At 39.9% G+C, this 90245-nt stretch carries 77 protein-coding genes and 10 tRNA genes (1 of these 87 running past the window's edge); 10 read left to right on the forward strand and 77 right to left on the reverse strand.

Features of this window, described 5'->3' with window-relative positions; all coding sequences use genetic code 11:
• From CRN97_RS06060 to asnS, 5 genes are all read right to left on the reverse strand, one after another.
• Positions 1-1038: the start of an ATP-dependent helicase gene (locus CRN97_RS06060; protein WP_097076225.1), read on the reverse strand. The gene continues 1284 nt to the left of window position 1, outside the view; the window shows 1038 of its 2322 coding nt (coding positions 1-1038); its start codon is at positions 1036-1038; its stop codon lies beyond the left edge, outside the window.
• A 95-nt stretch (positions 1039-1133) separates the two neighbouring features.
• Positions 1134-1760 carry a DUF1836 domain-containing protein gene (locus CRN97_RS06065; protein WP_074788633.1) on the reverse strand — a complete coding sequence of 209 codons (627 nt, stop codon included), beginning with the start codon at positions 1758-1760 and terminating at the stop codon, positions 1134-1136.
• Between the two features lie 117 nt (positions 1761-1877).
• Positions 1878-2165 carry a YerC/YecD family TrpR-related protein gene (locus CRN97_RS06070; RefSeq protein WP_033153343.1) on the reverse strand — a complete coding sequence of 96 codons (288 nt, stop codon included), beginning with the start codon at positions 2163-2165 and terminating at the stop codon, positions 1878-1880.
• Positions 2166-2386: 221 nt separating this feature from the next.
• Complete coding sequence (gene asnA / locus CRN97_RS06075; protein ID WP_090479188.1) at positions 2387-3397, reverse strand: aspartate--ammonia ligase; 1011 nt, start codon at positions 3395-3397, stop codon at positions 2387-2389.
• A gap of 123 nt (positions 3398-3520) precedes the next feature.
• Positions 3521-4921, reverse strand: a complete 1401-nt coding sequence (gene asnS / locus CRN97_RS06080; protein WP_033153339.1) for an asparagine--tRNA ligase — start codon at positions 4919-4921, stop codon at positions 3521-3523.
• Between the two features lie 358 nt (positions 4922-5279).
• Here asnS and CRN97_RS06085 point away from each other — a divergent pair, with 358 nt between their 5' ends.
• Complete coding sequence (locus CRN97_RS06085) at positions 5280-6503, forward strand: DUF4317 domain-containing protein (RefSeq protein ID WP_044937024.1); 1224 nt, start codon at positions 5280-5282, stop codon at positions 6501-6503.
• Here the strand turns inward: CRN97_RS06085 and CRN97_RS06090 are convergent.
• The 24 genes from CRN97_RS06090 to CRN97_RS06205 all read right to left on the reverse strand — a co-directional run bounded on the left by CRN97_RS06090 (position 6500) and on the right by CRN97_RS06205 (position 36702).
• Positions 6500-8017 (reverse strand): ASKHA domain-containing protein, encoded by a 1518-nt coding sequence (locus CRN97_RS06090; RefSeq protein ID WP_097076226.1) that lies wholly within the window; start codon positions 8015-8017, stop codon positions 6500-6502. The genes CRN97_RS06085 and CRN97_RS06090 overlap by 4 nt on opposite strands.
• Positions 8007-8510, reverse strand: a complete 504-nt coding sequence (locus CRN97_RS06095) for a metallophosphoesterase family protein (RefSeq protein WP_044937016.1) — start codon at positions 8508-8510, stop codon at positions 8007-8009. The genes CRN97_RS06090 and CRN97_RS06095 overlap by 11 nt, the downstream gene beginning before the upstream one ends.
• The gene (gene rdgB / locus CRN97_RS06100; protein WP_097076227.1) at positions 8491-9102 is read right to left on the reverse strand and encodes an RdgB/HAM1 family non-canonical purine NTP pyrophosphatase; all 612 of its coding nucleotides are present in this window, start codon (positions 9100-9102) and stop codon (positions 8491-8493) included. Before rdgB ends, CRN97_RS06095 begins: the two co-directional genes overlap by 20 nt.
• A gap of 22 nt (positions 9103-9124) precedes the next feature.
• Entirely contained in the window at positions 9125-10186 is a 1062-nt protein-coding gene (locus CRN97_RS06105) for an N-acetylmuramoyl-L-alanine amidase family protein (RefSeq protein WP_097076228.1), read from the reverse strand.
• A gap of 1 nt (position 10187) precedes the next feature.
• Positions 10188-11927, reverse strand: a complete 1740-nt coding sequence (locus CRN97_RS06110; protein ID WP_090394230.1) for a lectin like domain-containing protein — start codon at positions 11925-11927, stop codon at positions 10188-10190.
• 4 nt (positions 11928-11931) lie between these two features.
• Positions 11932-13083 (reverse strand): THUMP domain-containing class I SAM-dependent RNA methyltransferase, encoded by a 1152-nt coding sequence (locus tag CRN97_RS06115; protein WP_242962012.1) that lies wholly within the window; start codon positions 13081-13083, stop codon positions 11932-11934.
• Positions 13084-13441: 358 nt separating this feature from the next.
• Positions 13442-13825 carry a response regulator gene (locus CRN97_RS06120; RefSeq protein ID WP_090479178.1) on the reverse strand — a complete coding sequence of 128 codons (384 nt, stop codon included), beginning with the start codon at positions 13823-13825 and terminating at the stop codon, positions 13442-13444.
• Positions 13826-13949: 124 nt separating this feature from the next.
• The gene (hypE, locus tag CRN97_RS06125; protein WP_097076229.1) at positions 13950-14951 is read right to left on the reverse strand and encodes a hydrogenase expression/formation protein HypE; all 1002 of its coding nucleotides are present in this window, start codon (positions 14949-14951) and stop codon (positions 13950-13952) included.
• Between the two features lie 14 nt (positions 14952-14965).
• Positions 14966-16009, reverse strand: coding sequence for a hydrogenase formation protein HypD (gene hypD / locus CRN97_RS06130; RefSeq protein WP_097076230.1), 1044 nt, complete (start codon positions 16007-16009; stop codon positions 14966-14968).
• Positions 16009-16218 carry a HypC/HybG/HupF family hydrogenase formation chaperone gene (locus CRN97_RS06135; protein ID WP_033153322.1) on the reverse strand — a complete coding sequence of 70 codons (210 nt, stop codon included), beginning with the start codon at positions 16216-16218 and terminating at the stop codon, positions 16009-16011. The genes hypD and CRN97_RS06135 overlap by 1 nt, the downstream gene beginning before the upstream one ends.
• A gap of 12 nt (positions 16219-16230) precedes the next feature.
• Positions 16231-18564 carry a carbamoyltransferase HypF gene (locus tag CRN97_RS06140; RefSeq protein WP_097076231.1) on the reverse strand — a complete coding sequence of 778 codons (2334 nt, stop codon included), beginning with the start codon at positions 18562-18564 and terminating at the stop codon, positions 16231-16233.
• Between the two features lie 437 nt (positions 18565-19001).
• Positions 19002-19415 carry a 4Fe-4S dicluster domain-containing protein gene (locus CRN97_RS06145; RefSeq protein WP_090394227.1) on the reverse strand — a complete coding sequence of 138 codons (414 nt, stop codon included), beginning with the start codon at positions 19413-19415 and terminating at the stop codon, positions 19002-19004.
• 105 nt (positions 19416-19520) lie between these two features.
• Entirely contained in the window at positions 19521-20600 is a 1080-nt protein-coding gene (locus CRN97_RS06150) for a hydrogenase large subunit (RefSeq protein ID WP_044936992.1), read from the reverse strand.
• 1 nt (position 20601) lies between these two features.
• Entirely contained in the window at positions 20602-20964 is a 363-nt protein-coding gene (locus CRN97_RS06155; RefSeq protein WP_049960350.1) for an NADH-quinone oxidoreductase subunit C, read from the reverse strand.
• 12 nt (positions 20965-20976) lie between these two features.
• Positions 20977-21420, reverse strand: a complete 444-nt coding sequence (locus CRN97_RS06160) for an NADH-quinone oxidoreductase subunit B family protein (protein ID WP_044936990.1) — start codon at positions 21418-21420, stop codon at positions 20977-20979.
• Positions 21421-21444: 24 nt separating this feature from the next.
• Positions 21445-22320, reverse strand: a complete 876-nt coding sequence (locus tag CRN97_RS06165; protein WP_044936987.1) for an NADH-quinone oxidoreductase subunit H — start codon at positions 22318-22320, stop codon at positions 21445-21447.
• On the reverse strand, positions 22320-24257 hold the full coding sequence (locus tag CRN97_RS06170) for an NADH-quinone oxidoreductase subunit 5 family protein (RefSeq protein WP_044936986.1): 1938 nt from the start codon (positions 24255-24257) through the stop codon (positions 22320-22322). Before CRN97_RS06170 ends, CRN97_RS06165 begins: the two co-directional genes overlap by 1 nt.
• Before the next feature lie 175 nt (positions 24258-24432).
• Positions 24433-25911 (reverse strand): 4Fe-4S dicluster domain-containing protein, encoded by a 1479-nt coding sequence (locus CRN97_RS06175; RefSeq protein ID WP_097076232.1) that lies wholly within the window; start codon positions 25909-25911, stop codon positions 24433-24435.
• 29 nt (positions 25912-25940) lie between these two features.
• Entirely contained in the window at positions 25941-27128 is a 1188-nt protein-coding gene (gene hydF, locus CRN97_RS06180; RefSeq protein WP_097076233.1) for a [FeFe] hydrogenase H-cluster maturation GTPase HydF, read from the reverse strand.
• Between the two features lie 78 nt (positions 27129-27206).
• On the reverse strand, positions 27207-28649 hold the full coding sequence (gene hydG / locus CRN97_RS06185; protein ID WP_097076234.1) for a [FeFe] hydrogenase H-cluster radical SAM maturase HydG: 1443 nt from the start codon (positions 28647-28649) through the stop codon (positions 27207-27209).
• Positions 28650-28677: 28 nt separating this feature from the next.
• Positions 28678-29730: a [FeFe] hydrogenase H-cluster radical SAM maturase HydE gene (hydE, locus tag CRN97_RS06190; protein WP_097076235.1), complete on the reverse strand. Its 1053-nt coding sequence runs from the start codon at positions 29728-29730 to the stop codon at positions 28678-28680.
• A 333-nt stretch (positions 29731-30063) separates the two neighbouring features.
• Complete coding sequence (locus CRN97_RS06195) at positions 30064-33312, reverse strand: hypothetical protein (protein ID WP_097076236.1); 3249 nt, start codon at positions 33310-33312, stop codon at positions 30064-30066.
• 283 nt (positions 33313-33595) lie between these two features.
• Entirely contained in the window at positions 33596-35854 is a 2259-nt protein-coding gene (locus CRN97_RS06200) for a hypothetical protein (RefSeq protein ID WP_097076237.1), read from the reverse strand.
• Between the two features lie 134 nt (positions 35855-35988).
• Positions 35989-36702, reverse strand: a complete 714-nt coding sequence (locus CRN97_RS06205; protein WP_074788613.1) for a LytR/AlgR family response regulator transcription factor — start codon at positions 36700-36702, stop codon at positions 35989-35991.
• 91 nt (positions 36703-36793) lie between these two features.
• On the opposite strand from CRN97_RS06205, the gene CRN97_RS06210 reads away from it, so the two are divergent.
• The 3 genes from CRN97_RS06210 (at position 36794) to CRN97_RS06220 (ending at position 40377) form a co-directional block, all read left to right on the forward strand.
• Positions 36794-39424, forward strand: coding sequence for a hybrid sensor histidine kinase/response regulator (locus tag CRN97_RS06210; RefSeq protein ID WP_179670691.1), 2631 nt, complete (start codon positions 36794-36796; stop codon positions 39422-39424).
• Positions 39425-39446: 22 nt separating this feature from the next.
• Positions 39447-39530: transfer RNA gene (locus CRN97_RS06215), tRNA-Leu, on the forward strand.
• 79 nt (positions 39531-39609) lie between these two features.
• Positions 39610-40377 carry a nucleoside phosphorylase gene (locus tag CRN97_RS06220; protein WP_097076239.1) on the forward strand — a complete coding sequence of 256 codons (768 nt, stop codon included), beginning with the start codon at positions 39610-39612 and terminating at the stop codon, positions 40375-40377.
• Positions 40378-40443: 66 nt separating this feature from the next.
• Here the strand turns inward: CRN97_RS06220 and CRN97_RS06225 are convergent, their stop codons facing one another.
• A complete protein-coding gene (locus CRN97_RS06225) occupies positions 40444-41481 on the reverse strand; it encodes a M42 family metallopeptidase (RefSeq protein ID WP_044936965.1) in 1038 nt (345 codons plus the stop codon).
• A 104-nt stretch (positions 41482-41585) separates the two neighbouring features.
• Positions 41586-41657 (reverse strand) — tRNA-Thr (locus CRN97_RS06230).
• Positions 41658-41720: 63 nt separating this feature from the next.
• On the opposite strand from CRN97_RS06230, the gene CRN97_RS06235 reads away from it, so the two are divergent.
• Positions 41721-42989, forward strand: coding sequence for a diaminopimelate decarboxylase (locus tag CRN97_RS06235; RefSeq protein ID WP_097076240.1), 1269 nt, complete (start codon positions 41721-41723; stop codon positions 42987-42989).
• Between the two features lie 55 nt (positions 42990-43044).
• On the opposite strand, the gene CRN97_RS06240 is transcribed toward CRN97_RS06235, so the two are convergent.
• The 11 genes from CRN97_RS06240 to CRN97_RS06285 form a co-directional block, all read right to left on the reverse strand.
• Positions 43045-44142 carry an HD-GYP domain-containing protein gene (locus CRN97_RS06240; RefSeq protein WP_074788608.1) on the reverse strand — a complete coding sequence of 366 codons (1098 nt, stop codon included), beginning with the start codon at positions 44140-44142 and terminating at the stop codon, positions 43045-43047.
• Positions 44143-44150: 8 nt separating this feature from the next.
• Positions 44151-45095 (reverse strand): ABC transporter permease, encoded by a 945-nt coding sequence (locus CRN97_RS06245; protein ID WP_044936959.1) that lies wholly within the window; start codon positions 45093-45095, stop codon positions 44151-44153.
• Between the two features lies 1 nt (position 45096).
• Positions 45097-46242, reverse strand: coding sequence for an ABC transporter permease (locus CRN97_RS06250; RefSeq protein ID WP_044936956.1), 1146 nt, complete (start codon positions 46240-46242; stop codon positions 45097-45099).
• Complete coding sequence (locus CRN97_RS06255; RefSeq protein WP_097076241.1) at positions 46242-47780, reverse strand: ABC transporter ATP-binding protein; 1539 nt, start codon at positions 47778-47780, stop codon at positions 46242-46244. The genes CRN97_RS06250 and CRN97_RS06255 overlap by 1 nt, the downstream gene beginning before the upstream one ends.
• 160 nt (positions 47781-47940) lie before the next feature.
• Positions 47941-49113, reverse strand: a complete 1173-nt coding sequence (locus CRN97_RS06260; protein WP_097076242.1) for a BMP family lipoprotein — start codon at positions 49111-49113, stop codon at positions 47941-47943.
• A gap of 103 nt (positions 49114-49216) precedes the next feature.
• The gene (locus CRN97_RS06265) at positions 49217-49672 is read right to left on the reverse strand and encodes a cytidine deaminase (protein ID WP_097076243.1); all 456 of its coding nucleotides are present in this window, start codon (positions 49670-49672) and stop codon (positions 49217-49219) included.
• Position 49673: 1 nt separating this feature from the next.
• Positions 49674-51071, reverse strand: a complete 1398-nt coding sequence (locus CRN97_RS06270; protein ID WP_074788604.1) for a tetratricopeptide repeat protein — start codon at positions 51069-51071, stop codon at positions 49674-49676.
• 30 nt (positions 51072-51101) lie between these two features.
• Positions 51102-51245: a hypothetical protein gene (locus CRN97_RS14125; RefSeq protein WP_167541212.1), complete on the reverse strand. Its 144-nt coding sequence runs from the start codon at positions 51243-51245 to the stop codon at positions 51102-51104.
• A gap of 13 nt (positions 51246-51258) precedes the next feature.
• Entirely contained in the window at positions 51259-52659 is a 1401-nt protein-coding gene (locus CRN97_RS06275) for a FapA family protein (RefSeq protein WP_049960348.1), read from the reverse strand.
• 156 nt (positions 52660-52815) lie between these two features.
• The gene (gene deoC / locus CRN97_RS06280) at positions 52816-53493 is read right to left on the reverse strand and encodes a deoxyribose-phosphate aldolase (RefSeq protein ID WP_074788603.1); all 678 of its coding nucleotides are present in this window, start codon (positions 53491-53493) and stop codon (positions 52816-52818) included.
• 9 nt (positions 53494-53502) lie between these two features.
• Entirely contained in the window at positions 53503-56151 is a 2649-nt protein-coding gene (locus tag CRN97_RS06285) for a valine--tRNA ligase (protein ID WP_097076244.1), read from the reverse strand.
• 1423 nt (positions 56152-57574) lie between these two features.
• Here CRN97_RS06285 and CRN97_RS06290 point away from each other — a divergent pair.
• The 4 genes from CRN97_RS06290 to CRN97_RS06305 are packed head-to-tail and all read left to right on the forward strand — an operon-like array spanning position 57575 to position 62554.
• A complete protein-coding gene (locus CRN97_RS06290; RefSeq protein WP_097076245.1) occupies positions 57575-58294 on the forward strand; it encodes a hypothetical protein in 720 nt (239 codons plus the stop codon).
• Between the two features lie 15 nt (positions 58295-58309).
• Positions 58310-59389 (forward strand): hypothetical protein, encoded by a 1080-nt coding sequence (locus CRN97_RS06295; protein WP_097076246.1) that lies wholly within the window; start codon positions 58310-58312, stop codon positions 59387-59389.
• A 15-nt stretch (positions 59390-59404) separates the two neighbouring features.
• Positions 59405-61738, forward strand: a complete 2334-nt coding sequence (locus tag CRN97_RS06300) for a hypothetical protein (protein WP_097076247.1) — start codon at positions 59405-59407, stop codon at positions 61736-61738.
• A gap of 18 nt (positions 61739-61756) precedes the next feature.
• Positions 61757-62554, forward strand: coding sequence for a hypothetical protein (locus CRN97_RS06305; protein WP_097076248.1), 798 nt, complete (start codon positions 61757-61759; stop codon positions 62552-62554).
• A gap of 56 nt (positions 62555-62610) precedes the next feature.
• On the opposite strand, the gene CRN97_RS06310 is transcribed toward CRN97_RS06305, so the two are convergent.
• The 27 genes from CRN97_RS06310 to CRN97_RS06435 form a co-directional block, all read right to left on the reverse strand.
• Positions 62611-63408: an HAD hydrolase family protein gene (locus CRN97_RS06310; RefSeq protein WP_044936929.1), complete on the reverse strand. Its 798-nt coding sequence runs from the start codon at positions 63406-63408 to the stop codon at positions 62611-62613.
• Between the two features lie 15 nt (positions 63409-63423).
• Positions 63424-64374: a glycosyltransferase family 2 protein gene (locus CRN97_RS06315; RefSeq protein WP_097076249.1), complete on the reverse strand. Its 951-nt coding sequence runs from the start codon at positions 64372-64374 to the stop codon at positions 63424-63426.
• A 15-nt stretch (positions 64375-64389) separates the two neighbouring features.
• Complete coding sequence (locus tag CRN97_RS06320; protein ID WP_097076250.1) at positions 64390-65274, reverse strand: glycosyltransferase family 2 protein; 885 nt, start codon at positions 65272-65274, stop codon at positions 64390-64392.
• Between the two features lie 16 nt (positions 65275-65290).
• Complete coding sequence (locus CRN97_RS06325) at positions 65291-66088, reverse strand: DUF4422 domain-containing protein (protein WP_242962014.1); 798 nt, start codon at positions 66086-66088, stop codon at positions 65291-65293.
• Positions 66089-66155: 67 nt separating this feature from the next.
• Positions 66156-66293, reverse strand: coding sequence for a hypothetical protein (locus CRN97_RS14130; protein ID WP_167541211.1), 138 nt, complete (start codon positions 66291-66293; stop codon positions 66156-66158).
• Positions 66294-66357: 64 nt separating this feature from the next.
• Complete coding sequence (locus CRN97_RS06330; RefSeq protein WP_097076251.1) at positions 66358-67443, reverse strand: glycosyltransferase family 2 protein; 1086 nt, start codon at positions 67441-67443, stop codon at positions 66358-66360.
• A 105-nt stretch (positions 67444-67548) separates the two neighbouring features.
• Complete coding sequence (locus CRN97_RS06335) at positions 67549-67692, reverse strand: FeoB-associated Cys-rich membrane protein (protein ID WP_044936922.1); 144 nt, start codon at positions 67690-67692, stop codon at positions 67549-67551.
• A 12-nt stretch (positions 67693-67704) separates the two neighbouring features.
• Positions 67705-70080 (reverse strand): ferrous iron transporter B, encoded by a 2376-nt coding sequence (gene feoB, locus CRN97_RS06340; protein ID WP_097076252.1) that lies wholly within the window; start codon positions 70078-70080, stop codon positions 67705-67707.
• Between the two features lie 4 nt (positions 70081-70084).
• Positions 70085-70312, reverse strand: coding sequence for a FeoA family protein (locus tag CRN97_RS06345; protein ID WP_033153260.1), 228 nt, complete (start codon positions 70310-70312; stop codon positions 70085-70087).
• Positions 70313-70328: 16 nt separating this feature from the next.
• Positions 70329-70538 (reverse strand): FeoA family protein, encoded by a 210-nt coding sequence (locus tag CRN97_RS06350; RefSeq protein ID WP_334291136.1) that lies wholly within the window; start codon positions 70536-70538, stop codon positions 70329-70331.
• A gap of 260 nt (positions 70539-70798) precedes the next feature.
• Positions 70799-73153, reverse strand: coding sequence for a ferrous iron transport protein B (feoB, locus tag CRN97_RS06355; protein ID WP_097076253.1), 2355 nt, complete (start codon positions 73151-73153; stop codon positions 70799-70801).
• Between the two features lie 3 nt (positions 73154-73156).
• The gene (gene arcC, locus CRN97_RS06360; RefSeq protein WP_074788589.1) at positions 73157-74089 is read right to left on the reverse strand and encodes a carbamate kinase; all 933 of its coding nucleotides are present in this window, start codon (positions 74087-74089) and stop codon (positions 73157-73159) included.
• A gap of 41 nt (positions 74090-74130) precedes the next feature.
• Entirely contained in the window at positions 74131-74574 is a 444-nt protein-coding gene (locus tag CRN97_RS06365) for a VanZ family protein (protein WP_097076254.1), read from the reverse strand.
• Between the two features lie 43 nt (positions 74575-74617).
• Positions 74618-76330, reverse strand: coding sequence for an adenine deaminase (gene ade / locus CRN97_RS06370; protein WP_097076255.1), 1713 nt, complete (start codon positions 76328-76330; stop codon positions 74618-74620).
• Between the two features lie 34 nt (positions 76331-76364).
• The gene (gene hypB / locus CRN97_RS06375; protein WP_074788587.1) at positions 76365-77033 is read right to left on the reverse strand and encodes a hydrogenase nickel incorporation protein HypB; all 669 of its coding nucleotides are present in this window, start codon (positions 77031-77033) and stop codon (positions 76365-76367) included.
• A 417-nt stretch (positions 77034-77450) separates the two neighbouring features.
• A complete protein-coding gene (locus CRN97_RS06380; protein WP_097076256.1) occupies positions 77451-78347 on the reverse strand; it encodes a LysR family transcriptional regulator in 897 nt (298 codons plus the stop codon).
• A 15-nt stretch (positions 78348-78362) separates the two neighbouring features.
• A complete protein-coding gene (locus CRN97_RS06385) occupies positions 78363-79127 on the reverse strand; it encodes a class I SAM-dependent methyltransferase (RefSeq protein WP_097076257.1) in 765 nt (254 codons plus the stop codon).
• Positions 79127-79906, reverse strand: a complete 780-nt coding sequence (locus tag CRN97_RS06390) for a class I SAM-dependent methyltransferase (protein ID WP_179670693.1) — start codon at positions 79904-79906, stop codon at positions 79127-79129. Before CRN97_RS06390 ends, CRN97_RS06385 begins: the two co-directional genes overlap by 1 nt.
• A gap of 93 nt (positions 79907-79999) precedes the next feature.
• Positions 80000-80677, reverse strand: coding sequence for an ABC transporter ATP-binding protein (locus tag CRN97_RS06395; RefSeq protein WP_097076259.1), 678 nt, complete (start codon positions 80675-80677; stop codon positions 80000-80002).
• Positions 80656-81462, reverse strand: coding sequence for an ABC transporter ATP-binding protein (locus CRN97_RS06400; protein ID WP_097076260.1), 807 nt, complete (start codon positions 81460-81462; stop codon positions 80656-80658). The genes CRN97_RS06395 and CRN97_RS06400 overlap by 22 nt, the downstream gene beginning before the upstream one ends.
• Before the next feature lie 19 nt (positions 81463-81481).
• A complete protein-coding gene (locus tag CRN97_RS06405; RefSeq protein ID WP_097076261.1) occupies positions 81482-83041 on the reverse strand; it encodes an ABC transporter substrate-binding protein in 1560 nt (519 codons plus the stop codon).
• 59 nt (positions 83042-83100) lie between these two features.
• Positions 83101-83925, reverse strand: coding sequence for a nickel transporter permease (gene nikC, locus CRN97_RS06410; protein WP_097076262.1), 825 nt, complete (start codon positions 83923-83925; stop codon positions 83101-83103).
• Positions 83922-84863 (reverse strand): nickel ABC transporter permease, encoded by a 942-nt coding sequence (gene nikB, locus CRN97_RS06415; protein ID WP_242962016.1) that lies wholly within the window; start codon positions 84861-84863, stop codon positions 83922-83924. Before nikB ends, nikC begins: the two co-directional genes overlap by 4 nt.
• Positions 84864-84992: 129 nt before the next feature.
• Complete coding sequence (locus CRN97_RS06420) at positions 84993-85493, reverse strand: hypothetical protein (protein WP_044936895.1); 501 nt, start codon at positions 85491-85493, stop codon at positions 84993-84995.
• A 2-nt stretch (positions 85494-85495) separates the two neighbouring features.
• Positions 85496-85981 (reverse strand): peptide-methionine (S)-S-oxide reductase MsrA, encoded by a 486-nt coding sequence (gene msrA / locus CRN97_RS06425; RefSeq protein ID WP_097076263.1) that lies wholly within the window; start codon positions 85979-85981, stop codon positions 85496-85498.
• Positions 85982-86098: 117 nt separating this feature from the next.
• Positions 86099-86767: a hypothetical protein gene (locus CRN97_RS06430; RefSeq protein ID WP_097076264.1), complete on the reverse strand. Its 669-nt coding sequence runs from the start codon at positions 86765-86767 to the stop codon at positions 86099-86101.
• 19 nt (positions 86768-86786) lie between these two features.
• On the reverse strand, positions 86787-87770 hold the full coding sequence (locus CRN97_RS06435; RefSeq protein ID WP_097076265.1) for a C39 family peptidase: 984 nt from the start codon (positions 87768-87770) through the stop codon (positions 86787-86789).
• A 321-nt stretch (positions 87771-88091) separates the two neighbouring features.
• On the opposite strand from CRN97_RS06435, the gene CRN97_RS06440 reads away from it, so the two are divergent.
• Complete coding sequence (locus tag CRN97_RS06440; RefSeq protein ID WP_179670694.1) at positions 88092-89075, forward strand: hypothetical protein; 984 nt, start codon at positions 88092-88094, stop codon at positions 89073-89075.
• Between the two features lie 186 nt (positions 89076-89261).
• On the opposite strand, the gene CRN97_RS06445 is transcribed toward CRN97_RS06440, so the two are convergent.
• The 8 genes from CRN97_RS06445 to CRN97_RS06480 form a co-directional block, all read right to left on the reverse strand.
• A tRNA-Arg gene (locus CRN97_RS06445) sits at positions 89262-89335 on the reverse strand.
• A 30-nt stretch (positions 89336-89365) separates the two neighbouring features.
• Positions 89366-89449: transfer RNA gene (locus tag CRN97_RS06450), tRNA-Leu, on the reverse strand.
• A 27-nt stretch (positions 89450-89476) separates the two neighbouring features.
• A tRNA-Val gene (locus CRN97_RS06455) sits at positions 89477-89549 on the reverse strand.
• Between the two features lie 32 nt (positions 89550-89581).
• Positions 89582-89655: transfer RNA gene (locus tag CRN97_RS06460), tRNA-Asp, on the reverse strand.
• A 20-nt stretch (positions 89656-89675) separates the two neighbouring features.
• Positions 89676-89749, reverse strand: a tRNA-Ile gene (locus CRN97_RS06465).
• A 63-nt stretch (positions 89750-89812) separates the two neighbouring features.
• Positions 89813-89885 (reverse strand) — tRNA-Thr (locus tag CRN97_RS06470).
• A gap of 21 nt (positions 89886-89906) precedes the next feature.
• Positions 89907-89978 (reverse strand) — tRNA-Glu (locus CRN97_RS06475).
• A gap of 5 nt (positions 89979-89983) precedes the next feature.
• A tRNA-Asn gene (locus CRN97_RS06480) sits at positions 89984-90056 on the reverse strand.
• Between the last annotated feature and the right edge of the window lie 189 nt (positions 90057-90245).

Genomic DNA, 90245 nt, shown 5'->3' on the forward strand with positions numbered 1-90245 from the left:
ATCAGCCTCACCTCTGCGTACAACTGAGCCAATATTGCTAGCGATGTAGCTGGCTTCCTCGTATGCACTATCAAACTGCTGGAACTGGATTTTGTCTCCATCCTCAGCCTCTGTCCAGAGAGCCTTTTCCTTTCGGCCTTCATTATTAGCAATGACCGCATTAGCAGCATTCAAAATATTTCCAGTGCTTCGATAGTTTTGCTCAAGCTTGATAACATGAGCGCTTGGGAAGTGCTGCTCAAAGTTCAAAATATTGTAAATATCTGCACCACGGAACTTGTAGATAGACTGGTCGTCATCACCAACTACACAAAGATTCTGCTGGCCGCCGATAAGAAGACGGACCAACTCGAACTGAGCTGCATTGGTATCCTGATACTCGTCAACCATGATGTATTTGAATTTGTCATTATAATATGCACGAACATCCCCATCCAAACGGAGAAGCTCTACTGTCTTCATGATCAAATCGTCGAAATCGAATGCATTGTTTTGACGAAGACGAGCCTGATACTCACGATAAACTGTGGCCTGACGAGACATATTGAAATCTCCCATGGCGCGGTTAGTGAATTCCTCTGGACTGATGAGCTTGTTTTTAGCATCAGAAATGACATTTAAAAATGTGCGTTCCTTAAACTGCTTTGTATCAATCTGGAGATACTTGCATACTTCCTTCATCAAAGTCTTGCAATCGTCTGTATCGTAAATGGTGAAATTGCTAGTGTATCCCTGACCAAGATTCTCGCAAAACCTGCGGAGAATACGAACACAGCTGGCATGGAAAGTGGCAACCCACACACCGTCTGAACCGAAGCCAACGATATTATCAATACGCTCCCTCATTTCCCTGGCAGCTTTGTTAGTGAAGGTGATCGCCATGATATTGTATGGCATCACACCCTGCTCTATTAAATAAGCAACGCGGTGTGTAAGCACTCTTGTCTTGCCTGAACCAGCGCCAGCCAAAATAAGAACAGGGCCATTGATAGTCTCAACGCCCTCACGCTGCTTGTCGTTTAACATACTTAAATCCATAACATAAAATATCCTTTATTGCATGATATATTTCGAAAATTTGTTCTGATTTATTCTATCACATCAGAACTATTCTAGCTATAAAATCCCAAAGATTACATTGGATTTTCTTGAGAACTTTCTTCCTTTGTCTGTGGCTTGTCCTCTCTTTGAGCCAAGTACTGCTCTATCATCATCTTCTTAACAAACACATCAAAAGCAAGCTCACAAATGAAAGTGAACTCCTGTAATTCTGCGCGAGATTCCTCATCCTGATCTGCAAAGGCCTGTTTACTAATGTTGTATTTGCGGATAATATCCTTTGTAACATCGGAAGCAACCTTGCTTTCGTAGCCTACCATAGCTGAATAAATATCGTAGAAACCAAGCCCTTCCTTTGAGCCAAAATAGCGAGTGTTGATAGGGTCCAGGATGTTCTTAATCTCCTTCATAGATAGAAAGTTTTTAAGATAATAAATGAAAATCAGATTCAGCATGTGATCCCTTGAATACTTCTTTTTCTCAGGCGAAGGCAAAATCTGATTCTTGGTATAGTTGTTAATCATGGTTTTAGTCATAGCTTTGTCTTCTGTTGCCTCGCGAACAGTACCAAGCTCCTGATCCAGGAAAGTAAGCACCTGATCCATGTATAAATCTATATTAGGTATATCCTCTGGATGAACATAATCGATTTCTGCCAGCTGATGTAATATTTCGTTAAGTCTTTTTCTAGAATTGTCCATTTCCAATACTCCTATATTTTTCATCACATAGTTTCAAAAACTACATAATATAATACCATAGTTGCAACACAAAAAAAATGAGCTAGGAATAAATCCTAGCTCATCTAATAAATAACTCTACTGACCAATTCTTTTAAGTACTAAATCATATCCGTCATTACCATAATTAAGCGCACGATTAACACGGCTGATAGTTGCAGAACTAGCACCCGTTTCATCAGCAATATCCTGATATGTTCTTTCCTCTCTGAGCATCTTAGCAACTTCGAAGCGCTGCTTCATTGCTACCATCTCATTTACAGTACATAAATCTTCAAAAAATTCATATGCTTCTTCAACTGTTTCTAGGCTAAGTATAGCTCTGAGAAGCTCATCCATTTCTGCTGTTTCAAGTTTTTTATTCATTTCTATAACTACTCCTGTAAAATCCCCGCCTATAAAACTAAAATTATTACACTATTACTGTAGCACACTAAAGTCTTAAAGTAAAGGGTTACATAAAAAATATTATTTTCGCAAAAAATCGGCCCCCATTACCTGAGAGCCGAAGTATATTCTACGATATTTTTTTTTAATTGTAAAGGATTTTGTTTGCCACAGAAAGACATTCTTGAGAAAATTTCCGTCTACAGAATAACAACACCCTTGTCACTAGCATATTTTACGTCCTCTTCAGGCCAGAATGAACACTGTACCTCGCCGATGTGACACTTGCGTAAGAAGAACATACAGATACGGCTCTGGCCGATACCGCCACCGATTGTATATGGAAGCTTCTTCTCTAAAATTGCCTTCTGGAATGGAAGACTTGCTCTGTCTGTGCAACCAGACTTTTCAAGCTGACTCTTAAGACTATCTTCGTCTACTCTGATACCCATTGATGAAAGCTCAAGTGAAATATCATCAACTGGATAGTAAACGATGATATCTCCGTTAAGCTGCCAATCATCGTAATCAGGAGCACGACCGTCGTGCTTCTCCCCCGACTTAAGTAAATCGCCAATCTTCATAAGGAAAATTGCACCGTATTCCTTGGCTGCTTCATACTCACGCTGGCTAGGAGTAAGATTTGGCCATCTATCCTCTAGCTCCTGTGTAGTTATAAAATGAATCTCCTCAGGCAAGATGCACTGAACATAATCATAAGAATTAGCAATGTATTTCTCAGTCACACGAAGAGCTGCATATACGCTCTTAACATATTTCTTAAGAGTCTCTTCAGTACGAGCAGATTTCTCTATGATGCACTCCCAATCCCACTGGTCTACATAAATAGAGTGAATGTTGTCAGTATCTTCATCCCTGCGGATAGCATTCATATCAGTGTAAAGGCCCTCACCGACATTAAAGCCGTATCTACCAAGTGCCATTCTCTTCCATTTAGCAAGTGAATGAACAACTTCAACTTCTTTGTCTCCCTGCTCCTTTACGCCGAAAGCAACCGGGCGCTCAACGCCATTAAGATTATCGTTAAGTCCTGACTCAGGCTCAACAAAAAGTGGAGCTGTTACACGATGTAAATTAAGCTCTGCTGTAAGCTGTGCCTGGAAAAAATCCTTCACCTTCTTAATAGCTATCTGTGTCTCTTTCAAATCAAGTGCCGAAGCATACCCATCTGGGATGTAAATCTTGCTCATATTCTCCTCCTAGTCATAATCCGCCCGTTACGTCCACAAGCATTAGTATTTCTCCGCTCGACTACATGTCTCGCTTGAGAAATCTAATAGCTTGTTCACTACGGGCTCATCTATCAGTACAAATTACAGGTCGCAGTTACCAACGGTACGTGGGAATGGGATTACGTCGCGGATGTTGCCCATGCCTGTGAGATACATTACGCAGCGCTCGAAGCCGAGTCCGAATCCGGCATGGCGAGAGCTACCGTATTTACGAAGGTCAAGGTAGAACTGGTAATCTTCTTCCTTGAGGCCACATTCCTGCATTCTCTTAAGGAGTACATCGTAGTCATCCTCACGCTGAGAACCACCGATGATTTCTCCGATGCCTGGAACGAGGCAATCCATAGCTGCAACAGTCTTGCCGTCTTCGTTGAGCTTCATATAGAAAGCCTTGATTTCCTTTGGATAATCTGTAACGAATACTGGCTTACCAAAAATCTTTTCTGTGAGGTATCTCTCGTGCTCTGTCTGTAAATCACAGCCCCAAGATACCTTGTAATCGAATTCATCGTTGTGTTTCTCAAGCTCTGCAACTGCATCTGTGTATGTGATGCGGCCGAAATCAGAATTAGCAACATGATGAAGTCTATCAAGAAGTCCCTTGTCGATGAAGTTGTTGAAGAACTCCATCTCCTCTGGAGCATGCTCAAGAACGTAGTTGATAACGTACTTTAACATATCCTCTGCAAGAATCATGTCATCCTCAAGATCTGCAAATGAAATCTCTGGCTCAATCATCCAGAACTCTGCTGCATGACGAGTTGTGTTTGAGTTCTCTGCACGGAATGTAGGTCCAAATGTGTAGATGTTCTTGAATGCCTGAGCATATGTCTCACCATTTAACTGACCTGAAACTGTAAGGTTTGTAGCATGGCCAAAGAAATCCTGTGAGAAATCTACCTTGCCATCCTCTGTCTTAGGGATATTGTTAAGGTCCATTGTTGTAACCTGGAACATCTCACCAGCGCCCTCGCAGTCAGAGCCTGTGATAAGTGGTGTGTGTACATATACGAAATCACGCTCCTGGAAGAACTTGTGAATAGCATATGCGCAAAGAGAACGAACTCTGAATACAGCCTGGAATGTGTTTGTACGTGGACGAAGATGTGTCTGTGTACGAAGGTATTCCATTGTGTGTCTCTTTGGCTGAATTGGATAATCTGGAGTAGACTTTCCTTCAATATCAACCTTTGTTGCCTGAATCTCAAATGGCTGCTTTGCCTCTGGTGTAACAACTACAGTACCTGTTACGTATACTGCTGCACCAACATTTAAATGACAAACCTCATCGAAGTTGTCGATTTTGTCCTGATTAAATACAACCTGTACTGGATTGAAAAATGTACCATCTGCAAGTACTAAGAAACCGAATGTCTTTGAGTCACGCATGTTGCGTACCCATCCAGCTACTGTAACTTCCTTGCCATCATAGTCTTTGAAATTTCTTGAAAGTGTTCTTACGTCTGTTGTTTTAACGCTCATTTTCTTTCTCCTTAAAACTTAATACTTTTTGGCATTAAATAAGCCCCATCAAACTTGCGCTTGATGAGGCTGTCTAATTCTTACTTATTGAAACAATCTTCAAATCTCATCAACACAATAAAATTAAATCCCCTGATTATTATTCACGGAATTATTATTGTTATTATTATTGTTGTTGATTACAAATGAACGTGACATAATTGTTCCCCTTTATTGTGTTAAAGTATAGTTATTTGACAATTCAATGTCAACCCCTATATGGCAAAAGGTACTTCAAATCAAAAACGTCAAGTCTTGCTATCTATTTTTTTGAAACATATAATAGAGTCGTTACATTAAAGACAGGAGTTAGAGTTAAATGAATAAAAAAGAAGTAAATGAAATAAAGCGCCGTTTTAAGAAGGACGCATGTAACTTCGATAAAATGGTTGGTTGCTATGTAGATGCAAACAAAGAAATGGTTCTTACCTTCAAGGAAACATTTCTTAATCTTGAAGATGAGGAGTTTCATAAGTACCTTGAAATTGCCAACAAAGCAATGTCTGGTACAATCGGAAACAATCTATTAGAGCTTCCATTTGATCCAGAATCAGAAATCGAAGGAAGCGGTCACGATTTACTTATGAGACTTCGTGAATCACGTCTTCAGGATGAGAAACTTCTCATTGAATACTACAATCGCATCATTGAATCGTACGATTTTGTTGGAAACTTCTTAATCCTTTTATATCACGACACATACGATATTCCTGTAAAGACATCAGACGATTTAAAGCTTGATGAATCAGAGGAAGTTTATGACTATATCATCTGCGCTATCTGCCCAGTACAGCTTTCTAAGCCAGGCCTTGGATATCGTGAGCAGGAAAACCGCATCGGTGCAAGAGACCGTGACTGGGTTGTTGGTCCTGTTGATACAGCATTTACATTCCCATGCTTTACAGAGCGTACTACTGACTTACATGCATGCTTAGCATACACAAAGAACACAAAGGAGCCTCATGTAGAGTTCTGGGAAAACTGCATTGGCTGCGGCACAAAGAAAACTTCTACTCAGAAAAAGAACGCATTCGACAATATGCTTAACCAGGTTCTTGGTGAGGAAACAGAAGATACAATCGAGACAAAGCTTGATATTCAGCAGAATCTTTCTGATTTCATCACTGTAGAAACAGAGCGTCTCGGCCCTGAAGAGCCAATCATTCTTGAGGCACAGGACGTTGCAAACATCCTTACAGATTCTGGTCTTTCAGATATGAAGGTTGAAAAGGTTCAGGCTAATTTCGAGAACTATTTTGAGGAGGCTCTTCCACTTGCAGAAGAAATCCTTGATGAAAAAGCTCTTAAGAATAACGAGCTTCGTGTAGAAAAAAATGTTCTTAAGGAAAGAGTTGTCGATCTTACAAAGCAGCTTAAAGAAGTTAGCGGCGTAACAGCAGATGGTAAAGAAGCTGATATCGTTGTTAAGGTTTCAGAAACAAAGGCTGCTGATGTTACAACAGCCTATGTAGATGGCAAAAAATGTCTTTGCGTACCTATTGATCCTGAAGACCTTTTAATGCTCAATGGCGAACAGCTTTAATTAAGCATTAGATTTTCTAAAAAAAGTTTTTCGAATCCAGGGTTGTCATTTAAAATGACCACCTTGGATTTTTCTTTTATCTCGTTAAGAATATCTTCATCCCCGTTAAGGATATATTCTATTCCACCAAGCAATGCAGTATTTCCCACAGATTCATATTTGGATGCCAATTCCCTTGGAATCAATCCAATATCTGCAGCCGACCATACACTCGCAGATGCACCAAGGCCTCCTGCCACATATAAATGGTCGATATCCTCCATGGTCAAACCAGCCTCCTGCACTAAAAGCTGAATAGCTGAATGAACTGCTGATTTGGCAAGCAGCACCTGCTGAATATCCTCTCCAGTAATTGACACACCATCAGCCACAGGATATCCGCTTTCACTGTACTCATCCAACAGTAAACCACCATCGTCTATTATCTTATTTCGATGAAGCTCGTGAACAAGGTCTATAATACCGCTTCCGCAAATTCCTATAGGCTGCTCTCCGCCTATGGTTGTGTATGTGCATTTTCCTTTATTGATGCTCAGATGATTGATGGCACCACGAACAGAAGCCACTCCACAGCTAAGGGATGCACCTTCTAAGGCAGGACCGGCGGACGCAGATGAGCACCAATAATTATCTCCATCAAACAATACAAGCTCAGCATTTGTTCCCAAATCTACAAGTAGGAATTTATCCTGTGCTTTATTATTCTTCTTTGCTTGCATTGCCAAATAAAACAATCCTGAAACAATATCTCCACCAACGAAGGCACTTATCGACGGCATGAAGAAAATATTACGACCTTTTTCCACAAAACTAACACTATCAAGTGTGTATGGAATAAATGGATACTGGGCCAGGCCATCAACAGTGTATCCCAGGAGCAAATGTGTCATGACAGTATTTCCGCAGAAAACAACCTTATGCATAAGAAAATCTTCACCAAGAATTTTATTTCCTAAATCGGTTAAATCCTTGCGAATACAATTCTTTAAATCCTCTCCATGACCGTCCATGGCAGCCTTTACTCTGCTCATAACATCAGCACCAAATTTAGCCTGAGAATTAGTACAGTTACGCTGACGCAGAATCTTACCTGTGGATAAATCAATGATAGCTGTAGCAAGGGTCGTTGTACCTACATCCACAGCGATTCCTATATTGCTCTTATCCAAAGCTTCATCTTCTGCAACTTCGTCTGCAAGAACTGATGTAATTTCACCTGCCAATGATGCTGGGACCTGAATTTTGCAGTCCTTTGTGATAACGCACTTGCAGCCAACTCTCCAGCCGGCTCTCATATCCGAAAAATCTAGAGCCTTTTCATCTGCAGAGGTCATCTGTGGTGCGCCATAAAGAAATTGAATGTTACAACTCAGACATTTGCCTATTCCACCGCATGGGCGATAAAAGCTCAGTCCAAGCTGCTCCATTGCGTCTACGAACTTGATAGGTTCGTCTGACATCAAGATATGCTCTTTTTGTGGAGTTTCTCCATCAATGATAATCTTAATTTCCATGTGTTCTATCGTATTCCTCTAATGAATGTAAGTTCATAGTAAACTCACCATCATTATCCACCATAATTGTCATATAAGTGTGTTCACGACTATTTTGTCTTGGGAATGCAATACTGCCAGGATTTGCTATAATCAAATCCTCGTAATGGTCGATTGTTGGTACATGGGTATGGCCATAAAGGACAACATCACAGCCTTTATTTCTGGCAGCTTCGGCTATTCTTTCGTAACCATAATTTACGCCGTAATAATGTCCGTGAGTAAGCATAATCACATGCTTTCCTACCTCAAGAACAACTTCGTTTGGGAGATTTGTCCCCCAATCACAATTTCCACAGACACATTCTGCTGGAGCTTCCGACATCATCCAAAGATTGTCCTCCACCCCCTGCCCATCACCCAGGTGATAGATTCTGTCTGGATTTTCTATGTGAATGGCATCACGAAGATTTTCCGATCTGCCATGTGTATCACTAACAACTAATATTTTCATGCTTATAAATAACTTCCTTTATCATTCTAAGAGCCTGGCCCCTGTGGCTTATAGCATTTTTATCCTCTGGTGAAAGGCTTGCTGTACTAACATCCTTGTCCCAAAGATAAAAAATTGGATCGTAACCAAAGCCGTTTGTGCCCATTGGCTCCCAACCGATGTAGCCCTCGATTGTGCCACGAACAACTGCATCCTCTCCATCAGGGAAAACTGCTGAAACTGCGCACACGAATCTAGCGCTTCTATCCTGTTTTTCAACTCCGTCCAGGCGCTCTATAAGATTTGCATTCTTAATATCGTAAGATGTATCCTCGCCCATATATCTAGCAGAATAAATACCTGGCTCCTTGTTAAGCGCATCGATTTCCAAACCGCTATCATCAGCAAGCACAATTGCATCCTTTGCTACTGCTGCAATTGCTCTAGATTTGATTAAGGAATTTTCCTCAAATGTGGCACCGTCCTCCACGATATCAATATCAATGCCAGCTTCTTTCATTGAAAGAAGCTCGAAATCCTCCTCTCCAAGAATCTCGCGAATCTCTCGCATTTTGTTGGCATTGCCAGTTGCAAAAATCACTTTTCTTTTCACTACAATTATTCCCTTCTACTCGTTAATATAAATATTCAATTACTGCATCGTACAAAGCCTTTGCAGCCTTTGCCTGATATTCAGAATCCTGCAGCAAATCCAACTCCTTTTGATTTGTCATAAAGCCTACCTCTACAAGTGCAACTGGCGGCTCTGACATTCTAATAATGTAGACCTCATCCCCCACTACTGTGCCCTTTGACTTTGAGCCCAGCTCATTTAAAAGGTGCACAAGGCAAAGTGTTGAAAATGATTTTGATTCCCCGGTGGTATCTCCACCCTCGTACATAACTTCTGTACCGTTGATAGAAGACATTCTACCAGATGCAGTTGAATTGTTATGTACAGACAGGAATAAATCTGCCTCTGAATCGTTGGCCAATCCAACTCTGTTTTCAAAGGAAGGATTGGAGTCGTCAGTACGTGTATAATAAACGCCTATATTTTTATCAGTTCTATCAAATAATTTCTTTAGCTCCAGCACTATGTCCAGATTCAAATCCTTTTCATATACGCCCTGCTTTGTGGCGCCTGGAACATTTCCGCCATGACCTGCATCCACAACTACTACATAATCATAAACCTCATGTGGATCTACAAAATCAAAGTAAATATATTCGTCTTCGGAAGTCATCTGAACTTCCAAAACATCGTCCATAGTTATTTCAATTACACCTACCAAATTTTCACTGTCGTAAGTTACATCAACGATGTTATTTGACGCACCTCGCATAGGATAATTGCTGAAATAATCTTTTCCAATACCATTTATCGTAATTGCGATAGTTTTATCTACGTGGATGTTATCAATGCTCACACTGGCACTGGTAACGTTCTGTGGCAAAGTTAATCTGATTTGGTGCCCCTTCAAAACAGAATCTCTTGTAGCCGCACTTTCCTCTTGCAAAGCTTCCTCGCTGGAACGTAGCATATCCATAACAGATACCCTTCCCCCGGAAAGCTTCTCATCCTCCACTTGTAAAGCGATTATGTGCATGTTCGGCACATAAATCAGCAGGCAACTCATCAAAATGGTGATTGCCAGAATAATAGCCGTAAAGGCTCCCATCACTTTTTGTTCCATATTATTCGAACACTTCCACAACATTATTTGCGTAGGCCTTGATGCAAAGGTTTGCCTGCACCACGTCCTCCACGTTCTCCCAATCTAAACCATTGTTACTGATAAATCCCTTGCCATCAGTAATGTCCACTGCCTGAGTCATAGAATCAGTTACGTACTCAACTGCCAAAGGACGAACAGTATCAGGTGTATTCACATATAAAACTACTGCAAAGCTTTCTCCCTCTGCTACAGTCTTTGGGGAATTAAACTTGATAGTATAATATCCCTTCTGTGAAACTGTGCCTGATGCAACCAGCTCCTTCTCCGAAAGCGAGCTTGTGTTTTCGTAGTTGGAAACAAAATACACCTGATAGCTAGTGTCAGTTCCAAGGGCATAAAAGCCTGCTGCCTCAATCTGCTGATCTGCGTCAGCCACGAATGTGTTGGCACCATAAGCCCACTGCTTGCTATAGCCAATCTGTCCAACCCAACCACACAAATCACTTTGGTAAATATAGTTGTATGTATTGTTGGTATCTATTTTGACATAAGATACCGCCTGGTTACCAATATTTGAATCATAGTAAGAAATATAGAAAACACCATCATCACCGAAGCCTGTACCCCAGCTGTTTTGGCAAATAAACGCGCCGTTTGCAGGAACATCCTCGCTGAAGTTTGATGCTGGATAATCGTCGTCCCATCCAATTATAACCACATCGTGATTTGGCTTTGCATTTCCTGTATAGCAGTATGAATTGGTTCTGCGATTATAGCTGCTAGAACCTGTCAGATTTGATGTAGATACACTGGCATAAATGGATGTAGAAACGCCACCGTACTGATATACTGCCCACTTTATCTCGTCCAGATTTTCTGCATCATAAAAATGAGCCTCCTGAAGGTGAATCTGGTTCTCCTGAGTCTCACCAGTCAAGCTGGAAATAATTGCAGGTGTAGTATCACTCTCCTCTGTCTGCTCCTCCACTGGTCCCTGCCATGAAAGCAAGTATGCAAGGGCCATAGTGTATTTGCCGCCTGCCGACTGATCAAGGTCAAAACTGTTTTCATTTATCATTGAATCTACTGAGAAAAGATGCTGATGAACTGGCAGCAATGAAGACTCCAATGCCTCCAATGAAGCACACGCCCAACATGTAGAAGTCGAGCCTTGATTTCTGATTGTGCTGACGCGATTAACATCTCTAAGATCATAATCTCTAGGCAATGATGGAACTTTGTCATACTGAATGCTGACAGTGTATGTAGCCTTGTCGTATTCATATGCGTAGCCAAATGCCTTGCACAAGTCCTCAATGCCAATATAGAGCTCCCCCAAATGCATAGAAGGAGCAATAGAAAGGTCTATTTCATCGCCATTTTCTGTGGCGGTTGTATTGTCTAAAATGTATTCGTATACATTATCTGTTATCTGAACTAAAGCAGCAGACTCATCCTCCATGAAGGCTGAGCCTTTCAGCACAGAACGAATAAACTCTAAGGATCCAACTGGATTCAAAGAGTCATCCAAAATGGCATAGCTCTGTGTGTTAGAGTATTCCTGTCCGTTGATAAAAATCTTAAGCTGATTTGAATCATTAAGATTTTTGGACATAAGAGGATACAGCACATCCTCATTCAGTGCTGCTCCACGGAAAGTTTCTACTGCTGCGTATCTGTCATTCCAATTATTTAATTTCCAAAATAAAGTGATTGCCAATATCAAGGCAAACGCTAAAAATCTCTTGGAAAGTTTCATTTATTTAGTCCTTCTTCTTTGGCTTAGGTCCTAAAAACTGGTAGAAGTATGTCTTGATCATTCCGTTGTAGATTTTACGGTTCTTATCTGCCTTCTTGCCAATGGACTTTGGTGCATCCTCATAGCTGGTGATAACGTACATAGACCAGCTATCAAGTGCCTTAAATGCATCTCCAAGCTTGCCGTAGATTTCAGGCAAATCCTTTTTGTCCTCCAAACGCTCACCGTATGGTGGGTTTGTAAGAATGAAGCCATACTTTTTAGGATGGCGAAGATTTGCAACATCTCTGGCCTGGAAATGAATCAAGTGATCAACTCCTGCTTGCTTTGCATTCAAGCGGGCTATCTTTACCATTTCAGGATCTATATCAAAACCTTGTAGGTCGCATTCGATATCTGTATTTACCTCTGCTCTGGCTTCATCAAAGCAGTCCTTCCAAATCTGTGAATCGATAAGATTTGTCCAGTCCATAGAAGTGAAGTCTCTGTTGAGACCAGGTGCAATATTTGCAGCCATCATAGCCGCTTCTATCAAAAATGTACCTGAACCGCAGAATGGGTCCACAAGGATTCGGTCTGCACGCCATGGTGTAAGCTCAATTAAAGCTGCTGCCATAGTCTCCGAAAGTGGAGCCTTGCTAGTGTATGTTCTGTAGCCTCTCTTGTGAAGAGGAACACCAGTAGAATCCAAAGTAACTACAACATCGTCCTTTAATAAGAAGATTCTTACTGGATATTCAGCGCCATCCTCATCAAACCAGTTGATATCGTAATATGATTTCATACGCTCAACCATGGCCTTTTTAGCAATGGACTGAATGTCTGTCAAAGAGAAAAGCTTACTTTTAACTGAAGTAGCTTTTGTAACCCAGAATTTGCCGTCCTTTGGAATGTATTCTTCCCATGGAAGAGATTTGATTCCCTGGAAAAGCTCCTCAAATGTGGTGGCATGGAAACGGCCAACCTCAACAAGCACACGCTCTGCACAGCGCAAGTGAATATTTGCACGGCAAATAGCCTCCGCATCACCTATGAAGGTCACTCTTCCGTCAGTAACTTCTGTGATGTCGTATCCCAAATCGTATATTTCTCTTTTAAGTGGTGCCTCAAGTCCAAAATGACATGGGCAACTAATTGTAAAAATCTTCGTTTTCAAATAATTTATAACACTCTTTCTTAATTGATTTTTCAAGGAAAACCTAGATAAAAATATCTTAAGCTACAGCCAATAACAAGTCAATGCAATAAAAATTTTTTAAATATTCTATTGCATTGGATAACCCGTTATATTATAATCTGAAGCGTAACTAGGAGTTTCCTAGTTGCACCCTTATTAATTATTTATACTCCCCTCAAAAAGACCGAGTTCTCGGTCTTTTTACTTATCCATTATTTTATATAACAAAATCGAGCAATTTATTGTGCGCAATTAGTTTCCGTTGTGCACAATCGGAGTTTGCTATTTTTGCAAAATAAAAGGACCGCTCTGCAGTCCTTTTAAGCCATATTCAGTTCTACTTGAAATGTGCTAATGCCTCTGCAAATCGAACTTCATCAAAAGGTTTAATAACAAAGTCCTTGGCTCCTGCTTCAATAGCTTCTATAACGTAACACTTTTGACCCATGGCACTAACCACTAGAATCTTGGCGTCTGGATCAAATTCGATAATCTGCTTAATAGCATCTATGCCATTTGAACTTCGACCAATGGTATGTCCATCAACAGTCATTGTGATATCCATCGTCACTATATCAGGCTTTAACTCCTTGTATTTTTCAACCGCTGCATCACTGCAATCGGCCTCAGCTACAACAGTACAGCCATTTCTTTCAACTTCGCCTTTGACAACTGCTCTCATAAACTTCGAGTCATCAACAACCAGTACAGTTTTTCCCAAATGGCATCCTCCTCATTCATTCAACAAACGTATTTGGATGTGTAGGTATATTATAGCACAAGATACCCCTACCTAATTATGAAATAAATGTTAAATATTAACGTCCTACTGGAGTTTGTATGAGTTAACATATTCTAGGAAGTCCTTCACCTTGCAAAATATCAAGAAAACGTCTACCGCCTATTTCTGTTTTCATTATAAGCGCACCTACCTCATTTTCGTTTTCAGGTGTATTAACTGCCCCAATCATACATGCATTTTCGCCATATATACATCCACGGATGATTTCCACTGCTTGTGCAGCATACTCCTTTGGAACTATGGCAACCATCTTACCTTCATTTCCCATGTATAGTGGATCAAGCCCAAGCAATCCACAGAATGACTTTACCTGTGCCGATACAGGAAGCTTTTCCTGGAGAATCTCAAATCTAAGGCCACTTGCTAAGGCAAGTTCCTTTAAGACTGTAGCAAGACCACCTCTTGTGACATCTCTCAGCACATGAACTGGAATCTTATTTTCTATAAGCTTTCCTACCATCTCCTGAAGTGGAGCGTTATCGCTTTCGATTGTGTTTTTGATTCCCATTCTCTGGCTGAGAACCGTAGCATGATGGTCCCCAACATTTCCTGAGACAATAATCACATCATCATCCTGGGCGTTTTTTGCCTTGATGTCTACACCCTTTGGAACAAATCCAACGCCTGCAGTGTTGATATAAATTCCTCCATTGCCTTCGATTACCTTTGTGTCTCCAGCAACGATTTTCACGCCTGCTTCCTTTGCTGTAGCGGCCATGGATTTTACAAGGCGTCTAAGCTGGTCTATATCACAGCCCTCTTCCAGAATGAAACCGCATGTGATGTATTTAGGCACAGCCCCGCGCATGCAAAGATCATTAACCGTGCCGCAAATGCAAAGGCGACCTATATCTCCACCAGGAAACTCTAACGGCGTAACCACAAAACTGTCTGTTGTCATGGCGATAGTGGCATCACCAGGCACTACAGCAGCATCCTCCATCTCTGAAAGAACGTCACTATCAAATTGTGATTCAAATATCTCTTTTATTAATTCTCCAGTTGCACGGCCACCTGAGCCATGCTCCATTATAATTTTATCCATAACTTATCCATCCTCTATCTTCGAACCAAGTAAGCATTAAAGCATGAGCCTTCCTCTGACACCATGCAGGCCCCCTCCGGCGACATAGGTGTACACACCTTTCCAAATAATGGACAATCCTTTGGTGTAGCCTTGCCCATTAGGATATCGCCACATCGGCATGCCTTGTTTCGCTTGTTATCTTCATCAAGGCCATTGCTTCCTGCATCAAAGCTTGCATATTCATCTCTCAGCAAAAGACCGGAGCCTGGGATGATTCCCATGCCTCGCCATACCACATCTGCAGGCCTAAAATACTTGTTGAGCTGAGAAACGATTATATCGTTCTGGCCCTGTTCAACCACTGATGTGTAAAAATTTTTGACCTGAGGCTGATTGTTTATAACCATTTGAACCAAGCCATATATGCCTATAACTAGCTCCTTGGCACCAAAACCTGATACTGCAAAAGGTATGCTATACTTAGCGGCCAGTTCATTAAAATAATCTGCTCCTGTGACTGCGCTAACATGACCTGGAGCAATGAATCCATCTATCCTTGCCCCATTGTCGCAAAGATATGAAATAGCTCCTGGCATTGTTTTTAAAGCAGTAAGAATCTTTATATTAGATAGCCCCTGAGCAATTGCATTATCTAAAAGCAATGTATAGACAGGAGCAGTTGTTTCAAAACCTACTGCTGCAAAAACGTATTGTCTGTCCGGATGGTCCTTGGCCAGTGTAAGAACATCCATTGGAGAATAAACCATCTCCACCGAGCCGCCCCGGCCCTTTGCTTCATTCAAGCTTTCTTTTGAGCCTGGCACACGAAGCAAATCGCCAAATGTGGCGACTGTTGTGTTTGGCTTTAGGCAAATATCTATAAGCTTGTCGATATAAGCTGTAGGTGTGACGCACACTGGACATCCTGGGCCTGACAAAAGCTGAATCTTATCAGAAAGAATATCCCTGATGCCATGAGTTGCTATGGCATGAGTATGGCTTCCGCACACCTCCATCAGCCTGATTGGCTTGCCATCATAGTTTCTTAAAAAATCTACAATCTCAGAGAATTCCATTAGCCTTCCAGGCCTCCCATCAACTCAATGATTTCCTCTGCTTCATCCTTTTTTAAAGTCTGGATAACGCACCCTGCATGAACCAGGGCGTAATCCCCCTCTTTAACATTTACAAGACCAGCATATGCTTCAACTTCATTTCCATTGAAATCAACAGTGACCTTGCCATCCTTTAATCTTTTTACTAAACCTGGTATTGCTACACACATTGTTCTACCCCTTTATACCTTTTCGAATTGTGATAAAAAAGCCTGTCCCAAACAGATGCCTCCATCTCCAGGTGGCAGCTGATTAGCCGTGTACACTTTGAAGCCCAAGGCTTTAAGCTTTCGGACAGTGCTTTCCAATAGAATTCGATTTAGGAATGTTCCTCCAGATAATACTACCTGCTTATTCTTATCTAGATTGTTCTCATATTCCTTTGAAATATCAACTATATAATCTGAAACCGCCTCTATAAATCCTCTGGCAATTTCAGCTTTATCAACCCCATTTGATATCGCATATACGATATCACGAAACAGCTCTTTTGTACAACCGTCTGTTTCTATATGAAGTTTGTATGCCTTATTTGTTGTGGCTGCAGCGTTTTCCAACTCAATTGGTGCCTGGCCCTCATAGGAATTGTAATGACATATATCAAGCAGAGCCGACACAGCATCAAATAATCGCCCCATTGATGAAGATGTTACTGTGTTTATATTTTTATCTAACGCAGCCAAAATCAACTGGGTGTTCATATTTATTTCTGTTGGCTGAAGGCCATTTCCATGAAGCATTGCTGTGAGTATGGTGTCACAGTTTTTTGCCCCTTCATCTCCACCTATAAGTTTTACTGGCTTCAGGTGGGCCACACGGGTCATCTGATTATCTTTCCATAAGAAGGTCTCACCGCCCCATATGGTTTTGTCGTCACCATAGCCTGTGCCATCAAAGGCAAAACCTAGCACAGTTCCTTTTAGACCATGCTCTGCAATTACTGAAGCCACATGGGCTTTGTGATGCTGGATTTCTATATCAAATGCAGAATTGTTTCTACTGAAATATCCAGGATGCTTATCCACAACACTTTTCTGTGGAGTAAAGCCAAATATTGTTTCCATGGCTTTCTTTTCCTTTTTATAGAACTCCTGGCAACTGACTGATTCCATATCTCCCAGATATTGACTTACATATGCCAGTCCATTTTTCACATAACAAAAGCTAGACTTTAGATCTCCACCGGCAGCTAAAATCTCTCCAGGGATATCCACAGGAATTGGCGCTGGCACATGGCCTCGACCTCGTCTGATGAATTGTTGCTGCCCTGCCACTACCTTCATTACTGAGTCATCCATTGGACGTAGGATTCGTCTATTGTGAGATAGAATTGCTAGTGGTACTTCGCTCATTTCATCTGATTGAGCTCGCTGACGCAGCCACTGTTCCATCTTATCATCATCTGTTTCAAGCACATCTCCACTGGCATTTCCACTTGTCATGATAAGTGGCCCCAGAGCTTTTGTAAGAAGTATCTGCACTGGGTTGCATGGAAGCATAGCGCCTATATCAGGGCTTGTAAGACATACGTTGTCTGCAAGCTTCTGAGCCAATTCGTATTTACGTTTTAATAACACGATTGGTCGAGCAAGGCTTTCTAGGAGCTTGGCTTCGTTTTCATTGATAATGCAGTAATCTTTTGCCTGCTCTAAATCATAAAACATCACCGCAAAAGCCTTAGCTTCGCGATGTTTTAGAAGGCGGAGTTTTGCCACTGCTGCCTCATTAAATGGGTCGCAGACGAGATGATATCCACCGATATCTTTTACAGCTAGAATTCCGCCATTTAGTATATGGACAATTGCTTGTTTTAGGGGCGTAAAATCCTCATTAGAATTGTCTAAAAATTCACTTGTGAACTTTCTGTGAACTGTATTTTTTGCAGGATATCCTGCATTTTCCAAGTTATCCACATTATTTTGGCCCGAAATGGCTGTAAATGAAAGTTTTGGCCCACATTTTTTGCAAGCTATAGTCTGAGCATGGCGCCTAATATCCAGCTTGCCTGTGTACTCTTTCTGGCACTCCGGACACATTTCAAAATCCCCCATAGTGATTGTATCTCTATCATAGGATAACCGCTCCAGTATAGAGTACCTAGGCCCGCAAACGGTGCAGCTAATAAAAGGATGCAAGTATCTTCTGTTGGTAGGGTCTAGCAGCTCCTTCTTGCAGTTCTCACAGGTTGCAATGTCCGCTGGGATTAATGGAAGGTTGTACTGATTGTCTTGATCTGATTCCTCAATCTTAAAGCCCTGTCCTGACAGGTCTGAGACCACTCCAGCATCAATCTCTTCCACCTCTAAAGATGTTACAAATCCGCCAGTTGGCACTTCCACTGTCAATCGGCTCTGCAATTCTCCCAGTTTTTCCTCGTCTCCTGATGCGCACACCGTCACAATTCCTCCGGTATTTCGCACCCATCCATCTATATTCAATTCATCTGCCAGCTTAGCCACAAAAGGACGATATCCTATCCCCTGGACCAATCCCTTGACTGTGAATTTTATAATCATATAAATATCCTACGTTATTTACTCGTTATTATTTCCGCAATTTTCATTGCTGACTATATATAAAACAATTATGTTTTTATATAGTCAGCACATCACCTTTATGACTATATATTTGATTGAAACATAATGCTATATAGTCTTTTTTATGGGTTCTGACTATATTTCTTTATGCTTTTATCATATTTATAGTTTCTTGGGACTAATTTAGACTATATATGCACATCTTTTCTAAACTATATAGTCATTTCATCTAGAATTGACTATATGTAACCTACATCAGCTCTTATTTATAGTCTACACACATCTACCAAGACTATATCTTACTATTTTTCCCATAATATATAGTCAATAATATTATTCTTAACCAGCAAACGCCCCTAGCCACAGCCAGGAGCGTTTAAATAATCGTGTTTGATAACAGATAACAAAACAAGGCTCTATGCCTCTGGCTTTGTCCCGCCAGCAGGAGCTGCAGCCGCAGCTGGCTTAGCAGCAGGCTTTGGTGGCTCGTAAGGTACCTCTACAGAGTATGTATACTTTTCTGGGCCTGGCTCCTGGTAGCCTGGTGTAATAGATAAACATTTCTTTGGGCACTTCTCTGTGCAGTAGCCACACTGGATACAATCAAAGCGATTGATAGTCCAAGTCTTTCCAGCTCTATCAACTGTGATTGCCCCTGGTGGGCAGCTACGCATGCACATACCGCAAAGAATGCACTGATCTTTATTAATATCTACATGACCTCTTGTGCGCTCTGGATACTCTCTTTGTACAAAAGGATACTGAGTAGTAGCAGGCTCAGAAAAGAGGTTCTTTAACACTTGTTTAGTAAAAGGCAATATCTGTCCCATAATCCTCCAATCCGTCGGTTACGCCTACAAGCCTTATGATTTCTCAGCTCAACTACATGTTTCGCTTGAGAAATATAAGAGCTTGTTGTCTACCGACTCATCTAATTATCTCTCGGTACAACTAATACAAGGGTCTATCGTGAGCACCAGCAACGGTACATCGCCGTACTGGCAGCCCTGCAATGTTTGGGTGAGGGCTGGGATGTTGGCGAAGGTAGGAGTGCGGACTCTGAAGCGGTCAAGGAACTTTGTTCCGTTGGCGCGTACATGGTAGAACGCCTCTCCACGTGGCTGCTCAACCCTGATGAATGACTCACCGTTTGGCATGCCTGTAACCTTTGTATTGATTTCTGTATCAGGAATCTTCGCAACGCACTGTCTAATGATATCGATTGATTGGAAAAGCTCTCCAATACGCACTTCACAGCGAGCGTATGAATCACATTTGTTAGATGTGATTACTTCAAAATCAATATCGTTGTAAGCTGCATATCCATTCTTTCTCATATCAACATTGATTCCGGAAGCTCTCATCATAGGGCCAACTGCGCCACGACGAATAGCGTCCTCACCTGTGATAATACCCACATCTACAAGACGGCTCTTTACTGTGTAGTCGTCAAGGAAGATACTTGTTGTCTCGCGGATTTCCTTTTCCATTTCATCCAGCTGATGAACGAAATCCTTTAGCATATCATTTGGCATATCCTTCAGCACACCGCCGATTGTGTTTACTGAGAAAATAACACGTCCGCCTGTTGATGCCTCAAACATATCAAGAATCTTCTCACGAAGTCTCCATGAGTGCATGAACAATGACTCAAATCCAAAGCCATCAGCAAGTAATCCAAGCCAAAGCAAGTGGCTGTGAAGGCGGCTCATCTCTGCCCAGATTGTACGTAAATAATCTGCACGACGTGGAACCTCTACGTTCATGATATCCTCAAGTGCCATGCAGTAACCCATGCCGTGCATGAATGAACAAATACCGCAGATTCGCTCTGCCACATATACCATCTCATTGAAATCCTTCTTACTTGTAAGGCTCTCAAGTCCTCTGTGGATGAATCCGATAGAAGGAATTGCTGCCAAAACCTTCTCGTCTTCCAAAACTAAATCAAGATGGATTGGTTCAGGAAGGACAGGATGCTGTGGGCCGTAAGGTACTATACTTCTGTTTCCCATACTACTTATCCTCCTTTTCAATAAATGGTGTCTCTACATCGATGCGGTAAAGCTTGTCGTGGAAATCCACCTTGATATTTTCAACATTGAGTCCCCAAAGCTCATGCATTTCATTCTCATAATAAATAGCTGATTTGTATACACGAGAGATTGATGGAACCTCCTCATCACGCTCAGCGATGAGTCTGTAATTTGCAAAATCGTATCCGTTTGCAAAAGAATATGTTACTTCATAATGATTTTCTGCTTTTGGGAATGAGCAGCAAATCTGGCAAAGTCTCCAAAGAGCATTCTTCTTTTCCATGATTACCTGGAGGAGCTCAGCCTTGTCGATTAAATATAAATCCTTTTTTAGTTCTTGCATGATTTCCTCCTACTAATTAGCCTTCTGCTGTGCCTTAAGAGCCTCTGCCTTTTCTTTAAACAGGCCGATGCCTTTTACAACACCATCGATGATTGACTCTGGTCGCGCAGCGCATCCTGGGACGTAGATGTCTACAGGAATAACTGTGTCGGCACCGCCTTTGATGTTGTAGCACTCCTTAAAGATGCCACCTGTGCAAGCACATGTGCCTACAGCGATTACAACCTTTGGCTGTGGCATCTGCTCGTAAATCTGCTTTACAACAGCTTCATTCTGAGAATTGATACCACCAGTAATGAGGAAAATATCAGCATGCATTGGGTTACCTGTGTTGATAACTCCAAATCTTTCTACATCGTAAACAGGTGTAGTACAAGCTAAAACCTCTATATCACATCCATTACAGCTACTTCCATCATAGTGAAGGAGCCATGGTGATTTATGTATTGTACTCATTTCTTATCCTCCTAACTCCAAACATTAACCCATGATAATCTCTAGCAAGAAGAGATTCATACCAGCTGCTACGATTGTTACGCCCCAGGCAAGCTTGAGCATAAGCTGCCATTTTACTCTTGCTGATGTGTTGTCGATGAGAATCTCAAGGAACCACACAACAAGAATTGCAACGATAGCGCCAATCACTGAAAGTGGGTTGCTGTTAAGGAAGAATAATCCAACTATGCCAAGAAGGATTGCATTTTCATACCACTCAGCAAGGGTAACCATTCCGTACTCCTTACCTACCATCTCGGATGTTACGCCCTTGATGACCTCCTGGTGGGCATGATGAGATGTAGAAATATCGAATGGCGACTTTCTAAATTTGATTGTAAGGATAAATACAAAGCCTACAAAAAATCCTGGCAAGTAAATGATGTTGGAATATGTTGAATTCATCACTATCTCATTTACATTAAATGTTTTTGTAGCCAGATAAAATCCAACTGCCACCAAAAGCTCCATTGGCTCACATGACATTATCTGCACCAGCTCTCTATGAGTTCCCTGAGAAGAGAATGGTGAGTGAGTTGATGTAGATGCCAAAATCAAAAACATTGCTGCTGTTGAAAGTGAAAATACAACAAGCAATAAATCAAAGCCAGCGAAAAAGATTACTCCAGAAAGTACGATGAAAAATACGTACGAGTAAATCATAAACAGCTGCTGTTTGTTGGCTGTTAAGAATTCCTTTTCGAAAAGCTTCTTGATATCGAAGAAAGGCTGTAGCACTGATGGACCACGTCTTCCCTGCATACGTGCAGAAATCTTTCTGTCAAAACCATCTAAAAGTCCGATAACAAAAGGTGCTAAAAGTACATAAAGTACTGCAATTATAATTCGAGTCGTAGTCATTAGAACGCACCTCCTATCACGATAATCATATAAACAATAATGATAAATGCAGAAATCATTATCGCAGGAGTGAACAGCTTCTTCTCACCCATGATGTCTTCCATGTAGAAGTTTGCAATGTGCATCTCCTTTGGATCACCTGTGGCTGATACGAAGTTGAAGTTGTCACCAGCATTGGCACCACCCATGTATGTGATAACCTGCTTTGCCTTCTGTCCCTTTGTCAGCACAAAGTTTACAAATGGAACTACAAAGATGCCTACCAACAGCACAATCATGATTATCATATTTTGATATGAGATAACCTGTGTTGCAGTGCCAAACATATCATTTGAAAGTGGCTTTAACACATGCTTTGAAAGCCATGGGAATCCAAGGATAAGTGCAACCATCATAAATGCATGGAAGAACATTGAAATGTACTCGTTCTTCTTTGTAAGGTCTCGTGACTTCTCACGTGGTGAAGCCCCAAGTATCTTTGACATCCACTTTGTCCAGTAGAACATTGTTGTAGCTGAGCCAAAGCAAATGAAAAGTACCATAAGAGTTGATACATAAACTGATGTTGTATCGATGAATGCCTTCAGTGCAGCCCACTTAGAAATAAGCATACCAAATGGTGCAAGGAACATTCCGGCGATACCAATCATAAGGATTACAGCAAGCTTAGGGAAAATTGCAATCAATCCCTGCATATCCTCCACGTCACGGCTGCCAGTTGTGTTTTCGATAGCACCAACGCACTGGAAAAGCATTGACTTTGAAACAGCGTGGAAAATTACAAGGAATACCGCTGCCCAAATTGTCTCCTCATAGCCACAGCCAGTACATGCAACTATAAGGCCCAGGTTTGAAATTGTAGAATAAGCAAGTACCTTCTTGCCATCAGAAACTGATATAGCAAGGCAAGATGCAGCCAGGAATGTGAAGCCGCCAATAAGGGCTACCATATTTCCAACATAATTATCTGCCATTGCAACAGAGATTCTGATCAGCAGATATACGCCAGCTTTTACCATTGTTGCACTATGAAGAAGTGCAGATGATGGTGTAGGCGCAACCATGGCACCAAGTAGCCATCCTGAGAATGGGAACTGCGCCGATTTTGTAAGTGCCGCAAAAGCCAGGCATGCTATTGGAAGCATGTTTCTGATGTTGGTAGGATCTGCCTGAACTAAATCAATATAATCAAACAGATTTACAGTTCCATACCATAAATATCCAACTGAGATTGCCACTGCCAATCCACATCCACCAAGCAAGTTCATCCATAAAGCCTTAAATGAATTGTTTATAGCCTCATCAGTTCTTGTGTATCCAATCAACAGGAATGATGTTACAGATGTGATTTCCCAGAAGAAATACAGACTACATAGATTTGCTGAAAATACCAAACCAAACATAGCACCAAAAAATACAAATATCATGGCCAAGAAAAAGCTTCTTCTATCCTTTAGCTCTTTGTGATGATGAATGTGATAGCCATGCATATATCCCACTGCATATACACCAATCAGTGTACCAACGATTCCAATAATCAAAACCATAATCATTGTGAGATAGTCAAATCTCATTGTGTAATTGTTTGGAATCTTTGGCCCTGCCAGCTCCAAAACGGTTGGTACCACTGTGGATACAATGGTTAGCAAAGATATAATTGTTTTCTTATACTTTGCACAAAGATAAATAATGAAAAACATTAAAAGAATATCGCCTACAAGGAAAACATGACCGAATGTTTCCTGGTATGGTAATGAGAAATTCAGTGTCTGGCCCCCAGCCATAAACCACTGAACCGCTGTAATGATGGATAGAATCATTACAATTGCGCATCCTAGATAGACGAAAAAAGCCCTGCATTTTGAATGATGAATCAATGCCGGAAAAATCGCCCACAGAAATGGCAGACAGATCAACGCTGTTACTAGCATTTCCATATGAAATTACCCTCCCTAGTATTACATTATATCTTCTGATATATTTTTAACACATTAGCTATACTATACCACAATTTTACTGACATAGCGTTGATTTTTTTGTCTTTTTATGGTTATTTTTCCACAAAAATACACCCTGTCAGAAAACTTCCCGACAGGGTGTAAAAAATATAATTTATTCCATATGTCCGTCTCTGTACATTGAGAACTTGTCCATTGGGTAATTCTCGAGATTTTCAAGAATCTTACGTCCATCAGCCTTGCCGATAAGACCATTTCTAGCCTTGAGGATTTCTCTCTCAGCCTTGTGCTTAGAAGGTCCGCCTACGCAACCTCCCTCACAAATCATACCTTCGATGAAGTCTACATCAAGCTTGCCGCTCTTAAGAAGCATAAGTGCCTTCTTACATTCAGCACCACCTGCGCACTGCATAAGCTTGATATCGTCTGTGTTCTGTCCACGCTCCTGCATGCACTCGATAACAGCCTTTGCAACACCGCCTGAAGAAGCGAAGTGCTTACCAAATGTAGATGACTCCTGGTAGTTCTCCTCTACTGGCTCGAACTCAACGCCCTTAGAACGCATAAGTGCACGAAGCTCACCAAATGTGATAACGTAATCTGCATTACCTGGAACTGACTCATCAGCAGCCTCAGATTTCTTTGCGATACATGGTCCAACGAATACTGTAACAACGTCATCTCCCTGTGTAGCCTTAAGAAGACGTGAGATAGCACACATAGGTGAAATTGTTGAAGACATGTTGTTCTCGAACTGCTCTGGGAAGTGCTTTCTGAGCATGTTGATGAAAGCTGGGCAGCAAGATGTTGTCATCTTACGTCCTTCTTCCTTAGCCTCGAACCACTCAGCCGACTCGTAAGCAGCTGTCATATCTCCACCGAGACCTACCTCTACCATGTCTGTAAAGCCGATCTTCTTGCAAGCTTCCTTAACTGCAGCCATAGAGATGTCCTCACCAAACTGTCCTTCTGTAGCAGGTGCGCACATAGCGTAAACCTTCTTGCCTTCAAGGATAGCCTTGATGATATGTACAAGATATGTCTTAGAACCGATAGCACCGAATGGGCAGCTGTGGATACAGTGACCACATGAGATACACTTCTCATCATCGATTACGCAGTGACCATACTCATCGTAAGAAATAGCACCAACTGGGCAAGCCTTCTTACATGGTCTCTCAAGGTGAACGATTGCACCATAAGGACATTCCTTAGCACACATACCACACTCCTTACACTTTGAAGGATCGATATGCATTCTGTTCTCACCTGGAGCGATAGCGCCAAACTTACAAGAGTTGAGACATGCCTTTCCAAGACAGAAACGGCAGTTATCTGTAACTGAGTAAGAAGCGATTGAACAGTCATCACATGCAGGCTGAATAACCTGTACTACGTTCTTAGAATCTGGGTTTGTTGGAAGATTCTCTGCGCATGAAAGGATAACACGCTGTCTTACGATTTCGCGCTCCTTGTAAACGCAACAACGATATGTTGGTCTTGGGCCAGGAATGATTTCGTAACAAACCTGTTCCTTGTGAGAAGCATCGAGCTCACCCTTCCAAGCAAGCTTACACACTTCTTCCATGATGTTGTGCTTTAAACGCACAATACTTTGATCTGAAGTTACCATATTTTTCTCCTTTTACATTGTTTGCCAGTTTAATTTAAAACCTCTAGACTTCTGTCTAATATTCCATTGAAATGGGCAATGGCCATTCCATAGTTTACTATTGGAACCCCCTGCTCCACGCAATGCTTAGTTCGACTTTGCATCTCGCTAGCATTAATCATGCAGCCCCCGCAATGAACTACTAATTTATATTTTGATAAATCTTCTGGAAATTCATTTCCTGAAGAAAATTCAAAATCAACATCCTTACCTGTGTGCTTTCTAATCCATCCAGGTAATTTTACTGTTCCGATGTCGTTGCACTGTCTGTGATGTGTGCAAGCTTCGGCAATCAAAACCTTATCATTGTCCTGCAGATTTTTAAGTGCAGCAACGCCCTTTAGCTGGGTGTTAAGGCTTCCTCTGTATCTTGCCATCAATATGCTAAATGATGTCAAAAGTATATTTTCAGGCACCATCTTTGATACTGTTTCAAATGCTTGTGAATCAGTGATAACAAGTGATACCGATTTATCTTCATTAAGTACCTCTGTGAGCTCCTCTGGCTGGCAGCAGATGGCTTTGCATCTGTGGTCCAGCAGGTCTCTAAGAACCATTTGCTGAGGCAAGATGATACGTCCCTTTGGAGCTGATTCATCTATTGGAATGACAAGCACTACTGTGCTCTTTTCTGCTACTAAATCAGCAACAAGTGGTGGCTCTGTAATCTTTGGTGCAAGCTGAAGAAGTGCCTGCTTTACAGCCGCCATATCATCTTTTGTGGCATCCACATAAAGAAGCTTTTCCTCTGATGACAGTTCCTCAAAAGGATGACCAGCCATCTCATCTACGTGATTTTCAATGATGATATATGGGAGCTTACGTTCCTTAACCATCTTTAGGAAATCAACCTCTTCTTCTGTGAGGTGGTCTGCTCTGGCATCAAGTACCAAAACAACGATATCCATCTCATCAAGGATGCGGTATGTTCTTTCTTTTCTAAGCTCTCCTAGCTCTCCCTCATCATCGAAACCAGCTGTATCAATGATGACAACTGGTCCCAATGGAAGAAGCTCCATAGTCTTTCTGACTGGATCTGTGGTGGTACCCTTGTGTGCAGACACAAGTGATACCGCCTGATTTGTAAGCTTATTTACAATGCTTGATTTTCCTGCATTTCTTATTCCAAAGAAGCCAATGTGAACACGCTGGCTACTAGGTGTATTATTCAAGGACATTTTATTCTTCCTTTACAAAAACTTAGACACTGCAATTATACAAAATAACTTTGTCTAATTTATTAAAAAACTGAGAACTTAGAAACGGAAATCACGTCTGTCTGAGTTCTTAATAGCTTCGATGTTTTCAAGAGCTATCTTTCTAACATTTTCCTTAGGAATCTTCTTGAGCTCGTCTTCAATCATCTTGTAACCAACTTCTCTTGTCTCCTCTGAAGCGTAGTCAACAAGGTACTCAGTAAGAGTCATAAGTGCGTTTGGATGGCAGCAATTGAGGATTTGTCCGCTCTTGCAAAGTGCCATAAATCTGTCACCAGTACGTCCTGCACGGTAGCATGCTGTACAGAATGAAGGGATGTGACCTGTCTCCATAAGCCAACGAACAACCTCATCAAGTGTACGCTGATCTGAAACATCAAACTGCTCTGTATCGTGTGGTCTCTCCTCTTCTGTGTAGCCACCTACTGATGTACGGCTTCCACCTGAAACCTGTGAAATACCAACCTGAAGCATCTTGCGACGAACTTCCTCTGATTCACGAGTAGAGATAATCATTCCTGTGTAAGGAACTGCAATTCTGATACAAGCTGCAATCTTTGTGAACATGTCATCTGGGATTGAGTTGTCGAATGCTTCTGGATCGATGTCATCAGCGTGCTTTACACGTGGAACTGAGATTGTGTGAGGGCCTACGCCGTGAACAGCCTCAAGGTGCTCAGCGTGCATAAGAAGTCCTGCGAACTCGTACTTGTAGCTTTCAAGACCGAAGAGAACTCCAAGTCCTACATCGTCGATTCCACCTTCCATAGCACGGTCCATAGCCTCTGTATGGTATGCGTAATCATGCTTTGGTCCTGTTGGATGAAGCTCCTCATAGCTCTTTTTGTTGTATGTCTCCTGGAAGAGGATGTATGTACCGATTCCTGCTTCCTTGAGCTTGCGATAGTTTTCAACTGTTGTAGCAGCGATATTTACATTAACACGACGGATATCGCCATTTTTGTGATGAATGCTGTAGATTGTGTTGATGCACTCAAGGATGTACTCGATAGGGTTGTTTACAGGATCCTCACCAGCTTCGATGGCAAGTCTCTTGTGTCCCATATCCTGAAGTGCGATAACCTCAGCCTTAACCTCTTCCTGTGTAAGCTTCTTACGTCCGATGTGCTTGTTCTTTGCGTGATATGGACAGTAAACACAGCCATTTACACAATAGTTTGAAAGATAAAGTGGTGCAAAGAGAACGATACGGTTGCCATAGAAAGCATCCTTGATTTCCTGTGCTACCTGATACATCTTTTCGATGTATTTAGGCTCCTCGCATGCCAGTAAAACTGATGCCTCACGATGAGTAAGTCCCTTGCATGTGCAGCCTTCTGCTGTCTTTACTGGACGAGCCTTTTCTAGTAATTCTTCGATTAATTCGAAGTTATTCTTATTTGCCTCTGCATACTCGATAGTATCTAAGATTTCCTGATTGTCGATAAACTCTTCTGCTTTTAAAGATTTTACATTGTACATTTTTATACCTCACTTGACTGTTTTAAATCTATAAACCAGCTCTGTTTCCAGGGTCAGTAACAATTTTATACCCAATACTCTCCATGCGCTGGCCTAAACAGCCTAAGCACTCGGCAGCTTCCTCGCCTGTGCAAATCTTATTATCGTATAAAGCGTATTTCTTTCTAACACCGGTAGGTGAAAGATTTGGCATGACTACATTAGCACCAGCCTTTATTCCCATTTCCCTGCCCTTTGGATGAATTGTGCCAAGGGCTGTGGTGGCTGGAAGTAGTACCTGTGGATAAATCATCCTAAGTAATGAAAGACAAAACAGTGTTGTCTCCAATGTGCCACTAGGGCTATTTGCAAATGGTGTTTCCTTATGGCTAATGAATGGACCTATACCACACATATCTGGCTTGAATTCTTCAACGAATTTCAAATCCATAGCTAAGTCATAAGTGGTCTGGCCAGGTGATTCCACCATGAAGCCTGCACCAACCTGATAACCAATCTCTTTAAGATTCTTCAAGCATTCCATGCGATTGTCCCATGAAAGCTCTGCCGGATGAAGCTTTGCATAAAGCTCTGGGTTAGCAGTTTCATGCCTGAGCAAGTAGCGTCTGGCACCTGCCTCGTAGTACTTTTGATAGCTTTCCTTTGAGCGTTCCCCGATGGAAAGTGTAACAACCAAATCATCATGGGATGCCTTTATTCTGCGAATGATATCGCATATATCCTCATCGCTGTAAGAGAAATCCTCACCGCCCTGTAGGACGATAGTTCTGAAACCAAGTGCGTAGCCTTCATCGGCGCACTCTACAATGGTATCAGCTGAAAGACGGTATCTCTCACAGTTGTGATTGTCTCTTCTGATTCCGCAGTATAAACAGTTGTTTCTGCAGAAATTAGTGAACTCCACCAGACCTCTGATGAATACTTTGTTGCCATAGTGCTGTTGCTGATACTTGCGAGCATACTCTGCTGCAAGGTCCATCAGCTCCTGATTGCGATGATCAAGTAAATACTGGTACTCTTCAGTCGGAAGTGAATGTTCTGTATTTAATTTATCTAATAACTGTCTTGCTTTTGTATCCATAACCTAATTGATAAAAAATATCGTTTATTTTTTCACAATCAATACTATACCACAAAACTACGTAGCTTTTTTGTTTATTCTTTCATTTTGCTGTTCTTTTTTGTATACAAAAATTTACTAGAAAAAAGAGAGCTGGCAACCGCTGCCAACTCTCTCTTTTTTCGTAGGATAATTATTGTTGTTTACTCAATTGGAGCTTCTTTAACTGCTTTCTGGTTTTGTGATTCTCCAACATCGTCTTTATCATCCTCACTTTCAGAATTAGAACCTTCATAACCTCTTTGACCTCACCCTTCAACATTTATTTAAGTAATTGTCGCAGTTAAAACCCAATTACTTAACTTTCTTAGCATCTGCCTTCTTCTTAGCATATGCTGTAGATCCTGTAAGTACTGCAATGATAAGGAGTAACCATCCCCACCATGTTCTTGCGAAGAATCCCTTCTGAGTTTCTCCTGCAAGTGGTACTAAATCTTCTTCAACTGTTGTTGTATCTTCTGTATCCTCAACTACTGCATCATCTGCATCGCCACCTGCAAGTGGTGTCTCAGCCTCGTCGATTGTAGTTGTATTGTTTGCTGCAACTGTTCTAGCTCTACGAGCTCTTCTTGCCTGGCCTGCTGCAGGTACTGCTTCATCAGGAATAACTTCCTCATCTGCTTCTTCAACAGTTGTTGCTGTTGTAACTGATGGATATTTAACAGGCTCACCTGCTGGAATATAGATTGCAGGATACTTATCACTGTATGCCTGAGTTGCTGTGTTAAGAGCAGCCTTAGCATCATCAAGTGTAGCCTTTGCATCATCGTATGCCTGCTGAGCATCTGCAAGTCTAAGCTCCCACTCAAGAACCTGAAGTGATAAGATTGCGCCATCCTTGTTAAGATCATCAATCTTAGCCTGGATATCTGTTACCTTATCCTGAGCTGCTCCTACAGCTAACTTTGCGTCTGCAAGCTGCTTAAGTAGTGTAGCGTAGTTAGATAATGTTGTGTTAGTGCCGTTGATCTGGTTTGTGTATCCACTTACAAGGTCAGTAGCGTTTTGTACGTTTCTGTATACCTTGCCATATTCATTTGCAACACCTGCAGTGTATGTATCTGTGTAGTTAGCACCTGCTGCATCAACTGTATATGTTCTTGTTGCATAATCAAGAATATACTTATAATAATCAGTAGTCTGAATATTACTATACTTATAATTAAAATCTGTAATAGTTTTATCTGGATTAGCTGAATTTGCTGCTGCTATGGCTGCTGCAACTGCATCTTCTGGTTTTTCAAACTTCTGACCAAGTATTTCTCCTGTTAGCTGATACTGCTTAACATAGAAAAATGTCTTATTAACAAGATTAAAATTAAATCCTTTATCATCAGCAACTACAACTACATGTTGAGTCTCTTCAAAATCACTTATGATTTGTTCAACATTATCATCATTATTTGTAATCCAATCCCAGAATTGCTTAAATGAATTATAATCCTTTGCCGCATCCTGAACTTCTGTATATGTTACTTCATAATTGGCACTTGCAGTACCCCTATAGTGATTTACTTTAAGTTTATCCGTTCTTGTTGATGTTGTTGTCTCATTATTAGTTGAAGTAAAAGTAAGATCCGCATAGTCATAATATGGAATCGAAAAAGCTTCGTACCACTCTCTATATGGACCAGACTTATAACTATCTTTAATTCTCTTTAATTCTATATCTCTCTCTACCTCAGCAGCCTTCTCTGCAACATCCTTAATATAATGTTCTGCAATAGTAGTTTTAGTTACTGTACCTGTTTCCTTATATACAGGAGCATACCATCCAGAAATCTTGTAGTATGGTGTAACTGATGTAACCTGCTTTAAAACTGCATCTGTAAGATTAGCTAACGCAGCATTAGCCGCAGTAGTGGCCTCTGCCTCGCTTGTAAATCCATCAGCAGACACGCTTTCGCCATTTACATAAGTGTAAACACGTTTTTCTGTGTAATTTGTAACAACCTTAACATAGTTACCATTAGCGTCAAAATAACATATTGTAGTAGCCTCATCACCTGTAGCAACTTCTTCTACGGTAACAACAGTCTTTTCTGTACCATCCTTAAGCTTATGGATACCAGTATCAGATTCTAATCCTTCTGTTTCAGCATCACCCCAGTTACCAAGAAGAACGTAACCTAATGTATACTTAGCCTTCTCTTCATCTGTTTTGAGATTATACTGATCCTGTGATAAATAAGTTGTTTTACCTTCTTCATCAGTATACTCATATCTTCTTACAGCTGTTCCATTTGTAACTGCTGTTTCGATTTCAGTACCATTTAAGGAAACAAGCTTCTCTTCACCATTCTCATCAGTAGTTGTGTACTCGTAACGAACTTCCTTTTCGAAGAGCTCTACAACACCATTATTAATAGCATAGCCAAGATTGAATGAATTTGTAGCTACAACTGCGCCAGACTCATCAAGAACATTATATGTAACACTTACAAGGTTAAGAGCTGCATCCTCGTTCTCCACAGCATCTGAAACAGTTACCTCTAATGTCTGACCTTCAGCAAGCTGAACTGGATTAACTGTTGCTAAATAATAATTCTCAACTACTGCTGCAATATACTTGTTTGTAGCTGCTGCAGCCTTATCGCTCTCTGCATATTCCTTATCTGCTGACGCAAGAACACCTGCAGCTGACTCAGCAAGTGCTTTTTCTGCCTGCTTAACAGCCTTCTCGAGCTCATCAACCTTTGCCTGCAATGTTGCTAAGTCTGTTTCTGCATATCCCAAATCTATTTTTGCAGCAGAAATATTATCCTGATATCTTTCAGTTGCTGCATCGAGGTCACTCTTAGCATCCGCATATGCGCTCTTCGCATCTGCAAGATCCTGTGCCTTTTCATTATATGTCTGCTGTGCATCTGCTACTGACTGCTGTGCTGTAGCAATAAGTGTAGCAGCATTTTCCTGTGAATCAGTTGCAACTGCAACTACTGCTGCATTTGCATCCTGCTTTGCCTTATTAACTGCTGAAGTAACATCAGAAGCTGCTGATTCAGCATTACCTACTGCTGTGTTAGCATTTGCTGCTGCCTCATCCATATCATCTGCTGCGTCTTTAATAAGTTCAGCATCAGTTGCTGCGTCTGCGATTTCCATTGCTGCAGCATCAGAAGCGTCCTGAATAGCCTTAGCTGTATCCTGATAGTTACCAGTAACTGTTTCTGTTACCTTATTGCCATCTTCATCTTCAACAACATTACCATTTTCATCAACAACTTCGATTTCTAATTCATAATTCTCATCTGAAGAAAATGCGTCATTTGTAGCATCAACAACATTTTCAATCTGTGTAGCTACAGCGTCCTTATCTGCTGGTAAATCTACGCCATGATTATAAGTGTCATCAAGCGCTGCTGTATCATTTACAACAGTCTGCTCTGCCACATTAGTCTCTGCCTCTTGAGAAGCTGTGCTTGGTTCCGCTGGCTGTCCCCCCTCTGTTGACTCCTCTGCAAATACAGGTACGCTCAATGAGCTTGCAATTGTAATTGCTGATAAGCCAACTGACATTGCTTTTACTACATTCTTCTTCATACGTATAAATTCCTTTCCCTAAACCGTACATTACGCATTGTTAACATTTCTTGAATTGAATGTGAACGTTGCGTGAACATCTGTTATAAAATATAACATCGAAAATCGTTACGTACAATAACGTTGGCAAAATGTGACATTTTTTGGCAAGATATTTTTAAAGCTAATAATTACTATTATTTTTCAACATTTTCGTAAATATTTTTCCCTCCCAGATAGTAAGAAGCCATCCAATCTCCAAAATAAAAAAACTAGCCAGCATATGCTGACTAGTTAGTAACTATTACTGATTCAATTTATCGATGAGCTTAATAGCTGCTCGGCGCTTTGCTTCAAGGACTCCAACGCCAACTCCTGCAGTTGAAACGCCTGCAAGTCCGACGAACCATTTGCCTCTTTCCATAAGACCTGCCAGGGTGATTCCTGTAGGTGACTGTTCCTCTTCGATTGTGACTGTTTCTTCTGGTGCAGGTTCTTCCGGCTGATCCTGTGGTATTTCAGCATCGCTGCCGCCATATCCACCAGCGTTGCCGCTTGGAGAAGTGATTATATGAATCTCTGATTTTGATTCTTCCTCCTCATCTTCTTCCTCTTCTTCCTCAAGCTCCTCCTCTTCGATTTCCTCCTCATCTTGGATAACCTCTTCGGAATCTGCCGGAGCTAATACTATAGAAGAAACTGTGTTGAATCTGGCTTCATATGTTGATTTTGCTGTTGCTAAAGCTTCCTTTGCATCTGCCAGATTTGATTTTGCTATGTCGTAATTAGCCTGAGCTTTTTCAAGCTCTCCCTGAAGTCTTGCAAGCTCCATTCCTGTATTAATATCACTTGCAGCCTCTAAATCTTCAATCTGCTGTTTCAAGCAAGATACTGTCTGCTTGGCTGATTCAAAATCTGCCTTTGCTGAGCTGACAGCCTCTGAAAGAGCTTTGTAAGCATTATACTTTTCAGTAATCTCTGATATATATGAAGCGTAATCCTTGGATGCGCTTGTAAATACCTGATTCTTGTTTACTTCGTAACTATATATATCAGCTGTTGTTTTGTGCTCTGTTATGTTTAATAGCTTGCTTTTATCAAAAGCAACACCTGTAGCATTATTCTGAGTCTTAGCATCATCAACTATTGCGTTTTTAAGATCATCCTCTGATGTGTATTTTGAGCTTGCAACATTAGATGAAACGCTGGTGCCTTCGTAATAATTAAAGTAGCCACCTTGATAATATTGTTGCTTTGTTGATGTAACAATCATTCCATCTTTTGCAACAAGTTTTACCAAGTTTTCATACGAATATTTCCAAATGTGATCATCTGGCTTAACAAACGAGCTTTCAATCACCCTACCATTATAACTAGGAATATAAAATCCCGTAGCAGTCCAGTAAGAATACTCAACCACGCCATCCTTGAGCTGCTCAGCCTCTTCCTTTGTAAGAGTGACTTTGTTGCCATTGATGTCCTGGTATTCGTATACCATATCTCTATCGTATATGCGAACCTCACCTGATTTGTAATCTACCGTATATCCGTAATTAGCACTTACGTTACGTACAACATTGCCCTCGGCATCCACAATATCATATGAAATCCCGATAACATTTCCTTTGTAAGGTGTGACTGCAAAATTTGAAACAGACTGACCATCGGCAAGCTCTGTGTTTGGTGCGTAGTAGTGCTCTACCACTGTAGCGATGTATGATGTGACATCTGATTTGTCTGCGTCTGCTGCAATAAGTGCATCGGCGCCAGCTGCTGCAAGGTCCTTACCTGCTGCCGCAAGCTGCTTTTCTAATGAAGCGAGCTTTTCCTGGGCGTCTGTAAGCGAAGCCTCTGCATCTGATAAATCCGATGTAGCCTGTGATTTTTTATTGTTATATTCTTCAGCTGCAGCTTCATATTCTGCTTTAGCTGTTTCGTATTCTGAAAGCTTGTTGTTGTAAGTTTCTTCTGCTGATGCAAATTGCTTTTCTGCTTCCTCAACAGTGGCGGTAGCATCTGCGATAATAGCTTCTGCACTTTCCTGATCAGTGTTTGTGTCTGCCACTGCAACCGCTGCTGCATTTGCCACTTCGCTAGCCTGGCCTGTGACCTGTGCTGCGCCTGAAGCTGCTTCATTTGCTGAAGCGAGGCTTTCATCAGCTGCTGCAATGCTTGAATCCATGGAATCCTTTGCATCTGCCACACCTGAAACTGCTGTAGCTGCATCAGCAACCTGAGTGTTTGCATCGGTAATATCCTGTGTGATTGCCTGTGAGGAGGATCCAGCACTTTCGTCTACCACCCCTGCGCTCACCGCATCAGAAACCTCAGTAGAAACGCCTGCATCGGCAAGTGTCTCTGCGACCGATTCAGTTGCGCTAGCGCTACTTTCTACTGCAGCTTCCTCTGGCGAAACAACCTGCTGCTCTTTAGTATCTGAAGGCACAACAACAGAGCCTTCAGAATTCTCCGAAGCCTCTACCTGTATCGGAAATACGATACTACTAGCTAATGTAATTGTAGATAATCCAGCTGCTAAAGCCTTTGCTGAACCTCTCCTCATAACTTTCTGTGCCCTTTCAATTTAAAAAAGTCCAAATTTCCTGCTTATAGCGTAACATAAAAAAAGTTAGACGCAATGTTCTTGGCAAGATTGATTAAAATCTGGCAAAAGTATTACGGCTAACTTAAAATATTTTATCTATTACTAAATTGATAATCCTTTATCTGTTGAGAAATTTCCGATACTTTTCTAGCTGATATCGGGAATATGCTCTTATCATCCATGTAAATATCGCCACCTTCAAGGTGATGAATAAAGTCCATATTAATAATTATGCCGCGATTTACCATGATGAATCTTTTGTCTGCACCAGCCAAATCCAAGAATTCGCCTGATGTAAGTCTGACTCTGCTGGTCGTGCCATCATCCTTGTTAATTTCAAGGTAATGGCCATCTGTTGTTACTGAGATAATATCCTTTAGATATACCTTTTCATCTATCGGCCCAGCTGATAGTTTAATAAAGGCTGCATCCATCGGTGTGTGCTCTATTATCTCCGTCAGAACCTGATTGATTCTTTCTATTGTGAAAGGTTTTGTGACGTAGTCAAATGCATGTAATGAAAATGCATCTGGATAATGCCCCTCCGAAGCTGTCATAAAAATAAGGAAGGTCCTTTCCGTCATCTCTCTCAGCTTTTTAGCTGCTTCAATGCCATCCATGTTCGGCATGAAGATGTCCATGAATACGATGTCGAATCTTCTTTCTGATAAAACAGAGATAAAATCCGGTCCACTTGAAAACTCTTCAACCTCAAGCGGTATCTCTTTGCTTGCAGAAAGTTTTTCTACCATCATTTTCAATTGCATCCTAAATATACTTTCGTCATCTATTACTGCAACTCTCATATCTGCCCCCTATATCTTTGTATATGAAATGATACCACAATTTTCTCAAGTTGATAATGAAAATCAGAAAATTATTTTATATAATGATTTTATGGAACTTTTAATTAACAATATTACATACATTAACATAATAATTTTGCTGGCTGGAGCCACATCACTGCACCTAGGTGCAAGTTTTTTAAAAAGGGAGAAACACACTAAAGGATTTTTCAAATATTCGGTGTTCATGCTAGCCTTAGGAAATGGTCTATGCTGTATGGGATACTCTATCATGTCCCTCAGCCCAGACCTTAGATTCGCATACTATTTTAGAGTGCTCGGGCTTATCGGAATCGATATTTATCTTATGGCTGAAATCCTTCTTGTAACCAGCTGTTTAAATTTCAGCCGATTTGCAGAGTATTTCATTATAGGTTTATCAGGTCTTGCTTCGTTGTTTGATATTGTGATTTTTGGAAGTAAGGAATCTGATACTTTCGTGCGCTACGCAAACTATACTGCGTATGTACGTCTCGATCCATATCGCCATCTTTTCCATTATACGTTCTTAATTATAATGTCTATTTCTATGTTTATTATCGCATGCGTTTGGGCAGTATCTGTGCGTTTTAAAAGGGAAAAACGTCTCGTATTCTTTGCATATGTTTCTAACCTTATTTTAGCTGCATCAACTGTTCCTGACTTCCGCATATACCATAGTGAATTTAATCTTACTCATGTGTTTTATTGCACTGGTATGCTTTTCGCATTTATTGTTTTCTTCGTTGCATCCAACAACTACATGATGTTCAACATCACTGTTAACAGTATCAGTAAAGACATCTTTTCTACATTGGGAACTGGTCTGCTGGTATTTGATACCAACTATCACCTCAATCTATCCAATGAATACGCTGACAAGCTTTTGGGTCTCGACCATGAGCCACATCGTATTCGTTTAAAAGAGATTTTTGAGTTAAATTCAGGCGAGCCACTTAAGATGTTTGAAAAAGCCACCACAGGAGATGTAATTGACTATCGATTGACGTCAAAGTTGACAAACAAGGTTATCCTCGTCAATTTCTCCTGCAAATTCGATAGAAGCAACCAGCCAATGTGCTATATCCTTGTTGCTACTGATCTTACTGAAGAAAACCGACTTATCGATGAAGCTCAGGCAGCTAATAAAGCAAAGTCCGAATTCATCAGCAATATTTCCCACGAAATCCGTACTCCTATTAATATTATTTCCGGTATGGATGAGCTGATTCGCCGCGAATGCAAAGACGAAACCATTTTAAAATACGCAGAAAACATCAACGTCGCCTCAAAGAATCTTACATCCTTAATTAATGACGTACTTGATTTCTCAAAGATTGAATCCGGCAAGCTTGAAGTTGTCTCTGGCGAATACAACATTCAGCATCTTTTAATAGAGTGTTATCACATGTTTACAAGCCTTTCTTCCCAGAAGAATCAGATGCTGTCATTTACCTGTGACCCAAATCTTCCAACAGGGCTGATTGGCGATGATATCCGAATCAAGCAGATTCTGTCTAATCTTCTATCTAACGCTGTGAAATACACTCCTGAAGGCGGAAACATACAATTTAGTGCTACTTACAAAGAAAGAAATGATAACTTCCTTGCACTTGTTATTCAGGTCAAGGACAACGGTATCGGTATAAAAGAGGAAGACTTACCTCATATTTTTGAGAACTTCCAGCGATTCGAGCTTTCTAGAAACAGAACCATCCAGGGTACCGGCCTCGGTTTAACAATCACCCAGAACCTTGTATCCTTATTGCATGGTGTTATCAATGTAGAAAGCACCTATCAGCATGGCTCTACTTTCACCGTTGAAATACCTCAGCAGATAAGCAACCCTGAGCCAATCGGTGAGTTAACTGATTTGGATATGCGCAAGAAACTTACCTATACAAATAGCTTTATTGCGCCAAAAGCTCGAATACTTGCAGTAGACGATGTGCAAATGAACCTGGATGTATTTGTTGGTCTATTAAAGAAGACACAGATACAGATTGATACAGCTTTAAATGGCCATGACGCTCTCGCCCTGGCGCATAAACGTAAATACGATATCATCTTCCTGGATCACATGATGCCAGAGATGGACGGTATCGAAGTGCTCCAACGCATTCGTGCAAATGGAGCCAGTGCTAATCTTGAAACACCTGTTGTTATGCTTACCGCTAATGCAATGATGGGTGCAGATAAGAAATATCTGGAAAACGGATTTACGGATTATCTTTCAAAGCCTATTAAGCCTGATGCTTTGGATGAAATGGTATTGAAGCATTTACCGGAAGATTTGATTCAAGCTACTGAGGAGCCAGAAGCTGATTCTAATCAGGAGCCAGAAGAAAGTGAATTCATCAAATCACTTAGCTTTATAGATGCAAAAGCTGGCCTGGAATTTGCTGCAGGCGATGAAGATTTCTACCGCCAGATTGTCACTACATTTGTTAACGAAGACAAACGTGAAGCGTTGAACAGCCTCCTTCAAAAAGAGGACTGGGCTAATTATCAAATCATTGCCCACTCACTAAAAGGCACTGCTCTTACTATCGGTGCAGAGGAACTTTCCAGTGCCGCAAAGAACCTTGAATTCGCAGCAAAAGAAAACAAAATTGACTATATAAAAAGCCATCACAACGACGTCATCGACCAGTACGGAAAGTTGCTAGAAAAACTAAAAAACGCATTGCAATTATCAATCTAATTTAGTATACTAGTCTGCGGACGCCGGCTTGTCGGAATTGGCAGACGAGGCAGACTCAAAATCTGTTGATGGCAACATCGTGCGGGTTCAAGTCCCGCAGCCGGCATAAATTAAAAGTGGTCTAGCATTGCTAGGCCACTTTTTTATTGTTATACTATCCATTAAAAAATAAAGGGAGGAACACCATGATTATTAAACACGACATACCAATACTTGAATACGACGACCACTCAGCTGAAGTAATAGCTCCAGCATATGAATGGAATAATGTAGCCCTTCCAAAGAAATGTCTTTTTGCATTCCTAGGTGATGTAGTTGAAAAATACGCCCTGGAGCACAATGCCAGGAAGGTGGAAGAATTCAAAACTTTTTCTCACATTGTAAATATTTATGTTATGCAGAATGGCGTTGAAGATATCTGCCTGGTGCAGCCAATAATCGGTGCTCCTGCCGCTGCTTCACTTTTGGATTCGTTGATAGCATGCGGGTGTGAAAAGATAATCGCAGTTGGTTCTTGCGGTGTACTGGCTGATTTACCTGAAAACGCTTTTATCGTTCCTACAAAAGCCCTCAGAGCCGAAGGCACTTCATATCACTACCTTCCTGCTTCTCGATTTATAGAGCTTGATGCAGAGCCTATAGAGGCCATTGAAAGCTGTTTTAATGACCATAATCTTCCATTTGTAACCTGCACTACCTGGACTACAGATGCATTTTTCAGAGAGACAAAAGATATGGTTAAACATAGATTAGATGAGGGATGTTCTGTTGTGGAAATGGAATGTTCTGCCCTTGCCGCTGTTAGTAAAAAGCGCGGCGCAAAGTTCGGTCAGTTCCTCTTCACCGGAGATTCTTTGGCAAACGTTCATGATTATGATGCCAGAGATTTCGGAAAGGACTCTCACGAAAAAGCTTTATTACTAGGACTTGATGTGTTAAAGCACTACAACTAATAATTCTCAAGTAAAACAAAAAGACAAGGCCCATTATGCCTTGTCTTTTAATATAATCAGCTCTATTTATTTTACATAGTTGATAAGAAGCTTGAATGTGTTTTCAACACCCTTTTTGTGAGAGCGTTCGTATCCATGACTTGCATAAACACCAGCTCCGATAAGTCCATGCTTTACATCGTAGCCCGCGTTAAGAGCCGCATCAGCGTCTGAACCATAGTGAGGGTAAACATCTACAGCAAAATCGATATCATTCTCTCTAGCAGCCTTTATCAAAGCAGAAACCACATCATAGTTGTAAGGGCCACCGCTATCCTTTGCACAGATACTTACCTGTGTCTCCTTGCAATCAAGTCCCTCGCCAATGCATCCCATATCTACTGAAAGAATCTCTGTAACACCATCTGGAACAGTGCCGCATGCGCCATGTCCAACCTCTTCATAAACAGTGATATGATGGTATACCTTTCTCTCTGGTGTGATTTTGTTGTCTGCCAAATATTTTGCCTGGCCAAGAAGAATTCCAACAGAAAGCTTATCATCAAGGAAACGACTCTTGATGTAGCCTGACTCTGTAACTCTTGTGCGTGGCTCGAAAGCAACAATATCACCAATCATGATACCAAGTTCCTTTGTATCGTCTGCAGATGAAACCTCCTCATCAACAACCACTTCCATCCCCTTAAACTCACGAGTCTTTGTAGAGTAATCTCCATTAACGTGAACAGATGCGTCATTAAGCTGGAATGTTCCCTCGTAAACCTTGCCGTCTCTGGTGTAGATGCGACAGTTCTCAGACTCACCATTGTTTGGATTGAATCCACCAAGTGGAGTAAGCTCAAGATTACCGTTGTCCTTAATCTTGCAAACCATTCCACCAAGAGTATCCATGTGTGCTTCGATAAGAAGCGCATCATCCTCTGCCTTGCCTCCCAAATCAACAAGGATACCTCCCTTAGTGGTCATCTGAGGCTTATAACCAAGCTTTTCATATTCTGCCATTAAATGCTTGGCAGCAGTGGCTGTGAACCCTGTAGGGCTATCTATGCCCAGAATATCAACAGTTTGATTTACCATGTAGTCTACATATTTACTAGTGTCCATTTATATACCTCCTAAAATTATAATCAGTTGTGCAAAATCAGTTTACATTAACACTTTATTATGATAAAGTATTCCCAATCAGAGAAAAGAAGATAATAAAAAAGAGCTGGTGACGGGAATTGAACCCGTGACCCCTTCCTTACCAAGGAAGTGCTCTACCTCTGAGCCACACCAGCTTGCTTATTCAGCAAGAAAAAGCATATCAAAGTTGAGTATCATTGTCAAGGAGATGAATAGCTATGAAAACCCCATTTGTTACAAAAGAAAAGATTCAAGAAATTACACAAACAATCCCAACTCCTTTCAACATTTATGACGAAAAGGGAATCCGCGAAAATGCCCGTGCGGTAAACAAGGCATTTAGCTGGAATAAAGGTTTCAAAGAATATTTTGCTGTTAAGGCAAATCCAAATCCATTCATCCTAAAGATTCTTCAGGAAGAAGGTTGCGGCGTTGACTGTGCATCATATGTAGAGCTTGCATTATCAGACCAGATTGGTTTCAAAAAAGACGATATAATGTTTTCTTCTAATGATACTCCTGCTAGCGAATTCAAGTACGCTGATGATTTAGGAGTCATTGTAAATTTAGACGACTTTACACACATTGATTTCTACGAGAAAGCCGTTGGTCATTTTCCTAAGAAGATGTGTTGCAGATACAATCCAGGCGGCGTATATGAGCTTTCAAACGGCATCATGGACAACCCTGGGGATAGCAAATACGGAATGACTAAGGAGCAGATTTTCGAGGCATATCAGGTTCTCAGAGATAAGGGCGTTGAGGAATTCGGAATCCATGCATTCCTTGTTTCAAACACTGTTACAAATGATTACTACCCTGCCCTTGCAAAGACTTTATTTGAACTTATTGTTGAGCTTAAAGAAAAGATAGGTATTGCCATTTCGTTTGTTAACCTTTCTGGTGGAGTTGGTATTGCATACCGTCCAGATCAAAAGCCAAACGATATTGCAGTGATCGGTGAAGGCGTTCACAAGGCCTTTGATGAGATTCTTGTTCCTGCCGGCCTCGGAGATGTTGCTATCTTCACTGAAATGGGTCGTTTTATGATGGGACCTTATGGTGGACTTGTTACAACAGCTATCCACGAAAAGCACATTTACAAGGAGTACATCGGTGTGGATGCATGTGCTGTAGACCTTATGCGTCCAGCTGTATATGGTTCATATCATCATATAACAGTTCTTGGAAAGGAAAATGCTCCAGCGGATAAGGTATACGACATCACTGGTTCACTCTGTGAGAATTGCGATAAATTCGCTGTAGACCGTCAGCTTCCACAAATCGATATGGGAGACATCCTATTTATCCACGATACGGGTGCACACGGCTACTCAATGGGTTATAACTACAATGGAAAGCTTAAGAGCGCTGAAGTTCTTCTTAAAGAAGATGGCAGCTTCAAGCTTATCCGTCGTCCAGAAACAATCAAGGATTATCTTGCAACATTTGATGGACTTGGGGTTGTTGATAATCTATTAAAATAATCACTTATATGTGCATAAGCAAAAAAAGCTAGGAGCAATAACTCCTAGCTTTTCTTTATATACAAGCTCTAATGTACAAATCTGTACGCTCCTGCAAATCTACGAACGAACCGTCATCCAGCTGTATTAGTGGACTTGCTAAAGCGTTCTTTTTAACCATAGTGATAATTCCACGAGAATTATCCGAAAGAAGCACTCCTGTCCCAATATAGGACTGGGCAATATTCTGTAGAAAGACATGTAAGACATTTTGATCGTACTTGCTTGGCTCCACTCTTTGGAACTGAGCAATTACTTCAAATGGACAAATTCCAGCTCGATATACTCTATCAGCTGTCATAGCGTCATACACATCTGTAATAGCTATTATCTTTGAAAAAGGATTAATAAAGTCCTTTGTAAGACCATAAGGATAACCGCTGCCATCATTACGCTCATGGTGCTGAAGAGCAGCAAGCTTTATACGTCTGTCTATTGGCAAATCACTAAGCAGATTATATCCGAGAAGTGGATGCTCGGCCATTCGACCATACTCTTCTGCATTAAGTGGACCTGGCTTTGTCAAAATACTGTGAGGCACAAGAGATTTTCCTATATCGTGATAAAGACCACACATAGTAAGAACATCAAGTTCTTTCTCATCTGTAATACCAAGCCATCCTCCACACACTCTGGAAATGATTGCCACATTCACAGAATGCCTGAATGTGCTACGGTCAATCTCCTGAATGTTTAGCATCATAGCCATAATGCCAAGACCTGTAGAATGCTTTTCAAACACCGAATGAATCTCCTGGATTAATTCGGTATCATCCAATGCCCCCTGTTTCTCAGCAAAATCACTGATAATCCTTTCAAGCCTATCGGAGCATTTTTCATATGCTCGCTTGAACTCTTTGAACTCCTCACTATTGAGAATTCGCCAAGACTGAGTCTCACCAATGAACTCATCAGGCGCATCGAATTGATATTTTTCAATCGCATCTTCCTCGTCCTGAATCTTTAGTTCCTTGATGCCATAATAGCTCATGTGCAAAAGCTGCTGAGCTGTTATGGCTGTACCTTCATCGGCAAGAACCTGTCCCTTAGGACTTATTATCTTTTCCGCCAGAATCATTCCCGGCTTCATTTCGTCTACGTTAATTATTTTCATATGATAATTTATCTAGCACCTTTATCGTATGGAATTCCTTCTGCCTTTGGTGCACGTGAATTCTGTGATGTAAATGCAAGAACGATAAGTGAAACAATGTAAGGGAACATGTTGTAAACAGTTCCTGAAATAGGTAATGCGTGTAAGAATCCGATTGCTGTATATACGTTTGAAAGTGATCTAAATACAGCGAAGAGGATTGCTGACCACGCAATACGCTCTGGCTTCCACTGACCAAAAATCATAACTGCAAGAGCAAGGAAACCTGCTCCGGCAACACCGTAATCAAAATGCCATGTTGAGTTTGCAGCTGCGATGTAGATAATACCACCGATACCTGCAAGGAATCCTGAAATAAGAACACCTGCATATCTCATAGCGTATACATTGATACCTACTGAATCTGCTGCCTGTGGATGCTCACCACATGCTCTAAGTCTAAGAGCAAACTTTGTCTTGTAGAATACGACAATTGCTGCTACAAGAAGAACTAAACCAACAACCTCGAACCAGTTGAAGTCGATTTTGCTAGTGTGAATAATAAATGCTTTGTAACCTCTGTTGTAATCAAGCTTTGCAGAGAAATCTGAACCGTGAGAACGTGTTGTGTTGAAAGCCTTGATAATAACAGTAGCTGCTGCTGTTGCAAGCATGTTTACAGCTGTACCTACAAGGGTCTGATCTGCCTTGAAGTTGATGCAGGCAACTGCGATTAACAGTGATGAAAGCATACCTGCGATTGCTGCTGCACAAAGTGTGCAAACGATGATTGCTGCCTTTGGCCAATTTTCAGGAACAAGAACCATTACCATAGCACCTGCCATAGCTCCGAATACCATGATTCCTTCAAGACCAAGATTGATGATACCGCTTCGCTCTGAGAACATACCACCCAAAGCTACAAGAATCAGTACTGCTGATGAGATGAGGGTGTATTGAATAAGTAAAGCCATACTACACCTCCTTTTCTTCAGCCTTAGCTGACTTTGTTGCTGGCTCGGCATTGGCGTTAACCTTTACCTTAGCTGGTCTATTAACTAATGTCTTAAAGAACAATACGAAACCGCAAAGGTAAATGATAATAGCGATAACTAAATCAGCAACCTGTGGGTTGTAATAGTTTGTGTTGAGGTACTGACCACCAAGAGTAATGTACTCTACAAATAAGCCAGCGAAAATTGTTCCGATTGGATGTAAACCACCAAGGAACGCAACGGCGATTCCTGAGAATCCCATGCCTGGAACTGAAGCAGAAATTGTGTAGTGCTCCATTCCTGTAAGATAGAACTGAGAAGCTGCAAATCCTGAAATGGCACCTGAAATAACAAGTGTAAGGATGATATTGCGCTTTGCATTCATACCTGCATATTTAGCAGCCTCTTTGTTGTGACCTGTTGCCTTTAATTCATAACCAAATGTTGTCTTGTTAAGAACTACAAGGATTGCGATAGCAATAATAATTGTTGCTGGTATTGCGATTGTTGTGTATTTATTGCCACCGAAGAAATCCTGTATAAATCCAGGTAATATTGCTGATGGATTAACTGATACAATATCAAATGTCTCAGACTTTGTCTGATTCATACATTTTTCGCCACCAATGATAATGTTGCAAAGATATAAGCCAATCCAGTTGAGCATGATACCTGCGATAACTTCGTTTACGTTGAAGTATGCCTTAAGGAGTCCTGCCATAAATCCCCAAAGAGCACCTGCAGCAATTGCTGCAACAACACATAAGAACCAATTCCAACCCAGTGCCAATGAGCAATAAAGGCTGGCGATAATACCTACTGTGTACTGACCGGCAGCTCCGATATTGAACAATCCGGCTTTGTAAGCAAAAAGAATTGCTTCAGCACAAAGAATAAGTGGCATTGATTTTACAAGGAATGATCCCATGTATTTCATAAGAACTGTTGAGTTCCCGCTAAACTTGAAAAAGTTTGTAATGATTGCCTGCATACCTTCAGTCGCATGCTCAGCATTCATTGTAAGTAGAATGATATATCCGATGAATATACCTAAAACTGCACATAGAATTGACGCAATAATCGTCTGAACGGCAGGGCGTCTAAAAAAGCTAATCTTCTCTCCCATTAGTTAGCCTCCTTTCCGTTGTCTCGCTTTGCGCCTGACATATAAAGGCCGAGTTCCTGAAGTGTAGTCTGCTTTGGATCTACCTCTCCAACGATTTCACCTTCATACATAACAAGAATTCTATCAGATAAGTTCATAACCTCATCCAACTCTAAAGAAACAAGTAAGATTGCCTTACCGTTGTCTCTTTCTTTAACGATTTCCTCGTGGATATATTCGATAGCACCAACATCAAGACCTCTTGTAGGCTGAACTGCAACAAGAAGCTCATGGTCTCTATCCATCTCACGAGCAACGATAGCCTTCTGCTGGTTACCACCAGACATAGAACGGACAATTGTGCGAGCGCCCTGACCAGAACGAACATCAAATGCACTTGCAAGTCTGTCAGAGTACTGTCTCATCTCTTTCTTTTTGATAAGTCCACCCTTCTGGAAAGCTGGCTGGAAATATCTCTGAAGAATCATGTTTTCCTCGAGAGTATAGTCAAGAACAAGACCATGCTTATGTCTGTCTTCTGGGACATGACTCATACCATGTGTGTTCTTATATCTGATAGATTTCTTTGTGACATCCTCACCACAAAGAGTGATTTTACCACTTGAAATATCATCGAGACCTGTAAGAGCTCCAACAAACTCTGTCTGACCATTTCCGTCGATACCAGCAATACATACGATTTCACCGGCGCGAACATTGAATGAAACATTGTGTACAGAATCATTTGAATGAATCTTACTCTTTACACATACATTCTCTACCTTCAATACTTCTTTGCCAGGATTTGCTGGTGCCTTGTCTACTGCAAACTTTACATTACGTCCAACCATCATAGAAGAAAGCTCTTCCTTGGTAGTGTTTGCAACATCAACTGTACCGATGTATTTACCCTTTCTAAGGATTGAACATCTGTCAGCAACTTCCATGATTTCGTTGAGCTTGTGAGTGATGAAAAGGATTGACTTACCTTCTGCTGCAAGCTCCTTCATGATTTTCATAAGCTCATCTATTTCCTGAGGTGTAAGAACAGCTGTAGGCTCATCAAAGATAAGAACTTCGTTATCTCTGTAAAGCATCTTAAGGATTTCTACACGCTGCTGCATACCAACAGTGATATCCTCTACCATAGCATCAGGATCAACCTTAAGATTGTACTTTTCAGACAATCTAATAACCTTTGCTCTGGCTTCTTCCTTTGTGAGGAAACCAAACTTGCTTGGCTCTGATCCAAGAATGATGTTATCAAGTACCGAGAAGATATCTACCAACATGAAATGCTGATGAACCATTCCGATACCTAGGTCAGTAGCATCATTTGGGTTGCTAATTTTAACCTCTTTACCGTCTTTTTTAATTACTCCCTTTTCTGGAGTGTACAGTCCAAAAAGAACGCTCATAAGAGTGGACTTTCCAGCTCCATTTTCACCGAGAAGTGCATGAATTTCTCCGCGCTTAAGTTGCAAAGTGATGTCGTCATTTGCAATTATGCCTGGAAATTCTTTTGTAATATGCAGCATCTCAATTACATAATCTTCCATCGCAATACCTTTCTACAATAAAATTTTTGATTTACGCCTAGCCTGACTCAGCTAGCAAAACCATAAAAATCATTACACCTCATATAAGGATTTTTATAGCCTTGCTATAATTTCAAAAAAAGGGAAGGACTAAGCCTTCCCTTTGTAATCTAGTTACGCCTTAGTGAATATTATCAAACTCTGTAACCTTGATTGTTGTTGTTGGCATAGCATCGATGCTTACGTCAACTGTGATTGTTCCATCATACATCTGAGAAACAAGTGTGTTGTAATCATCAACTGTGAAGTTTTGCATTGTCCATGTGTCTGTTGGAAGCTGAACATAGTTTACAGAAGGATCTGTACCTGATACAAGACCAAGGTTCTCGATCTTTCCTGCATGAGCATCCCAATTTCCATTGACAACATCTGTAAGTGTAGCCTCTACTGTTGCAGCAAGACCCTTCATAGCAGATGTTACGCAAAGACCCTCAACATCATACTGATCGTGAATTACGCCTGACTGATCAACGTCGACACCAACAACGTGTCCATCAGCCTTTACAGCAGCTTCGCAAGCTGATGTGTAGATACCACCACCACAAGCGAATACAATTTCAGTACCGTTTGAGTACCAAGAATCCATAGTAGCTGTGATAGCCTCATCACCCTGGAACTGACCACCATATACATAATTAACTTCAACCTCAGAAGAATTTCCAAGCTCCTCAGCAGCCTTATCAGCACCTGCTACGAAACCGTATCCATAACGGATAACAGCTGGAACAGCGATACCACCAAGGAAACCAAGCTTTGTATAGCCTTCTTTAACTACTGCATAACCTGCCATGTAACCAGCAAGCTCTTCCTGGTATGTGAATGCACATACGTTTGAAGGGATTTCTGTCATGCCTGCATCAGCGAAGTCGCCCTCACCACAGTCAAGTGCGATGATTGTAACATCTGGATAAGTGTCAGCAACTTCTGCAATCATAGCAGCGAAAAGATAACCTGGACAAACTACTACGTTGTAACCATCAGCTACTGCGTTCTCAAATGCAGCAACACGGTCATCGTCTGTGTTGTCTGCTGGCTTGTAGTACTGGAAATCAGCACCTGTCTCAGCAGAAAATGCCTGAATAGCCTCGTATGTTGTCTGGTTGAATGACTGATCTGTGATATCACCAGAGTCAGTAATCATTGCGATTCTAAAATCGCTTGCTGCCTCAGTTTCTGCAGCCCCCTCAGTTGTTGTAGCTGATGAGCTATCAGATGATGCAGATGATCCACATGCAACAAATGTTGATACAGCCATAGCAGCTACGAGAAGTACACTTAATAACTTCTTTTTCATTCTTCTATTCCTCCTATTTGCTTTGTTTCTTCTGATAAAGAAACACATAGTTAAATTATAATTTATTTTGCTATTTTTGCAACAAATATAGGACTTTTTGTGACTATTCTATATACAAGTTTTTTGGTCCAAAACCTAGTGGAAGTATCTCTTTTAAGGTTTTGTTTGTCATTTTGACATCATCCTGTGTAATGTTAGACAAATTGTCCACATTTTTAACTTCTGCAAGAATAATTCTAAAGGTATCAGGATCACCAAATTCATTAAGTACCTGACGGCATACACCACAAGGTGCACAAAGTGGAAGATCCTTTAGATTATCCATTCCACCAACTACTGCAATGGCTTCGTATTCTTTGTAACCCTCGCTTACTGCTTTGAACACTGCAGTTCTCTCAGCACAATTTGTAGGAGTGTATCCTGCGTTTTCAACATTGCATCCCTTGAAAACTGTACCATCTTTGCATAAAAGAGCAGCGCCAACTTTATGATGAGAATATGGTGTGTACGCCATTTCTCTAGCTTCTAGAGCTAACTTTACTAATTCAAAATCTGTCATATTATTCACCTACTTCTGTAGCACTTAATTCTGTGTCATCAGCCGCAATGTAAACCTTTGCCTGCTTGCCCCATTTATTACTTGGGTAAAGCTCAACAACACGATTAAAGCATTCAAGTGCTAACTCAGTTTCTCCTGTAAGTCTGTAGCAATCTCCAAGTAAAAATAGAGCTGCTCCGCTATTGTATGTCTCGTCTATTTCAACAACTGTCTTGAAATTTGTGATTGCACTTTCGTAGTTTTCTTCTGTGTAGAAGTTATTGCCATCATCGTAATATCCCTGGATTATTGTGGATGACAAGCTTGCATATAGGTTGTCATATGCAGTCTGTCCCTGTTCTCCAAGCACATCCCTTGTAACAAGCTGAATATAATCAGCTGCAGTAACGCTATCACCCTCGTTGTAATAATTCTGAGCTGCGAATAGATTATCGTAAGATGTAGCAATATCCTGCTTGTCATCATAAGCGCTTAAGCTTGACTGTAAGCTTTCGATTTCTGATTGAAGAGATTCATTCTCTGTTTTTGCATCTGATAATTCTTCATTCAGAGCAAGGACAGTGTCAGTATTATCGTCAGTCATATTGTCTCTAACTGTTGGCACAACAAGGAAGAAACAAATCAACAAACCGATAACCAATCCAAGCAAAATATTCATGAAGCTTGCTCGTGAGTTGTCCAGCATGCTTCTAAATGAATTCTCAGACATGATAACTGTGTCGTTACCATCTGCGAAAGTAACTACATCGTTTTTCTTTCTTCTTCTGCCGGTATTCTGCTCCTTGAGACGTTCCTTCACCTCGTGGATATATCGTATTGTCGTAGTATTATTGCTATCGATTTTAGCTGCCTGACTCAGGAATTTTCTTGCGTCAGCATACTTCTTTTCCTGAATATAAAGAAGAGAAAGCAACTGCAAAGCCTTTACAAAATTTGGATTCTGGCTTACAACCTTTTTCAGCTGAATCATAGCCAAATCTCTACTACCAGCCTTGCAATATTCGATAGCCTGATTGTATTTTTTGATTGTGGAATTAGTCTTTGTTAAAAGACCTGGATCACTTTCAATTTCTGCAAGATATCTATCTGCATCTGGATTATCCTCCTCTTGCAGATTTTTTGAGAGAACCCACTCATTTAAAGCTCTAACCATCTCCCCTGTCTGATAATAGCAGAGTCCAAGAAGGTTACGTGCTCTAGTATTATACTTGTAGTATTGAAGTGATGATTTCAGTGAATCAATTGCACCAGATAAGTCCTTGACTTTGGCCTTTTCCAAGCCCTGATTATAGAACACATAGGATGTGTATATGATTTGTTTGTATAACAAAATATCGGCACCGCAGTTGTAACAAACTTTGTCGTTACCAACTTCGGTACCACACATAAAACATTGCATTTATTATTCTCCGTAAAATATAAGCTTCGATTATTTTCCGTTATTCTGCTGAGTAGATAAGTTCATTAACAAATCTGTTAAATCTGTTAAGTCTCTGGCCTTAATATCTGCCTCGGCCTGCTCTACTTCTATGGCAGGTTCATATTTTTTTAATTCTTCTTCGAAATCTATCATGATTTACCTCTGTCTAGCCTCTTATTTTAACCAGTCTTATGCCCTCTTCGCTTTTTTCTATCTCGATTGCTTCATGAGTTTCGTTGATACTTGCATGATGATCATCTACAGAAAGATTGCTTCCTGCATATAGACGTCTATACACCTTGATAGTAGCGTCCTTGCCAGACATAATAACTTCTTTCATGTAATTAAGCTTTTTGGTTTCTTCCAAAACGATTGCCTCATCACGAATACGTACACGGAGAAGCTGCATACGTCTTGGATCTTCTTTTACATTGATACCGCGTTCTTCGCCTAGCTTGTCGAAGTCCTCGATACCTTTTTTTATCTTCTGAACATTGGCATTAAGTGCCATTATTTTCTTCGCTAACATTTCGTATTCAGCAGCGCGCTCAACATCAACGCCTACCGATACATTTGTAATAGTTCCAAATGAGTTGCCAATATCATTGACCTCTACACCCTGAACTGCAGAAACATATCCTCCTATAATAGAAGCATTGTTTCCATTTAATTCTATATGACCATCACAGGAGATTTTACTCTTAAAGAAATAATCTGCTGTAATATTGCCCGAACATGTGATGATTGCATACTCTACGAACTGAGCTGTGATAGAGCCCTTGCAATCAATAATTGTTTTTTCATTTCCCTTTACGCCTGAAAGCAAGAATAAATCCTTGCCTGCGCGAATGTCACAATCCTCTATAAGCCCATGTATTATGACATTTCCTGCTGCATCAATAACGGCACCATCATGTACGCCGCCATGCACAATAACATCACCGTTAAACTTGATGTTACCTGTTTCTATGCCAACATCACCTTGCACTTCATGAACAGGAGAAACTAAAATCTTTCCCTGGTTTACCTCTATTTTTCCATCAATCTTTGCTGTGTATGTAAGATTGTCACTTGATCTGTCAAAGCCTCTACCAATCAATGGTGGCAAATCTCTCACAGGCTTAGGCTCGAGAATCTGTCCACGAACAGACATACCTCTACTGCCTTGAACTGCTGGGTGATATGTAGCAATAACATCGCCCTCCTGCACTGTCTCTATTGTTTTAATACTCATATAGTCGGCAGTGCCATCTGGACGAATCGTTGGTTTTCTATTGAAGTTTGTATCAAAAAGATACTCATAATATCCCGGGGTACCTTGCTGCTGTGGTGTGCCCGCTGCAACCTTTATAGGCCTTCCGTAAATAGGACTATCGGCAAGCCTTGCCAACATCTCCTGATCGATTCCGAAGGAAACATTGGCATTACTCAAGAACCCAAGTAACTGTGCTGCAGTAAACTTAGGTACTTCATTTTTTCCATCAGGAATTTTGAAAGTCATAGTAGCTTCCAAACCGTCTGATGATACTTGTACTTTTGGTGCAAACGCGCTAACCGGCTGAGCCATAAGTCCCCCAAAACATTATGCTAGTAGTAATTTCAGTACAAAATCCTCATAATACATGTATAGTACTATATATTAAGATAATTATAGTTATTATTTCTAATTTTGTCATGAAATATTCTAATTTTACTAGAATTTTCATGAAAATTTCACAGCTGATTAGTATTTGCCATCGTTTGGAAGTCCTTTAACAGCCTTTACAACTCTACTTGTACCAAGTCTAGATGCTCCAAGGTCGATAAATTTCTGAGCATCCTCAAGTGATGCAATTCCACCTGCAGCCTTGATAAGCTTACCATTTGTCATATGATCTGCCATAAGCTTGATGTCATCAAATGTTGCTCCACCTGTTGAGAAACCTGTTGATGTCTTGATGTAATCTGCATCTGACTTAGAAACAACTTCGCACATCTTAATCTTCTCTTCGTCTGTAAGAAGGCAACACTCGATAATTACCTTTAAAAGCTTTCCATTGCAAGCAGCCTTGATTGCATTAATCTCAGCAAGAACGTCATCATAACGGCCTTCCTTTACCCAGCCTACGTTGATAACCATATCTACTTCTTCTGCACCATTGTTTACTGCATCTGTCGCCATGAAGCACTTGCTTGCTGTTGTAGCATAACCATTTGGGAATCCGATTACTGTGCAGATTGGAAGATGTCCGCCCTGCTCCTTTACATAATCAGCAGCCTGCTTTACAAAGCTAGCTGGGATGCAAACTGAAGCAGTCTCATACTTCATTCCATCATCAACAATCCCCTTAATGTCATTCCATGTTGCATCCACACCAAGTAAAGTGTGATCGCATTTGCTTAAAATGTTCTTAATATCCATAGTTTCCTCCTATTTCATAGATGCGAGACGAGCCTCAACCTGTGCCATCATCGCCTCATATTTTGCGAGCTTTTCACGCTCTTCGGCAACCTTTGCCTCTGGAGCCTTGCTCATAAACTTTTCATTTGAAAGCATTCCACGTGAACGAGCAAGCTCTTTCTCAAGCTTCTCTTTTTCCTTTGTAAGACGCTCTTTTTCCTTTTCGAAATCTACAAGATCTTCAAGTGGAACAAAAAGTGTTGCATCAGGAATAACTGCTGAAACAGCATCATCGCCAATGCCAAGCTTATCTGCCTGAACATAAACTTCTGTTGCACCTGCAAGTGTCTTGAAGATTGGTGTGATTTCATCAAATGTAGCACGTACTTCAGCATTATCTGAAACGATGTGGATAGCTGCCTTCTTTGAAGGTGGAACATCCATATCTGTACGAAGCTGTCTCATACCACGAACAACATCCTTTGCACGCTCAACCTTTGCCTCATCAACTGGGAAGTTCTTTGTCTCATCATACTCAGGCCAAACTGAAAGCATGATTGTTTCTTCCTCGCTCTGAAGAGTGCAGAAGATTTCTTCTGTGATGAATGGCATGAATGGATGAAGAAGCTTAAGTGCATTTGTAAGTGCATACTTAGCTGTCCAAAGTGCTGCATTCTTGCTTGCTGTATATTCCTCTGAGTACATACGTGGCTTTACAATTTCGATATACCAATCGCAGAACTCATCCCAAATGAAATCATAAACTTTCTGAACTGCAATACCAAGCTCATACTTATCCATGTTTTCTGTAACATCTTTTGCAAGTGTGTTTACCTTAGAGATAATCCACTTATCTTCTGTTGCAAGGTCTGCTGTAGCTGGCTCAGTAACCTGGTTGTCAGCAAGATTCATCATGATGAAACGTGAAGCGTTCCATACCTTGTTTGCGAAGTTACGGCTGTTTTCAACACGCTCGTTGTAGAATCTCATATCGTTTCCAGGAGCATTACCTGTAATAAGAGTGAGACGAAGTGCATCAGCGCCGTAATTATCGATAATCTCAAGTGGATCGATACCATTTCCAAGTGACTTAGACATCTTACGTCCCTGTGAATCTCTAACAAGGCCGTGGATAAGTACTGTGTGGAATGGCGACTTTCCTGTATGTGCGTAACCTGAGAATACCATTCTGATTACCCAGAAGAAGATGATATCGTATCCAGTAACAAGTACGTCTGTTGGATAGAAGTAATCAAGCTCCTCTGTGTTGTTTGGCCAACCAAGTGTTGAGAATGGCCAAAGAGCTGATGAGAACCATGTATCAAGTGTATCCTCATCCTGCTTCATATGAGTGTGTCCACACTTAGGGCAAACTGTTGGAGCCTCTGAAGCTTTAGCAACAACTGTCTCACCGCACTTCTCGCAATAGTATGCAGGGATTCTGTGGCCCCACCATAACTGACGTGAAATACACCAATCACGGATGTTCTCAAGCCAGTGTAAATATGTCTTGTCATAATTCTTTGGAACGAACTGAAGCTCACCTGTCTTGATTGCCTCGATAGCTGGCTTCGCAAGCTCTTCCATTGCAACGAACCACTGTGGCTTAACCATTGGCTCTACTGTTGTGTTACATCTATCATGTGTACCAACATTGTGTGTATGGTCTTCAATTTTTACAAGGAGACCCATCTCGTCCATCTTCTTAACGATGATTTCACGAGCTTCGTATCTATCCATTCCCTCAAACTCGCCACCGTTTGAATTGATAGTAGCATCATCATTGAGAACGTTGATAACAGGAAGGTTGTGTCTCTTTCCTACCTCGAAATCGTTAGGGTCATGTGCTGGAGTAATCTTAACAACACCTGTACCAAATTCCATATCTACATATTCATCTGCAACAACAGGAATCTCACGATTTACAAATGGAAGCATTACTGTCTTGCCAATGATATCCTGATATCTTTCATCCTTAGGGTTAACAGCTACAGCTGTATCACCGAGCATTGTCTCTGGACGTGTTGTAGCGAATGTAACGTAGCGGCCTGGCTCGCCAACGATTTCATACTTCATGTGCCAGAAATGACCTGCCTGCTCCTCATGCTCTACTTCTGCATCTGAAATAGAAGTCTGGCAAACTGGACACCAGTTAATAATACGGTTGCCCTTGTAGATGTAGCCTTCGTTGTAAAGCTTAACAAAAACTTCTTCTACAGCCTTTGAGCAGCCTTCATCCATTGTGAATCTTTCGCGCTCCCAATCAGCAGAAGAACCCATCTTCTTAAGCTGGTTGATGATACGTGTTCCATACTCATCTTTCCAATCCCAGCACTTTTCAAGGAATCCCTCACGACCAAGGTCATCCTTTTCGATTCCCTGCTTCTTAAGGTGCTCGATAACCTTTACCTCTGTAGCGATAGCTGCATGGTCAGTACCTGGCTGCCAAAGAGCTGAGTAGCCCTGCATTCTCTTGTATCTGATAAGAATATCCTGCATTGTGTTATCTAATGCATGTCCCATGTGAAGCTGTCCTGTAATATTTGGTGGTGGCATCACAATAGTGAATGGCTTCTTGCTGCGATCAACCTCAGCATGGAAATAGCCATTCTCCTCCCACTTCTTATAGAGTCTGTCTTCCAGGCCCTTAGGATCATAAGTTTTTGCTAATTCTTTCATTTTCTTTTCCTTTCTAGGCATTAAAAAAGCCCTATGCACGTATTACTACGTACACAGGGCGAAAATTCGCGTTACCACCTGCATTTATAACTCATCTTATTCCTTACGGGAACGACTCGGGTTGGCTTATCCACGACTTTTTCCGGCCGCGCTTTGTTCACCACCTGCTCCGAAGCTACCTTCCACAATTCTATCCTAGGCCACCTTTCAGCCGGTGAGCGGCCCTCTCTACAGGACGAGGTCTGTGTACTCCTCTCCATCAACGCATTTAAACTTATCTAATAATAGAAAAATTTCCCTATTCTGTCAAGATGAGGGAAGTTAATCTGAATGGATGTTTCATATGAATTTATTCTGGGGAAGTATTGAATTTGCAGTCTCTACCTTTTCTAATGTAATACTTCATACTGGCTCTTTCCTTGGATTACTGTAGTTCCAAAGTATTGAATAGTTTTTATTTTCTAATTCAATACCTCAGACTGACTCCTCATCTCATTTTTTAAATTCAAATCTGACAATATCATGTCTATAATAATTTCGGGGCGGCAATACTTAAAACCATTTAACTGTATTCGGGCTAAAAGTCGCAGAAAATTTGCGTTTGTAATTTCAAAAGTATTAAAAATAAGATAATTTCAAGTTTAATACTTGAAAAACAAGGATTCATAACAGAATATATCGAAGAAAGTATTAAATTGACTTATATTTTATTTTTAATACTTCAACCGTTCCCCTTTGTCTACATAATAATCATTATGTTGCAATTCATATATGTCTCAAAGTATTATATTTCTATATTTAACTATTTTAATACTTTTATCTATTTATTTTGCCATGCTTTCTTGCTCTCCAAGTATTGAACTTACAATCTTCGAGTTTTCAATACTTTTCAAATTGCAATCACCTCATTTACCCTGCTTATCGCCCCAATTTCAGTTAAAGATTTCGAACTACTATCTGTAGTTACTTTTATCATCACTATTATGCCTGATTTTTGATACATCTATGCTATTCTTTCAAGCAAACTATGCTTTCCAGGAATTCATATTAATTTATTCATGTTGTTAACCTGCTACAACTAACATACAAGTATTGTTCTATTCTCATCTATCACTTAAATACTCCCCCCTCTTATTTTAGCCATATCCCCATTTCGCATATAAATTTTAAAAATTATTTCATCCCATAATCCCAGACAAAATAACGCCTCACAGCACTCCGTTATAAATCCCAAAACAAAAATAAGAAAATTTCTTCTTGTAATTTTTCATTCTCCATGATATAGTCTCCAAGTATCTTTTGATACATCTTGGCGTTTCGCCAAATTTTTCTCAATCATTTTTAAATAGTGCAAAAATCTCAAATGAAAGGAGTTGATTGAATCCAAGAAGAAAAAAACAGAATACAAACAAAGCTTAATCAATTGAATAAGTTATTAAAGACTCTGCCAGAAGGAGATTTATCAATAGGGCACTGTTCTAACTCAACAAAATGGTTTGTTACATATAATCATGAACAACACTATCTAAAGAAGAGCAATATTGATTTGGCAAAGAAGCTTGCTTTAAAGAAATATGTAAAGCTAAAGATAAAAGCATTAGAAGCATCTCTTGCTGAAATCAAGCTACATGAAACAAAAACAACAAAAGCTCAAGTAGCACTCAATAATCTTCTAAATGATAATGCCTATATAGAACTACTCTCTGACTATCTCGGGAAACTAGATTCAGAGGCAACTGTTTGGGCAAATGCAGACTATCCCAAGAATACCAATTATCTAGAAAGCTTGGTTCATCCTACAGTTGGCGGGCTAATGGTTCGATCTAAATCAGAGTCTATGATTGCGATTGCTCTATCTGAGCAGCAAATTCCATTCAGATATGAAAACTTAATTACAATTGATGACGCTACTTTTGCGCCCGATTTTACAATCTTGCACCCACAAACTGGGCAGATTATGTACTGGGAGCATTTTGGTCTTATGGAAGATGAGAAGTATTTAAATGACTTCAGCCATAAGATTATGTGCTATGCAAAAAATCAAATCTATCTAGGCGAAAATCTGATTGCTACTTTTGAAACTTCAGATTGTCCCCTAGACTATCAGTCTATCAACAATAAAATCAACCAATTTCTAAAATAAGGAGATACGAGTTATATGAAAAAGAATTCAAACGATACAAGGGACAACTATACCCTTTTACAGGACATTATTGACACTTATAGATATCCAGATGGCACTTTAAACAAAATCGCTGTGTTCATTTCTACACTGGCGCTGGTGCTACTTGTAACACTCGGTCATTTCATGATTGCGGGTATTAATAATCTTCGTTCTATGAAGACCGTTTCAGCTTCAGAGCTTACTGTAGATGAAATCCAAGAATACATCACAAATTCATATCTAGATGCTATTGATGACTATACAGATGGCGATTTAAACCAGGAAGCTGCCAAAAAGAAAATTCTAAAATTCCTTGCTGAGTATATTGAATCTTCTAACGGTTTTACCACTGAGCAAAACCAGGCATTGGAAGAAATAATCAATCAATATCTTACGGAAAATGATATCTATTCAGATATACAGGACAACAAGGATGCCATTGATGCTCTCACAAAAATAATTGAAACCAAGTACGCCGAAAATAAAGCTTACGTGGATCAGCTCATCCAGTTACTTCAGGCACAATTAGATGAGAATACAAATACTGATAGTAAACACTACAAAGAACTGCTAAGCGAAATCGAAAAGCTTAAGGCTTATACTGATGGCCAGCTTAATGATAAATCAGCAAATCTTACTTCCATGATTGATGAGCTTAGACGTACTTATAAGAATTCTCTCGGTGCTTCAGATTATTCTTCAGGCGGCGTTTATAGCAAAGGTGCATACGTTATATATAACGAGCATCTTTATGTTTCATTAAAAGATAACAACACAGCCTCTCCTTCAGATAGCAGCTCTTGGGAATTAACCGATCTAGAAAAGATTCTTAACAACTTAGAAAAAACAATATTCCAGGAAATGGAATCAATGCATGATGAGCTTATATTATCTCAAGAACAAGGTGACGCTAAACTAAAGGATAACATGGATTCTAAAGATAACGACTTACAGGAGCAAATCAATCGTATCAACGACCGTATATCCGACAATGAAACCTATTTTGAATTCGGATATGATCCTGCCACAAACTCACATGGTTACTACGTTGGCGATAGCTTTAAGCCTTTTTAATATCAGGAGGAGTTAATGAAAAAAATGGTTAAAAAAATCATCAACACTTTACTGTCATTGATGGTTGTATTTAGTGCGCTCTTTGGCGCTTCAATATCTGCGCAGGCTAAAGAAAATAACGTTTATACGAATCAAGATTCTATATTTATTCCCTTTAGATCTGACTACGTAAACTATTTATCTAAGTATTCCTCAGCTAAAAGCGATGCGATTCAGTATGTCTGGCTAAAGCTTTTCAATGAGGAGCTTCATTGGACCAATGATAAGCCTTGGTTCAATCCTAATTTTACATGCTGGACTAACAAATATTACAGCGATTATGTTAGTCCAAAGGGTGATGTCAAATCATCTAAAGACATTCAGATTACATATAATCCTGAATTCGATGCTTTTTTGTATCAGACAATAATAAACAATCCTGAATTTATCATTAACTGGATAAATGAGCAGCCTCAAGTTTTTAGTGAATATGCAAAAAGGATTCATGACCACCCCCTTCTCGCTGATGGTCTAATATATCTAACTTCAAGTGGAACCTACCTTGGTGGTGGAAAGGATTCAGATACAAATGTATTCCTTATGGGTGCCAACTCTACTTCCGAAGAAAAACTTAATGCTAAGTGGACTGCACTACGCACCGCTAGTGATACTCATGATATTGATATTCTACGAGCATTTGGAAGTAACTATTCCAGCCTTAGTATTCCTCAAAAAACTTGGGTAAAGACCTACATTGAATTTCTCGTAGATGATTACATTCGAAATAGAACTAACGCAATTGCTTCTCTAAATAATTCTTCAGAATTATATAGTTTGATGGCAGTTTCTGGTTACGGCTTTACTCGCGGAGAAGTTAATCAAGAATTTTTCAATTACTGTATCAACACCCCAGAATGTAAAGTGGGTGATTTAATTGCAAACTCCATTGAACGTTTTGATAAACTATCGGAATTACGATATGGAGCCAAAGACATTTGTAGGTTCAGCGACATGGGTGCTATTTGGGCATCTGATGCTGATTGTGACTACGGAAATGATTGGCCCGGCGGTCGTTCATCTGGTACTAATAAAGGTGACGAAGACTACGATTGGTTATGCTGGAACATATGCTTTAACAACGATTCCTACTATTCGACTTTCAGAAATCTTGTAGAAGGACAACCAACAACAAAACAGCAAATGGAAGACTGGCTTTCAAGATATTACCTTAGCCCAAACAATCCTAATCATCCAACCATTCCATCCGGTAGTAGCTCAGCATTGATTGGCAAATGGGGAATTGGAGGCTGTCATTTAAATCTTGTAGAAACTGGGTCATGGGATTGTTCTGGTCACACCGATACATCCGGAACTATACGAGCAACTAAACCTATTGGCGCAAAAACCATCGTCCTTACAACTAACGGAAATACGTATCAATACATGTATGGTTCTTCCTTAAGCTACACCATCAGGAATGCCTATGGCCAGGTTATTACCTCGGGTAGTGCACCTAAAGGTTTTTGGTCTTCAAGCGCCACCATTAGTGTGCCCACAAAGTACATTTGGCAAGAACTATATATCGAAGCTCATGGAACAGTAGAGCAAGGTCATAAAGGACATAACTCCAGTGGCGATTGTATCAGCACTGCTATGGCAGAGTATTTACACACTAACGCCCCAGGCCTATTTCCAGATCAGCCTAAATATCATACCATGACATCTACTTACTATTATGTTGATATAACCGCCTGTCAAAGACATGGTCATTCATACAAACCGGCAGCTTATTCATGGGCACCTGACCATTCCTACTGTATCTGTACTATGCAGTGTCCAAATTGCAATAATACATACACCGTAACATCTACTAATGTTGCTACTCAATCCTATAGCGATAAAACAATTTATACTGCCACATTTGGAATAAAATCTGTAGACGAAAGCACAACAAATTCCGAGCAACGCTCAGCTACAGTCTACCATGGTTCCGGTTTGAAAATATTCACTTCCGATGACATATCCGGTGCCCCTGCTGGAATAGGCTATGGTTCATGTACACTTGCTGCAGACAAAATAAGCCCTGGCCCGCAAGCTATTTCAATTAATCTGGTTGCCTGTGATGCCGTTATATCGTTAATGAATTCCAAAGGTGCAATTGTCGATCAACGCAACCTCTCATCTGGTTCCACATCTGTAGCCGTTATGGATGCTGTTTTTGACTTATCAGACCGCTCCGACAAAGATTTAATGGGATTATATATAGTAATAAACGCTCAAACTATTGTAAAAAACTATAACAGCTCAGGCAATTACATTGGTAATGCGTTTGGACCTTACCGCATCAACCAAATCAAAATAGAATATTAAATAGAAAGGCATTAATAAATGAAAAGAAAACTAATCACTTTAATACTAGCCACAACTGTATCCTCGTTGTTCTTTTCCACCACAGTTTACGCTGATGATGATAATGACGAACGAATATATTTATCTTCTGAAGAAATCGTGCCACCAGATGAGGCAGCAGAAACAGAAGCAGTTGGAGAAGACACTGAAGTAATAGAAGACACTGAAGTAATAGAAGAAACTGAACAAACTGAAGAAAACACCACTTTCGATGAAAAACCAGACGAATTATCCCCTGAAGCATTTGATGAAATAGTCGAAGATTCACCTGAAGCATCAACTGAATTTGAGGAAGAAAGAAGTGAGGTTGTGGAGGTAGTAGAAAAAACTCATGAATATCTTTGTGAGGTCAACATCAAATATCAAAAAGAGTACTGCGAAGCATACTATGAAGGAGCCGAAACAACATTAGTTGAGCTTTCATCTTCTTTCGAGGTTCCCGAGGGGGCATCATATACTATTTTCTTCGATGACGTATCTGAAAAAACTATAAAAGCCATCCTAGATGAATCAAATCTTCCTGAATTTGCAGATACTGGTTTTGATATTAACGCAAAAATTGATATTGATGGAAATGTCACTATAGAAAACATTCTAGAAACAGCACCAAAAGAAGTCGTCACTGAATGCGTAGTTCAACTTGATGAGGTTGCCTTTGATGATTTTGAAACTGACATAGATTTAGATGATATACTCACACAGCTTAATAGTATGTCTGAATCGGAGGTTGAATCTGCTATTGCAAATCTTAATATGTTAAATTCTTCCGAAGATTAATCGCAAAAAAGCCTTATCACACTCGGTGATAAGGCTTTATATTATTTAGCTTAATTTTAGATTAACCCAAAGTGCTTTAATCCATTGTATATGCCATCATCGTCAAAGGCAGTTGTCACATAATCTGCTGTTGCCTTTGCACGTTCAGTACCGTTCCCCATTGCAATGCCTACAGCAGCTGCTGCAAGCATATCTAAATCATTCTCGCTATCACCGAATGCATATGTATTCTTTGGATCAATGCCTGCAAGCTCACATGCTTTCATCATGCCGGTCGCTTTGGTATGACCTATTGGCACCAACTCACAAACAGTGTCACTATGCTCGATAATCTGATAGTCCTTACGAAGTCTATCGTAGCACTCTATTCTCATTTCCTCATCAACATCTGTTGCACATGACATTTTGTTAATTGTCCACTTTCCATAATTGCTGTCGATTCCAAGCAAATTACTTCCCATGTCCCTGCGCAAAATATTGCCAAATCCATCATCCAAGCCAAACTCACGGTCTTCCATATACAACTGATTTGGTCCTTCTAGAATAGGTCTGAATCCGTATCCACGAATCAGTTCAACTGTTTCGATAGCTTTATCCACATCAATTAGTTTTTCGTAAACTGTTTTTCCACCTATTTCAATATGACATCCACATGAACAAACAATTCCATCAAATCCAAGACTAAGCAAATCTGGATCCTGAATAAAAGATCTTGCTCGCCCACTACAGATAAAAGCCAAATGCCCGTTTTCCCTGAGCTGCTTTATTCCTTCTCTACAGCTATCTGGAATGAATTTGTCGTAGTTCCAAAGTGTACCATCTATATCAAAAAATACTGCTGATTTTTCTGCCATTACATTTCCTCTATTCTATACCCAAAGTCTCATCCAAAGATTATGCTTAGCTCGGGTAAAATTATGTCTGCGATAATAACTGATTCTATAAAGCTTTGGCTTTGAACCTATATGAACAAACCCATTCAGCACCTTTAATTTGTCCTCAGGTATATCCTTTAGCCTAAGAATCTCCCTGGCAAAAACTCGTGCTTCATTTATAAAAGCCTTTTTCTTGCAAAGAAATCCATTTGCTATGTCACCTGCATTACGAGCCACCTTTTCAGATGTTGATTCTGTAACTGCACCCATAGTGTTGTGTCCCGTCTGACGGTAATAAACCAAAGGCTCATCGATTGCATATACCGCTCCAAATATGGATGCTATTTCAAGCAGCCACGCATCGTGCATTGGAACGTTTTCCCACTGAACACTATCGCATGACACTGCTATGTTCCTCAAAGCTCTATTAAAGCACATAGTTGTCCCTGCCGCCGGATTATCGATAATTACCTGAGTGTAGGCTGTGTTCTTTGGGCTTCTGCCTAAGTATCGTATAAACGAATTATCAATTACATTAAGATTCTCATCCACGACTGTCATGTCCGTAAATACGATAGCCGGCTTCCTCTCCATTTCTCCTGAGTCTATCTCTGTTTCAAGTAGCTTCTCTATGCTCTTCTTAACCTTATCGGGATACCAAACATCATCCTGATCGCAAAAGAAATAGTAGTCCGCTTCTACTTCAGACAATAAATACATGAAATTTGCCTTAGGACTTCCTGTCGGATGACCATAAATGATTTCCATTCTATCTGGATACTTATCCATGTATTCATTTAAAATATTGATAGTCTCGTCTGAAGAGCCATCGTCATGTGCAACTATTCGAAAGTCCTGATTTGTCTGTCCGAAAAGACTGTCCAGCTGAGCTCGCAAATACTTTGCCCCATTATATGTGGCAAGCAGAATTGCTACATCCTTCATTCCATATCTCCTAGATTATCTGTTAAAACCATACTTGGTCTTAGTCTCTCGCTTAAACTTAAGATTAAAAATAAATATACCAAGATTTGCTAACGAGCATCCGATTTTGCCAACCAGGCTACTCTTTCTAAACTGAGCTTTATATGTAATCATTTCGTGAAGAGTGATTATGTCTTCCTCTTTAAAATAATCACAATCGTAAAGTAATTCTATAAAATCGTATACCGAAGCATCAGTAGCTGACGTATCAGCTGAAATGTTTGCTCCAGTGTATTTATGAATGTATAAAGATTCTTTTAAGTAAGCTGCTCGCTTTCCTGCGGCAAGCATAAGAAGCCATAAATAATAATCATCAGCTCCATTTACTCTGACCAAATGCTCATTCCAAAATTCTGGAATCGCACTTTTCTTTATCAAACACTGTCCAGGTGAGATGATTTGAATTCCTACCTTGAGATATGTTTGCAAATCCCAAACTCTATTCCAATGAGCATCAGTTCTATACCATGATAAATATGAGCCATCTGCCTGCTCCAGCTTCGCATTTGCGATAATCATATCACACGATTTTAAAGAAATTGCATCTACCATTTTTACAAGAGCATCTGCTTCAAGCAAATCATCTTGATCAAGGAACATAATATAATCCCCAGTCGATGACTTTAAGCCTGATACCCTACTATAGTGTATTCCCTTATTTTCCGGATTAGTTATAACAGAAAAATATTGGTTGTTTATTGACACTGCCTCTAGCTTTTTCCATGGGCTGTCATTTACAAGTACAACCTCCAGACTGTGACCTGCAGCCTCCAATGACTTACGATTTGCTTCCATGCAAGCCACATATTTTTCCATATATTTTTCCCCTTCATAGAAAGGGGTAATCACTGATATTTTCATTATTCTCGCCTCTAATTTACATGCTTGCTTTATATTTCTTGCCGAAAAATTTAGCCTGCAAAAATCCCAGAATCTTCTTAGGCCAATTGATTGGTTCCATATCGATTACAGGGCATTCCACAATGGATAAACCTTCCTCCTGCTTTTTATCAATCCAAACATTAAAAAGAATTTCACTAACTCTTCCATAAAGTCGTGCCGAAAAAGCATCCAAAGATGTAGTATCTATCTTTTCTTCCATACGGCCAAGAATATCAAATAACCAAGTACAATACTCATCCAATTCCTTCTTTGGCATAATAGCCATATTGAACATATATCCCCATGACCTTGCATAAACCTTTACCAACGAGCTCATGTATTCTGGATAATACTGGCCTACGATTTCCTTTGCTATATCCAAATGAGCGCCATCCAGGGTATGAGCATAGTGGCTGTATAAGCTTTCAATATAGTAACGACGCTTCTTAGGCACTATCACATCTGCTCTTGTAAGAAGAGCCTTTGCCTCATCATGGGATAACACCGAATCAAAACAGCCATGGTGCTTTCTATATTTCTTGGACTTCAGTGAAAAGTATCTTCTGTAATGAACCAAGCCTATGGCCTCTGCATCCAAATTCTTCCATGCATAATAAAGCCCAGTCAATTCACAATAATAAGGATTCTTAGCAGAGATATTATCTCCCTCATCGTCCCTTAAAATATTACCTATACTATCTTTGCCTGCCGCACCAACCTGTAGCGGAACATAGTCCTCTCCACTTGGAACCTGAAATGGTTTGTGCATAGCAATAATAATTTTTATATCCAAATCTATCTCCTAATTAAAAGTATAGGGCACCATAAAGGTGCCCTAGCATAACCTGATTAAATGTGGCCTAAGCTTCTTCCTCGTCCTCTTCATCGGCGATTGCAGCTGCTGCTCCTGACACTGCAGAAACTACTGCTATAACTGCCACTATAACTACTAAAAGTATTAATACAAAAAAGAAAATTAAAAACCCTTGATCTGTCATCCTTAACCTCCTCTTCGAAACTTAGCTATATTATACCTTAGCCAATTGTTAAAAGCAAATCAGCCTATCTAAGCTGCTTAGCCCTATTAAACACTCCAGGGAAATGGCTCTTAGTATACTTCATAAGTCTGGCTCTTCTAAGAGCTGTTCCAAACATCCCCTCTGTAAGAGGCTTATACAAAAGCTTCAATGCCTTTGAATCCTCCGGCATATATCTGCGAAGATTCTGATACAGTTCTGTCTCTGCTTCTGCATTACACCATTTTAAAATATCGTCTGCTTTTACGCCTGATTCCAACTGACGAACCATTGCTGATTGGAAGCTTCTGAAGTATTCCTTTGAAAGAGTACCCAGCGCTTCGAAATCGCAGGTCTTCCATTTCTGTTGCTGGTCGTAAATTCTCTCGATACGAATCTTTTGGAGCTTAAAGTAATCCTCGATTTCTCCACCTGTAAGACGAACCTGTCCCTGATTTCTATAGTGATATAAAACATCGTTTAACACAGTAAGCGATGTTGTGTAATCTAAAAAGTCACAGTTAAAAAGAATATCCTCTACATGCTTAATCTTTTGATATTGAAGATTATTCTCCTTAATGATGCTTGTCTTGTAGCATTTGTTCCATGGATAACCAAGCATTGTTATGGCTTCCATCTGCATCGCCATTTTATGAATTGTGGCAGCATCACTTGTGGTAACCATATCATCATCGTAATCCATCATATCAAGGGTGATCCCCTTCATGAATTCGATTTTGCCGGCTGCATTTCTATAATCCTCAGTAAAGCTATATACAAGCAAATCCACAGGGTTTCTTTCTAATGCTGCTGCACATACTCTAAGAAGATTTCTTTCATATAAATCGTCTGGGTCCAGGAATAAAATGTAGTCCCCAGTGGCATGCTCTATGCCTGTATTTCTAGCAGCAGATACTCCTTGATTTGTCTCATGCTTAACATAATAGAAGCGGTCATCACGCTCCATATATCCCCTTGCAATGTCTCCCGAAGAATCAGGAGAACAATCATCCACTATGATAACTTCGAAGTTGTCATAGGTCTGCATTTGAAGACAGCCAAGTGCATCACCAATATAGTCGCCCACTCCGTATGTAGGCATTATTACGGAAAATTTGATTTCCTCGCTCATACTTCAAATAATACCAAAAAGCCACATTGCGCGCAACATGTCTTAATTTTTTTAATCAATTAAAAAATCCCCCGGTCGTTACCGACCAAGGGATTCGTATATACGTTAGTGACATCCACAGCTTCCGCCGCAGCTACCACAGTCTCCACCACATGCTGGATGTTCACCACGCTTGCGAGCTTTGACCAATGAACGAACTATCGCTGCTACTATTGCAATTAATATAACTACTACTATGAATGTACCCATAATTATTACCTCTTATTTGTTGTACTTATCCTTACGGAACAATCCGTATACAAGGCAGCAAATAGCTGCGATACCAAAGATTGTACCGAATGTGAATCCTTCGCCTGTGAATACCTTACCTACCTGATATACGATAAGTCCGATTACCCATGCGAAACCACACTGATATCCGATTGCTGTCCAGAACCACTTTGTGTTGTTCATCTCACGCTTGATCGCACCCATAGCAGCGAAGCAAGGAGCGCAAAGAAGGTTGAATGCAAGGAATGCAAAACCTGAAGCATCTGTAAATGCTGCACGCATTGTCTCGTAAACATCACCAGAAGCACCGTAGATAATAGCAAGTGTACCAACGATGTTTTCCTTTGCAACAAGACCAGTGATTGAAGCAACTGTAGCTTCCCAATCACCAAATCCAAGTGGAATGAAAATCCATGCAAGGCATCTACCAAGTGTAGCAAGAATTGAATGATCAATCTGATCCTCTTCAAGCATTGTAAATGCACCATCAACAACACCGAAGAATGTGCAGAACCAAACTACGATTGTTGAAAGTAAGATAATTGTACCAGCTTTCTTGATGAATGACCATCCACGCTCCCACATGCTACGAAGCACGTTTGAAACTGTTGGCCAGTGGTATGCTGGAAGCTCCATTACGAATGGTGCTGGATCTCCTGCGAAGAGCTTTGTCTTCTTAAGCATGATACCAGATACAATGATTGCAAAAATTCCAAGGAAGTATGCTGCTGGTGCAACCCAAGCTGCTCCACCAAAGATAGCGCCTGCAACCATTGCGATGAATGGAAGCTTAGCTCCACATGGAATAAATGTTGTTGTCATGATTGTCATCTTACGGTCTCTATCATTTTCGATAGTACGTGATGCCATGATACCAGGAACACCACAACCTGTACCGATAAGCATTGGAATGAATGACTTACCTGAAAGACCAAACTTTCTGAAGATACGGTCCATGATGAAAGCAACACGAGCCATGTATCCGCAAGACTCAAGGAATGCAAGGAAGATGAAAAGTACAAGCATCTGTGGAACGAATCCAAGAACTGCACCTACACCCGCTACGATACCATCAAGGATAAGTCCCTTAACTACATCGTTGCAGTTAATTGCATCAAGAGCTGCCTCAATGTAAACAGGAATACCAGGAATCCATACGCCGTAGTTAGCTGGGTCTGGCTCCTCGTTAGCTTCTACATAAGCTGCAGCTGCTTCATAATCAGCAAGTGTAGCTGTCTCATACTCAACAGCAGCTGTCTCTTCATCCTCTACAGGATATTCGAAATCACCTGTTGGCTCTGTGCCATTTTCTTCTACATATAAATCATAGCCATCAACGATAAGCTGATTTGCTGTGAACTCATCAGCTGCATCTGCGTAATCAGCAGAACCGATAGCAAATAAATGCCATCCATCACCGAATACACCATCATTTGCCCAATCAGTAGCCCATGTACCAACTGTTGTAACTGATACAAAGTATACAAGGAACATAACTACTGCAAAGATTGGAAGTGCAAGGAATCTGTTTGTAACAATCTGATCAATCTTATCAGATGTTGTCATTCCCTTTGAAGCCTTCTTTACACAGCCATTAATGATTGTGCCGATGTAGTTATATCTTTCGCCAGTGATGATTGACTCTGAATCATCATCCATTTCTTTTTCGCATGAAGCAATGTCGTTTTCAATGTGAGCAATAACGTCAGATGAAAGACCAAGCTTTTCCTGAATCTTTTCATCACGCTCGAATAACTTGATTGAATACCATCTCTGAACATTTTCATCAGAAATATTATGTAAGCAAAGCTCTTCAATGTGAGCAAGTGCATGCTCTACTGAACCGTCAAATCTGTGCTTTGGTGACTGTGGCTTAGCTTCCTTTCCAGCCTTAACTGCTGCATCAACGATTTCCTTAAGACCTCTGTTCTTTAAAGCAGAAAGCTCATAAACTGGAACACCGATTTCCTCCGAAAGCTTTGCAGCGTTGATTTTGTCACCATTCTTTTCTACAACATCCATCATGTTGATACCGATAACTACTGGGATACCAAGCTCAACAATCTGAGTTGTAAGATAAAGGTTTCTTTCAAGGTTTGTACCATCAATAACATTGATAATAGCATCTGGCTTTTCATCAATAAGATAGTTACGAGATACAACCTCCTCTAATGTATATGGAGAGAGTGAATAGATACCAGGAAGGTCGACAATTGTAACTTCCTTATCACCTTTGAATTTACCCTCTTTGTACTCTACAGTAACACCTGGCCAGTTACCAACGAACTGGTTAGAACCTGTAAGTGCATTAAACAATGTTGTTTTACCGCAGTTTGGATTACCTGCAAGCGCAATACGAATTCCCACTTTTTTAGTCCTCCTTTAAAAGAATCATTTCTGCATCAGCCTTACGTACAGAAAGCTCATATCCTCTAACTGTAATTTCAACTGGATCTCCCAATGGTGCAATCTTACGAACGTAGATTTCAACGCCTTTTGTAATACCCATGTCCATGATTCTTCTCTTTACAGCGCCTTCGCCAGTAAGCTTTGCTACTGTAACTGTTTCACCGACACTTACATCTCTTAATGTCTTCATTTTTCTCTCCTTTTTACTATATAAATATCTTTTGAGCCAGTTGTTTATCAACAGCTACTCTTGACTCCTTAACATTAACGATTAGGTTTCCACCTATCTCGTTTACTACTGTTACAAATCCCCCTGGTACAAAACCAAGCTCTTGCAAGTGACGCTTCACTTCTTCTGAACCGCCAATTCGTTTAATCATCTGTTCTTCGCCTGTTGGCGCAACTACTAATGGCATCATATATTACTTCCTTACTTTTATTTATCCCTCAATTAGCTATTCCGGCCTATAATTAATTGTACCCAACCGATGTTAGCTAATATGAATTAGCGTTAGCCTTCTCTAACGCATGTATAACATAGCACAATTTAGATGCGGTTTCAAGCATCTAACTTAAGTTTTCTATATTTAATTTTAGAAAGGTATTTCTCACTAGAATTAGTGTAAACAAAAAACAGAGCTCCACGTATGTGAAACTCTGCTAAAGATATTCAGTATTAAACTAGACCCACGAGAAGTCCTATTGTATGTACTATAAATGTGCAAACCCAGGCGATAGCACACTGCCAAATAACAACACATACTGCCCACTTGCTTCCCATCTCTCTTTTTATAGATGCAATAGCTGCAACGCATGGTGTGTAAAGAAGTGAAAATACCAACAAACAAAATGCTGTCAGCGTGGACATCGAAGCTGCAACACCAGTACTTCCAAATAGTACTTCCAATACAGATACAACACTTTCCTTTGCCATAAATCCTGAAATAAGGGATGTACAGATTCTCCAATCTCCCAAACCTACAGGTGCAAAGAGAGGAGCTAATCCTCCAGCTATAAGTGCAAGAATACTATCCTTTTGATCTGATACTAAATTGAGATGTGTATCAAAGCTTTGAAGAACCCAAACAACTACAGTAGCAAGGAAAATTACAGTGAATGCTCTCTGTAAGAAATCCTTTGCCTTTTCCCAAAGTAGCTGAATTACGTTTCTGGCACTAGGTAATCTATAATTTGGTAGCTCCATAACAAATGGAACAGCCTCGCCTTTGAATCTAACCTTTTTGAAGAACACTGCCGCAAGCACTCCTAAGAATATACCAAGGAAATACAAAACTGTAATCACAAGCCATCCATGGTTAGGGAAAAATGCTGCTACAAAGAAGGTGTAGATTGGCAGCTTTGCTGTACAGCTCATAAATGGTGTCAGCAAAATTGTCATCTTTCTATCTCTGTCACTTGGTAATGTTCTGGTAGACATAACTGCTGGAACAGTACATCCAAATCCAATCAAAAGTGGAACGATACTTCTTCCAGATAATCCGATTTTACGAAGTAATTTATCCATAAAGAAGGCTACTCTAGCAATGTAACCACTGTCTTCCAATATAGATAGAAAGAAAAACATTGTTATGATGATAGGCAAGAAGCTAAGCACACCTCCTACACCTTCAAAAATACCACCAATAACAAGCTCATGAACAGTTACATTAACATTAGCAGCTGTCAATGTAGCATCTGTAATATCTGTTAACGCTTCGATTCCTGTTTCTAACAAGCCCTGAAGCCATGCTCCTATAACATTGAAAGTAAGGAAAAATACAAGTGCCATTACGCAAATAAAAATTGGGATTGCAGTGTATTTACCTGTAAGCCATTTGTCAATTTTCTGACTGCGAATGTGCTCTTTACTTTCTCTAGGTTTGATTACACATTCATTGCAAACTTTTTCAATGAAAGCAAATCTCATGTCTGCCATGGCAGCACTTCTATCGAGACCTCTTTCCTTTTCCATCTGCTTTGTGATGTGCTCTAATGTCTCTATTTCATTTTCATCTAAATCAAGACGCTTTATTATCTGCGCATCGTTTTCGATGGCTTTGCTGGCTGCAAAGCGAACAGGGATATCTGCTCTTTTAGCATGATCCTCCATAAGATGAATAACACCGTGGATACATCTATGCACTGCACCACCGTTATCGTTTTCATCACAGAAATCGTCTATCTCTGGCTTTTCCTGATACTGAGCTATATGAAGTGCATGAGCAACCAACTCATCGATACCTTCGTTTTTAGATGCAGAAATAGGAACAACTGGAACTCCCAGCATTTTTTCCATTCGGTTGATATCTACTGAGCCACCATTGCCTCTTAACTCATCCATCATATTAAGAGCAACAACCATAGGAATATTAAGTTCCAAAAGCTGCATTGTAAGGTAAAGGTTACGCTCGATGTTTGTAGCATCAACGATATTGATGATAGCCTTTGGCTTTTCTTTTAAAACAAAGTCTCTGCTGACGAGCTCTTCACTAGAATATGGTGACATTGAATATATTCCAGGAAGATCTGTAATGCATGTAAATTCTTTGCCCCTGATTACACCATCTTTTCTGTCTACTGTAACACCAGGGAAATTTCCAACGTGTTGATTGGCTCCAGTGAGCTGATTAAAGAGAGTAGTCTTACCACAGTTCTGGTTGCCCACAAGAGCAAATGTAAGCATCTCTCCCTTTGGAAGTGGAGTGCCGTCACCCTTGAGATGATACTTTCCTTCCTCGCCTAAGCCAGGATGGTTTATATCGTGTTTATCTTTCTTGGCAGGCGCAACATCGTCCTGGACTTTGTTTTCCACTGGGGTAGCTTTTATCTGCGCCGCATCTGCTAATCTAAGAGTAAGCTCATAGCCGTGTACGCGAAGCTCCATAGGATCACCCATAGGTGCCAATCTAACAAGAGTAACCTCTACCCCTGGTATAACTCCCATATCCAAGAAATGTTGTCTAAGTGCCCCTTCTCCTCCTACTTCATCAATTCTCGCTGTTTGTCCAATCTCTAAATCTCTAATGGTCATTTATTATTTTCCAATCATTGTACCAGTCTGGCCGCCTACAGCGTTGCCAGCATCTGATAGCTTTGTAATCAATACCTTTCTAATGGCTGAATCACCAATGTAATCAATAGCTGCCTGAATCTTAGGAGCCATATCTGTCTCGCCAAACTCTCCATCCTCAAGCATCTTTTTAGCTTCAGCAATTGAGATATAGTCAAGAGGCTCTTCATTTGGCTTGCCAAAGTTTTTGCATACCTTTGTAACACTAGTAAGAATAACCAGCATATCTGCTTCAAGCTCAGAAGCAAGAAGGCCTGCTGCTGTATCCTTTTCAACAACTGCAGATGCGCCCTTTAGACTGTTGTCCTGTGTGAGAACAGGAATTCCACCACCACCTGCTGCAATAACAACCTGATCCGCATCACTTAAAGCTTTGATAGCATCAATTTCAACGATCTCGATTGGCTTTGGAGCAGCAACGATTCGTCTGTATCCACCTTCAACCTTAACTGTGTGATTGCCTTTTGCTTCTTCTGCCTCAGCCTGGGCCTCAGTCATAACTCTGCCAATAATCTTTGTTGGCTTGTAGAAAGCTTCATCATATGGATCAACAGTAACCTGTGTAAGGATAGTTGAAACTGGCTTGTAAATTCCGCAGCTAACAAGCTCAGAACGGATAGCCTGCTGCAAATCGTAACCGATATATCCCTGGCTCATTGCTGAACAAACTGACATTGGTGTAGATGTGTAATCAGGATGATTCTGGTAGAACTCTGACATTGCTGTGTGAATCATACTAACCTGTGGTCCGTTGCTGTGTGTAACGACAACCTGATAATCCTGCTTAATAAACTCTGCTACTGCAACTGCTGTACGCTTTGTAGCATTCCACTGCTCAAGTACAGTTGTGCCTAATGCGTCATGTCCCAGTGCGATAACTATCTTCTTTTTTCCCATATGCTGCCTCCACTTTTAGAATTTATTTTTAATCTTGCACCTTAGTATTTTCTACGGGTTCGCTTACCGCTTGAAAATGCAAGTGCAATAAGTGTGCCTAGTACGACTCCTCCAAAATCAAACCAAAGGTCTCTTACTTCCCCTGAACGACCTACAACAAAAAGCTGTATTGTTTCGTCAATGAATGCAATAAAAAGACCTGTAAGGGCTGGAGTTGTGAATCTGTTAAACCTTCCATATATTTTGTTCGAAAAAGCTACTGTAAGTAGAATTCCTAAAATAAGAAACTCTGTAATATGAGCAGCTTTTCTAACAATAACCATTCCACCTTCGCTTGCAAGTAAAGCTGGGAATATTTTGCCAAGATAATATAATACGCGTCCACTTTCTTGCTCCGATACTGTGGCTGGCTGCATGCTGTGTCCCCAAATCAGCATAATCCAGAGAGCAATTACTACTGTTATAAAAATTCTTTTCTTATCCATAAGTGCTATTGTAGCATATATTCCCCTAAAATAGATTTGTTATTTAAACTAATTTCCAATCATTAACATTTAACACACCATGAGTTGTAATTCGCAATTCCGGTATTACCGGTAAAGCTGTAAAACTCAATGTCATAAATGGATCAATATTTTTATTAACTCCCAGCTGATAAGCTGCCTCATGTATCTCATCTAGCTTTGTCTTTGCATCATCAGCGCTTACTTCACTCATTAAGCCTGCAACAGGAAGTGGATAGGTCTTAAGCACCTTTTCTCCATCGTACACCACAATTCCACCACCAATTTTCTTTAGCTCATTGATAGCCGCAGATATGTTTTCCTCTGATGCTCCAATAGCAATAATATTGTGAGCATCATGGGCAACAGAAGTTGCAATAGCTCCTCTTTTCAAGCCATAGCCTTTTATAAATCCCATTCCTATATGGCCCGTTCCACAATGGCGTTCTACTACAACTGCCTTTAGAATATCCTTTGATACATCTATCGCCTCAGATTTCCCCTCTTCTGTTGTTATGAGCTGTCCTTCTACCAAACCAAGAACCGGCAAAGCTTTATTGTTTAACAACATTTGCTTTGTTATCTGTGGCAGGTTAAATGTATTATGAGACTTGTCTATAAGGTCAGAAGATACATTGCTTTTACAGTGTGTTTTTAAGTAATCAGGAGTCATTTCCACACCTGCTTTGTATACTCTATCGATATCCACACTATTCACATCATTCAACACCACAAAATCTGCAAGAAATCCAGGTGAAATAGCACCCCTGTCGCGAAGTCCAAAATACACTCCCGCAGTGCATGAAGCCATTTTATATGCAATTACAGGATCCACTCCTAAATTGATTGCTTTTCTAATTATGTTATCAATATGACCATAATCCATTATGTCATTGATGTGTCTGTCATCAGTGCAAAACATACATCTGGATGCATATGGCTCTTTGCACAAATCAATAAGTGCCTCCAGATTTTGGGCTGCTGTACCTTCTCTAATCATTATCCAAAGACCGGTGCCAAGCTTTTCCATCGCTTCATCAATATTTGAGCATTCATGGTCGGAAAGCACTCCTGCTGCAACATATGCCATCAATTGCCTTCCAGTTACTAAAGGCGCATGTCCGTCTATCAGCTTATCCTCCATGATTGCCAGATACGTCTTATCAATCACATCGAATCTGCGATTAACGACGCCATTTACATCCATCAGTTCTGCAATACCATATACTCTTTTGTTAGATAAAAATGGCTTCATATCCTGGGCGAATATCTGAGCACCGCTTTCGTCGAACTCGCATGATGGAACGCAGGATGGAATCATAAAGAATATGTCCATAGGAAGGTTCTCTGTAGCTTCCAACATGTATTTTATTCCGTCTGTCCCCATTACGTTTGCTATCTCATGAGGATCTGTCAATATGGCTGTGGTTCCGTGCAGGATTGCCTCTTTTGCAAAAATCTCCGGAACTACCGTAGTACTTTCTATATGAATATGACCATCGATAAATCCAGGCACAATTGTCTTGCCTGTCATATCGATGGTCATTTTACCTTCGTATTTACCTATTCCCGCAAAGCTACCTTTGCTAATAGCAATATCGCCTTTTTTGAACTGATTTGTGAATACGTCCAGATATACTCCATTGCGCAGTACTAAATCAGCTGGCATTTCGCCAGCTGAAACTTTCAAAAATTCTTCGTACTCACTTCGTGTCATATTCTTCTGCTGATAATTCAAATTATTCTCCTTATATAAAGCCGAACATTTAAAACTATTTTACTGCAGCAATTTCTTCCTCTAACCAAGCGACAACTTCATCAAGTCCTTCGCCAGTCTTTCCACTTACAAAGAAAATCTTTGCATTTGGATTGAGCTTCAAGATTCTTTCTGTAACTTTTTCTTTGCTGAAATCAAAGTACTCAAGTGTATCTATCTTATTAATTAATACTACGTCACTAATCTCGAACATAAGAGGGTACTTAAGTGGCTTATCGTCTCCCTCTGGAACTGAAAGTAACATAAGGTTTTTGTTGGCTCCAACATCAAACTCTGCTGGACAAACAAGATTACCTATGTTTTCCAAAATTAATAAATCAAAATCTGTTGTGTCGTATTCCATTAATGCACGACTTGTCATATCTGCATCGATGTGACAAAGTCCCATATTGTGAATCTGGATAGACTGGACACCTGTGGCATCAGCTACACGCTGAGCGTCGATACTTGTTTCGATATCAACATCCATCTCACCGATTTTGTATTTATCTTTCATTCTATTAATAAGAGCAGAAAGTGTGGTTGTCTTTCCTGATCCTGGACCAGACATTACATTCAAAAAGAATGTTCCCTGCTCTTTCATTTGATTTCTAATTGCATCAGCTGCCGCTTCGTTTTCCGCGAATACGCTCTCACCGATTTCAATTACTTTAACTTCACCCATTATTAATACTCCTAACTAAAAAACATACGAATTACTCGTATGATTTATTATACCTATACCGCGTATAAAAAACCACCTATAATTAAGGACTCACTTTGTCTTTTAGGCAGTAAATCACTTCTTTTCTCTTTTATGATTATTTATTCATAATCATAAAAATAAAAAAAGCCGGCGCCACAGCGCCGACTGGAAGTTCGGGGAGTGCGACCAAAGTTGCCCTTGGTCGCTGAGTTATGAAAAATTTGGTATTAGCTTTTCGCTAGTACGATATAGAATATAACACTTAATACACATTTGCGCAAGTCTTTTTTCATAATTTCTTCACATTTTTTCAAATTTTATTTTTTAATAAATTATCCCCCAAACCCTTGTGAAATGGGGCTTTACCACTTTACCAAAAAGAAGAGTTTCGAAAATTTAAAGTAGTTGATTCTTAATATAATCCACAAATGCCCTTGCTTGCACGCTTTGCCTACCATTTTCATTGGTAAGTATTCCAAAATCGATACTTCCTCTTGTATTTTTTAGTCGAATTCCAGGTCGAATACCTAAATCGTAACTATTAAAACTATCCGCACTAAGATTTGCTAATGAATTATTTTTCAATAATGCATGCATAACATAATCACTATTTGTTATTACAGCAATGTCATTTTTTATATTTACAGGCTCCCCCTCCTCGGTCTGGAAAGATTCCTGTCTAATATAATCATCCTGTTCAGATTGAATATATTTTAAGTCATGTATAATCTTGCTTGAATAGTCAGCATTCTCCTGTACATCGTCAGGCTGGAAATATATCATTCCATCTACGGATTTAAGTCTTTCAAATTTCAACTGATATTTTTTTATTTCATATTCAAACTGCAGTCTTGTATCTGGAAATACATATACAAATCCAACCTCATCCTCCATTATTCTCATGCGATTAATGATGTTATGAGTTGTATCTGTATGAATGCTATAGCAAACATCATCATCTTTATTCAGTTCATAAAAATCTGAGAAACAGTTTGCCAACCATGAACTATGGTTAATACTTATTTTTACGATATTATTATTCTCCACACTAGTTGTTTCCAGTGCTTCAAAATCAGAAACAAGGACGCTTGCCTTGTTGTGAAACTTCACTCCCTCATATGTCAAAGCAATACCTTTGCTCTCTCTTTGGAAAAGGTTATAACCTAATTCCTTTTCGAGAGCAGAGATTACCTTGCTGACGCTAGATTGAGTTGTGTATAAAACCTTTGCAGCTTCACTAAAAGACCCTACATCTGCAGCTACAACAAAGTATTTTAATTGCTTTATTTCCATAATAATCCCCCATCATTATGCTTTAACAGCTTTGATACTAAACATTTTATCTGGTATATAAAACTCGTCATGCTCTACAAATATTCTATTTCCAAAATCATCGTCAACCTCAATTGATGAAAATCCTATATCAGATAAAACATGTTCATCCCAATGTGGTCTATCGAGCATACTAATTGTAAGCATGTGATAGATATCGTGACATTCTTCTTTAAGATTATCCGATATATCCTTGTGTGCAAGATTTTCTGGGCTTTTAAGGTTATGAGCCCCCTTTGCATATTCCGCATCAAAATTAAGTAGAACTCCACCCTTTTTTAGAACTCTATGCCACTGTGTGTAAGCATCAACTGGATGCGGAAGTGTCCATGTAAGGTTTCTACTGATTACCACGTCAAATTCCTCATCAGCGAAATCAAGGTTTTCTGCATCCCCTACTAACGCTTTAACCTTAGATGAATCCATATCGTATATGCGAATCATTTCATTTGCTTTAGCAACCATCTCTTCAGTTAAATCGACACCGGTAACACTGTGCCCAAGCTTTCCTAAAATAATTTCAAAAAATCCTGCGCCACATCCAACATCAAGAATCTTAAGGCTTCTATCTGTTGGTAAATACTTTTCTATTTCCTTAAGCCATCTATCAGCTTTATTGCTTTCTATTTCATCGTGTCTTAAATCAAAAAAACCATCGGCTCTTTTGGTCCAGTAGCTTTCTACTTTCTCTTTTATATCATCTGCCTCTTCCTCAAAGGCAATATAGTGTAACTCACCCATTAAAATAACCCTTTTACTGTTCTAACCATAAATAGTGGGGTAGAATTATAATTTATCCTTTCTTTTTCAGAATAGAGTCTGCTTCCCACATCCTCAAGCACGGACACCTGTCCTGCTTCAATACTATTTAAAAATTCATAATCCCACTTAGGACGAATTTTATCTGTAAGTGGCAATGAAAGAGCGATGCGTTCCATCTGCTCAAAATTATCGCCTATATTGTAGTCATCCAGACAACTATTTTTTACATTGTCTCGATCTTTTTTGTATTCTTGCATTTTTTCTTCATCTACTAGATATGAATACCAATTTGCATCAAACACAAGCATTAGCCCACCTGTCTTTAAAACAGAAAGCCACTGAACATATGCCCTTGCAGGGTCTGGAAGATTCCAGGTAAGATTTCGTGAAAATACCACATCAAAAGAATCTTTTTCAAATGGAAGATTCAATGCATCTCCTTGAACAAAATTTATTTGATTTGATAATTCGCCAGCATTAGCTTTAGCCTCTGCCAGCATGGTATCTGCGAAATCGAATGCAGTAACCTGATAGCCTGCCTCGGATAAAATAATAGATATAAAACCAGGTCCAGCTCCCACATCTAAAATCTTTATTGAGCCTGGCTCCCTTTCAGGGAAACACTTGGAGATTTCTGACACCAAAAACTCTTTCCATGTGCTATGCTGAATCCCAGATAACTCTTCTTTATTAACCTCTGAATAGCCTTTGGCTCTTTGAATCCAATAGGCTTTATTATCGTTTACTAACTTTTCCATAATCTTAAAAAATAAAAAACCATTCAGAAACTGGATTGCCTCCGAACAGTTTTTATTGTACTTTATTTTACTGTTAATAGCCATAGTTTTGGGCTATGTTGGACCAAAAGTTCTTTTTGTTGTGCCATTTTCAATCAAAATAGCTCGATCACAAAACATTTCTACAAGCGCCATGTTATGACTGATAAATATAATAGTCAGATTTTGTTTTCTTCTAAGCTCCTGCAACAATTCAATTACTTGTTTTTGTACTGTCACATCCAACGCACTTGTCGCTTCATCACATACAAGTATATCCGGCTTCATAGCTAACGCTCTAGCTATAGCCGCTCGTTGACATTGGCCTCCGCTGATTTGGTGTGGATATTTATTTTTCAACTCCCTTTGTAGACCACACATGTCGAAAAGATAATCTATCTGTTCGTCAATTTCGTCCTGTGGTACCCCTTTATTTTTTAAACCTTCACCTACACCATACCCAATAGTTTTACGAGGATTAAAAGATTCATTTGGGTTCTGAAAGACCATCTGGCTTCCAAGTCTAATGCCCTTTTGCTCTTCTCCATTGATGATTATCTTTCCATCTGTAGCAGGAATCAGCCCAAGCATAATTCGCGCCAATGTGCTTTTTCCACATCCGGACTCTCCAACTATTCCGAGACATTCACCTTTGTTCACCTGAAAAGAAATGCCCTTCAAGACTTCTGTATTCTGTTTATCATTCCTAGAAAATGTCTTACATATATTTTCTACTTTAATGAAAGGTTCCATCCTTTTCTCCCTGAAACTGGCACTGCGTCACATAAAAGCTTTGTGTAATCGCTCTTAGGATTATTTAAGACCTCTGTTGCCTTGCCATATTCCATTACTGTTCCATCTTTTAATACTAATACTTTGTCTGCTATTCTTGGCACAATTGACATGTCATGAGTCACAATGATGATAGAAGTACCAAGATTATCACGCATATTATTGAGTTCCTCTAAAACCATATCTGTAGCTTTGGGATCCAGAGCACTGGTTGGCTCATCCGCCAAAAGTAATGGCGGATCAAGTAACATCGCCATAGCTATTCCTACACGTTGATTCATTCCACCAGACAGCTCAAATGGATAGCTTTTCCATAGCTTTTCCGGTTCACTAAAATTCAGCTTATGAAATAGCTCCAATGCTTTTGCTTTCACTTCTGGTTTGCTTATTTTTTCATGAGCTCTCACCGCTTCTGTTATCTGGTCTCCGATTGTCCTTATTGGGCAAAAGGAACCTAATGAGTCCTGGAAAATCATTCCTATTTTTTTACCGCGTATATTTCGATACTCTTTTTCCTTTTTAGAAAAGAGATTTTCACCTTCGAATACCACTTCACCTTCAGTTATTTTTCCATCTGAATTTAGTATTCCAATTATCGACTTAATTATTGTAGATTTACCACTGCCAGACTCACCTACTAAAGCAAGCACTTCGCCCTTATTAATAGAAAAGCTTACGCTATTAACTGCCACTTTTCCATCAAATTCTATACTTACGGAATTGTAATCAAAAAAAGTTTCATTCATAGCGTAAGCTCTCCTCAAATTAATTAATATCTAATTCTGCTGTAAGCTCATAATAATCACTAGAATGAGCTGTCAAGCCTGTGACATTTGACTTGCTAATCATGCTCATGCGAAGGAATGAGCAGAATACAAATGCATCATCGTCCAAAATAATCTGCTGCATCTGAACAGCCAAATCATTTCTTTCATCAACATCAAATGTGTTGTTCATCTCCTGTGCAAGCTCCTCTAACTGTGCATTAGAATATGCTCCACGATTCTTTGTTGAATCTGATAAACAGTGTGTACTAAAGAAATACATTGGGTCACCAATGCCGGCAGTAACAAATGCTGCTGCATATACGTCCCATCCTGTAGGCTCTGAAACGATTGTGCCGTGGTCAGCTGTTACATTTAACTGTACATCAATTCCGATATCTTTTAGATTAGCCTGGGCGCTCTCAGCTAAAAGAGGAAGCTCCTGACGGCTTGGATATGATACCCAATTAATTGTTAATGTCTTTCCATCTTTTTCTCTGATTCCATCACCATCAGTATCAACCCAACCTGCTGCTTCCAATACTTCTTTAGCCTTTTCAGGGTCATACTCCTTGGCATTTACACCCTTACCAAATGGGAATGAATCAGGGAACGCTCCTGAACCCACATAACCATATCCATTTAATAACGTATTTACGAATCCTTCTTTATCAATACCAAGAGCAATTGCCTCTCGTACCGCATCATCCTTTATGATATCTGAATTATAGTTCATCTGAAGATAGAAAGCTCGGCTTGTAGCTGTGCTTGTAAATACATAATCATCATTTTCAAATAATGGATAACTTGCATATGCCATACCATAAGCAGCGTCAATATCACCATTCTGAAGTGCCATTGCAAGTGTATCTCCATCAGAGATAGTAAGAACAGTTACTTCATCAATATTTACATTTCCACCCCAGTAATTCTCGTTCTTTACTAGATTTATGTGGTCATCTGTAACCAACTCGGTTGCAACGAATGGACCTGTACCAACAACAATTCCATCTGCATTTCCGGCTGTAACATCTATGATACAACCATAAGGATCACAAAGATAATTAATTAATGTTGGCTTTGGTGTTGTAGTTTTAATTGTAAGCTCAAGCCCATCTGCCTCAATTGAATCAATTGCTAAATCTCCTGCTGCACGTTCATGAACTGCAACCAAATCCTCGATGCAAGCCTTTACTGCCTCTGCATCACAAGGATTTCCGTTAGAGAATGTTACTCCGTCCTTAAGTGTAATTTTCCATGTTAATTCATCAATGCTTTCATAACTTTCAGCAATCCATGGCTCAAGTTCCATATTGTCATTGAACTTGAATAGTGTCTCTCCCACACCATAGCGGATTGCTGCCCATCCACAATATGTATCATGTGGATCAATATTTGCCTCTTCATTTTCCGCATTAAATGTTGTGTCTCCAAAGACAAAAGTCTTCTTTCCTGATTCTACATTAGAATCAGCTGTCTGATTCTCTGCTTTTGTTCCACAGCCTACAAATGTAGCTGCTGTAAGAGTCAAAGCAAGCATCATTGCTACTAACTTTTTCATTATTCATACTCCTTAATTTATATATTAAAAATTCCTAATTATAGAAATCTCTAATTATCCTATTTACTGAATGATTGTGATACATTTTTAGGATCTACTGCATCGCGTAATGTATCTCCAAAAAGATTGAAAATAACTACTGATATAAAAATTGCAATTCCTGGTGACAATACAACCCATGGATAGGTCTGTAGCATGCTTCGTCCATTAGACATCATACTTCCCCACTCTGCTACAGGTGGCTGTGCCCCAAGTCCCAGGAAGGATAAACCTGCAATCTCCATCATCATAGTTCCAATATCTAATGTGGCTGTTACTATAATTGGACCTATGATATTTGGAATCACATGGCGACATATTATTTGTAATGAATTGTCGCCCGCCAATTTTGCAGCCTCAATATATGTGCTATCCTTTATGGATAATGTAAGTCCTCTGGCAACACGAGAATATTTTGGCCAGCTTATTACCGCTAACGCTATTACCGCATTTACGATACCTCCACCTAGTATTGCTGCTACTGCTAGAGCAAATACTAATCCTGGGAAAGCGAGACATAAATCTGATATTCTCATAACAACAAAATCAACTTTATTACCAAAGTATCCGCATATAATTCCTATGGTTGTACCAAATACTGCAATAATTGCTACCAGAGCCAGTGTCGATAATATGCTTACCTGGCCACCTATTATTACTCTTGAAAACATATCTCTGCCGTAGGCATCTGTTCCCATAAGATGCTCTAAACCAGGAGCTTGATATGCAACACTCAAATCCTGTTCATAAGGGTCATATGGACATATATATGTTGCAAAAATAGCCATGAAAATAATCAAAACTACTAAGCAACTCATTATGGTTAATTTGATTTTCTTTTTCATGATTCTCTATCCCCCAATCTAATTCTTGGGTCCAAGAATCTGTATGATAAATCTGTAATGAGATTAACTAATACATAGATAATCGCCATCCACATTACATATGCCTGAATAATTGGATAGTCACGCATATTAATGGCATCTACTGCCATTTTGCCAACGCCATCCCACATAAAAATAGATTCAACAATAGCTGTTCCGCCCAAAAGGCTTCCAATAGATAATGCCAACAGCGTAATAATTGTTACAAGCGTTGCACGAAGCACACTTCCCATGAGTGTAATTGAAAACTTTACACCTCTTGCCTTAGCTCCAACAATATAATCCTTGCTTAGCTCGTCCAACACAGTTGTACGAACCTGACGTAAGTATTTTGAAGACATAGCTATAGCCAAAGTCAAAGTTGGCATAATTATGCTTGTGCTATTTATATCTTTAGATATGATAGGTAGCCAGCCTAACTTGATTCCTAGGAAATACATCAATACTAGTGATACAAAGAAGTTAGGAAGACTATTTCCTATAAAGCTAAAAAATCTAATAACGTAGTCTATGAATTTGTTTTGATATACAGCTGATATAACTCCAAGAGGAATGGATATAATTACTGTAAGTGCAATTGATGTGGCTGTAAGCAGTATTGTAGCTGGGAGCTTTGAAACAAATGTCTCAAATACATCTTTGCCTGAGACATAACTAACGCCCATGTCACCGTGAAGTAAATTGCCGAGCCATCTAAAATATTGAACTAAAAAAGGAGAATTTAGACCTAACTGTTCCCTTGCCATTTCAAGCTGCGTCTCTGAAATGACTTGTCCTGTGTTCAACATTTTCTGCTCAACAACATCACTTCCTGCAAGTCTCATCATTGCAAATGAAAGAAATGTAATTGCAAACAGAATCGGTATTAACTGTAATACCCTTTTAATTATATATACCAAAAAAATACCCCTTATTCTTTAAAACATACAAAGTAAATTTTATAATCATACTTTGTTTATCTCAATAGATTTAAGGGGTATTGGATATTCATTTATGTATAGCTTGTATTCCGTTTTGGAATACCATTATTACATGAATCGCTCCATAACTTCTGTGGTATGCATGGCCAAGATTCCTGCTCCAAAAGCTTCCATAATTTCTGTATAGCTATCATCTATAAACATAATCTCGTCCATATTGTAGCCGTCGCGTTCTGCAATCATTTTCATTATGAGAACTTTTTTATGACGTGTTTCTGTTGAAATCAAATCTCCATGATGCTCGAAAACACCTGGGTAACACTCCCTCAGACGGTTATATTTTGAGTTGTATTCAAAAGAGTTGCTACATTCTGTAAGGCCATAAATCTTAACGCCATGATTAAAATGTAAATCATCGATAAGATTCTTTACTCCTCTAGGAGCCTGGCATTTGATGTAAGCATTATTGTTTATATTATACTTAAGCCAGTCGTTAGCATCTTCAAAACCAACTATTCTTTTACCAGCTTCGTTGTACATTTTTAGGCAAAGAAGTGTGTTATCTACATCACCAAACAACACCTTTATCTTTTTTAGCTTCTCCTGCATAATTATGACTCCTTTCGACCGCTTTCTATTAGCTCCTTTTCAAAGGCTTCCGGATTTTTTAAATAATAATCCTGATGTTCTTCCTCTGCCTCATAAAAGCTTTTAAACTTTTCCAAGGAGATTTGAGCCTTCTTACCTGTCTCCTGCTCCAGCTCCTTTATCTTCTTTTCAGCAATAACTTTTTCTTCATCTGAATTGTAATAGATAGCTAATGTATAAGAAAAACCTTTATCAATGAACTGGCCTTCTCCATCAAATGGATCAACGTTTGCAAGATAAATATCAAGCAATTTGTCATAGGTCACATTTGCTGGATCATATGTCAATTCAATAGTTTCCCTATGTCCTGTCTTTTGCGCCTTAACATCCTCATATGTAGGATTTACTTCATCACCACCTGAGTAACCACATGTAACCTGGTCCACTCCATATATTTTATAAATAGGTGTAACACACCAAAAACATCCACCTGCAAAATATGCTTTCATGATTGTACCTCCAAAAACTAGTCTGTAGAAATTATATCACATACCATTGAATTGCATCAGTTTTTCTTCTGCAATATTAAAGAAGCGCTAGCATTGCTAGCGCTTCTCTTTATCCCATTATTGAATTACGTCAAAATTAAGTACGGTGGCCTCATCATATTCATTCTGAATGCTGTCTACTACGTCAGAGCTTTCTGATTTTGTTTCTTCTCCTGCTACTTCATGATAATAATATTCTTCATTTCCTTCATCATCATATTCTATCCAAGAAGATTCAACCTCAATTAACTCATTATCTTCAATAGTATATTTGGCAGTGCCATGATGGATTCCAACATATAAATAGCCATCTTTAACTGCAAGTGGATAAGCAGTGCCTATAGAGGATACATTTCCAATACACTCAGGTACCCCATCGTTATAAACATATATTGCTGAATCTATAGCAGCCATATTGCCATCCATATTATCGTAAGCAAATGTGCATACTAACAAAGCGTCTGTATCACCGATTGTTTCGTTTGTATAGCCCATTCCTGGCTCAAGTACAGTATCCACAATCTGTGTAAAAGTATCACATCCAGCTATATCAAGATTCAATGGATATTCTGCTATTTCAGGCTCTGCTTCAGTTGTTTCTTCTGACTCTTCTGGTTCACTTTCAACTGATTCTTGTACCTGATTAGCCTCCTCTGAATTTTCTAATTCTGATGTGTTATCTGTGTTGGACTGTCCACATCCAACTAATAATAAACCACAAAGACAACATACAAGTAATTTTTTCATCTCTTCCCCTCCAATTTAACTATATATTATATTTCCAAACACTCTTCATCTGGGATACTAGTGTATTTACATCCCAGTGTTTGTTACTATTCTTAGGACTGTTTGGATCATTTACAATGATTTTTCCGTTTGAATCTATTCCAGTTAATACAATAAAATGCCCTGTTTTTGTAAAATCTCCTGGTGACATTGAGCAAATCATAGGCGTTTCGCTGGACAAATTGTCTGTAATATATTCCGAAGAAACATTTCCACTAGAAACGCTCAGTCCGTAATGACGCGCGCCTTCTGTCATAATATCCCAGGATGTTCCCTGACCATATGTATAGTATCCCTTGTCCGATGCATATTCTGCAACAACATATGGATTTATATCTGCATCTTGCTCTAATCCACACACAACCATAGCCAGACAAGTAGGACCACATCCTGCCACTCCCACGTAATTAGCTCCATAGTTTTTATATCCCCATCTTTTATCCCACTGAATAAAAAGGGGAATGTCTTTCTTAGACATTTCATCTGACACATCCATGTCAAGGTCAGCATATGCGTATTTATTGAAATTCTTAACGTATTCCTCTGCTTCTGGATATTTTTCACCAAACTCGATAACGTTTTCGGGTACGCCATCTAAACTTTTTTGCTTAGAAATGTTATGAATACCTAGCCCGATTAATAATAAAGCTACCAGTGAACAAGCCAGGAAAGAACGACGTAAATGATTTGGTTTCTTAGTGTGAGCATGATAAGTCTTTACAGGCTGATACTCATCATAATATGTATCTTCATACTCTTGTTTCTTATTATATCTCTTATTACTTCTTTTAATTCCAAATAAAAAATGAATAAAAAAAACTAGACCTAAAATAAAAAAGACAATATTGTCATTGTATAACCAATCTGGACTAACATAATAGTCAATTGCCATAAGGCCTAACATGGTCAAAGCCAATAACAATATCCCCTGTATTAACCACAAGAAGAAGTCTATTATTCTCATACTTACATAATCCCCATATCATATGCAGAACTGTACTACTATTAATAATACAGTTTTACCACATCATTTATATACTGTCAATGTTAGTTAGTATCAGTACATGTACAAAATGGTACGTTATTATTGGAACCCATAATATCTCCTTTATATCTCTATAAAAATGACTCTATAACATAATATTGAGCAAATCAATAGAAAAAGATATAATCCTGTTAGTGCTCAAAATATATAAATAGGGGCACATTTTAGAATTACTACTTAGGAGGCAACATAATGATAACTGCAAAAAATGGAATTGGTAGAATTATTCCAATTAGTATCATGGCATCCATGATTCTGACTGGCTGCGGTAATACTACTGAGTTGGAGGGTACCACGGAACCAGTTCCAGAACCAGAAGTCCAAAACACATCTGAGGAGGAAACAATAACCTATGATATTCCACTTATGAACGAACTAGGCATAGATGCATATTGTGAAAAGCTTGGCATAAAAGAATATGAGTATCCTTCAGAATTTGAGCTCACCGAAGATTTAAAAAATACAATAGAAACTGCATTTTTGTATGAAGGTGAATTTATATCTGATGATTTGATTAATGATACCGAATGGAAATCTACTTTCGTTGATAGATTTTTACAGAACTCATGGTACAGCAATGATTATCTTGCAAACAATATTAGCGATGATTGTTTAATGGATAAAGATCAAATCGAATATGTTCAATACAGTACTACTGGAAAATATATTTCTTTTGACGAATACGCTACTGATAAGCTTGATATTTCTCATGCATCCAGTGGTTTTAACACGGCTACAATTATTGATTACGAAGCTGATGACCAGGACGACACTGTTACCATAATTGCAAATATCGGAGTATGCGAAGGTATTAAAGAAGATTACGATTCAACATACGAAGTCTCTGTTATTTTATTAAAAAATCCCTATAGCTGCATAGACGGCTACAGTATTGATTCACTTTCTTATAAAGAAACTACATCATATCAGGAACCAGACGGGAAAGAACATTGGGTTTTCGGTGACTTTGTAGATTACAATGAGGAACAACAATATCTAGAGTTTGAATATAGCTATGCTGATGATGAAATAAACTCTGAAAGAAATTTCTCACACTTTTTTACAGTAGATATTTCTGAACATCCTGAGTTTTATGATTTTGTAAAAGAACATGAAGACAGCGACACTTACTATAACTACGAGATTGCATTTATATTTGATGAAAATAATCCTGCACCATTCGATATGATAAAACCTACTGGAATAGATGCTATAAGCTTATAATAAAAGAGATAGGTATTACCTATCTCTTTTTACTAACGTGCGTGAGAGGGCGCTGACGTCCAGTGGACGTCGTTTAGCGCCGACCGAGCCGGCAGGCGAGAGTTCGAACCTGTTCGAATTCGACCTGCCGGTGAGTTAAAAGAAAAAAGAGATAGGTAAAACCTATCTCTTTTTCTTTTAATTTAGCGTGCGTGAGAGGATTCGAACCCCCGACACCTTGGTCCGTAGCCAAGTGCTCTATCCAGCTGAGCTACACACACACAATATTCAGTTTCACTCAAAAGAGTGAATGCCGTAGACCGGAATCGAACCGGTACGATGTCGCCACCACGGGATTTTAAGTCCCGCGCGTCTGCCAGTTCCGCCACTACGGCATCTACAATCAAATTAATGATTGTGAATGGGACCTACAGGGCTCGAACCTGTGACCCCCTGCTTGTAAGGCAGATGCTCTCCCAGCTGAGCTAAGATCCCACAATTATAATAGTAATATATTAGAAGTTAAACGACCCCAGAGGGACTTGAACCCTCGACCTCCGCCGTGACAGGGCGGCGCTCTAACCAACTGAGCCATGAGGCCATATTATATTTTATAGAAAGTGGACCCTCAGGGACTCGAACCCTGGACCGACCGGTTATGAGCCGGTTGCTCTAACCAACTGAGCTAAAGGTCCATATTGTGTATACAAGCAAGACCCTTATAAAAAAAATTGGCCTCTTTCTACTCAATAGAAAAAAGCCGATGATCGGACTCGAACCGATAACCTGCTGATTACAAATCAGCTGCTCTGCCAATTGAGCCACATCGGCTTATTGTTTGCCAAAGGCAAGTGACTCCGACGGGAATTGAACCCGTGTTACCGCCGTGAAAGGGCGATGTCTTAACCGCTTGACCACGGAGCCATCAGCTCCCCAAGTAGGACTCGAACCTACGACAACTCGGTTAACAGCCGAGTGCTCTACCAACTGAGCTATTGAGGATTATTAGTAATATTTTCAAATCTTCGGCGAAACAGGGAACTCGCCGAGTGCTCTACCAACTGAGCTATTGAGGAATATTAATTTGGTTGACTAGCAACCTCAAAACTTCACACAGTAAAACTTAGTGTCCGAAAATTCGCTACACATCTTCCTTTTAGAATAAACCTTCGATCTATTAGTATTCATCAG

Source organism: Pseudobutyrivibrio ruminis DSM 9787, from assembly GCF_900218035.1.
In the GTDB taxonomy this organism is placed as follows: Bacteria; Bacillota; Clostridia; order Lachnospirales; family Lachnospiraceae; genus Pseudobutyrivibrio; species Pseudobutyrivibrio ruminis.

Bases quoted from the DNA above. Each gene is read 5' to 3' on its own strand.
- CRN97_RS06065 (WP_074788633.1), bottom strand. From the start codon at position 1,760: ATGGACAATTCTAGAAAAAGACTTAACGAAATATTACATCAGCTGGCA.
- CRN97_RS06070 (WP_033153343.1), bottom strand. From the start codon at position 2,165: ATGAATAAAAAACTTGAAACAGCAGAAATGGATGAGCTTCTCAGAGCT.
- asnA (WP_090479188.1), bottom strand. From the start codon at position 3,397: ATGAGCAAGATTTACATCCCAGATGGGTATGCTTCGGCACTTGATTTG.
- asnS (WP_033153339.1), bottom strand. From the start codon at position 4,921: ATGAGCGTTAAAACAACAGACGTAAGAACACTTTCAAGAAATTTCAAA.
- CRN97_RS06085 (WP_044937024.1), top strand. From the start codon at position 5,280: ATGAATAAAAAAGAAGTAAATGAAATAAAGCGCCGTTTTAAGAAGGAC.
- CRN97_RS06090 (WP_097076226.1), bottom strand. From the start codon at position 8,017: ATGGAAATTAAGATTATCATTGATGGAGAAACTCCACAAAAAGAGCAT.
- CRN97_RS06095 (WP_044937016.1), bottom strand. From the start codon at position 8,510: ATGAAAATATTAGTTGTTAGTGATACACATGGCAGATCGGAAAATCTT.
- CRN97_RS06105 (WP_097076228.1), bottom strand. From the start codon at position 10,186: ATGGAACAAAAAGTGATGGGAGCCTTTACGGCTATTATTCTGGCAATC.
- CRN97_RS06110 (WP_090394230.1), bottom strand. From the start codon at position 11,927: ATGAAACTTTCCAAGAGATTTTTAGCGTTTGCCTTGATATTGGCAATC.
- hypE (WP_097076229.1), bottom strand. From the start codon at position 14,951: ATGGATAAAATTATAATGGAGCATGGCTCAGGTGGCCGTGCAACTGGA.
- hypD (WP_097076230.1), bottom strand. From the start codon at position 16,009: ATGGAATTCTCTGAGATTGTAGATTTTTTAAGAAACTATGATGGCAAG.
- CRN97_RS06135 (WP_033153322.1), bottom strand. From the start codon at position 16,218: ATGTGTGTAGCAATACCAGGTTTAGTAAAAAGATTAAAGGATGGCAAG.
- CRN97_RS06140 (WP_097076231.1), bottom strand. From the start codon at position 18,564: ATGATTATAAAATTCACAGTCAAGGGATTGGTCCAGGGGATAGGATAT.
- CRN97_RS06145 (WP_090394227.1), bottom strand. From the start codon at position 19,415: ATGGGACAGATATTGCCTTTTACTAAACAAGTGTTAAAGAACCTCTTT.
- CRN97_RS06150 (WP_044936992.1), bottom strand. From the start codon at position 20,600: ATGGGAAACAGAAGTATAGTACCTTACGGCCCACAGCATCCTGTCCTT.
- CRN97_RS06155 (WP_049960350.1), bottom strand. From the start codon at position 20,964: ATGCAAGAACTAAAAAAGGATTTATATTTAATCGACAAGGCTGAGCTC.
- CRN97_RS06160 (WP_044936990.1), bottom strand. From the start codon at position 21,420: ATGAGTACAATACATAAATCACCATGGCTCCTTCACTATGATGGAAGT.
- CRN97_RS06165 (WP_044936987.1), bottom strand. From the start codon at position 22,320: ATGACTACGACTCGAATTATAATTGCAGTACTTTATGTACTTTTAGCA.
- CRN97_RS06170 (WP_044936986.1), bottom strand. From the start codon at position 24,257: ATGGAAATGCTAGTAACAGCGTTGATCTGTCTGCCATTTCTGTGGGCG.
- CRN97_RS06175 (WP_097076232.1), bottom strand. From the start codon at position 25,911: ATGGTAACTTCAGATCAAAGTATTGTGCGTTTAAAGCACAACATCATG.
- hydF (WP_097076233.1), bottom strand. From the start codon at position 27,128: ATGTCCTTGAATAATACACCTAGTAGCCAGCGTGTTCACATTGGCTTC.
- hydG (WP_097076234.1), bottom strand. From the start codon at position 28,649: ATGTACAATGTAAAATCTTTAAAAGCAGAAGAGTTTATCGACAATCAG.
- hydE (WP_097076235.1), bottom strand. From the start codon at position 29,730: ATGGATACAAAAGCAAGACAGTTATTAGATAAATTAAATACAGAACAT.
- CRN97_RS06195 (WP_097076236.1), bottom strand. From the start codon at position 33,312: ATGAAGAAGAATGTAGTAAAAGCAATGTCAGTTGGCTTATCAGCAATT.
- CRN97_RS06200 (WP_097076237.1), bottom strand. From the start codon at position 35,854: ATGAGGAGAGGTTCAGCAAAGGCTTTAGCAGCTGGATTATCTACAATT.
- CRN97_RS06205 (WP_074788613.1), bottom strand. From the start codon at position 36,702: ATGAGAGTTGCAGTAATAGATGACGAAAGTATATTTAGGATGCAATTG.
- CRN97_RS06210 (WP_179670691.1), top strand. From the start codon at position 36,794: ATGGAACTTTTAATTAACAATATTACATACATTAACATAATAATTTTG.
- CRN97_RS06220 (WP_097076239.1), top strand. From the start codon at position 39,610: ATGATTATTAAACACGACATACCAATACTTGAATACGACGACCACTCA.
- CRN97_RS06225 (WP_044936965.1), bottom strand. From the start codon at position 41,481: ATGGACACTAGTAAATATGTAGACTACATGGTAAATCAAACTGTTGAT.
- CRN97_RS06235 (WP_097076240.1), top strand. From the start codon at position 41,721: ATGAAAACCCCATTTGTTACAAAAGAAAAGATTCAAGAAATTACACAA.
- CRN97_RS06240 (WP_074788608.1), bottom strand. From the start codon at position 44,142: ATGAAAATAATTAACGTAGACGAAATGAAGCCGGGAATGATTCTGGCG.
- CRN97_RS06245 (WP_044936959.1), bottom strand. From the start codon at position 45,095: ATGGCTTTACTTATTCAATACACCCTCATCTCATCAGCAGTACTGATT.
- CRN97_RS06250 (WP_044936956.1), bottom strand. From the start codon at position 46,242: ATGGGAGAGAAGATTAGCTTTTTTAGACGCCCTGCCGTTCAGACGATT.
- CRN97_RS06255 (WP_097076241.1), bottom strand. From the start codon at position 47,780: ATGGAAGATTATGTAATTGAGATGCTGCATATTACAAAAGAATTTCCA.
- CRN97_RS06260 (WP_097076242.1), bottom strand. From the start codon at position 49,113: ATGAAAAAGAAGTTATTAAGTGTACTTCTCGTAGCTGCTATGGCTGTA.
- CRN97_RS06265 (WP_097076243.1), bottom strand. From the start codon at position 49,672: ATGACAGATTTTGAATTAGTAAAGTTAGCTCTAGAAGCTAGAGAAATG.
- CRN97_RS06270 (WP_074788604.1), bottom strand. From the start codon at position 51,071: ATGCAATGTTTTATGTGTGGTACCGAAGTTGGTAACGACAAAGTTTGT.
- CRN97_RS14125 (WP_167541212.1), bottom strand. From the start codon at position 51,245: ATGATAGATTTCGAAGAAGAATTAAAAAAATATGAACCTGCCATAGAA.
- CRN97_RS06275 (WP_049960348.1), bottom strand. From the start codon at position 52,659: ATGGCTCAGCCGGTTAGCGCGTTTGCACCAAAAGTACAAGTATCATCA.
- deoC (WP_074788603.1), bottom strand. From the start codon at position 53,493: ATGGATATTAAGAACATTTTAAGCAAATGCGATCACACTTTACTTGGT.
- CRN97_RS06285 (WP_097076244.1), bottom strand. From the start codon at position 56,151: ATGAAAGAATTAGCAAAAACTTATGATCCTAAGGGCCTGGAAGACAGA.
- CRN97_RS06295 (WP_097076246.1), top strand. From the start codon at position 58,310: ATGAAAAAGAATTCAAACGATACAAGGGACAACTATACCCTTTTACAG.
- CRN97_RS06300 (WP_097076247.1), top strand. From the start codon at position 59,405: ATGAAAAAAATGGTTAAAAAAATCATCAACACTTTACTGTCATTGATG.
- CRN97_RS06305 (WP_097076248.1), top strand. From the start codon at position 61,757: ATGAAAAGAAAACTAATCACTTTAATACTAGCCACAACTGTATCCTCG.
- CRN97_RS06310 (WP_044936929.1), bottom strand. From the start codon at position 63,408: ATGGCAGAAAAATCAGCAGTATTTTTTGATATAGATGGTACACTTTGG.
- CRN97_RS06315 (WP_097076249.1), bottom strand. From the start codon at position 64,374: ATGAAGGATGTAGCAATTCTGCTTGCCACATATAATGGGGCAAAGTAT.
- CRN97_RS06320 (WP_097076250.1), bottom strand. From the start codon at position 65,274: ATGAAAATATCAGTGATTACCCCTTTCTATGAAGGGGAAAAATATATG.
- CRN97_RS14130 (WP_167541211.1), bottom strand. From the start codon at position 66,293: ATGACAGATCAAGGGTTTTTAATTTTCTTTTTTGTATTAATACTTTTA.
- CRN97_RS06330 (WP_097076251.1), bottom strand. From the start codon at position 67,443: ATGAGCGAGGAAATCAAATTTTCCGTAATAATGCCTACATACGGAGTG.
- CRN97_RS06335 (WP_044936922.1), bottom strand. From the start codon at position 67,692: ATGGGTACATTCATAGTAGTAGTTATATTAATTGCAATAGTAGCAGCG.
- CRN97_RS06345 (WP_033153260.1), bottom strand. From the start codon at position 70,312: ATGAAGACATTAAGAGATGTAAGTGTCGGTGAAACAGTTACAGTAGCA.
- CRN97_RS06350 (WP_334291136.1), bottom strand. From the start codon at position 70,538: ATGCCATTAGTAGTTGCGCCAACAGGCGAAGAACAGATGATTAAACGA.
- feoB (WP_097076253.1), bottom strand. From the start codon at position 73,153: ATGACCATTAGAGATTTAGAGATTGGACAAACAGCGAGAATTGATGAA.
- arcC (WP_074788589.1), bottom strand. From the start codon at position 74,089: ATGGGAAAAAAGAAGATAGTTATCGCACTGGGACATGACGCATTAGGC.
- CRN97_RS06365 (WP_097076254.1), bottom strand. From the start codon at position 74,574: ATGGATAAGAAAAGAATTTTTATAACAGTAGTAATTGCTCTCTGGATT.
- hypB (WP_074788587.1), bottom strand. From the start codon at position 77,033: ATGGGTGAAGTTAAAGTAATTGAAATCGGTGAGAGCGTATTCGCGGAA.
- CRN97_RS06380 (WP_097076256.1), bottom strand. From the start codon at position 78,347: ATGGAAATAAAGCAATTAAAATACTTTGTTGTAGCTGCAGATGTAGGG.
- CRN97_RS06385 (WP_097076257.1), bottom strand. From the start codon at position 79,127: ATGGGTGAGTTACACTATATTGCCTTTGAGGAAGAGGCAGATGATATA.
- CRN97_RS06390 (WP_179670693.1), bottom strand. From the start codon at position 79,906: ATGGAAAAGTTAGTAAACGATAATAAAGCCTATTGGATTCAAAGAGCC.
- CRN97_RS06395 (WP_097076259.1), bottom strand. From the start codon at position 80,677: ATGGAACCTTTCATTAAAGTAGAAAATATATGTAAGACATTTTCTAGG.
- CRN97_RS06400 (WP_097076260.1), bottom strand. From the start codon at position 81,462: ATGAATGAAACTTTTTTTGATTACAATTCCGTAAGTATAGAATTTGAT.
- CRN97_RS06405 (WP_097076261.1), bottom strand. From the start codon at position 83,041: ATGAAAAAGTTAGTAGCAATGATGCTTGCTTTGACTCTTACAGCAGCT.
- nikC (WP_097076262.1), bottom strand. From the start codon at position 83,925: ATGAAAAAGAAAATCAAATTAACCATAATGAGTTGCTTAGTAGTTTTG.
- CRN97_RS06420 (WP_044936895.1), bottom strand. From the start codon at position 85,493: ATGCAGGAGAAGCTAAAAAAGATAAAGGTGTTGTTTGGTGATGTAGAT.
- msrA (WP_097076263.1), bottom strand. From the start codon at position 85,981: ATGAAAGCATATTTTGCAGGTGGATGTTTTTGGTGTGTTACACCTATT.
- CRN97_RS06430 (WP_097076264.1), bottom strand. From the start codon at position 86,767: ATGAAAAAATTACTTGTATGTTGTCTTTGTGGTTTATTATTAGTTGGA.
- CRN97_RS06435 (WP_097076265.1), bottom strand. From the start codon at position 87,770: ATGAGAATAATAGACTTCTTCTTGTGGTTAATACAGGGGATATTGTTA.
- CRN97_RS06440 (WP_179670694.1), top strand. From the start codon at position 88,092: ATGGCATCCATGATTCTGACTGGCTGCGGTAATACTACTGAGTTGGAG.